This window comes from Streptomyces sp. NPDC000134, assembly GCF_042899225.1.
Lineage (GTDB): Bacteria > Actinomycetota > Actinomycetes > Streptomycetales > Streptomycetaceae > Streptomyces.
In genome coordinates this window covers 1-105,244 of sequence record NZ_JBIAZN010000007.1, presented here as the reverse complement: position 1 = coordinate 105,244, position 105,244 = coordinate 1, and the positions used below count along the sequence as shown (strand labels likewise).

The 105,244-nt window shown below is 75.0% G+C and carries 69 protein-coding genes and 1 pseudogene; 34 read left to right on the top strand and 36 right to left on the bottom strand.

Annotation, left to right across the window (positions count from 1 at the left end):
* Positions 1-115: 115 nt before the first annotated feature.
* Together ACFY32_RS12665 and ACFY32_RS12660 are read right to left on the bottom strand one after the other, a co-directional pair.
* On the bottom strand, positions 116-505 hold the full coding sequence (locus ACFY32_RS12665; RefSeq protein WP_390674117.1) for a VOC family protein: 390 nt from the start codon (positions 503-505) through the stop codon (positions 116-118).
* Complete coding sequence (locus tag ACFY32_RS12660; RefSeq protein WP_390674116.1) at positions 502-795, bottom strand: ArsR/SmtB family transcription factor; 294 nt, start codon at positions 793-795, stop codon at positions 502-504. The genes ACFY32_RS12665 and ACFY32_RS12660 overlap by 4 nt, the downstream gene beginning before the upstream one ends.
* A gap of 216 nt (positions 796-1,011) precedes the next feature.
* Here ACFY32_RS12660 and ACFY32_RS12655 point away from each other — a divergent pair, with 216 nt between their 5' ends.
* Entirely contained in the window at positions 1,012-1,443 is a 432-nt protein-coding gene (locus ACFY32_RS12655) for a universal stress protein (RefSeq protein WP_390674115.1), read from the top strand.
* Here the strand turns inward: ACFY32_RS12655 and ACFY32_RS12650 are convergent.
* Positions 1,436-1,975, bottom strand: a complete 540-nt coding sequence (locus ACFY32_RS12650) for a phenolic acid decarboxylase (protein ID WP_390674114.1) — start codon at positions 1,973-1,975, stop codon at positions 1,436-1,438. The two genes, ACFY32_RS12655 and ACFY32_RS12650, sit on opposite strands and share 8 nt — an antisense overlap.
* Before the next feature lie 227 nt (positions 1,976-2,202).
* Here ACFY32_RS12650 and ACFY32_RS12645 point away from each other — a divergent pair, with 227 nt between their 5' ends.
* Positions 2,203-2,940, top strand: coding sequence for an esterase/lipase family protein (locus ACFY32_RS12645; protein ID WP_390674113.1), 738 nt, complete (start codon positions 2,203-2,205; stop codon positions 2,938-2,940).
* A gap of 14 nt (positions 2,941-2,954) precedes the next feature.
* On the opposite strand, the gene ACFY32_RS12640 is transcribed toward ACFY32_RS12645, so the two are convergent.
* Entirely contained in the window at positions 2,955-3,854 is a 900-nt protein-coding gene (locus ACFY32_RS12640) for a LysR family transcriptional regulator (protein WP_390674112.1), read from the bottom strand.
* Between the two features lie 116 nt (positions 3,855-3,970).
* Between ACFY32_RS12640 and ACFY32_RS12635 the strand changes: the two genes are divergently transcribed.
* The gene (locus ACFY32_RS12635) at positions 3,971-4,351 is read left to right on the top strand and encodes a YybH family protein (RefSeq protein WP_390674111.1); all 381 of its coding nucleotides are present in this window, start codon (positions 3,971-3,973) and stop codon (positions 4,349-4,351) included.
* Between the two features lie 125 nt (positions 4,352-4,476).
* Positions 4,477-5,379, top strand: coding sequence for a LysR family transcriptional regulator (locus tag ACFY32_RS12630; protein WP_390674110.1), 903 nt, complete (start codon positions 4,477-4,479; stop codon positions 5,377-5,379).
* 36 nt (positions 5,380-5,415) lie between these two features.
* Here the strand turns inward: ACFY32_RS12630 and ACFY32_RS12625 are convergent.
* Both ACFY32_RS12625 and ACFY32_RS12620 read right to left on the bottom strand, forming a co-directional pair.
* Positions 5,416-5,475, bottom strand: a pseudogene (locus ACFY32_RS12625) (hypothetical protein); the annotation flags it as partial.
* A 66-nt stretch (positions 5,476-5,541) separates the two neighbouring features.
* Entirely contained in the window at positions 5,542-6,297 is a 756-nt protein-coding gene (locus ACFY32_RS12620; RefSeq protein ID WP_390674109.1) for an SDR family oxidoreductase, read from the bottom strand.
* Positions 6,298-6,571: 274 nt separating this feature from the next.
* On the opposite strand from ACFY32_RS12620, the gene ACFY32_RS12615 reads away from it, so the two are divergent.
* Positions 6,572-6,901: a GNAT family N-acetyltransferase gene (locus ACFY32_RS12615; RefSeq protein WP_390674108.1), complete on the top strand. Its 330-nt coding sequence runs from the start codon at positions 6,572-6,574 to the stop codon at positions 6,899-6,901.
* Positions 6,902-6,904: 3 nt separating this feature from the next.
* On the opposite strand, the gene ACFY32_RS12610 is transcribed toward ACFY32_RS12615, so the two are convergent.
* The gene (locus ACFY32_RS12610; protein WP_390674107.1) at positions 6,905-7,384 is read right to left on the bottom strand and encodes a carboxymuconolactone decarboxylase family protein; all 480 of its coding nucleotides are present in this window, start codon (positions 7,382-7,384) and stop codon (positions 6,905-6,907) included.
* Between the two features lie 198 nt (positions 7,385-7,582).
* On the opposite strand from ACFY32_RS12610, the gene ACFY32_RS12605 reads away from it, so the two are divergent.
* Positions 7,583-8,482: an RNA polymerase sigma-70 factor gene (locus ACFY32_RS12605; RefSeq protein WP_390674106.1), complete on the top strand. Its 900-nt coding sequence runs from the start codon at positions 7,583-7,585 to the stop codon at positions 8,480-8,482.
* Positions 8,483-8,568: 86 nt separating this feature from the next.
* Here the strand turns inward: ACFY32_RS12605 and htpG are convergent, their stop codons facing one another.
* Positions 8,569-10,479 (bottom strand): molecular chaperone HtpG, encoded by a 1,911-nt coding sequence (htpG, locus tag ACFY32_RS12600; RefSeq protein WP_390674105.1) that lies wholly within the window; start codon positions 10,477-10,479, stop codon positions 8,569-8,571.
* Positions 10,480-10,939: 460 nt separating this feature from the next.
* Positions 10,940-12,340: a DHA2 family efflux MFS transporter permease subunit gene (locus ACFY32_RS12595; protein WP_390674254.1), complete on the bottom strand. Its 1,401-nt coding sequence runs from the start codon at positions 12,338-12,340 to the stop codon at positions 10,940-10,942.
* A gap of 156 nt (positions 12,341-12,496) precedes the next feature.
* On the opposite strand from ACFY32_RS12595, the gene ACFY32_RS12590 reads away from it, so the two are divergent.
* Complete coding sequence (locus tag ACFY32_RS12590) at positions 12,497-12,928, top strand: MarR family winged helix-turn-helix transcriptional regulator (RefSeq protein WP_390674104.1); 432 nt, start codon at positions 12,497-12,499, stop codon at positions 12,926-12,928.
* Positions 12,929-12,946: 18 nt separating this feature from the next.
* On the opposite strand, the gene ACFY32_RS12585 is transcribed toward ACFY32_RS12590, so the two are convergent.
* On the bottom strand, positions 12,947-14,278 hold the full coding sequence (locus ACFY32_RS12585) for an APC family permease (RefSeq protein ID WP_390674103.1): 1,332 nt from the start codon (positions 14,276-14,278) through the stop codon (positions 12,947-12,949).
* 114 nt (positions 14,279-14,392) lie between these two features.
* Here ACFY32_RS12585 and ACFY32_RS12580 point away from each other — a divergent pair, with 114 nt between their 5' ends.
* The 7 genes from ACFY32_RS12580 to ACFY32_RS12550 all read left to right on the top strand — a co-directional run bounded on the left by ACFY32_RS12580 (position 14,393) and on the right by ACFY32_RS12550 (position 18,772).
* Complete coding sequence (locus ACFY32_RS12580; RefSeq protein ID WP_390674102.1) at positions 14,393-15,145, top strand: LamB/YcsF family protein; 753 nt, start codon at positions 14,393-14,395, stop codon at positions 15,143-15,145.
* Complete coding sequence (locus ACFY32_RS12575) at positions 15,142-15,843, top strand: allophanate hydrolase subunit 1 (protein WP_390674101.1); 702 nt, start codon at positions 15,142-15,144, stop codon at positions 15,841-15,843. Before ACFY32_RS12580 ends, ACFY32_RS12575 begins: the two co-directional genes overlap by 4 nt.
* Positions 15,840-16,697, top strand: coding sequence for a biotin-dependent carboxyltransferase family protein (locus ACFY32_RS12570; protein WP_390674100.1), 858 nt, complete (start codon positions 15,840-15,842; stop codon positions 16,695-16,697). Before ACFY32_RS12575 ends, ACFY32_RS12570 begins: the two co-directional genes overlap by 4 nt.
* 171 nt (positions 16,698-16,868) lie before the next feature.
* Entirely contained in the window at positions 16,869-17,249 is a 381-nt protein-coding gene (locus ACFY32_RS12565; RefSeq protein ID WP_390674099.1) for a sortase-dependent protein, read from the top strand.
* A complete protein-coding gene (locus ACFY32_RS12560) occupies positions 17,246-17,878 on the top strand; it encodes a class F sortase (RefSeq protein ID WP_390674098.1) in 633 nt (210 codons plus the stop codon). The genes ACFY32_RS12565 and ACFY32_RS12560 overlap by 4 nt, the downstream gene beginning before the upstream one ends.
* Positions 17,875-18,366 carry an RNA polymerase sigma factor gene (locus ACFY32_RS12555; protein ID WP_390674097.1) on the top strand — a complete coding sequence of 164 codons (492 nt, stop codon included), beginning with the start codon at positions 17,875-17,877 and terminating at the stop codon, positions 18,364-18,366. Before ACFY32_RS12560 ends, ACFY32_RS12555 begins: the two co-directional genes overlap by 4 nt.
* A complete protein-coding gene (locus ACFY32_RS12550) occupies positions 18,350-18,772 on the top strand; it encodes a hypothetical protein (RefSeq protein ID WP_390674096.1) in 423 nt (140 codons plus the stop codon). The genes ACFY32_RS12555 and ACFY32_RS12550 overlap by 17 nt, the downstream gene beginning before the upstream one ends.
* Here the strand turns inward: ACFY32_RS12550 and kynU are convergent.
* The 9 genes from kynU to paaA are packed head-to-tail and all read right to left on the bottom strand — an operon-like array spanning position 18,752 to position 26,185.
* Complete coding sequence (kynU, locus tag ACFY32_RS12545) at positions 18,752-20,008, bottom strand: kynureninase (RefSeq protein ID WP_390674095.1); 1,257 nt, start codon at positions 20,006-20,008, stop codon at positions 18,752-18,754. The two genes, ACFY32_RS12550 and kynU, sit on opposite strands and share 21 nt — an antisense overlap.
* A complete protein-coding gene (locus tag ACFY32_RS12540) occupies positions 20,005-20,841 on the bottom strand; it encodes an alpha/beta hydrolase family protein (protein ID WP_390674094.1) in 837 nt (278 codons plus the stop codon). The genes kynU and ACFY32_RS12540 overlap by 4 nt, the downstream gene beginning before the upstream one ends.
* The gene (locus ACFY32_RS12535) at positions 20,831-21,679 is read right to left on the bottom strand and encodes a tryptophan 2,3-dioxygenase (protein WP_390674093.1); all 849 of its coding nucleotides are present in this window, start codon (positions 21,677-21,679) and stop codon (positions 20,831-20,833) included. Before ACFY32_RS12535 ends, ACFY32_RS12540 begins: the two co-directional genes overlap by 11 nt.
* 25 nt (positions 21,680-21,704) lie before the next feature.
* Entirely contained in the window at positions 21,705-22,481 is a 777-nt protein-coding gene (locus ACFY32_RS12530; protein ID WP_390674092.1) for an SDR family oxidoreductase, read from the bottom strand.
* A gap of 49 nt (positions 22,482-22,530) precedes the next feature.
* Positions 22,531-23,646 (bottom strand): 2Fe-2S iron-sulfur cluster-binding protein, encoded by a 1,116-nt coding sequence (locus tag ACFY32_RS12525; protein ID WP_390674091.1) that lies wholly within the window; start codon positions 23,644-23,646, stop codon positions 22,531-22,533.
* An 8-nt stretch (positions 23,647-23,654) separates the two neighbouring features.
* A complete protein-coding gene (gene paaD, locus ACFY32_RS12520; RefSeq protein WP_390674090.1) occupies positions 23,655-24,155 on the bottom strand; it encodes a 1,2-phenylacetyl-CoA epoxidase subunit PaaD in 501 nt (166 codons plus the stop codon).
* Positions 24,152-24,940 (bottom strand): 1,2-phenylacetyl-CoA epoxidase subunit PaaC, encoded by a 789-nt coding sequence (paaC, locus tag ACFY32_RS12515; protein WP_390674089.1) that lies wholly within the window; start codon positions 24,938-24,940, stop codon positions 24,152-24,154. Before paaC ends, paaD begins: the two co-directional genes overlap by 4 nt.
* Positions 24,924-25,235 (bottom strand): 1,2-phenylacetyl-CoA epoxidase subunit B, encoded by a 312-nt coding sequence (locus ACFY32_RS12510; RefSeq protein ID WP_390674088.1) that lies wholly within the window; start codon positions 25,233-25,235, stop codon positions 24,924-24,926. Before ACFY32_RS12510 ends, paaC begins: the two co-directional genes overlap by 17 nt.
* Complete coding sequence (gene paaA, locus ACFY32_RS12505) at positions 25,232-26,185, bottom strand: 1,2-phenylacetyl-CoA epoxidase subunit PaaA (protein WP_390674253.1); 954 nt, start codon at positions 26,183-26,185, stop codon at positions 25,232-25,234. Before paaA ends, ACFY32_RS12510 begins: the two co-directional genes overlap by 4 nt.
* 379 nt (positions 26,186-26,564) lie before the next feature.
* Between paaA and ACFY32_RS12500 the strand changes: the two genes are divergently transcribed.
* From ACFY32_RS12500 to ACFY32_RS12490, 3 genes are read left to right on the top strand one after another with little or no spacing between them, the layout of a single operon-like run.
* A complete protein-coding gene (locus ACFY32_RS12500; protein WP_390674087.1) occupies positions 26,565-26,813 on the top strand; it encodes an acyl carrier protein in 249 nt (82 codons plus the stop codon).
* Positions 26,813-28,297 carry a class I adenylate-forming enzyme family protein gene (locus ACFY32_RS12495; RefSeq protein WP_390674252.1) on the top strand — a complete coding sequence of 495 codons (1,485 nt, stop codon included), beginning with the start codon at positions 26,813-26,815 and terminating at the stop codon, positions 28,295-28,297. Before ACFY32_RS12500 ends, ACFY32_RS12495 begins: the two co-directional genes overlap by 1 nt.
* A gap of 4 nt (positions 28,298-28,301) precedes the next feature.
* Positions 28,302-28,943, top strand: a complete 642-nt coding sequence (locus tag ACFY32_RS12490; RefSeq protein WP_390674086.1) for an enterobactin synthetase — start codon at positions 28,302-28,304, stop codon at positions 28,941-28,943.
* A 56-nt stretch (positions 28,944-28,999) separates the two neighbouring features.
* Here the strand turns inward: ACFY32_RS12490 and ACFY32_RS12485 are convergent, their stop codons facing one another.
* From ACFY32_RS12485 to ACFY32_RS12475, 3 genes are all read right to left on the bottom strand, one after another.
* A complete protein-coding gene (locus ACFY32_RS12485; protein WP_390674085.1) occupies positions 29,000-29,194 on the bottom strand; it encodes an antitoxin in 195 nt (64 codons plus the stop codon).
* 77 nt (positions 29,195-29,271) lie between these two features.
* Positions 29,272-33,126 carry a type I polyketide synthase gene (locus tag ACFY32_RS12480; protein WP_390674084.1) on the bottom strand — a complete coding sequence of 1,285 codons (3,855 nt, stop codon included), beginning with the start codon at positions 33,124-33,126 and terminating at the stop codon, positions 29,272-29,274.
* Positions 33,119-41,743, bottom strand: a complete 8,625-nt coding sequence (locus ACFY32_RS12475) for an amino acid adenylation domain-containing protein (protein WP_390674083.1) — start codon at positions 41,741-41,743, stop codon at positions 33,119-33,121. Before ACFY32_RS12475 ends, ACFY32_RS12480 begins: the two co-directional genes overlap by 8 nt.
* Before the next feature lie 457 nt (positions 41,744-42,200).
* Between ACFY32_RS12475 and ACFY32_RS12470 the strand changes: the two genes are divergently transcribed.
* Positions 42,201-43,499 carry a condensation domain-containing protein gene (locus ACFY32_RS12470; RefSeq protein ID WP_390674082.1) on the top strand — a complete coding sequence of 433 codons (1,299 nt, stop codon included), beginning with the start codon at positions 42,201-42,203 and terminating at the stop codon, positions 43,497-43,499.
* 62 nt (positions 43,500-43,561) lie between these two features.
* Positions 43,562-44,080: an RNA polymerase sigma factor gene (locus ACFY32_RS12465; RefSeq protein ID WP_390674081.1), complete on the top strand. Its 519-nt coding sequence runs from the start codon at positions 43,562-43,564 to the stop codon at positions 44,078-44,080.
* 69 nt (positions 44,081-44,149) lie between these two features.
* Here the strand turns inward: ACFY32_RS12465 and ACFY32_RS12460 are convergent, their stop codons facing one another.
* Complete coding sequence (locus tag ACFY32_RS12460; RefSeq protein ID WP_390674080.1) at positions 44,150-44,839, bottom strand: PAS domain-containing protein; 690 nt, start codon at positions 44,837-44,839, stop codon at positions 44,150-44,152.
* A 624-nt stretch (positions 44,840-45,463) separates the two neighbouring features.
* On the opposite strand from ACFY32_RS12460, the gene ACFY32_RS12455 reads away from it, so the two are divergent.
* From ACFY32_RS12455 to ACFY32_RS12445, 3 genes are read left to right on the top strand one after another with little or no spacing between them, the layout of a single operon-like run.
* On the top strand, positions 45,464-46,714 hold the full coding sequence (locus ACFY32_RS12455) for a helix-turn-helix domain-containing protein (RefSeq protein ID WP_390674079.1): 1,251 nt from the start codon (positions 45,464-45,466) through the stop codon (positions 46,712-46,714).
* 46 nt (positions 46,715-46,760) lie between these two features.
* Complete coding sequence (locus tag ACFY32_RS12450) at positions 46,761-47,597, top strand: alpha/beta fold hydrolase (RefSeq protein WP_390674078.1); 837 nt, start codon at positions 46,761-46,763, stop codon at positions 47,595-47,597.
* A 22-nt stretch (positions 47,598-47,619) separates the two neighbouring features.
* A complete protein-coding gene (locus tag ACFY32_RS12445) occupies positions 47,620-48,162 on the top strand; it encodes a TetR/AcrR family transcriptional regulator (RefSeq protein ID WP_390674251.1) in 543 nt (180 codons plus the stop codon).
* 52 nt (positions 48,163-48,214) lie between these two features.
* Here the strand turns inward: ACFY32_RS12445 and rpmG are convergent, their stop codons facing one another.
* On the bottom strand, positions 48,215-48,379 hold the full coding sequence (gene rpmG / locus ACFY32_RS12440; protein ID WP_190204578.1) for a 50S ribosomal protein L33: 165 nt from the start codon (positions 48,377-48,379) through the stop codon (positions 48,215-48,217).
* Positions 48,380-48,579: 200 nt separating this feature from the next.
* On the opposite strand from rpmG, the gene ACFY32_RS12435 reads away from it, so the two are divergent.
* The 5 genes from ACFY32_RS12435 to ACFY32_RS12415 all read left to right on the top strand — a co-directional run bounded on the left by ACFY32_RS12435 (position 48,580) and on the right by ACFY32_RS12415 (position 65,307).
* On the top strand, positions 48,580-49,569 hold the full coding sequence (locus tag ACFY32_RS12435) for an NAD(P)-dependent alcohol dehydrogenase (RefSeq protein WP_390674077.1): 990 nt from the start codon (positions 48,580-48,582) through the stop codon (positions 49,567-49,569).
* Positions 49,570-49,768: 199 nt separating this feature from the next.
* Positions 49,769-50,497 carry a GAF and ANTAR domain-containing protein gene (locus ACFY32_RS12430; protein WP_390674076.1) on the top strand — a complete coding sequence of 243 codons (729 nt, stop codon included), beginning with the start codon at positions 49,769-49,771 and terminating at the stop codon, positions 50,495-50,497.
* 144 nt (positions 50,498-50,641) lie between these two features.
* On the top strand, positions 50,642-51,175 hold the full coding sequence (locus ACFY32_RS12425; protein WP_390674075.1) for a MarR family winged helix-turn-helix transcriptional regulator: 534 nt from the start codon (positions 50,642-50,644) through the stop codon (positions 51,173-51,175).
* 112 nt (positions 51,176-51,287) lie between these two features.
* Positions 51,288-52,091, top strand: coding sequence for an SDR family NAD(P)-dependent oxidoreductase (locus tag ACFY32_RS12420; RefSeq protein ID WP_390674074.1), 804 nt, complete (start codon positions 51,288-51,290; stop codon positions 52,089-52,091).
* Positions 52,092-53,457: 1,366 nt separating this feature from the next.
* Positions 53,458-65,307 carry an amino acid adenylation domain-containing protein gene (locus tag ACFY32_RS12415; protein WP_390674073.1) on the top strand — a complete coding sequence of 3,950 codons (11,850 nt, stop codon included), beginning with the start codon at positions 53,458-53,460 and terminating at the stop codon, positions 65,305-65,307.
* On the opposite strand, the gene ACFY32_RS12410 is transcribed toward ACFY32_RS12415, so the two are convergent.
* From ACFY32_RS12410 to ACFY32_RS12395, 4 genes are all read right to left on the bottom strand, one after another.
* Positions 65,302-66,675 carry an NtaA/DmoA family FMN-dependent monooxygenase gene (locus ACFY32_RS12410; protein WP_390674072.1) on the bottom strand — a complete coding sequence of 458 codons (1,374 nt, stop codon included), beginning with the start codon at positions 66,673-66,675 and terminating at the stop codon, positions 65,302-65,304. The two genes, ACFY32_RS12415 and ACFY32_RS12410, sit on opposite strands and share 6 nt — an antisense overlap.
* Positions 66,676-66,691: 16 nt before the next feature.
* Complete coding sequence (locus ACFY32_RS12405) at positions 66,692-67,894, bottom strand: LLM class flavin-dependent oxidoreductase (RefSeq protein WP_390674071.1); 1,203 nt, start codon at positions 67,892-67,894, stop codon at positions 66,692-66,694.
* Between the two features lie 133 nt (positions 67,895-68,027).
* The gene (locus tag ACFY32_RS12400; RefSeq protein ID WP_390674070.1) at positions 68,028-68,123 is read right to left on the bottom strand and encodes a putative leader peptide; all 96 of its coding nucleotides are present in this window, start codon (positions 68,121-68,123) and stop codon (positions 68,028-68,030) included.
* Positions 68,124-68,392: 269 nt separating this feature from the next.
* Complete coding sequence (locus ACFY32_RS12395) at positions 68,393-68,935, bottom strand: DUF1707 domain-containing protein (RefSeq protein WP_390674069.1); 543 nt, start codon at positions 68,933-68,935, stop codon at positions 68,393-68,395.
* A 253-nt stretch (positions 68,936-69,188) separates the two neighbouring features.
* Here ACFY32_RS12395 and ACFY32_RS12390 point away from each other — a divergent pair, with 253 nt between their 5' ends.
* The 5 genes from ACFY32_RS12390 to ACFY32_RS12370 all read left to right on the top strand — a co-directional run bounded on the left by ACFY32_RS12390 (position 69,189) and on the right by ACFY32_RS12370 (position 73,373).
* Complete coding sequence (locus ACFY32_RS12390; protein ID WP_390674068.1) at positions 69,189-69,704, top strand: hypothetical protein; 516 nt, start codon at positions 69,189-69,191, stop codon at positions 69,702-69,704.
* An 82-nt stretch (positions 69,705-69,786) separates the two neighbouring features.
* Positions 69,787-70,623 carry a DUF4097 domain-containing protein gene (locus ACFY32_RS12385; protein WP_390674067.1) on the top strand — a complete coding sequence of 279 codons (837 nt, stop codon included), beginning with the start codon at positions 69,787-69,789 and terminating at the stop codon, positions 70,621-70,623.
* A gap of 70 nt (positions 70,624-70,693) precedes the next feature.
* Positions 70,694-71,692, top strand: a complete 999-nt coding sequence (locus tag ACFY32_RS12380; protein ID WP_390674066.1) for an ATP-binding cassette domain-containing protein — start codon at positions 70,694-70,696, stop codon at positions 71,690-71,692.
* Positions 71,689-72,480, top strand: a complete 792-nt coding sequence (locus ACFY32_RS12375; RefSeq protein ID WP_390674065.1) for an ABC transporter permease — start codon at positions 71,689-71,691, stop codon at positions 72,478-72,480. Before ACFY32_RS12380 ends, ACFY32_RS12375 begins: the two co-directional genes overlap by 4 nt.
* A 248-nt stretch (positions 72,481-72,728) precedes the next feature.
* A complete protein-coding gene (locus ACFY32_RS12370) occupies positions 72,729-73,373 on the top strand; it encodes an FMN-binding negative transcriptional regulator (RefSeq protein ID WP_359204360.1) in 645 nt (214 codons plus the stop codon).
* A 16-nt stretch (positions 73,374-73,389) separates the two neighbouring features.
* Here ACFY32_RS12370 and ACFY32_RS12365 read toward each other — a convergent pair whose 3' ends face one another.
* Positions 73,390-74,073 (bottom strand): LmbU family transcriptional regulator, encoded by a 684-nt coding sequence (locus ACFY32_RS12365; protein WP_390674064.1) that lies wholly within the window; start codon positions 74,071-74,073, stop codon positions 73,390-73,392.
* A 551-nt stretch (positions 74,074-74,624) separates the two neighbouring features.
* On the opposite strand from ACFY32_RS12365, the gene ACFY32_RS12360 reads away from it, so the two are divergent.
* Both ACFY32_RS12360 and ACFY32_RS12355 read left to right on the top strand, forming a co-directional pair.
* Positions 74,625-75,752: a transposase gene (locus ACFY32_RS12360; protein WP_359204366.1), complete on the top strand. Its 1,128-nt coding sequence runs from the start codon at positions 74,625-74,627 to the stop codon at positions 75,750-75,752.
* Positions 75,753-76,428: 676 nt separating this feature from the next.
* Positions 76,429-77,271 (top strand): DUF4097 family beta strand repeat-containing protein, encoded by an 843-nt coding sequence (locus ACFY32_RS12355; protein ID WP_359204369.1) that lies wholly within the window; start codon positions 76,429-76,431, stop codon positions 77,269-77,271.
* 28 nt (positions 77,272-77,299) lie between these two features.
* Here the strand turns inward: ACFY32_RS12355 and ACFY32_RS12350 are convergent, their stop codons facing one another.
* From ACFY32_RS12350 to ACFY32_RS12320, 7 genes are all read right to left on the bottom strand, one after another.
* On the bottom strand, positions 77,300-78,070 hold the full coding sequence (locus ACFY32_RS12350) for a thioesterase II family protein (RefSeq protein ID WP_390674063.1): 771 nt from the start codon (positions 78,068-78,070) through the stop codon (positions 77,300-77,302).
* Between the two features lie 40 nt (positions 78,071-78,110).
* On the bottom strand, positions 78,111-79,457 hold the full coding sequence (locus tag ACFY32_RS12345) for a lysine N(6)-hydroxylase/L-ornithine N(5)-oxygenase family protein (RefSeq protein WP_359204375.1): 1,347 nt from the start codon (positions 79,455-79,457) through the stop codon (positions 78,111-78,113).
* Positions 79,458-79,574: 117 nt separating this feature from the next.
* Positions 79,575-81,131: an FAD-dependent monooxygenase gene (locus ACFY32_RS12340; RefSeq protein ID WP_359204378.1), complete on the bottom strand. Its 1,557-nt coding sequence runs from the start codon at positions 81,129-81,131 to the stop codon at positions 79,575-79,577.
* A 40-nt stretch (positions 81,132-81,171) separates the two neighbouring features.
* On the bottom strand, positions 81,172-84,384 hold the full coding sequence (locus ACFY32_RS12335) for an amino acid adenylation domain-containing protein (protein ID WP_390674062.1): 3,213 nt from the start codon (positions 84,382-84,384) through the stop codon (positions 81,172-81,174).
* A 223-nt stretch (positions 84,385-84,607) separates the two neighbouring features.
* A complete protein-coding gene (locus tag ACFY32_RS12330; RefSeq protein ID WP_390674061.1) occupies positions 84,608-87,802 on the bottom strand; it encodes a type I polyketide synthase in 3,195 nt (1,064 codons plus the stop codon).
* Positions 87,732-94,265, bottom strand: a complete 6,534-nt coding sequence (locus ACFY32_RS12325) for a type I polyketide synthase (protein ID WP_390674250.1) — start codon at positions 94,263-94,265, stop codon at positions 87,732-87,734. Before ACFY32_RS12325 ends, ACFY32_RS12330 begins: the two co-directional genes overlap by 71 nt.
* Positions 94,266-94,297: 32 nt before the next feature.
* The coding region (locus tag ACFY32_RS12320; protein WP_390674060.1) for a type I polyketide synthase at positions 94,298-105,244 on the bottom strand (10,947 nt) is incomplete at its 5' end.

Sequence of the window (105,244 nt, the reverse complement as noted above, 5' to 3'; positions counted from 1 at the left end):
GGCCCCGGGGGGGGGCCGGGGCGGGGGGGGGGCCCGGCCACCCCCGCACCCCCCCCCCCCGCCCCCCCCGGGGGGGGGGCGGCGGCCCCCCCCCCCCCCCCCCCCGCTTCCGGCGTCACGCGCTGTGCACGAGCTGGATCAGGTTGCCGCAGGTGTCGTCCAGCACGGCGGTGGTGACGGGCCCCATCGCCACGGGCTCCTGGGTGAAGGCCACCCCGAGCCCGCGCAGCCGCTCGTACTCCGCGGGCACGTCGTCCACGGCGAAGGAGGTGGCGGGGATGCCGTCCTGGACGAGCGCCGTCTTGTACGGCCCCACCGCCGGGTGGCCGGAGGGCTCCAGGAGGAGTTCGGTCCCCTCGGGGTCCTCCGGCGACACCACGGTCAGCCACCGGGCGGTGTCCCCGAGCGGGACGTCGTGCTTCTTCACGAAGCCGAGCACCTCGGTGTAGAAGCGCAGGGCCTTCTCCTGGTCGTCGACGAAGACGCTGGTGATGTGGATTCTCATGGGGTGCTCTCCGGGGGGTCGGGCCTGAGCCATCGGGACATGGCGCGCCGCAGGGGCTCGGTGTCGAGGTCGTGGAACTTGTAGCGGCCCTGGCGCCGGGTGACGACCAGGCCCGCCGCTTCCAGTACGGCCAGGTGCTGGCTGATCGCCTGCCGGGACAGCCCCAGGCCGTGCTTGGTCACCAGCCGTGCGCAGATCTCGAACAGGGTCTGGCCGTCCCGCTCCGCCAGTTCGTCCACGATGCGCCGACGGGTGGGGTCGGCCAGTGCCTTGAACACGTCGTCCGCCATGCCCCCACGATAGGCAAGCGACGGCTTGCCCATCAAGGCGAACGGCTCCGCCCCGTCCCGGCCGGAACACATGCGCGGGGCGGGGTGTTGGCAACGACGCTTGATCATCACGACGAAGGTCGCGGATCGGGCCCGGCGGACGCCCCGTCCGCCGGACGACCTGTCCGAGGGCCGCCCGCCGGGCGCCTCGGCACTCAGGAAGAGGACCAGCAGGCCATGTTCCACCGCATTCTCGTCGCCGTCGACCCGAGCCCGGCCCGTCACTCCGCCGTCCGTCTGGCCGGCGAACTGGCCGGGCCGACCGGCGCCAAGGTCCGCGTGCTGCACATCGCCGCCTCCGCGGCCACGCTCGCGGCGGTCGTCCCGCTGGAGGACGACGCGGAGGCCAGGGCCGTCGTCGACGAGGCCCTCGCCGCGCTGCGCGAGGCGGGTGTCGAGGCCGAGGGCACCGTCACCACCACCTTGACCACGCAGATAGCCACCACCATCTCGGCCGCCGCCGAGGAGTTCGAGGCCGACCTGCTGGTCCTCAGCCCCCATCACCGCGGGTCCCTCAAGGCGTTCATCAACCCGCGGGTCAGCGACGCGGTCGCCCACGCCAGCCGCATCGCGGTCCTGCTGGCGCCCGAGGAGGCGCCCGTCAGTTGACTCGGTCGGCGAAGCCCTCGGGGAGGTCTTCCGGGCCCACCGCCACGACGCTCTCGTCGTCCTCGCCGACGTGCTCGAACAGGGTGATGCGGGCGAACTCCGGGACGACGTAGATCGGGTAGGTGGGGCCGGCGTCCCGGTAGGCGCGCATCTCCTCCAGGTGGTCGTTCTGGTAGAGGACCGTCTTGCCGCCGTCCTCCTCGATCCAGTGCGGGAAGAAGATGGTGCCGTGCAGGACGCGCCGGCCGGGCAGCACGTTGACGACGACGGAGGTGCCGGTCGGTTCGTTCCAGGAGACCTTGTAGACGTCGTCGGCGAGCCGCACCAGGTCGACCTCCTGGTCCTTGACCCAGCGGCCGCCGACCATGCCGGTGTGGATGCGGTAGTCGATGGTCGTGGCGTTCTTCACGTACATCTCGTACTGCCAGCCGTTGGCGTACGTGTAGATGAACCGGTGCCCGGTGATGCCGGACAGGTCCTGCGGCGGGACGGGGTTCTCGACGGTGGTCGGGGTGTCGTAGCCGGTGGTCATGGTGGTGCTCCTCGCTGTACTGCGGCTGTGCTGTCGGGCGGCGGTGCGCCGGGGTGCGGTCCGCGCCGGCCGTTCCGTCGCCGCCATTTCACTGTGCCACAAAATATGTTTGTGACAAAACTTTGTGGGTGGCCGGCGGCTCACTGGTGATTCAGCCGATGGCACCGGTGCCCCGCGCCCCGACGCTGAGCGGGTCAGCATCCCCGCACCTTCCTTCGGAGGGCTCCATGCGTCGTCGTTCCCCCCGCCGGCTTCTCGGCGCGCTCGCGGCCGCCACGGCCGCGCTGACCCTGTTCGCCTCGGCCTCGACGGCCGGTGCCGCCGAGTCCGGCACCACCGCCTCCCGGTCGGCGGACGCGGCCGCGCGGCCGCTGTCCACCAGCACCCCGGTCGTCTTCGTGCACGGCTACACCGGCAACGCCTCCAACTGGGTCACCGCCATGAGCGTCTTCCGGCTCAACGGCTGGTCCAGTTCCGACCTGTTCGCCTACGAGTACAACTCCTACGGCAACAACGTCACCAACGCGCAGGGCCTCGCCTCGTACATCAACACCGTGAAGGCGCGGACCGGCGCGAGCAAGGTCGCGATCGTCAACCACTCGATGGGCGGCCTGGTCAGCCAGTACTACCTGAAGGTGCTGGGCGGGTACGCCAACGTCAGCCACCTCGCCTCGATCGCCGGCGCCAACCACGGCACCACGTACGCGGGGGCCTGTCTGATCTACACCACCTGCCAGCAGATGTACCCCGGTTCGTCGTTCATCTCCCAGATCTCCGCGGGCGACGAGACGCCGGGCGACACCCGGTACGCGACCTGGTACTCGGCGTGCGACGGCATCATCCTCCCGTACACCAGCACGCGGCTGAGCGGCGCGACCAACAACAACGTGGTCTGCCAGACCCACATCGGGTACCTCGCGGACACGATCGTGCTGGGCGAGATAGCGCGGTTCGTCGCCTCCTGAGCCCGGGGCCGGCCCTATTCGGGGGCCACGGACGCCGTGCCGGTGAACGCGCGGCGGCTGTGGGTGAGCAGCGCGCGTACGGCCGGGCCGTGCGCGCCGCGCCACACCAGGGAGAGCAGGGCGGGCGTCGTGACGTCGTCGATGGTGCGGGCGGTGACGCGGCCGTGGCCTGCGCCGACCATCGACTCGCTGAGGACGGCGACGCCCAGACCCCGGGCGGCGAGGCCGGCGACGGCCTCCGCCGCGCCGGCCTCCAGCGCGATCGCGGGGCGCAGCCCCTGGGCGGCGCAGGCCCGGTCGAGCACGGCGCGCAGGCCGGTGCCGGAAGGCATGCACACGAGGGGGTGGGCGACGACGTCCCGCAGGGCGATGACCGGCCGCTCCGCCAGGGCGTGCCCCTCCGCGACCACCACCACGAGCCGGTCCTCGACGAGGGTGTACGCCTCCAGCCCGTCCGGGGTCGTGCCGGCGGTGCCGACGAGGGCCAGGTCGAGGGCCCCGGCGCGGACGCCGTCGACCAGCCGGTCGGAGTTGTCCTCCAGCAGCGCGATCTCCACCCCCGGGTGGGCCCGGCGGAAGGACGCGAGCGCGTCGAACAGGGGCGTGATGGTGCAGCCGACGACCATCCCGACGGTGAGCCGGCCACGGATCAGGCCGGTCACCTCGCCCACGGCCTGACCCATCGCCCCGGCCGCGGCGAGCGCCGCGCGGGCGTGTTCGAGCGCGGCCTTGCCGGCGACGGTGAGCGTGACCGCGCGGGCGGAGCGGTCGAACAGCTCGGCCCCGAGTTCCCGCTCCAACTGGCGGATCTGAGCGCTGACCCCGGACTGGCTGATGCGCACCCGCTCGGCGGCCCGGGTGAAGTTCCGCTCCTCGGCGACCGCGACGAAGTATTCGAGCTGCCTCAGTTCCATGACGGTCAGTGTATGACTGGCAGTTCTGGTTGCCAGCAGAAGCATCTGTTGGACTTCTGGCCGCGGCCCGACGACGCTGGGAGAGCACGGAAAGCACCCCACCTCAGGAGGACGTCATGCCGGAGTACGAGAAGGCCATGCGGCCCGAGGACCTCACCCGCCTGTTCGTCGAGCGGTCCAACGCCGGTGACGCCGCCGGGGTCGCCGCGCTCTACGAGGAGGACGCGGTGCTGGCCTATCCGCCGGGAAGCCGGACGGTGGGCCGGGAGGCGATCCGCGCGCTGTGGGAGCGGGTCCTGGCCGGCCGGCCGCGCTTCGAGCCGGAGCCGCCGCTGCCGACGCTGGTCAGCGGCGACATCGCCCTCACCGCCACCCCGCCGAAGGACGGCAGCGGGGCCCGCGCACAGGTCGTGCGGCGCCAGGCCGACGGAAGCTGGCTCCGCCTCCTGGACCAGCCCGAGTTCGCCCCGCCGGGGACCACGGTCGGCGACGCCTGAGCGCGCCGCGCCGCGCCGCGCCGGGCCGTGCGGTGCTCGGCGGGTGCTTCCGGGCGGGGGGAATCCCGGCGGGCGGGACCGGGTTGCCTACTGTCGCGGGCCGACCGAGGAGAGGAACCGAGCCGATGAGCCTTCGTCAGTTCGAGTACGCGCTGGCCGTCGCCGAGCAGGGCTCGGTGACGGCGGCGGCGGAGCTGCTGCGGGTCGCCCAGCCGTCGGTGTCCCAGCAGATCCGCGGCCTGGAGCGGGAACTGGGCGTGGAGCTGTTCACCCGCACGCCCACCGGGCTGGTGCCCACCGAGGTCGGCCGGGCGTTCCTGCGGGAGGCGGAGGTCGCGGTGAGCGCGTCGCGGCGGGCGCGGGCGACGGCACGGGCCGGTGCCGGCGAACTGGTGGGCGAGCTGGTGGTCTCGGCGCAGCTCGGCTTCGGCTCACGGCAGTTGCCGGACGCGCTGGGCGCGCTGCGCCGCCGCTTCCCGCGACTGGAGGTCACCGTCTTCGAGGAGCCCAGCTCCGCCGAGCTGGAGAAGCTGTGCCGCCGGGGGGTGCTGAACCTCGCCCTGATGGCGGCGTGCGAGCGGAGCTCGGCCGACGCCCACCACCTGGGCGACGAGGAGTTCGTCGCGGTGCTGGGCGCCGGGCATCCGCGGCTCGCCGCGGACCGGGTCGGGCTGCGGGAGCTGGCCGGGGAGCCGTGGGTGAGGTTCGACCGGGACAGCGCGCTCGACGGTGTGCTGGTGAGCGTGCTGCGGGACAGCGGGCCGGCCCCGGTCACGGCCGCCCGGGTGTCCCAGACGGCGACGGCCGTGCGCTGGGCCGCCCAGGGGCTGGGGGTGACACTGGTGCCCGCCTCCGCGGTGCCGCCCGGTCACGAGCACCTCGTCCGCCCGGTGTTCCCGGCCGTGACCCAGCCCGTCATCGCCGTACTCCCCCGCCCCGCGGGCCCGGCGGAGACCGCCCTGCTCGGGCTGCTGCGCGAGCAGACGTGGTCCGGGCCGGCGCGCCCGGACACCACGACCGTTTCCTGAATTCGCCTTTCCGGTGTTCGCCTTTCCGGTGTTCGCCTTTCCGGTGTTCGCCTTTCCGGTGTTCGCCTTTCCGGTGTTCGCCTTTCCGGTGTTCACCCTTCGAGGCTTCGCCTTTCGGGGCTTCGCCTTTCAGGGATTCGCCTTGTGGGAATTCCGCCGGGGTCAGCGCCTGGGGAATTCGCCGCCGTCCACCACGAGATTGCTGCCCGTCAGCCATCCCGCCCGGTCGGACACCAGGTACAGCACCGCGTGCGCGATGTCGTCGGGCCGGCCGTCGCGTCCCAGCGGCGGGACGTCGTCGGGGTTGGCCGGGCCCGGCCGCGCGTTCAGGCCCGCCCACTGCTCGCGCGTCGCCTCACCGCCGGGGGTGGCGACCCGGCCGGGTGTCACGGTGTTGACGCGGATACCGGCCGGGGCCAGTTCCAGGGCCAGTCCCCGGCTGTAGTTCTCCAGTGCCGCCTTCGCCGCCGTGTAGTGCAGGAACTGTCCCATCGGGGTGAGGACCGCGGCCGAGGAGACGTGCACGACGCTCCCCGCGCCCCGCTCCCGCATCCCCGGGACCAGCAGCGCGTCCAGCCGCACCGACGCCAGGTAGTTCAGGTCGAGAGCCTCCTGCCACTCCTCGTCGGGAATGGCGTGCGCGCCCTCGTGGGGGCGTGCCCCGCCCGCGTTGTGGACCAGGATGTCCACGCCGCCCAGCCGCTCCCGCGCGGCGGCGGCGATGGTCCGGGCGCCGGCCGGGGTCCGTACGTCGGCCGCCACGAAGGCGGCTCCCTCGGGTGCCGGGCTCGCCGCCGACCTGGCGGTCGTGAGCACCTCGGCGCCGGCGTCCAGGAGGTGGCGGACGACGGCCGCTCCGATGCCTCGGGTACCGCCCGTCACCAGGGCGCGCTTCCCCTTCAGTTCGTTCGTGTTCATTCTTCTTCCGACCTCTCCATGAATAAGAAACGGTGTGCGCAGAGCGCTGGTTGACCGAGCCGTTTCACGGTAGGTCCGGAAAAGAACGAGAAGCAAAGACGAATTGCCATCGGGGGCCATAGGGTTTTCCTATGGCCCCCGCGGGCGGCGGCGCCGGGTGCCGCCCGCGCGGCTCGTGCGCTGAGCGGCGCGGGTCAGGGCGCTCACCGGCAAGTCCCCGGGCCGGGAGGGGTTACGCTCGGGCCCGTCGCCCCCCGGATCACAGGAGTGCCCCATGACCACGCCCACCGCCCCCGACCGCAGCCAGGTGGAGATCGTCGACGTCCCCGAGTCCTCCCGCTTCGAAGTGCGCGTGGACGGGCGCACGGTGGGCCTCGCCGACTATCTGCGGACGCGGGAGCTGGTGGTGTACCCGCACACCGAGGTCGACGAGGCGTACAACGGCATGGGGCTGGGCTCCGCCCTGGCGCGCGCCGTCCTGGACGACGCGCGTGAGCGGGGCCTGCCGGTGCTGGCCACCTGCCCGTTCATCGCGGGCTGGATGGCCAGGCACCCCGAGTACCGCGACCTCGCCTACCAGAGCCGCAGCAGGGTCACGGACTGACGCTCACTCCGACAGGGCGGCGAAACGCCCGGGTGCGTAGTCACCTCCCGGGTTGCGCACGATGACGTTCATGCGGGTGGCCGCGTTGATCAGCGAGACCAGGCAGACCAGCGCGCCGACCTGGTCGTCGTCGTAGTGCTCGCGGACCCGCTCCCAGGTCTCGTCGGTCACTCCCCGCTCGCCGAGCCGGGTGCCCTCCTCGGCGAGCGCCAGCGCGGCCCGCTCGGCCTCGGTGAACACCGTGGAGTGCCGCCAGGCGGCCACCAGGTTGATCCGCAGCGCGCTCTCCCCGGCGGCCGCCGCCTCCTTGGTGTGGGCGTCGACGCAGAAGCCGCAGTCGTTGAGCTGGCCGACCCGCAGTTGCACCAGTTCCCGCAGGGACTTCGGCAGCGTCGACTGCTCCAGGGGCAGCGAGGCGTTGAAGAACCGCTTGGCGACCTTCGCGGCGGTCGGGCTGTCGAGCAGGTTGAAACGGGGTTCCATGGCTGGTTCCTCATTCGTGGAGGCGTGTGCCGCACACCGTGGTCCGCGGCGTCCTGACGCACACCAGATGCCGGCCGCCCGGTCCCTGTGACAGCGCGGCGGTGTGACACGGGTCACCGCCTCCCGGGTGTCACAGCGCGGCCCGGTCCGGCGTCCTGTGCGTGGACACGGTCGACGATCGACAGCGGGGAGCCAGTCATGAGCGCGTACGACGAGCGGCCGGGGGACGCGGGGGCCGATGCCACCGAGACGTTCGTCGCCCACCGCAATCTGCTGTTCACCGTCGTCTACGAGATGCTGGGGTCCGCCGCCGACGCCGAGGACGTACTGCAGGAGACCTGGCTGCGCTGGGCGGACGTCGACCTCGCCGCGGTCCGCGACCGGCGCGCGTATCTCGTGCGCACGGCCACCCGCCAGGCGCTGACCCGGCTGCGCACGCTGCGCCGCCGCAAGGAGTCCTACGTCGGCCCGTGGCTGCCCGAGCCGCTGCTGACCTCCCCGGACGTGGCCGAGGACGTCGAGCTGGCGGAGAGCGTCTCGATAGCGATGCTGCTGGTCCTGGAGACCCTGGCGCCGACCGAGCGGGCGGTGTTCGTGCTGCGGGAGGTGTTCGACCTCGGGTACCGGGAGATCGCGGACGCCGTCGGCAAGAGCCCGGCCGCGGTCCGCCAGATCGCGCACCGGGCGCGGGCCCATGTCGCGGCGCGCCGGCCGCGCGAGGCCGTCTCGCCGGAGGGGGCCCGCGACGCCCTGGAGGCGTTCCGGCGGGCCGTCGAGACCGGCGATCCGCAGCGCCTCCTGGACCTGATCGCCCCGGACGTCGTCCTGCTGACCGACGGCGGCGGGGTCGTCCGGGCCGCCCTGGCACCGGTCACGGGTGCCGAGCGGGTGGCGCGCGTCCTGGGCGGGATCGGCCCCGCCGTCGCCATCGAGACGACCCACGTCAACGGGTGCCCGGCGCTGACCCTCCGCGTCGACGGCCGGGTCGACACCGTCCTGGCGGTGCGCCTCGACGGCGGCCTGATCACCGGGCTGTACGCCGTACGCAACCCGGAGAAGCTGTCCCGCGTCGACCGGGAGACCCCGGTGACCCGCTGACGGCCCCGGCACCGCCGCCCCGCCCCGCCCCGCCCCGCGCGGCGCGGGGCGGGGCGGGGCGGCGGGCGGGCCGGGCGCCGGCGTGGTTACAGGGAGCGTTCCAGCCGGTCCGCCATCAGCTTGACGAACCGGGTCGGCTCCTTGGGCTGGCCGCCCTCCGCGAGCACGGCCAGGCCGTGCAGCAGCTCGGCGGTGTCGGCGAGCGCGTCGCGGTCCTCGCGCTCCTTGAACGCCTGGTTGAGGCCCTTGACCAACTGGTGGTCCGGGTTCAGCTCCAGAATCCGCTTCGAGCCGGGCACTTCCTGGCCCATCGCCCGGTACATGTTCTCCAGCGCCGGGGTCAGGTCGCCGGTGTCGGAGACGACGCAGGCCGGGGAGACGGTGAGCCGGGAGGAGAGGCGGACCTCCTTGACGTCCTCCGCCAGTCGCTCCTTCATCCAGTCGAGCAGTCCGGAGTACTCCTCGGTCCGCTTCTCCCGGTCGTCGGCGGCGCCGTCCTCGTCCTCGGTGCCGAGGTCGATCTGCCCCTTGGCGACGGACCGCAGCTTCTTGCCGTCGAACTCGCCGACGGCGTCGGCCCACACCTCGTCGACGGCGTCGGTGAGCAGCAGCACCTCGATGCCCCGGTCCCGGAACGCCTCCATGTGCGGGGAGTTCTCGATGGCCTGCCGGGACTCGCCGGCCAGGTAGTAGATGTCCTCCTGGCCGTCCTTCATCCGCTCCACGTAGCCCTTGAGCGTGGTGGGTTCGCTGTCGTGGTGCGTGCTCGCGAACGACGCGACGGTGAGGATGGCGTCCCGGTTCTCCGGGTCGGTGACCAGGCCCTCCTTCACGGCGGTGCCGAACTCCCGCCAGAACGTGGCGTAGCGGTCCTGGTCCTTGGCCATCAGGTCCTTGACCGAGGAGAGGACCTTCTTGGTCAGCCGCCGCCGCATCAGCTCGATGTGCCGGTCCTGCTGGAGGATCTCGCGGGAGACGTTGAGCGAGAGGTCGGCCGCGTCGACGACACCCTTGACGAAGCGGAGGTACGGCGGCAGCAGCGCCTCGCACTCGTCCATGATCAGCACGCGCTTGACGTAGAGCTGCAGGCCCCGGCGGTACTCCCGGGTGAACAGGTCGTGGGGCGCGTGGGCGGGGAGGAACAGCAGGGCCTGGTACTCGAAGGTGCCCTCGGCCTGGAGCCGGATCGTCTCCAGCGGGTCGCGCCAGTCGTGGCCGATGTGCTTGTACAGCTCGTGGTACTCGTCGTCGGTGACCTCGTCGCGGGGGCGGGCCCACAGCGCCTTCATCGAGTTGAGGGTCTCGGGCCCGGGGGCCTCGTCGTCCTCGGCGGGCCGCTCGGGCACCATCCGGACGGGCCAGGTGATGAAGTCCGAGTACCGCTTGATGATCTCCCTGATCTTCCAGGGGGCGGTGTAGTCGTGGAGCTGGTTCTCCGGGTCGGCGGGCTTCAGGTGCAGGGTGACCGAGGTGCCCTGCGGCGCGTCGTCGACCGTCTCCAGCGTGTACGTGCCCTCGCCGCGCGAGGTCCAGCGGGTGCCCTGGCTCTGGCCGGCCCGCCGGGTGAGCAGGGTGACCTCGTCGGCCACCATGAAACCGGAGTAGAAGCCGACGCCGAACTGGCCGATGAGCCCCTCCGCACCGGCCTCCTCCCCCTCGGACCGCGCCTCGCGCAGCTCCTGGAGGAACTTGGCGGTGCCCGAGTTGGCGATCGTGCCGATGAGCTGGCCGACCTCGTCGTACGACATCCCGATGCCGTTGTCCCGCACCGTGAGGGTACGGGCGTCCTTGTCGGTCTCGATCTCGATGCGCAGGTCGGACACGTCCGCGTCGAGGGAGTCGTCCCGCAGCTTCTCCAGACGCAGCTTGTCGAGCGCGTCGGAGGCGTTGGAGACGAGTTCCCGCAGGAAGACGTCCTTGTTCGAGTAGACCGAGTGGATCATCAACTGCAGAAGCTGACGGGCCTCTACCTGGAACTCATGCGTTTCCGTCGGCATGCTCGCGGATACCTCACAGGTCCTGTCGCCGGAACTGACCGGGACCACTTTATCGTCACAGGTCGTACGCCCTCAGCCACAGTTCCAGAGTGAGGACGAGCCAGAGCTTGCCGCCCTGCCGGGGCAGCAGCGTGCCGCCGCCGCGCAGCCAGGTGCGTACCGTGTCGGGGCGGAACAGCCCGCGCCGGCGGGCGGCCCCGCCGAGCAGGAAGGCGCCGCCCAGCTCGCGCAGCGGAGGCGCCCTTGGTGCGCAGGTTGCAGTGCAGCAGTTGGTTCAGCAGGTGGCTCATCCGGTCCGGGCCGGTCAGACAGGGCTCGACGAAGCGCTGCGGGGCCGGGGCGGCGTCCAGGGCGGCCAGCGCGTCGGCGGAGAGCAGTACGCCGACGGCCTGAGGACGGACGGGCCGGCGGGCGACGCGGTGGTGGACCGCGGGCGAACGGCGGTGCGCCGGCCGCGCGGTCAGGAGTCGACCGGCTCCCGTCGGCGGCGGAAGCGGGCGGGGCGGCCGGTGGTGGTGGTCCCGACCCGGGCGGCGGCGCGGGCCGGGCCGTCGGGGAGGGTGAAGGCGAAGACGGCGGTCACCGCGGCAATCGCGGCGAGGGCGAGGTAGGCGTGCTGGTAGGCGGAGACGGGCGGGTCGGCGGCGGCCGTCGCCGGGGTGCCCAGGACGAGGGCGGTGGTCACCACGGCCGGGGCGAGCGCGCCGCCGGTCTGCCGGACGACGGTGTTCAGGGTGGTGGCCTGGGGCAGGTCCGCCCGGTCGACGGTGGCGAGGGAGGCCACCGTGGTGGGTATGAAGAAGCAGCCCATGGCGAGGCCGAGCAGGAACATGTACGCGCGGAAGGTCCACAGGCCGGTGTCCGCGTCGCACCCGGCGAAGAGCAGCAGCACGGCGCTGACGCCGGCCGTCCCGCAGCCGACGATGATCCGGGGGCCGACGCGGGCGTAGAGCACGCCGACGGCCTGGACGGTCAGCAGGACGCCGAACGCCTCGGGGAAGGTCGCCAGGCCGGACTCCGAGGCGGTGCGGCCCTGGGCCTGCTGGAGGAAGAGCGGGCCGAGGTACATGGCGCCGAGGATGGGGACCAGGCCGACCAGGTTGAGCAGGTTGGTGTCCCGGAACAGCCGGTCGGCGAACAGCCGCAGCCTCAGCAGCGGCTCGGTCGCGCGGAGTTGATGAGTGACGGCGGCGGTGAGCAGGACGGCTCCGAGCGTCAGCGCGGTGACCACGGAGGCCGAGGACCAGCCCCGGTTGGGGCCTTCGCAGACGCCGAACATGACGGTGCCCAGGGCCGCCGCGCTGAGCAGCAGGCCGGGCAGGTCGAAGCGGCCCGGCCGGCCGCCGTGGTGCCCGGCGAGGAACAGCGCGCCGAACACCACGGCCGGCAGGCCCACCGGCACGTTGACGTAGAACACCCACCGCCAGGAGAGGTGGTCCACCAGCAGGCCGCCCAGGATCGGGGCGGCGGCCGGGGCGATCTGCTGCGGGACGATCATGTAGCGGGAGACGCGCACCTGCTCGGCGGCGGTGAAGGTGCCGAACAGCAGCGCCGCCGAGGCGGGCAGCAGCAGCCCGGCGGACACGCCCTGCACCGCGCGGTAGGCGACGAGCTGACCGAGGCCGGCCGCCGCGCCGCACAGGGTGGAGGAGACCAGGAACCCGACGAGGGCGGTGAGCAGGACGCGTTTGCCGCCGTACCGCCCGACCAGCCAGGCGGAGGCGGGTATGGCCATCGCCAGGCAGACCGGGTAGACCACGACGACCCCGTCCAGGGCGGCCGTCGTCAGGTCGAACTGCCGGGCGATCGACGGGAGTGCCACGGTGGTGATCGCGCCGTCGACGATCGCGATGAACGTCACGCAGACACAGACCACCGGCACGACCAGGCGCTGGCTGGGAGGGGAGGGCAGGGCGGACAGCACGGAGTGACGTCGGCGCATGTGCTGAGCATACACACTATGTGTCTACTCATAGAATGAGTTCCCACGACCGCGACCACGGGACGAGGACACGCCATGGCGGTACAGGGCAGCAGCGACATCCTGATCGACGAGCTGTACGAGACCACGAACGGTCTGCGGCAGTTCGTGGAGGCCCGCTTGCGGGAGAAGGGCGCGTCGGTGGCGCGGCTGCGCGCGCTGCGCATGCTGGCGCGGGCCGAACGGCCGCTGCGGATGCGGGACCTGAGCGACCTGGCGGGCATCGCGGCCCGGACCGCGACCAGCATCGTCGACAGCCTGGAACGGGACGGCCTGGTGGAGCGGGTACGTCACCCGCACGACCGGCGGTCGTTCCTGCTCCGCCTCACCCCGGAGGGGGAGCGCTGCCACCGCGAGGCCGAGGAGATCGACCGCCTCGCCCTGGCCGAGGCGACGGCGGCCCTGGACACGCAGGAGCGCGAGCAGTTGCGGACCCTGCTCGCGCGTATCCGCCGGCACACGACCTGACGGGAAGGGCGGCCCCCGTTACGCGGCCGCCCGCCTGCGCCGCAGCGTGGCGAACGTGGCGAGGACCATTCCGGTGGCCAGGACGAGCAGGCCGCGCAGCCAGACCTCGGCCTCGATCTGGGTGGCCAGCGCGACACAGGACGCGGCGCCCAGCACGGGAAGGACCGTGGGGGCACGGAAGTGGTCGCTCTCGCCGGTGTCCCGGCGCAGCACCAGCACGGCGATGTTGACCATGAAGAACACCACCAGGAGCAGCAGGACCAGGGTGGACGCCAGGGTGGCCACATCGCCGGTCAGCGCCAGGAGCATGGCCAGCACGCTGGTGACGGCGATCGCGACCCACGGGGTGCGGCGGCCGGGCAGCACCCGGGCCAGCGGGGCGGGCAGCAGGCCGTCGCGGGCCATGCCATAGGCGAGGCGGGAGGACATGATGCCGGTGAGCAGCGCGCCGTTGGCGACCGCGACGAGGGCGATCGCGCTGAACAGCTTGACCGGCACCCCGCCGGCCTCCTTGACGACCTCCAGCAGCGGGCCGCTGGACTCCACCAGGCGGTCGGTGGGGACGGCGGCCGATGCCGCGATGCCCACCAGCACGTACACGGCACCGGCGGTCGCGAGCGCGCCGAACAGGGCGCGCGGGTAGGAGCGACGGGGGTCGCGGGTCTCCTCGGCGACGTTGACCGAGGTCTCGAATCCGACGAAGGAGTAGTACGCGAGGACGGAGCCGCTCAGCAGCGCGGCGGCGGCGCCCTTCTCGGGGGTGCCGAGGGAGCCGAGCCGTCCCACGTCACCGTCGCCGCGCAGCAGCAGCCACGCGCCGAGGGCGACGATGACGAGCAGGCCGCCGACCTCGATGACGGTGGCGACCACGTTGGCGCGGGTGGACTCCTTGACGCCCCGGGCGTTGACCAGCGCCAGCAGGGCGAGGAAGACCACGGCGACCAGTCCGACGGGCAGGGTCACGAAGGCGGACAGGTAGTCGCCGCCGAAGCCCCGGGCCAGCGCGGCCACCGAGACGATGCCGGCGGCGAGCATGCAGAACCCCGCGACGAACCCGGCGAACGGCCCGAAGGCGCGGGTGGCGTAGTGGGAGGCGCCGCCCGCGCGGGGGTACTTCGTGGCCAGCTCGGCGTAGGAGGCCGCGGTCAGCAGGGCGAGCAGCAGCGCGACGGCCAGCGGCGCCCACACCGCTCCCCCGGCGTCGGCGGCCACCTGGCCGACCAGGACGTAGACACCGGCGCCGAGGACGTCGCCGAGGATGAAGAAGTAGAGCAGCGGAGTGGTCAGGGCGCGCTTGAGCGCCGGGCCCTCCGGGGCCGCCGTGGGCGACGGGTTCGTGACTCTTGCCATGCCGCACCTGGTATCCCCGGGGGCGGGGTTCACGCATGGTGATCAGGTGAGGTCCTTCACCGAGCGTACGTCGATCCCTTGTCGGATCGTTCAACGATCGATTACGTTCGAGGAGTGATCGACCTCAACGCAGACCTCGGTGAAGGCTTCGGCCGCTGGACCCTCACCGACGACGACGCCCTGCTCTCCGTCGTCACCAGCGCCAACGTCGCCTGCGGGTTCCACGCGGGCGACCCCTCGGTGATGCGCCGCGTCTGCGCCCTCGCCGCCGAGCGCGGGGTCCGGATCGGGGCCCAGGTGTCCTACCGCGACCTGGCCGGCTTCGGGCGCCGCGCCATGGACGTACCGGCCGACGAGCTGGCCGCCGAGGTGGCCTACCAGATCGGCGCGCTCCGGGTGTTCGCCGAGGCCGCCGGTGCCGGGGTGGCGTACGTCAAGCCGCACGGCGCGCTCTACAACCGCACCGTCCACGACGCGGTCCAGGCCCGTGCCGTGGTGGCGGGCGTACGGCTCGCGGGCGGGGCGCTGCCGGTCCTCGGGCTGCCCGGCTCCCATCTGCTCGCCGCTGCGGAGGAGGCGGGGCTCACTGGTGTGCCCGAAGCCTTCGCGGACCGCGCCTACACGCCCGAGGGCACCCTCGTCCCGCGCCGCGAGGCGAACTCCGTGGTGACGGACGGGGACGCGGTGGTACGGCGGGCGCTGGGCTTCGCGGTGGACGGCGCGGTCGAGGCCGTCGACGGGTCGGCCGTCGCGGTCGCCGCGCGGTCGCTGTGCGTGCACGGCGACACCCCGGGCGCGGCCCTGACCGCCGCCCGGGTCCGCGAGGCGCTGGAGCGGGCCGGTGTCGAGGTCGGGGCGTTCGCGTGACCGGGCACCGGCCGCTCACGGCACGCCCCGCCGGGCGGCACGCCCTGCTCGTCGAACTGCCCGACGCCGAGGGCACCGCGGCCTTCCACGCGGAGGTGCTGCGCCGGCGCGCCGCCGGGACGCTGCCGCCGGTGGCGGAGATCGTGCCGGGCGCCCGGACCGTCCTCCTCGACGGGGTGCCCGACCCCGAGGCGCTGGCCCGCCGGCTCACGGGCTGGGACGTACCCCCGGTGACGGCCGACGACGGGGACGTGGTGGACGTCCCGGTGCGTTACGACGGCCCCGACCTGGCCGACGTGGCGGCCCGGTGGGGGGTCGCGCCGGAGGAGGTCGGCGCCCGGCACGCCCGCGTCGCCTACCGTGTGGCGTTCTGCGGCTTCGCCCCCGGCTTCGGCTACCTCACCGGGCTGCCCCCCGAACTGCACGTCCCCCGCCGGGACACGCCCCGCACCCGGGTGCCGGCCGGGGCGGTGGCGCTGGCCGGGCCGTACAGCGCGGTCTACCCGCGGGCCACGCCGGGCGGCTGGCGGCTGATCGGCACCGTGCCGGACCCGGCCGAGCTGTGGGACCCCGCCCGGGAACCGGCGGCGCTGCTGACGCCGGGGACGCGGGTGCGGTTCGTCGCGGTGGGCCCCGGGGAGCCCGGGGCGGCCGGCGCCGCGGGTGCCCGCGGCTCGGCGGCCGGTGGTGCCGCGTGAGCGCCGAGCTGACGGTCGTGCGGGCCGGTGCGCTCACCACCGTGCAGGACGGCGGGCGGCGGGGGCACGCGCACCTCGGGGTGCCCCGGTCCGGGGCGCTGGACGCGCCCGCGATGCGGCTCGGCAACCGGCTGCTCGGCAACGATCCCGAGGCCGCCGTCCTGGAGACCACCCTGACCGGCTGCGCCCTGCGGCCCGGCCGCGCGGTCACCGTCGTGGTCGGCGGCGCACCCTGCCCGGTGAGGGTGGACGGGCGCCCGGCGGCCTGGGGCAGCGCGGTGCGGGTCCCGGCGGGCGCGGTGCTGGACGTCGGGACGGTCACCGCGGGCGTGCGCTCCTACGTCGCGGTCGCCGGGGGCGTCGCGGTCGACCCGGTGCTGGGCAGTCGCTCCACCGACCTGCTCTCCGGCCTCGGCCCCGCTCCCCTGCGCGACGGGGACGTCCTCCCGGTGGGCGTCCCGGCGCGGCGGCCCGCGCCGCCCGTCGCCGCGCCCTGGCTGGGACCGCCCGCCGAACTGATCCTGCCGGTACGTCCCGGGCCCCGCGCCGACTGGTTCACCCCGGCCGCGCTGCGCACGCTCGCCTCGGCGGCGTACCGGGTCTCCCCGCACAGCAACCGCATCGGCCTGCGCACGGAGGGACCGCCCCTGGAACGGGCCCGGACCGGTGAACTCCCCAGCGAGGGCATGGTCCTGGGCGCCGTCCAGGTCCCGCCGGACGGCCGCCCCGTGGTCTTCCTGCACGACCACCCGACCACCGGCGGCTATCCGGTCGTCGCGGTCGTCTCCGAGGCCGCCCTCGCGGCGGCGGCCCAGGCGGTGACGGGAACACCGCTGCGCTTCAGGTTCGGCTGACCCGCGAAGGGGCCGGGCGGAACCGCAGGCCGCGGACCGCGCATCACGGCCCGGCGGCACGTCCGGCGAGTGACTTTGCCGTCTCTTTACAACCCGTCCGGGTCCCGCCTCGTCTCTCCGTCCGATCCACGGTCCGCGCCGCGCGGACCGGCCGACGAGAGAGAGCCACCCATGCGCCGAACCCTTCTCAGCGCCGCGACCCTGGCGGGCGCCGCCCTTCTGGCGGGCACCGCGCCGGCGTTCGCCGACGATCCGTCCCCGGTGCCGTCCGCCGCCCCGGTCTCCGGCGACCCGAGCCCCGGTGCCGCGCCCACCGAGGCGCCGTCGCCGGAGGCCGCCGCCCCGACCGAGGCGCCGTCGCCCGCGACCGGTGTCCCCGCCGAGGACCAGGTCTCCGTCGTGCCCGAGGGCGCTCCCGACACCGGGGTCGCGGAGTCCGGCGGCTCCGGGCCGGACGCGGGGCTGGCCGGCGCGGGCACCGGCGCGGCGCTCGTGGCGGGCGGCGCGGCCCTTCTCGTCGTACGCCGCCGGCGGGCGGCGACCGGGGAATGAGCCGGTTCTCCGGGCGGGCCCTGGTCGTCGCCGCGCTGGCCGGGTCCCTGGCGGGGTGCGGCGGCGGCCCGCCGCAGGGTCGGGCGGACACGGTGCCGCCCGCCCACTCCCCCGCCTCCGCCTCGGCCGGTCCGGCGCGGCCCCCGGAGCGTTCGGCCCCGGTCGGTCTGCGCATTCCGGCCATCGGGGTCGACACCCCGGTGCTGCGGCTCGGGCTGGCGCCGGACGGCACGGTCGAGGTGCCGCCGGTCACGGACCACGACCGGGCGGGCTGGTACCGGCATTCGCCGGCGCCGGGCGAGCCGGGCCCGTCGGTGCTGCTCGGCCATGTCACCGTCGGCACCCACGGCGACGGCGTCTTCCGCCACCTCGCGCGACTGCGCCGGGGCGACCGGATCGAGGCCCGCCTGGAGAACGGCACGACCGAGCGGTTCGCGGTCACCTCCGTACGGACGGTGGCGAAGGCCGAGTTCCCGACGGAGGACGTCTACGGGAACACGACCCGCCCGGAGTTGCGGCTGATCACCTGCGGCGGCCCCCGCGCGGGCGGCGAGTACCGCGACAACGTCATCGTCTTCGCCGGGCCGGCCGCGCCCGGCCCGTCCCCTCGCGACCATGGAGAGCGGTGAAACGGTCCCGTGAACGGGCGGCGTCCGAGCTGTTCGCCGCCCTGTATCCGCGTCTGGCGGGCTGGTGCCGCCGTCTCGTCGACGACGACGGGACGGCCCACGAGATCGCCTCGGAGGCGTTCACCCGGCTCTGGGCACGCTGGACCTCGGTGGAGGAGCCGCGCGGCTTCCTCTACGTCACCGCCGCCAACCTCGTCCGGGACCACTGGCGCAAGCTGGAGCGCGAGCGCCGGGCGGTACGCCAGGTCACCGCGGAGGCCGCCGTCCGGCCCCCGCAGGAACAGGCCGACCCCTCGGTGCGGATGCTCGTACAGTCGCTGCCGGAGAAGCTGCGGGTGCCGATCCTGCTGCACTACTACGCCGACATGCCGATCCGGGAGGTGTCCGTGCTGACCGGGCGCAAGGAAGGAACCGTCAAGGCCGATCTGCACGCGGCCCGCGAACTGCTCCGCGTCCACCTGAGGAGAAGCGTTGACCACACGCCTTGACGACGACCCGGACCCCGGGCGGGACGACGACCCGCTGCTGGTCGTGCTCCGCCCGGACGCCGGTCACCTGAGCCCGCCGCCCGGCCGTTACGAGGCGGTGCGCCGGGCGGCGGCGCGTCGGCGTCTGCTGCGCGCCGCGGCCGGCACCGCGGCGACCGTGGCCGTCGCGGCCCTGTTCGCGCTGCCGTCGCAGTGGTCCGCCGGCCCGCCTCCCGTCCGCCCGGCGGTCCCGCTGGCCCCGGCGCCCGCGACCACCGCGCCGGTGCCCCGCTCCGCCACGCCGGTCCCCTCGGAACCCGTGCCGGTCCCCTCGGAACCCGTGCCGGTCCCCTCGGAACCCGTGCCGTCGCCTTCTTGGCCCTCGGCCGTGCCGAGCCCCGCGGCCTCACCCACCGAGGCCCCCTGAGCCGGCGTCCCGGGCGCGGGCGAGGTCCCGCAGTTGCAGGGCGGCGGTGAGGAGGTCCTGGTGGGTGGTGTAGAGGGCGTTGACGCCGAAGCGCAGCAGGTCGGGCACGCGCATGTCGGCGACCACGCCGTGGTCCGCGAGGGCGTCGGTCAGTGCGCGGGCGTCGGGGTGGCGCAGGCTGACCTGGCTGCCGCGGCGGCCGGGGTCGGCCGGGGTGACGGGGGTGAAGCCGAGCGGGGTCAGCAGTTCCGCCGCGCACCGCAGGAAGAACCCGGTCAGCGACAGGCTCTTGGCGCGGACCTCGGTGAGGTCGACGCCGTCGAAGGCGGTGAGCGCGGCTTCCAGGGCGAGCAGGGACAGGATCGGCGGGGTGCCGACGCGGGCACGGGCGACACCGGGGGCGGGCGTGTAGTCCGGGTCCATGGCGAACGGGTCGGCGTGGCCGGTCCAGCCCGGCAGCGGCGTCTCCAGCGCGGCGTGGTGCCGGTGTGCCACGTACAGGTAGGCGGGGGCGCCGGGGCCGCCGGAGAGGAACTTGTAGCCGCAGCCGACGGCCAGGTCGACGCCGAGGGCGTCGACGTCCAGGGGCAGGGCACCGGCCGCGTGGCACAGGTCCCACAGCGCGAGGGCGCCGGCCTCGTGGGCGGCCCGGGTCAGCGCCCGCATGTCGTACAGCTCGCCGGTGCGGAAGTCGACGGGCGAGTAGCTGACCACGGCGACCCGGTGGCCCTCGGCGGCGAGGAACGCGGGCAGCCGGGCCGGGGGCACCCGGCGGACGTCGAGGCCCCGGCGGCGGGCCACCGCGTCCGCCAGGTAGCGGTCGGTGGGGAAGTGCCCGGGGTCGGTGACCAGCAGCGTCCGGTCCGGGCGGAGCGCGGCGGCGGCGTCCAGCGCGGTGAACACCTGCACGCTGGTGGAGTCGCCGGCGACCGTCTGCCCCGGCGCGGCCCCGATGAGCGCGCCGATGGCGTCGCCCACCCGCAGGGGCGCCCGCCACCAGCCGTTGGTGTGCCAGGAGGCGATCAGGTCGGTGCCCCACTGCCGGGTGAGCACGTCCTGGACGGCCGGGGGGACGGCGGCGGGCAGCGGGCCGAGGGAGTTGCCGTCGAGGTAGACGACGTCCGGGGGGAGCAGGAAGCGGTCGCGCAGGGCGGCCAGGGGGTCGTCGGCGTCGAGCCGTGCGGCCAGGTCGCGCAGGGCGGCCGGTGCGGTGGGGGCGGTGGCGGCGGTGGTCATCGGGGTGCGGCCTCCCGGTCCGCTCGGTCGGGGAACGCGGCGGCCAGTTCCCGGAGGGTGCCGGCGACCGCGCGGGCGCCGGGCGCGCCCGGTTCGATGAGGGTGTAGTGGCCGGTGCCGGGCAGGACGACCGTCCTCAGGTCGTGGTGGACGGCCGCGTAGTCGGTGAACTGGGTGAGCGGGACCTCCTCGTCGGCGGCCCCGTGCAGCAGCACGGTGGGCACCCCGGTGGTGCCGGGCCCGCGCAGCAGGGTCAGCGGGTCGACCTCGGGCAGCCTCCGGTCGAACTCGTCGTCGCCGCCGAGGAGTTGCCGGGCGGCCCCGTCGCTGAGGTCGTCCCGGCGGGTGGCGGCGAGGTCGGTGATCGGCGCGAGGGCGAGCACGCTGGTCGGCAGGGTACGGGTGTGCCAGCGCGAGCCGGGCGGCAGCAGGCCCCGGGCCGCGCACCACAGCGCCAGGTGTCCGCCGGAGCAGTGGCCGGCCAGGACGTACGGGCGGCCCTGGGGCAGGGTGTCCACGATCCGGGCGATGTCGTCGAAGGTCTCGGGGTAGCCGCCCGCGCCGCCGGAGCGGCGGAAGCCGGGCAGCAGCACGTCGAAGCCCTGCCGGGAGAGGTAGGCGGCGAAGGGGGTGAGGTGCATCCGGTCGTAGCGCCAGTAGCCGCCGTGCAGCAGCACGACCAGCGGGGCGTCGGGGTCGTCGGACGGCCAGGCGTCGTAGGTCTGGTGGGGGTGGTCGCCGTAGCGGCCGTGCACCGGTGCGAGGACCGGCTTCAGGCTCAGCACCCGGCGTTCCTCCTCGGCCGCGAAGGCGGAGATGGCCCTAGACGTCACCGCGCACCTCCCACAGCTCGGGGAAGACCGGGCGGGCCGCGCGCCGCTCCAGCCAGGCCAGCCCCGCGGAGCCGGCGCTGCCCGGTCTGGCGCCCATGGCGCGGCGTACCACCAGGACGTGCTCGAACCGCCAGCGGGTGACGAGTTCGGCGATGTCGGTGAGCAGTTCGCCGAGCGCGAGGTGCGGATGGTGCTGCGGCCCGGCGTAGATCCGCCGCCACACCTCCACCACCCCGGGGTCGGAGGCGTACGGGCTCGTCATGTCCCGTTCCAGGACGTGGCGCGGGACCGGCAGGTCCTGGCGGTGCAGGTACGCCAGCACCTCGTCGTACAGGGAGGGTTCGCGGTAGGTCTCGCCGAGCGCCTCGTGGACGGCCGGGTCGCCCCGGTGGGCGCGCAGCATCCCGGCGGACTTGTCACCGAGGAGGAACTCCATGTGCCGGTACATCGCCGACTGGAATCCCGACGCCTTGCCGAACGCGGCCCGGAAGCCGTCGAACCGGGCCGGGGTCAGCGCGGCGATCGGCGCCCAGGCGCCGCCCAGCGCGGTCAGCGCGCGGCGACTGCGCGCCAGCGCGTCCATGGCCGCGTTCAGGTCGTCCTTGGCGAGGGCCACCCGGGCCGTGCGCCACTCGTGCACGATCAGGGTGAACCACAGCTCCATCACCTGGGTGGTGACGAGGAAGCCCATCTCGTCCGGGGCCTCGGTGAGCGGCTGCTGGAGCGAGTTGAGGACCGAGGCGCGCACATAGCTGTCGTAGGGGCTGGCGCCCGCGAAGGGCCGGGTCAGGGAGTCGTCCGCGGCCGGTTCGGCGAGCGCGGTCGGGCTGTCGTTCATCGCAACTCCTAGGGGTGCCTGCGGGTCACACGCCGAGGTGGGCGCCGCCGGAGGTGTCGATCCACTGGCCGGTCACCCAGCGGGCGTCGTCGCTCGCGACGAAGGAGACGACATCGGCGATGTCCGCCGGGTCGCCGAGCCGGCCGAACACGGACGCCTCGGAGTACCTGCGGCGGATCTCCGGGACGCCGAGCGTGGGGTTGATCTCCGTCTCGGTGTAGCCGGGAGCGACGGCGTTGACCGTGATGCCCCGGGGTCCCAGTTCCTGGGCGAGGGTGAGGGTGAGGTGGTCGAGCGCGGCCTTGGTCATGGCGTAGGACACGAGGTGGGGGTAGGCCATGCGGGTCACCACCGAGGAGATGTTCACGATCCGGCCGCCGTCGCGCAGCCGGTCCAGGCCGCGCTGGACGATGAAGAACGGGGCCTTGGTGTTGATGGCGAACACCCGGTCGTAGTCGGCCTCGGTGACCGCGTCGATGCGGCGCGGGACGGTGATGCCGGCGTTGTTGACGAGGATGTCCACGCCGGGTTCCGCGTCCTGCTCCGCGAGGGCCCGGTCGAAGGCCGCCCACAGGGTGGCGGCGTCGCCGGGCACCCCGAGTTCGGCGTGCACGGGGAAGGCGCGTCCGCCGTCGGCCTCGATCTCCTTGACGGTCCGCTCGGCGGCCGTGGCGTCGTGGCCGTAGTGCACCGCGACCAGGGCGCCCTCGCGGGCGAGACGGCGGCCGACGGCTCTGCCGATGCCCCGGCTGCCTCCGGTGACCAGGGCGGTCTTGCCTCGGTGGCGGGGGGTGGTGGTCAACGTGCTGCTCCTTCGGTGCGGCGGGACGCGGGGCGGGTACGGGTGCGGGTCAGGCATCGAAGTCGAGGGTGAGGTCGGGGGTGCGCGGGCGGGCGCGGCAGGTGAGGGTGTAGCCGGCGGCGCGGTCGCGTTCGTCCAGGGCGTGCTGGCGGTCGGCCGTCACCTCTCCGGCGAGGACCTTGGCGCGGCAGCTTCCGCACACGCCCTCGCGGCAGGCGTACGGCACGTCGGGGTGGGCGCGCAGCAGCGCGTCGAGGATCGCGGTGTCCTCCGGCCGGACGGTGGCGGCCCGGCGGCGCCCGTCCAGCAGGGCGGTGACCCGGGTCCCGCCCGCGCCGGGCGCCGGTCCGGGCGCCTGGGCCGGGGGCCGGGGCGTCCCGGCCGCCGTGAACAGCTCCCAGCGGACCAGCGCCGGGTCGGCTCCCCGTTCGGCGAGGACCCGCCGCGCGGTGGCGACCAGGCCGGGCGGGCCGCACAGGGCGAACGCGGTGTCCGGGGCGGGGCGGGCGTCCACCGCCGCGAGCAGGCGGGGCAGTCGCCGCGCGTCGATCCGTCCGCCGAGGGGGCCGGGTCCCCGGTCCTCGCGGGTGAGGACGTACAGGACGGTGAACCGGTCGACGAACGCGTCCTTCAGTTCGGCCAGTTCGTCGGCGAGCAGGGCGTCGGCGGCGGTGCGGACGGAGTGCACGACGGAGACCCGGCAGGCCGGGTCCCGGCGCAGGGCGTGGGCGGCCATCGCGGCCAGCGGGGTGATTCCGGTGCCGCCCGCGAGCAGGACGTGATGGGCGCCGGGCAGCTCCGGCAGGGCGAACGCGCCGGTGGGCGGGGAGAGTTCCAGCCGGTCCCCGGCGGCCAGCCGGGTGGTGGCGTGGGCGCCGAAGCCGTCGGGGCCGCCCCGCCGGATCACCAGGCGGAGCGCCTCGGGGTCGTGCGGCGGCGGGCAGACCGAGTAGCTGCGGCGCAGTTCGCCGCCGGCGCGGCGGTGCCGGACGACGATGTGCTGGCCCGGCCGGTGGGCGAAGACCTCGCGCAGGGGGGCGGGCACGCGCAGGGTGACGGCCACGGTGTCGGCGGTCAGGCGGTGTACGGCGGTGACCGGCAGCCGGTGCCATCCGGTGCGGCGGGGCGGGGCGGCGGGCGGGTCCTCGGCGGTGGCGGTGTGCACGGTCGGCCTCACAGGGCGGTCAGGTGGGGGAAGGGTTCGCGGCAGGCCGTGCACCACAGCACCGACTGGCAGCGGGACGGTCCGAAGACGCTGTGCGGACGGGTGGCACGCGAACCGCAGTGCGGGCAGGGCACGCCGCCGAGGACGACCGGGACCGGGCCGCCGGGGGCCGGGGAGACGGGCGGGGCGATGCCGTGCGCGGCGAGCTTGCGCCGCCCCTCGGGGGTGATCCGGTCGGTCGTCCAGGGCGGGGAGAGGACCTGCCGTACCCGGCCGTCGGGGTGGCCGCAGGCGGCCAGGACCTCCCGTACCGCCGAGGAGATCTCGGGCAGGGCGGGGCAGCCCAGGTAGGTGGGCGTGATCTCGACCTCCAGGACGCCGTCGGCGCCCGGGGCGACCGGGCCCACCACGCCGAGGTCGCCCAGGGTGATCACCGGCAGTTCCGGGTCCGGGAGCGCGGCCACCCGCTCGCGTACCGTACGGACCGGGGCCGGGGCGGGCGCGGTCACCAGGTGCCTCCGGGGAACTGGCGGCGCACCGACTGCAGTTCGGCGATCAGCGGCCCGAACTCCTCGGTGTGCAGTCCGGACCGGCCGCCCCGGGCCGACCAGGACGGCACGGGCACGGTGAGGCCGGCACGGGCGATGACGGCGCCGACGCGCTCCTCCCACTCGGCGCGCACAAGGGCCGGTGCGGGCACCCGGCCCGAGGCGGCCAGGCGCCGCAGCGCCTCGTCCTCCTCGAACAGCTCGCCGGTGTACGGCCACACCCGCTCCAGGCCCCGCCGCATCCGGCGGGCGCTCTCGGCGGTGCCCCGTCCGAGGGTGACGGTCCAGCGGTCGGCGTGCAGCCGGTGGAAGGCGGTCTCCTTGGCGGCGCGGGTCCCGAAGGCGGCCAGCGCGGGGTCGGCGCAGCCCGCCAGCGCCTGGTAGTACAGGACCGCGTAGTGGGTGTACGCGAGCTGCCGGGCCACGGTCACCGCGAAGTCGCCGTTCGGCAGTTCGGTCAGCAGGGTGTTGGTGAACTCGCGCTCCGGGCGGGTGAAGGCGAGGTCGTCCTCGGTGCGTCCGGTGCCGTCGAGTTCCCCGGCGCGGGTGAGCAGGACGCGGGCGTGCCCGATCAGGTCCAGGGCGATGTTGGACAGCGCCAGGTCCTCGTCGACGGTCGGCGCGCGGGTGATCCACTGGCACAGCCGCTGCCCGAGGACGAGGGCGTCGTCGCCGAGGCGCAGCAGGTGCAGCGCCAGGTCGGCGTCGGCCACCGGCCTGGCCGGGGCGTCACTGGTCGTGGTCACCTTCGGGGCCTTCCTCGGTCAGGGGGGCGAAATGTTCGGGGTAGCGGTACGGCTTGTGGCGGGCGCCCGCGAAGTACGGGTCGCGCTCGTCCGGGGAGGCCGTGTGCACGGCGTCGGAGCGCACCACCCACAGCGACAGCGGATCGCCGCGCCGGGTGTAGAGGTCGCGGGCGGCGGCCAGCGCCGCGTCCGGGCCGGCCGCGCGTACCGATCCGACGTGCTGGTGGGCCAGGCCCCGGCGGGCCCGCAGGAACACCTCCCAGGACGCCGGTGCGCCCTCCCGCTCGCGGCTCATGCGGCGTCTCCCGCCCCGGCGTACGCGGTGGCCGCCGCCCGGACCCAGGCGCCGTCCTCGTGCGCGGCCCTGCGGTGCGCGAGGCGCTGCCGCGCCCAGTGGGTGTCGTCGCCCAGCGCCCGGCGGTAGGTGTCCCAGTCGACCGGGGTGAAGTCGTAGTGCCCGCGCTCCTCGTTCCAGCGGATCACCGGGTCGGGCAGGGTCAGGCCGAGGCGTTCGGCCTGCGGGACGCAACTGTCGACGAAGCGCTGGCGCAGTTCGTCGTTGGTGTGGCGCTTGATGCCCCAGGCGATGGCGCGGCGGGAGACCGCGGCCCCGAGCGCCGCCGTCCGGGCGTCGGCGCCGCCCGCCTCGGTGTCGGGCGGCCCGAACATCAGCGCCACGGCCGGCAGCCACCAGCGGTCCACCGCGTCCTGCGCCATCGCCTTCTGCTCCGGTGTCCCCTCGCACAGGGCGCGCATCAGGTCGTAGCCCTGCCGGACGTGGAACGCCTCCTCCTGGCAGACCCGGCGCATCGCGCGGGCGTACGGCCCGTAGGAGGTCCGGCACAGGGGGGCCTGGTTGATGACGGCGGCGCCGTCCGTCAGCCAGGCGATGGCACCGGTGTCGGCCCAGGTCAGCGCGGGGTGGTTGAACGTGGCCGAGGCGCGCTGCTGCCCCCGGTGCAGGGCGTCCAGCAGGTCGGCGCGGTCCACGCCCAGGGTCTCGGCGGCGGAGTACAGGTACAGGCCGTGGCCCGCCTCGTCCTGGACCTTGGCGAGCAGCACCGACTTGCGGTGCAGGGACGGGGCGCGGGTGAGCCACGCGCCCTCCGGCTGCATGCCGATGATCTCGGAGTGGGCGTGCTGGGCGATCTGGCGGATCATCATGCGGCGGTATCCGTCGGGCATCCAGTCACGCGGTTCGACGGTCTCGCCGGCGGCGATGAGCGCCTCGAAGTGCGCGAGCAGCTCGTCCTGGTCCGGGGTCCGGGCCGTGGTCCGGTCCGCGGGGACGGAGGCGGGGGCGGCGGGGGCGGTCGGCGCGCTCACGCGGCACCGCCCGTGCGGGCCGGGCGCGCCGCGGCCCGCACCGGTACCGGCTGCCTGGGCACTCGCATCACTCCTTCGGCTGGGTTCCGCCCCCGGTGGCCCCCGGGGGTCGGAGCGGGTCTCTTCGTTGCGGTAAGAGGCCGGGCACCCGCCCCGGCTATCCCCGCCCCGGCCGGCCTGGGCGCGTGACAAAGCTCACGGGCCGGTGCGGGGAGTGGTACCGGCCGCCGGCGCCTCTGGTGGGGGTGACAGTCGAGAACCGCACGGCGGCCGGCACGCCGAGGCGAAAGGGGAAACCATGAGCACCATCAGGGAGTTGCTGGTCGAACTCACCGGCACCGCCGAGTACGCGGACGCCGTCGGCGACGACGTCGACCTCGCCGCCAGCGGCATCGACTCCGGGGACCTGGTGCGCCTCGTCCTCCTGGTCGAGCAGCGGCTCGGCGTGGAGATCACGGCGGAGGACATGGAGGAGCTGCACACGATCGCCGATTACGAGCGCTTCGTGGCCGAGCACTCCGTCGCCGGTGCCACCGGCGGTGCGTGATGTGGCTGACCCAACTGCTGGAGCGCAACCGCCAGTGCTGGCCCGACCGGACCGCGCTGGTGGACGAGGAGCGCAGCGTCACCTGGGCCGAGTTCCACGACCGCACGCTGCAACTGGCGTACGGGCTGGCCGAGCTGGGCATCGAGCGGGGTGACCGGGTCGCCGTCCTCGCCAAGGACCGCATCGAGGTGCTGGAGACCTACTTCGCGCTCGCCCGGCTCGGCGCCCTGTTCGTGCCGCTGAACCACAGCCTGGCCGTGCCCGAGGTCGCCGGGATCGTCGAACGCGTCGGGGCGGTGGCCGTCCTCGGTGAGTCCGAGCTGCTGGACCGGCACACCGAACTGCCCGCGTCGGTACGGATCAGGATGGCGCTGGACAAGCCCGCATTCGAGGCGCTGGGCACCCTGGCCGCCGAACGGGAGCTGCCGCGGGTGGCCGACACCGACCCCGTCGCCGTCCTGCACACCTCGGCGACCACCGGGCGGGCCAAGGGGGTCACCGTCGACAGCGGCTCGTTCCGGGCCATCGCCCTGGGCTGGCTGGTCATGGCCCGGCCCACCGACGGCATCGTCATGGTCAACTGCTGCCCGCTGTACCACGGCAGCATGGTGGTGTCCCTGACCTACCTGGCGGCCGGCGCCACCGTGGTGCTGATGCCCGGCTTCACCCCGCAGCGGGCGCTCGCCGCGGTGGAACGGCACCGCGCCACCCACATGTGGCTGGTGCCGCAGATGCTGCGCTTCATGCTCCAGGCCAAGGCGTCCCACCGCACCGACCTGTCCTCGCTGCGGGAAGTCCTCTACGGCGCCGCCCCGATGCCGCTCGACGTGTACGCCGACGCGGTACGGCGGCTCGGCTGCGGCTTCCGGCAGGTGTACGGCATGACCGAGGTCGGCGGCCCGTTCGTCACCCTCGGCCCCGACGAGCACCCCGCCCCCGGGGACGTCACCGCCCGCATCCCCTGCGGCCGGGTCGTGCCGGGCATGTCCGCCCGCGCGGTGGACGCGGACGGCCGGGAGCTGCCGCGCGGCGGCATCGGCGAGATCGTGGTGCGCGGGCCCGGTGTCATGCAGGGGTACTGGAACGACCCCGAGGCCACCCGCGAGATCACCCTCGACGGCTGGATCAGGACGGGTGACCTGGGGTTCGTGGACGACGAGGGCCGGATCAGCCTGGTGGACCGCACCAAGGACGTCATCATCCGGGCCGGCCAGAACGTCTATCCCTCGGAGATAGAGCGCGCCCTGCTGACCCACCCGGCGGTGCGGGACACCGCGGTCGTCGGGATGCCCGACGAGGACTACGGCGAGGTGCCGCTGGCGTACGTCGTCCCGGAGCCGGGCACCGACCCGGGCGCGGCGGAGCTGCTGGAGCACGTGGCGGGGCTGCTCGCGCCGTACAAGCGCCCGCGGCGGGTGGAGTTCATCGAGCAGGTGCCGCGCAACCCCGCCGGGAAGATCGTCAAGAAGTCGCTGCGGGTGTGAGGCGGTGACCGGGCCGGTGGCCCTCGACGCCCTCGCCCGTTCGCGTCCGGCGCTGGCCGCCGCCGGGCTCGGCCTCGGTGTCGCCGCCGTCGGCGAGCGACTGGCACCCGCGGGTCCCGCCGAGGCGGCGGCGGCCGGTGCGATGCCGCCGCGGCGCCGCCGGGAGTTCCTGGCCGGACGGCACGCCGCCCGGCGGGCGCTCGGCGCGGTCGGCCTGGACTGCGGGGAGATCCCCCGCTCGGGCCGGCTGCCGGTGTTCCCGCCGGGCCGGGCGGCGTCGATCTCGCACAGCGCGGGGATCGCGGTCGCCGTGGCCCGCGCCCCGGGCCGCGGCGACGGCCCGCTCGGCTGCGATCTGGAACTGCGGCCCCTCCCGCCGCACGCGGCACGTCTGGTGCTGCGCGCGGACGAGGAGGGGCCGCTGCGCGCCGGCGGCTGGTCGGTGACCGCGCTGTTCTCCGCCAAGGAGGCCGCGTGGAAGGCCCTGTACGTGCCCGGCCGGGAGCACCCGGGGACCCTGCGGGACCTGCGGGCGAGCCCGTCGGGGGACGTTCTGCGCATCGCCGCGCGCACGGGCCCGGCCCGGACGGTGCGGGTGCGGGTGGTGCCCGTCGGGGCCGGGGTCTTCAGTCACGTCCTGGACTGACCGCGCGCCTTGGCCCCCGGTGCCGGGCACCGGGGGCCAAGGCCGTTCGGCGTGCGTCAGGGCCGGGGTGTGCCGCCGTCGCGGTAGGAGCGGCGTACCGCGTCGGCGGCCTTGTCGGTCTGGGCGTCGTACTTGTCGCCCGTGCGCCGGTCGACCGCCCGCTCGGCGCCCGAGACGCCCTTGTCGGCCTGGTCGGGGTGGCCCTTCGCCATCTTCTTGGCCTTGTCGGCCATGTCACCCAGCTTGCCCATGGGATACCTCCCGGCGTTGCGTGTGCGTCTTACCGGACCGCGGGTACCCCCGCGGTCCGGTGCGAATCACCCCGTTGTCAGCCGCCGAGCGCGCGCAGGGCCTTGGCGACCGCCTCGCCGATCCGGGCGATCGGCTCCGGCTCGGTCATCTCGTAGTGGCCGCAGGGCACTCGGTGGTCGTGGAGGGTGCCGTCGACCCAGGGCCGCCAACTGTCGGCCTTGCCGGGCAGCACCGCGAGGTCCGCCGGGAAGTCGGCGGCCTCCTCCTGGGCGCTGAAGAACAGCACGTCACCGTGGTAGACGCGGGGCGTGAACTGCGGGGCGATGCGCAGGTTGTTGCGCATGACGGCGGCGATGGCCGCCGCCTCCTCGCGGGTGACGGGCGAACTCGCCGGGTCGGCGGCCACGGCGGCGCCGATCCGGTCCAGGACGGTGTCGACGTCCGGCGGCGCGGCCCCGGGGCCGGCGGCCAGGCCGGCCATCCGTGCCAGCAGGGCCGCGACCTGGCGTTCGGCGGCCTCGGGGTGGTGGGCGGTGCCGTGCGGCTGCGGGGCGTCGAGCATGGCGAGGAGTTCGACGCGCTCGCCGGCTTCCTGCAGCGCGCAGGCCATGGCGTGCGCGACGAAACCGCCGTAGGACCAGCCCAGCAGCCGGTACGGGCCGTGCGGTCGCACCTCGCGCACCAGGTCCAGGTACGTGCCGACCATGGCGGCGGCGTCCGGGGCGGGCGGCCGGGTGCCGTCGAGGCCGGCCGCCTGGATGCCGTAGACGGGCTGGTCGCCGCCGAGATGGGGCAGCAGGCCCGTGTACCGCCAGGAGACGCCCGCGCCGGGGTGCAGGCAGAACAGGGGCGTGGCGCCGCCCTCGGCGCGCAGCGGCAGCAGCGGGCCGAGCGCGGTGGGGGCGCTCCCGGGCGTGTCCCGGTGCCGCTCGCCGGACGCGGCGAGGACGCCGGCGACCGTGGGCGCGGCCATCAGCTCCGCCGCCGGAACGTCCAGGACGCCGGCCCCGCGCAGGCGGCCCGCGAGCAGCACGGCGCGCATCGAGTCGCCGCCGAGGTCGAAGAAGTTGTCGTGCACGCCGATGCCGCCGATGCCGAGGGTCTCCTCCCACAGTCGGGTGACCGCCTTCTCGCGTGCGGAGCGCGGCGGCACGTACCCGGTGGTGAGCCGGGGCCGCGGGGCGAGGTCCGCGGCGGGTTCCGCCGCGGCCGGGGTGTCCGCCGCCGCGGAGCCCGTGCGGGCGCCGGGGGCGTCGATCCAGTGCCGGTGCCGTTCGAAGGCGTACGGCGGGAGCGGGGTCCGGCGGGGTGTGCCCGGGACCGGCGGGAGTGCGGTGTCGACGCCCGCGCTCCACAGGCGTCCCAGGGCCTCGGCGAGGACGAAGCCGTCGGACGCCTCGGCCTTGGCGTGCCGCATGGTGGTGACCGTGACGGGCGGGTCGTCGGCGAGGCGGCCGGCGGCGAGCTTGGTCAGGGTGTCGCCGGGTCCGATCTCGACCAGCACGGGGCGCAGCTCGTCCCACAGGGCGGTGATGCCGTCGGCGAACCGCACGGTGTTCCGGGTGTGGTCCAGCCAGTGCCGTACGGAGGTGGCCCGGTCGTCGGTGATCCAGGTGCCGGTGACGTTGGTGACGTACGGGAGGCGCGGCGGGCGCAGGGTGACCCCGCGCAGATGGGTCTCGTAGGCCGGCAGGACCGGGTCGAGGACGTGCGAGTGGGCGGCGGCGGGGATGCGCAGCCTGCGGAAGGGCACGCCGCGGCGGGTGAGTTCGGCCTCGAAGCGGTCGACGGCGTCGGGGTGTCCGGCGACCGTGCAGGCGTTCGGGCCGTTGTCGGCGGCCAGGGACAGCGTGTCGTCGAGCAGCGGCCGGATCTCGTCGGCGGGGGCGGCGACGCCGACCGTGGCACCGCCGGCCGAGCGGATGAGCCGGATGCGTTCGGTGACCAGGGGCAGCATGTCCGCCAGGTCGATCACCCCGGCCAGGCAGGCCGCCGTGTACTCGCCCAGGGAGTGGCCGATCAGCGCGTCCGGGCGGACGCCCTGTTCGATGAGGGTGCGGGCCAGGGCGTACTGGGTGACGACCAGGCCGAGGAACGCGGCGGTGTCGTCGGGCCGGCGCTCCTCGAACAGGGCGGTGCGCACATCGGCGCCGAGCGCGGGCCGCAGGATGCGGGCGCACTCGTCCACGGTGTCCCGGTAGACGGTGTGGTCGCGGTACAGCCCGGCGCCCATGCCGGGGTACTGGGTGCCGCCGCCCGGCAGCAGGAAGGCCACCCGGGCGGGCTCGTCGGACACCGGCGGGGTGACCGGCGCGGCGGTGCGCAGCGCGTCGAGGGCCTCCTCGCGGGTGGCGGCGGTGACGGTGAGGCGGTGGCGCAGGGCGGGCCGGTCGGTGCGCAGGGAGTGCGCGATGTCGTCCAGGCGCGTCCCGGGCCGCCGTTCGAGGTGGCGGGCGAGGGCCTCGGCCTGGCCGCGCAGGGCGCCGGCGGTCCGGGCGGACAGCGGCAGCACCAGGCGGCGTCCGTCCTCGGGCGGCCGGGGTGCGGCGGGGGCGGCGGCCGGGGCCTCCTCCAGGACGACGTGGGCGTTGGTGCCGCCGATGCCGAAGGCGCTGACGGCGGCCCGGCGGGGGTGCTCGCCCTCGGGCCAGTCCTCCAGCCGGGTGGGCACGCGGAAGGGGCCGGAGTCGAAGTCGATGAGCGGGTTGGGCCGGTCGAAGTGCAGGCTCGGCGGGATCTGCCGGTGTTCCAGGGCGAGCACCGCCTTGATGAGCCCGGCGATGCCGGCGGCCGCGCCGAGGTGGCCGATGTTGGTCTTCACCGAGCCCAGGGCGCAGAAGCCGGTCCGTGCGGTGCTCTGCCGGAACGCCTCGGTGAGCGCGGCCACTTCGATGGGGTCGCCGAGTTTGGTGGCGGTGCCGTGCGCCTCGACCAGGCCGATGGTGCCGGCGTCGACCTCGGCCTGGGCCTGCGCGGCGAGGATGACCTCGGTCTGTCCGGGGGCGCTGGGCGCGCTGAAGCCGACCTTGCGGCGGCCGTCGTTGTTGACGGCGCTGCCCCGGATGACGGCCCGTATCCGGTCGCCGTCGGCGAGGGCGTCCTCCAGGCGCTTGAGGACGACGGCGCCGACGCCGTCGCCGGAGGAGGTGCCGGCGGCGTCCGCGGCGAAGGCCCGGCAGTGCCCGTCGGGCGAGAAGGGGCCGTCGGGGACGTGCCGGTAGCCGAGCGCGGCCGAGGGGTTGAGGGAGACGGCGGCGGCCAGCGCGGTGTCGCAGCGGTGGTCGAGCAGGTCCTGGCAGGCGGTGTGCACCGCGACCAGCGCGGTGGAGCAGGCCGTCTGCAGCGACACGCTCGGTCCGGTCAGGCCCAGTTCGTAGGAGACGCGGGTGGCGAGGGTGCCCAGGGAGTTGGCGGTGGCCGCGTGCACGAGTTCGACCGAGCCGGGCTGTCCGGCGTAGCGCGGGTACACGTGGGCGGGGTAGTAGCGGCTGTCGCCGGCGCCCGCGTACACGCCGAACGCCTCGTCCGCGCGGTCGCCGCCGAGGCAGCCGGCGTCCTCCAGGGCGTGGTAGGCGGTCTCCAGCAGCAGCCGCTGCTGCGGGTCCACGACGGCGGCCTCGGCGGGGGTGCAGCCGAAGAACCCGGAGTCGAAGCGGTCGATGCCGTCGACCACCGAGGCCATCCGGACGAGGGTGGGGTCGCCGAGGTCGCGGGGGTCGCCGCCGGCGGCGAGGAACTCCTCGTCGGTGACGGGGCGTACCGCCTCCCGGCCGGCCGCGAGGTTCTCCCAGAAGGCGTCCAGGTCGTCGGCGCCGGGGAAGCGGCCCGCCATGCCGATCACGGCGACGGCGGCGGCTTCCGGGTCGTAGGGCGCGTCGGTGTCGGTGTCGCGCACGGTCGCGGTTCCTCCCGGCTCGGTGGTGTCAGGCATGGCCCCGGTCCTTCCCGTGCCGGGCGGTGCGGCGGGCGCGGGCCGCACGCCGGCGCTGTGCTTGTTCCTTGGCGCGGTCCAGGCCGCCGGTCTCCTGCCGGTCCGGCCGGTCGGCGTCCGCCGCGGGGGCGGCGCCGAGGGCCGCCAGGTGCCGGGCCAGGTCCCGCACGGTGGGGTGGGCGAACAGGTCGACGACCGACAGGCCGGTGCCGAACGCGCGGTTGACGGCGGACTGGGCGGTGACCAGCAGCAGCGAGTTGCCGCCCAGGTCGAAGAAGTTCTCGTCCCGTCCCACCCGGTCGCGGCCCAGTACGCCGCACCACACCTCGGCGAGCCGGTCCTCCAGCTTCCGCGGGTCCGCCTCGGCGTCGCCCTGGTCGCGGGGTGTGCCGGTGCCGGCCGAGCGCAGCGTCCAGTCCCCGTCGGGCAGTCCGGCCGCGCGGGCGCCGTCGGCCGCGGCGCGGTACAGGGCGCCCAGGTCGGCGCCGTCCTCCAGGCCGACGCGTGCGGCCAGGCGGCGTACCTGGCGGACCGGGGCCGTCACATGGCTGCGCACCCAGGGCGCGCTGCGGTCGGCGCCGATCAGCAGGTGCGGTTCGTCCAGGGTGCGGGCGAGGTCGAACGAGCGCAGCGCGGCGGGGGTGTCGAGCACCCGGTAGCCGCGGGCCTCGGTGAGCGCCGTGAGCCGGTAGCCGCGGCTCATGCCGCGCTCGCGCCACATGCTCCAGGCCAGCGACTGCGCGGGCAGGCCGAGGGCGCGGCGGTGCAGGGCCAGGGCGTCCAGGCAGGCGTTGGCGGCGGCGTAGGCGGCGTTCATGGCCCCGCCGAAGTAGCCGTTCACCGAGGAGAAGGTGACGAAGGAGGAGACGGGGTGGTCCGCGCTGACGCGGTGCAGTGTCCACGCGCCGCGTACCTTCGCCGCGAGCGCCCGGTGCCAGGTGGCGGCGTCCAGGTCGCCGACGGGGCGTTCGACGAGGGTGCCGGCCAGGTGCAGTACCGACGTCAGGGGGACGCCCCACGCCTCGGTGGCCGCGTCGATCGCGGCCCGCACCTGGTGTTCGTCGGTGACGTCGGCGCGGGCGTAGCGGACCTCGCCCAGCTCGTTCAGGTGCGGCGGGACGGCGGCCCGGGAGCGGCCGGTGATCAGCAGCCTGGTACCGGGGGTGCGCAGCAGGTGGGCCGCGAGTTCGGTGCCGACCCCGCCCAGTCCCCCGGTGATCAGGGTGAAGCCGTCCGGTGCGGGCGTCCCGGCGCGGGGCGCGGCCTCGGGCAGCGGCGCGAGCCGGCGTTCGTAGCGGTGGCCGTCGCGGTACGCCACGTCGGCGCCGTCGGTGACGGCCGCCGCCTCGGCCAGCAGGACGGGCAGCGGGTCGGTGTCCTGCGGGGCGAGGTCGTCGGTGTCCTGCGGGGCGAGGTCGAGGTGCGTGCCGCGCAGCCCGCCCGACTCCTCGCCCAGCGACTTCAGCAGGGCGCCCGCCATGGCGTGCGCCGGAGCGGGCCGGTCCCCGGGGCGTACCGCCTGGGCGCCCGCCGTCACGTACAGCAGGTCGACGGGGCGGTGGGTGCCGGGCCGGGCGGTGAGGGCGCGGGCGAGCGCGAGCAGGCCGAGCGCGCCCGTGTCGTCGTCCGGGGTGTCGGCGCCGCGCAGTCCGCCGAGGTGGAGGACGGCGTCGACCGGTCGCTGGTCGCTGTCCAACTGCCGCAGCAGGGTGGTGTACGCGGTCTCGTCGCCGGGCCGGACCCGGTAGTGGGCGGCGTCGGTCCGGGCGTACGAGGTGCCGTCGGTGACCAGCGTGCACAGGCCGCCGTCGGTCCGCAGCGCGTCGGCGAGCCGCCCGGCGAGCCGCTGGACCGCCGGGTCGCCGCCCGCGAGGACGAGGGTGTGCCGGCCGGGGCGGGACGCGGCGGGCGGGCGTTCCACGCGCTGCCAGACCGGGCGCAGGAACCAGTCCGGCACGGTGGCGGCGGTGCCCAGCAGCACCTGGGCCCGGCGGACCTCCTCGTCGAAGGCGCCCGCCTCGAAGCCCTTGCGCAGCCTGGTGCGCTGGATCTTGCCGATCTCGGTCTTGGGGATCGCGTCCTGCCCGACGGGGACGAGGAAGGCGGGGCTGACGCCGATCTCCCGGGTGACCTTGCCCGCGATCGAGCGCAGGAGTTCGGCGGTGACCTCCGCGGCGGGGTGGAAGAAGAGGGCGAGTTCGTCGGTGGGTGACGCGGGGTCGGAGCGGACCGCGACGGCGGCGGTGAAGCTGCGCTCGACGGACGGCAGTTCCTCGACGCACGCCTCGATCTCGTGGCTGTAGTGGTTGACGCCGTTGACGATGATGACGTCCTTGGCGCGGCCGGTGATGTACAGCTCGCCGTCGCGCAGGTACGCCAGGTCGCCGGTGTCGAACCAGCCGTCCTCGGTGAACGCCTCCGCGTCGGCCGCCGGGTTGTCGTGGTAGCCGCCGGTGACGGAGGTGCCGCGTACCTGGAAGCGGCCGGCCTCGCCCTCGGTGAGGACCGTGCCCCGCTCGTCGACGATCCGCATGGCGAACCCGGGGTAGGGCAGGCCGCAGCTCACGAACGTCCCCTCGCCGGGGGCGGGTTCGGCGGGCAGCACGGCGTCGGTGACCACCGAGCAGGTCTCGGACATGCCCCAGCCGGGGTGCATCACGTCCTGCGGCAGGCCGAACGGCTCCAGCGCGTGCAGGAACCGGCGGGCGGCCGAGGCCACGACGACCTCGCCGGCGTTCATCACCAGGCGCATCGGCGTCAGGTCCCACGTACGGCCGGTGAAGCGGCCGGACTCCTCGGCGAGCAGCCCGAAGGCGAAGTTGGGCGCCCAGGTGACGGTGACGCGGTGGCGGTCGGCGAGGTCCATCCAGCGCAGCGGGTCCTGGAGGACGTAGGAGGTGGGGGCGTGGATCTGGCGGCAGCCGAGGTACACGTCCCGCAGGTGGAACATCACCACGCCGGTGACGTGGTCGAGCGGTATCCAGTTGAGGGAGACGTCGGCCGGGCCGAGCCCGTTCATCTGCTCGGTGGCGGCGGAGCGGGTCAGCACGTTGCGGTGGGTGAGCCGCACCGCCTTGGGCAGGCCGGTGCTGCCGGACGTCATCAGCATCAGGATGAGGTCGTCGGGCCGGGCGGGGTGCCAGTCGTGGTCCTCGGGTGCCTCGCGCAGGTCGTCGGCGGTGGTCAGCCGCAGTCCGGGCCAGTCCTGGCGGGCGGCCAGGCCGCGCAGCCCGGCCGCCAGGGGCGCGGAGCACACGATCCACGGGCGGCCGAGCATCCGCCAGATGCCCTCCAGCTTGGTCAGCGCCGCCGAGGGGGTGTCGTAGGAGGCGGGGACGGTCAGCGGGACGGCGACGAAGCCGCCGAGGACGCAGCCCCACAGCACGGCGAGGAAGTCCTCGGTGGCGTCGCACTGGAGGATCACCTGGTCGCCGGGGCGCAGTCCGGCCCGGCGCAGTCCGGCCAGCACCCGGGACGCCTCCGGGATCAGCGAGGCGTAGGTGCGCCGGTGTTCGCTGCCGTCGGCGTGCACGTGGACGATGTCGCCCCGGTCCCGTTCGGCGGCGCGGCGCAGCGCCGCCGCCCAGTCCGGCACGGACGGTTCGGCCAGTGCGGGGCCCTCGCTGAGCGCGGGGACGGTGGAGGCGCGGCCGGTGCGGCCGGCGGCGGGGGCGGCGGACGCGGCCGGGCGGCCGGGCCGGCCGGTGTGGCGGCGTCCCAGTTCCTCGGGGGCGTCCTCGGCCGTCACCTCGGCGGCGGTGACCCCGGGGACGCGGGCCAGTTCCTCGCGCCAGGCTTCGGCGGCGGCGCGGTCGACGGCGGGCAGGGACCGCAGCGCCCCGGTGTCGAGGGTGCCGTCGTCGTGGTGGGGCAGGGCGTTGACCGCGGTGACCCGGACGGTGCCGTGGCCGGCGCGGTGCAGGACCTCCTCGACGCGTTCGGCGGCGTCCGCCCGGCCGGGCACCACGTACAGGCGCGGCATGCCGCCGTCGGCGCCGGGGAGGGCGCGGGCGTCGCGGATGCCGGGCACCGACCGGGCGGTGTCCTCCAGTTCCGCGAGGCCGGGGCCCGGAGTGGCGGTGCGGGCGGGGAGCGCCGGGAGCCGCCCGACCCGGACGCCGGGGTCGGCGCTCACCGTGCGCAGGACCTCGCGCAGGGCGTGGGCGAACGCCTCGGCCGTCTCGGTGTCGTACAGGTCGGTGGCGTACTCGATGTGCAGGGTGAGGCCGTCGGGGGCGCCCTCGGGGGTGTGCCGTTCCAGGACGTCGACGAAGAGGTCGAACTTGGCGGTCCCGGTGGCGGTGGGCCGCAGTCGGGCCGGGGCGCCGTCGAGGCGGAGCACGGCGGGTTCGTTGTTCTGCAGGGCCAGCATGACCTGGAACAGGGGGTGCCGGCCGGGCCTGCGGGGCGGGTTGAGTTCGTCGACGAGCCGGTCGAAGGGCAGGTCCTGGTGGTCCAGGGCGGCCAGGTCGGCCGTGCGCGTCCGGGCCAGCAGGTCACGGAAGGCGGGGTCGCCGGAGGTGTCGGCGCGCAGCACCAGGGTGTTGGTGATCAGGCCGATCAGCGGGTCGAGGGCGGGTTCGGTGCGGCCCGCGACGGGGGTGCCCAGGACGATGTCCTCGCCGGCGCCGCCGCGGGTGAGCAGGGCGCTGACGGCGGCGTGCAGCACCATGAACAGGCTGGCGCCCTCCCGGTCGGCCAGGCCCAGCAGTGCCCGGTGCAAGGCGGCGTCGACGAGGGTCTCGACGTGTGCGCCGGTGCCGCGCGGCGCGGTGGGGCGGGGCCGGTCGCCGGGCAGGGTGCACTCCTCGGGCAGACCGGCCAGCGCGGTGCGCCAGTGGGCGGCCAGCCGCTCCAGTCGTCCCGGGCCGTCCGGTCCGGGGGCGAGCAGGGCCCGCTGCCACAGCGCGTAGTCGGCGTACTGGACGGGCAGCGGCGCCCAGTCGGGGGCCCGGCCCGCGCGGCGGGCGGCGTAGGCGGTGCTCAGGTCGTCGGCGAAGGGGCGCAGCGACCAGCCGTCGGCCGCGCTGTGGTGCAGCACCAGCAGCAGGGTCCGGTCGGTGCCGGTGCCCAGCAGCCAGGCGGCGAGCGGGAGGTCGGCGGTGAGGTCGAAGCGGTGCCGCAGCGCGGCGGTGACGTGGGCGGCGGTCTCCGTGGCCGGGCAGTCGACGCGGCGCAGGCGCGGGCGGGCCTCCCCCGGCGGGATGATCCGCTGGCAGGGCACGCCGTCGTGTTCGGCGAACACCGTCCGCAGGCTCTCGTGCCGGTCGGTCAGGTCGCCGAGGGCCGCCTGGAGCGCCTCGGCGTCGAGGCCGGGGTCCAGGGGGACGAGGAGCGGGATGTTGTAGGTGGCCGCGCCGTCGTCGAGGCGGTGGAGGAACCACATGCGTTCCTGCGCGTAGGACAGCGGCAGCCGCTCGGGGCGTACGGCGGCGCCGAGCGCCGGGCGCGGCAGGCCGCTGCCGCCGTGCGCGCCGAGGCGCTGGGCGAGGGCGGCCGGGGTGGGGGTGTCGAACAGGGCGGTGATGGGGACCTCGGCGCCGGTCGCGTGCCGCAGTCCGGCCAGCAGACGGGTGGCGAGCAGGGAGTCGCCGCCCAGGTCGAAGAAGTCGGCGTCGATGCCCACGGTGTCCCGGGGCAGCTTGAGCACCTCCTCGAACAGGGCGCAGAGCAGGGCCTGTTGGGGGTCGGCCGGGCGGGTGCCGGTGGCGGCGGCGGTGAAGTCGGGGGCGGGCAGGGCGCCGGTGTCGAGCTTGCCGTTGGCGGTCAGCGGCAGGGTGTCCACGGGGACGCAGGCGGCCGGGACCATGTGTTCGGGCAGGCGGGCCGCGGCGTGGGCGCGCAGTGCGGCGGGGTCCAGCGGGCCGGTGCCGGACGGCACCGTGTAGGCGACGAGCTGCTGGACGCCGTGGCCGGCGCGGCGGACCACGACGGCGGCGCGGGCGACGCCCGGGTGGGCGGCGAGGACCGCCTCGATCTCGCCGGGTTCGACGCGGAAGCCGCGGAGCTGCACCTGCGCGTCGGCCCGGCCGAGGTAGTCCAGGGTGCCGTCGGGGCGGCGCCGCGCCAGGTCGCCCGAGCGGTACATGCGGGTGCCGGGCGGGCCGAAGGGGTCGTCGAGGAAGCGCTCGGCGGTCAGTCCGGGCCGGTCCAGGTAGCCGCCCGCGACGCCGGCGCCGGAGACGTACATCTCGCCGGTCGCGCCGGGCGGCACCGGCCGGCCCCCGGCGTCGAGCAGGTGGACCCGCAGGTCGGCGAGCGGGGTGCCGATGACGCTGCCCCGGCGCGGGTCCGCCAGGTCGGCCGGGGTGAGGCGGTGGTGGGTGACGTGGACGGTGGTCTCGGTGATGCCGTACATGTTCACCAGCGCCGGGCGGTCCAGGCCGTGCCGGTCGGCCCAGGGCCGCAGCCGCGCCGGACGCAGCGCCTCGCCGCCGAGGACGACATGGCGCAACGCCCCGCTGTCGCCGCCCCGTTCGGCATCGGCGTCGATCAACTGCTCGAACGCCGACGGGGTCTGGTTCAGGACGGTGACGCCCTCCCGGTGCAGCAGCTCCAGGAACTCCCCCGGGGAGCGGCTGACCGTGTACGGGACCACGACGACCCGGCCGCCGTGCAGCAGGGCGCCCCAGATCTCCCACACGGAGAAGTCGAAGGCGTACGAGTGGAACAGCGTCCATACGTCGTCGGCGCCGAAGTCGAAGTGCTCGGCCGCGGCGGCGAACAGCCGCACCACGTTGGCGTGCGGGACGGGCACGCCCTTGGGGCGGCCGGTGGAGCCGGAGGTGTGGATGATGTACGCGGTGTCGGACGGGCCGGTCGGCCCGTGCCGGTCGGCGTCGGTGAGGTCGGCGGCGCGGCGGCGGGCGAGGTCGGCGGTGACCTCCGGGTCGTCCAGGCGGACGACGGGGAGCGTGTCCCCGGCGGTGTGCGCGCCCTCGGTGACCAGGACGACGGGTGCCGCGTCCTCGACGACCAGCCGCAGCCGCTCGGCCGGGTGGCCGGGGTCCAGGGGCAGGTAGGCGGCGCCGGTCTTGAGGACGGCGAGCAGGGCGGGCAGCAGGTGCGGACCGCGCTCCAGGGCCAGGGCCACCACCCGGCCGGGCCCGGCGCCGCGTTCGGTCAGCAGGCGGGCCAGCCGGTTGGCCGCGGCGTTGAGTTCCGCGTACGTCAGCCGCTGGTCCCCGCAGGTGACGGCGGTCCGCTCGGGCCCGGCCGCCGCCCGCTCCTCGAACAGCTCGGTGAGGGTCCGCTCGGCGGGATACGTGCGGACGGGGGCGTCGCGGGGGTGTTCGCCCGGCAGCAGGAGGTCCAGGTCCCGCAGCGGTGTGCCCGGCGCGGCCTCGCCCAGTCGGTCCAGCAGGGTGAGGAACCGGTCGCGGTGCAGGGCGAGTTCGTCCTCCTCGTACAGGGCGGGGTTGGCGTCGAAGGCCAGCCAGAGTCCGCCGGGGCGGGCGCCGGGCCGTACCGAGATCTGCAGGTCGTCGACCGCCCCGCCGGACAGGTGGTGCCAGGTGGTGGGGTGGCCGCCGAAGACGGGGGACTCGTCGAACGGGACGATGTTCAGTACCGGCCCGTACAGGCGCCGTCCGGTGCCGAGCAGGCCGAGGTCGCGGCGGAGGAACTCGCCCCGGTAGCGCTGGTGCCGGCGCAGTGCCTTCAGTTCCTCGGCGACGGCTCGCGTCAGCTCCGCGACGGTGGTGTCCGGGGCGGCGGCCACCCGGAGCGGGAGGACGTCGGAGGCGGTGCCGGGGGTGCGCAGGGCGGCGCTGCCGAGGCGGCTCATGGTGGCCAGGCCGAGCACCAGGTCCCCGGCGCCGGTCATCCGGTGCAGATAGGCGGCGGTGGCGGCGGCCAGCAGGTCGGTGCGCGAGACGCCGAGCCGGGCGGCGGCGGCGTTCAGCGCCTCGGCCCGTTCGGGTGCCAGGTCGGCGGTGCGGCGCAGGAAGGGGGCGGCGGGGGCGGCCGTGCGGGAGGTGAGCCGGGCGGGTTCCGGCAGCCCGGCCAGGCGCCCGGCCCAGTGGTCGCGATCGCGGGCGTGGTACTCGGACTCCCGGTAGGCGGCCTCCTCCCGCTGCAGCCCGGCCACCGGCGCGAATCCGGCGGGCCCCGGATCGCGGCCCTCGGCCAGCGCGTTGTACGTCTCGGCCAGGCGGCGGCCGAGGAGCTTGTAGCTGTAGCCGTCGAGGAGGATGTGGTGGGCCCGGAGCAGCCAGAGGAACCGGTCGGGGGCCAGCGTCAGCAGGGTGTGCGAGAACAGCGGGCCCTTGTCCAGGTCGGCGGGCGCCGCGAGTTCCGTGCGCACGTGCGCCCAGGCGGCGGCCTCGGGGTCTTCGGCGCCGCTGACGTCGACCCGGTGCAGGGGCCAGTCGTCAGCGTCCGGGGCGCGGTGGCACCTCGGGCCGTCGTCGGTGTCGGTGAAGCGCAGGGCGAAGGTGTCGGCCTCGGCGACGGTGCGGCGCAGCGCGGTCTCGAACAGGCCGGGGTCGAGCGGCCCGTGGACCTCCACCGCCTCCGCCGTGTTGTACGCGGCGCTGTCCGGTGCCAGCCGGCCAGCGTACCAGAGGCCCTCCTGGGCCCCCGACAGCGGTCGACGTCCGTCCTCCTGGAGTGACATAGCACAACCCTCACGTGGCAAGCCGTAATGTCCCGGACGGCGAAGGCCCGGCCGGATCGGAACGGGTGCGGCCACCGCCGCCCGCGCGGGTGCGCGGGGCACCGGGGCGACAGGCGGGGGGCCGCACGCCGGGGGCGGGGGAAACACGTCACCCAGCCCGGGTTCACGGCACACGACGGTGCGGTACCGGAACCGGCCGGGTCAAGGCCGGACCGCCGCCCGGACGCCGATTCAGGGAATTCCCTGGAGAATCGCGGCCGAGGGAGTGCGCCGCCGACCTCGACTTTTAGGGAATTCACGCGAGTTCGCCGCCGTCCGGGCTCCCCGCTGGATTCGGCCGCGCCGCGCGGTGCAGTCTCGGAAGCGTTCCGATTCCCCCCTGCGGTCCGCCGGTGCCGGCAGACCGGTCTCCGGGCCGCGGGCGTCCGAAATGAACGAGTGAAAGAGAGCTGACGGCATGTTCCGTGCGCTGTGTCCGGTCGAGACGCTCTACGTGGGGCAGAGAAGCAGGGCCGTCCTCTCCTGCCTCCTGCGCGGACGCGTCGACGTCGCGGCGCTGTCGGCCGCGTTCGACGCCATGACCGAGGCCAACCCGACGCTGCGCTCCCGCATCACCGAGGACGGCGCGGGTCACGCGCTGCGCCTCCTGGACGAGGACGAGCGGCCCCGCCTGACCACCCGCACCGGCGACGAGGAGACCGCCTACGCGGCGGAGCTGAACCGCCCGCTGCCCGTCGGCGGCCCGCTCAGCCGTGCCGTCCTGGTCAGCGCGCCGGACGGCGGGAGCCACCTGTTCGTCCTGGTGATCGACCACACCGTCACGGACGGCCACAGCAGCGTCGCCCTGCACAACGCGCTGTGGGACCGCTACCGGGCCCTGGTCGAGGGTGAGCCCTTCACCGACGCCCCGGCGGCCGGCGCGCCGCGCTGGCCGCGGCCCGCCGCCGAGTCGCTGCCCCCGGCCGACGCCGCCGCCACCGCCGCGTACCTCGCCGCCCGTACCGAGCAGGCGCGGCGCCACCCGGTCGAGCTGGTGCCGTACGACGTACGGCGTCCGGACGCCGCCGGGCACATCGAGGTGCGCCGGCTCACCCTGGACACCGGCCTCACCACGCGGTTGCGCGGCGCCGCGCGCCGGGCCGGTGTCTCCGTGCACGCGCTGATCGCCGCCTCCCTGCTGGCCGCGGCCCGGCGGCGACTGGACGGCGACGGCCCCCGCACCCTGGGCTGCCTCTCCCCCGTCGACCTGCGCTCCCGGCTGTCCCCGCCGCTGCCCGTCTCCGACCTGGTCCCGGCCGTCACCACCCATCTGCAGACGCTGGAGGTGTCCGGGACCGCGCAGCCGCTGGAACTGGCGCGGACCGTGCACGCCCGGCTGACCGGCTTCCTCTCCCGGGGCGATCACTTCCACGAGACGCGGATCACGCCCGAGATCCCCGGGAACCCCGCGCTGCAACTGGCCACGGTGATCGCCACCAACATGGGCGTGGTCCCCGGCCCGAGGCTGCCGGGCGGACTGCGGGCGGTCGACGTCCGTCTGGTGCCGGCCCGCGAACAGTACTTCCCGGGCGCCGGCCGCAGCCCCGTCATGGCGTGCGTGGTCTCCTTCGACGGGCGGCTCTCCATCGAGTTCCCCCACTTCACCGCCTGCTTCAGCCCGTCCTTCATGCGGGCGTTCCGCGACGACGTGCGCGAGGGACTCCTCGGCTTCGCGCACGCGGCGGAACCCGAGCCCGCCCGCGCGGCCACGGGCTGAGCCCGCACCCGCCCCGCTCACGCACCCGCCGGCCCGGCCGCCGTAAGGAGCCCTCCCCCGACATGACCACCGTCAGCGAACTCCCCTCCCCCCTGACGCTGCTCCCCCGAGCCCAGTCGGGCGACGAGCACGCGATGAACCACCTGCTGACCGGCATCACGCCCTATGTCGCGCGCATCTGCCGGTCGATCACCCACGACGACGGCGCCGACGCCACGCAGGAAGCGCTGCTCGCCATCTACCGCGGCCTGGGCTCGCTGCGCGAACCGGCGGCGTTCTACGGCTGGGTGCGCTCGGTGACGGTCCGCGAGGCCGTCCGCACCGTCAAGCGCTACGGCGAGGAACGGACCTGCTCGCAGATGGAGTCGAGGCAGGAGACGAATCCCCTGGACGCGGTCCACATCAGCGATGTGCTGGAGCGGCTCTCCCAGGCGCACCGGCAGGTCCTCACCCTGCGCGTGTACGGGCTGAACGAGGAGGAGATGGCCGAGGTGCTCGCCCTGCCCGTGGGCACCGTCCGCTCCCGTCTGTTCCGCGCCCGCCGCCGCTTCCAGGAGGCGTGGCAGCCCTCGGCGGCGTGAGGGACCGCGCGGCGGACGACGGCGGCCGCGGCGGTGGGCACCGCCGCGGCCGCCGTATGCCGGTCGGGGTCACTTCACGCGTTCGGGGAGGACGCGCGGCGGCCACTGGCCGGTGGCGAACATCCCCAGCGCGTGCGCCCGCGCCACCAGGGCGGGCCGGTTGGGCGCGTCGAACCGGCGCAGCATCTGCCCGACGCGGTACTCGATCCCCTGACGGCTCAGATAGAGACGGGAGGCCAACTGCACCGTGGACTCGCCGCTCGCCACGCCTTCCAGCACCTGGGCGTCGAGCGCGCTGAGCACCGGCGCGCCGCCCGGCGCGGTGGCCTTCTCCGGCCGCCGCGCTTCCCCGGTCCGGCGCAGCAGGACGACGACGCGGGTGATCTCGCCGGAGGGTCTCCGGGTGGCGGTCCCGGTCAGTTCCGCGGTGAAGGTCCGGCCGTCGCGGTCCCGGCCGGTGACGCTCTCGGTGAAGTGCCGGGACCGCCCCGAGCGGAGGGCGGCGAACCGTTCCCGCAGCGGTGCGGGACCGGCGGAACGCAGGAGGTCGAACAGGCCGTGGCCGCGTATCTCGTCCGCGCCCAGGCCGAATTGGCGGGCGAACGCGGGGTCCGCGGTGATGACGAGGAGGTCCCCGGGGGACACCTGGGCGGTGCAGGAACCCCCGGGCGCGGCACCGAGCGGTGCGCCGCCTCGGGCGGTGTGGTGGGTCTGGTTCTCCTTGCGGGGCGAGGCGTCGGGGAAACTCGTGGTCGCCACGGACGTACCGTCCTTCTTCCTGAGCGTGGGGGGCCGGGGAAGGGCCGCGCCGGCGGAGCGGACCGGTGCGCGACTGCCGGGGTGCCGGCGGGTGTCCGGAACCGGCGCGCGGCACCGCGTTCGGTGCCAACTGCCGGGTGCTCCGCGTCGTGCGGGGAATTCGGGGGGGGTGCTGGATCAGGGGGTGCCGAGGGACGGGCGCCGGTGCGGCCAGCCCCCGGATAACGTTGTCAGGGCCATTCGATCTCGCCGTTCGTCCTACGCGATGAGCCCGGAAGGGCGTGAGGCGGCACGAGAACCTCCACGAGACGAGTAGGGGATCGCATCAGGGGCGGCACCTTGAGACTAAAGGTCGGCAACTGCCCTGGCAAGGCTTTGCCAGGTGAACTGGGCAACCTGTCAACTTCCTTTCGGAGCGGCGGGTTTCACGGTCCGCGCACCCGGCGTCCGGTGCCCGTCCGGAGGGGCCGCACAATGCCTCTGAACTGGGAACTTACCCTGGCTCATAATGACTTGCCGCCCTGTCAAGTGCTCCATAAAGTGTTGACAACTCCACACGCCCGACCGTACGGGCCGGGGACGGAGGTCTCGACGCACGCACGACCATCGGACCAGAGGGGGGAGATGCTCGAGCAGCCGCATTTCGGCCGCCGGCTGAAGAGGCTCCGGCTGGAGCGGGGCCTGAGCCAGGCGGGCCTCGTCGGCGAAGGCATGTCGACGGGATACCTGTCCCGCCTGGAGTCGGGCGAACGGCGGCCCACCGAACGCGCGGTGGCCTATCTCGCGGAGCGCCTCGGCGTCGACGCGTCCGCGCTGACCGGGCCCGCGCGGGACCGGTCCCTGACCGGCGTACTGGCCGCCGTGGCGTCGGCGCCGCCCGGCGTGGACGGCACCGCGGCCATCAGCCGCGCGGTCGAGGAGGACCCGGGGGACGATCCCGCCGCCCGCTGGCAGGCGCTGTGGCTGCTGAGCCGCGCCGCCGGCCGCGAGGGTGACCACGAGCGCGAACGCGGGCGCCTGCGGGAACTGATCGAGCTGAGCGACCGGCTGGGGGCGGCCGAGCTGCGGGCCAGGGCGCGGGTGCGGTACGCCCGCTGCGCCCGCGCGCTCGGCGACATGCGCGCGGCGGAGCCGGCGGCCGTGGAGGCGCTGTCCGTCGCCCGCGCCGAGCAGCTCTCCGCCTCCGACACGACGGCCGCCCTGATCGTGCTGATCAGCATCGAGACGGAGCTGGGCCGGCTGGAGGCGGCCGGCCGGCACGTGGCGGAACTGGAGCGGGAGCTGCTGCCGAAGGCGGCGCCGGCCCAGGCGGCCGAGGCGCTGTGGACGGCCGCCATGGTCAGCAACCGCCAGGGCGACCACGCGACCGCCCAGGCCCGGCTGGAGACGGCCCTGGAACTCCTCCAGGGCAAGGACGACCTGACCCTGTGGACCCGGCTGCGGGCCGCCGCCACGGCCGCCGCGCTGCAGATGTCACCGCCCCGGGTGGCGGCGGCCGACCGCTGGCTGAGCGAGGCCGCCTCCGTCCTCGACCTGATCGGCACCCCGCTCCAGATCCAGGAACTGCGCGCCCTCCAGGCCCATCTCGCCTTCCACAAGGGCGAGTTCGACCGGGCCCGCGCGCTCGGCCGGGCCCTGCTCGACGACGAGGACCTGCGGCTGTCCTACCGCGACCGGGTGCGGCTGCACGTCCTGGACGGACGGCTGACGATCCTGGCGGGCCGGGCCGACGAGGGCATCGCGGTCCTGCAACGGCTCGGCCGGGAGGCCGCGGAGTCGAAGAACCTCGACCTGGCGGCGCACATCTGGCAGTCCCTGGCCACCACCCTGGCCGACGTCCGCTCCCCGGACGCGCCCCTTGACGAACGCGGCTAACGACATTAGCTTTTAGCTAACACAATTAGCCACAGTGGGGGAAGCCATGACCGAGTACCTGACCGTGGACGGCGGCACCATCGCCTACGAGGTGGCGGGCTCCGGCCCGCTGATCGTGCTCGCGCACGGCATGGGCGACAGTCGCGCCGCGTACCGGGCGGTGATCCCCCCGCTGGTCGCCGCGGGCTACCGGGTCGCCGCCGTCGACCTGCGCGGCTGCGGCGAGTCCAGCGCCGAATGGCCCGAGTGGAGCCGCACCGCCATCGCCGGCGACCTGCTCGCCGTCGTCCGCCACCTCGGCGGCCCGGCCGTGCTCGTCGGCCACTCGGTCTCCGGCGGCGCCGCCACCATCGCCGCGGCCCGGGAGCCCGCGCTGATCACCGCCGTCGTCGAGCTGGCGCCGTTCACCCGCAAGCAGTCGGTGCGCCTCGGCGACCTGCGGGTACGGCGCTTCCGCCGGGGCATGTCCCGGCTGCTGGGCGCGGTCCTGTTCGGCAGCGCGAAGCTGTGGCGCTCGTACCTCGACGTGGCCTACCCCGGCGCGAAGCCGGCCCACTGGGCGCAGCGGCTCGCCCGCATCGACGCGCTGCTGCGCGAGCCCGGCCGGATGAAGGCCCTGCGCGGCATGGGCGGCAGCGCGCCGGCCGACGCCGGGGCGCGGCTCGCGGACGTCCGCTGCCCGGTCCTGGTCGTGATGGGCACGCTCGATCCCGACTGGGCCGACCCGCGGGCCGAGGGCGCGGCGGTCGTCGCGGCGCTGCCGCCCGGCCTCGGCCGCCTGGAGCTGATCGAGGGCGCCGGGCACTATCCGCACGACCAGTTCCCCGACCGGGTGGCGTCGCTGGTGCTGTCCTTCCTGCACTCGGACGCGGCCCGTGCCTAGGGCGGGCCTCGACCCGGCGGCCGTGGTCGCGGCCGGGGCCGCCCTCGCCGACGAGATCGGCGCCGCCAGGCTGACGATGGGGCTGCTGGCCGGGCGGCTGGGCGTGCGGACGCCGTCCCTCTACAAGCACGTGGCCGGCCAGGACGACCTCAACCGGCGGATCGCCGCGCTGGCGCTGAGCGAGGCGGCCGACGCGGTCGGCGGCGCGGTCCAGGGGTACGCCGGCCGCGACGCCCTGGCCGCCGCGGCCCGTGCCTTCCGCGCCTACGTCCTGGCGCACCCCGGGCGGTACGCCGCGACGATCGGCGTGGAGCCGTCCGGCCCCGACGATCCGGTGGCCGCCGCGGGCCGGAAGCTGCTCGACGCGTTCTTGGCGGTCCTGCGCGGCTACGCGGTCGCGGAGTCCGACATGGACCACGCCCTGCGCACCCTGCGCAGCCTCTGCCACGGCTTCGCCACCCTCCAGTCGGCGGGGGGCTTCCGGTGGAGCGCGGACATCGACGAGAGCTTCGAGTGGCTGATCGCCTTCGCCGACCGGGGCCTGCGCGCGATGTCCGCGCCCTGACCGCGCCTTCGTGCGCCCCGCCCGAGCCCCGGGCGCCCGGACGGGGCGGGGGTCAGCGTTCCTCGCGGAACAGGACGTGCCCGCCGGCCACCGGGTCGTACTTGCGCAGGACCAGCCGGTCGGGGTCGTTCAGTCGGTTCTTGCGGGTCACATAGGTGACCCCGGTGCCGGCCGTCGACTTCAGCTTGACGACCGGTCGCGTGGTGGCGCGTGCCATGAGGTGCTCCTTCCGTCCACCGCCCGAGCCGATTGACTCGAACACGTCAGACGCACCGTTCAACCGTCCGGCCCCCTGCCGCATTCCCGGCCTCCGGCGACCGGCGGCCGCACGAGGCTTGCGGCGGGGGCGTGGGGGTGCGACATGCTGCGGGGGCGGCGTCGAGGGCGCCGGCAGGGCGGACGAGGGGGCGGGAGCGGATGAAGGCGATCGTTCAGGAGCGGTTCGGTCCGCCGGACGTACTGCGGCTGGCCGAGGTGGACCGGCCCGAGCCGGGGGCCGGTCAGGTACTGGTGCGGGTGCGGGCCGCGGCGGTCAATCCGTACGACTGGCACATGCTGCGCGGTGATCCGTATGTGGCGCGGCTGCTCGGCGGCGTGGGGCTGACCCGGCCGAAGGCCAAGGTGGCGGGGATCGACGCGGCCGGTGAGGTGGCGGCGGTCGGCGCCGGTGTGCGGGGGGTCCGGCCCGGCGACGAGGTGCTGGGCTTCTGCCCCGGGGCGTTCGCCGAGTACGCCCGTACCGACGCGGAACTGCTGGTGGCCAAGCCGGCCGGCCTCAGCTTCGAGCAGGCCGCCGCCGTGCCGATGGCCGCGGTGACCGCCCTGCGCGGCATCCGCACCGTGGGGCGGGCCGAGCCGGGGCAGCGGGTGCTGGTCAACGGGGCGGGCGGCGGGGTGGGGACGTTCGCCGTGCAGATCGCCGCGGAGCTGGGCGCCGAGGTCACCGGGGTCTGCGGCCCGGACAACGTCGAGCTGGTGCGCTCCCTGGGCGCCTCCCGCGTGATCGACTACACCCGGGAGGACTTCACCGACGGGCGGGTGTGGTACGACCTGATCCTGGACAACGTCGGCAACCGCCCGCCGCGCCGGCTGTGCCGGGCGCTCACCCCGGCCGGGACCCTGGTGGGCAACGCCGGGGGGTCGCCCGGCCGGGTCTTCGGGGCGGTCGGCTCCACCCTCGTCCTGGTCGCGAGCCGTGCCGTCGCCCAGCAGCGCCTCCGCGTGCTGATCCCGGCCACCCCGGCCGGGCCCACCCACCGGGACCTGCTCACCGTCACCGCGCTCATCGACTCCGGCCGGCTGACCCCCGTGGTCGACCGGGTGCACCCGCTGGCCGAGGCGGCGCGGGCGGTACGCCACGTGGAAGGGGGCCACGCCCGCGGCAAGACCGTGCTCACCGTGGCCTGAGCGGGCCGCGGCGACAGTGCGCGTTCCCCCGGGGAGGCGAGGCATAGTGGCAGGAGCAGCGGCCGTCACGTCCGGCTTCCGTCCGGGCCGGGCCGGCCGGTTCCGCCGGAGGTCTCTCTTCGGGCCGATTCCCCGTCGTCCCCGGTGACACACAGGATGCCGGCCCGCGGGCCGCATGCCCCGAAGGAAGCGAAGAATCATGACCGACCAGGCGTACGGGCTCCCGGACGTGACCTCTCTCCTGCTGAGCACCGGCTCTCTCGAAGAGTTCCTCCAGACGCTCGCGGAGCGCGCCCTGTCCATGGCGCCCACGGCGGCCGGGGCCGGGATCACCGTGGAGCGGCAGCACCGCCCGCTGACCGTGGCCAGCACCGGCGGCATCGCCTTCGAGCTGGACGAGGCCCAGTACGGGCAGGACGACGGGCCCTGCCTGCAGTCGCTGCGGACCGGCCGGGAGGTCATCGTGACCGACATGCTCGACGAGACCCGCTGGGGCCCCTACCCCGCCTACGCGGCCGCCTGCGGAACCCGGTCGTCGGCCTCGCTGCCGATCGCCGCCCACACCGACACCGCGGGCGCGCTCAATCTGTACTCGCCGAAGGCCGCGGGCTTCACCGATACCGGTCTGGACGACCTGCGCGCGCTGGCCGCGCAGGCCACCGGGGCGATCGCGCTCGCCCAGCGGATCTCCGACGCCCAGGAGTACGCCGCCGACCTGCGGACCGCGATGGAGTCCCGCAGCGTCATCGACCAGGCGATCGGCGTGATCATGGGCCAGCAGCGCTGCGGTGCCGACGAGGCGTTCACGCTGCTGCGCAGGGCGTCCCAGCACCGCAACCTCAAGCTCCGCGATCTCTGCCGGGAGATGCTCACCGGCATCGGCGGCGGCCCGCCCGCGGAGGGCGCGGCGTTCCGGCCCCGGCCCTGACCGCGGCCGGCGCGGTCCGGCTTCCCCGTGTACGGCGCCGGGCGGGCGGCGGAACTCGCCGCCGGCTTCCTCGGCGGGCCGGCCGCGCCCCGGCCGCTGCCGGGCCCGCCCGGGGCCGCACCGCCGGTCGGCCACAATGGTGGGATGACAGGGACGCACCACAGCACGGACCGGGCGGCGGACGGGTACGGCGGCGGGGAACCGGCCGAGGACGCGGACGCCGCCCGCGTGGCGGCCGGGCTCGGCGGGCTGCTCGGACCGCTGCGCCGGGCCGTGCTGCGGGCCACCCGGAACGCGGAGGGCCTCCCCGACCTGCCGGAGGCCCAGATCGAGTTGCTGCGCGCGCTGTCCACCTCCCCCGAGGGCCTCTCCCCCGGCGCGGTGGCCGCGCGGCTGCGGGTGGCGCCGTCCACGGTCAGCAACCTGGTGCGGACGATGTCCGCCGCCCGCCTGGTGGAACGCGTCCGGCCCGCCCACGACCAGCGCACCGTGGTCCTCACCGCCTCCCGGGAGGCGCAGGACCTGCTGCGCCGCTACGACCGGGCCAGCACCGCGGCCCTCACCCGGGTCGTCGACGCGCTGGCCCCCGCCGACCGGGCGGTGCTCGCCCGCGCCCTGCCCGCCCTGGACCGGCTGGTCGCCGAGCTGGAGGACACGGACCCCGTCCCGGCGCCCTGACCGGGGCCGGGGCCCACGGGTGGCGGACACGCCGGTTGGTGTCCGGGCCGGACCGGGTAGCTGTCAGCGGTCACGGCGGACGCGGCACGGCAGGGCGAAAGGCAAGGCAAGAGTGAGTACACGACATGGCACGGCCCTGGTGACGGGCGCCTCCTCCGGCATCGGCGCGGCCTACGCCGGGCGACTGGCCGCGCTGGGCTGGGACACCGTCCTCGTCGCCCGGCGCGCACAGCGGCTCGACGACCTCGCCGGGCATCTGCGCGAGGAGACGGGCACGACGGTGGAGACCCTCGTGGCCGACCTGTCCGACCCCGACGACCTGACCCGGGTGGCCGAGCGGGCGGCCGGTGACGACATCGGGTTCCTGCTCAACAACGCGGGCATCAACGGCTACGGCCCGTTCGCCGAACTGGAACCCGGCCTCCTGGCCAAGGTCCTCACCGTCAACGTCGTCGCGGTCACCGCGCTGACCCGGGCGGTGGTCCCGGCCATGCTGGACCGGGGGCGGGGCACGGTGGTCAACGTGGCCTCCCAGTTGGCCTTCGCCGGGTCCCTGCCGCCCGGTCCGCTGCCCCGGCGGGCGGTGTACGGCGGCACGAAGGGGTACGTGGTCACCTTCACCCGCACGCTCGCCGCCGAGCTGGCCGGGTCGCCGCTGCGCGTGCAGGTGCTGTGCCCCGGGCTGACGGCGACAGAGTTCCACCGGTCGCGGGGCGAGGCGCCGGTGGCGGGACGCGAGCCGAGCGTGCACGACGAGGGCGGTATGCCCGTCGACCAGGTGGTCGACGCCTCGCTGGCCGCGCTGGACGCCGGGCGGGTGGTCTGCGTGCCCGGCCTCGACGACCCGGCACCGGTCGACGCCCTGGCTCAGGCCGAACTGGCGCTGCGCACGGCGGCGGGCCGCCGCCCGGCCTGACTCGCGGGCCGCCGAACGCGGCGCGGGTCGTACGGCGCGGGGGTCGCGCGGCGCGGGGCGCCCGGAGCGGCGTGGGTGACGCGGCGTGGCGCGGGTGACGCGGCGTGGCGCGGGTGGCCCGGCGCGGGGCGCCCGGAGCGGCGTGGGTGGCGGGGCGTGACGTGGGTGGACCGGCGCGGGGCGCCCGGAGCGGCGTGGGTGGCGGGGCGTGACGTGGGTGGACCGGCGCGGGGCGCCCGGCGCGGCGTGGGTGGCGCGGCGTGGCGCGGGTGGCCCGGCGCGGGGCGCCCGGCGCGGGTGGCCCCGGCGCGGTGTGGGTGGCCCCGGCGCGGTGTTGGGTGGCCCGGCGCGCGGGCCGGGCGCAGGGGACGGGTGCGGGTCGCTCCGCGCGGCCCGTGCGCGGCGCGGGAAGCCCCGACGGGCAGGTGGACGGGCCGGCGGGCGGTCGGGCCGGACACGCGGGCCGTGCCGGGCGGGCAGACTTCGGACAATCGGGGCGGCGGGGCGGCCGGCCCGCACCGCGCGGTGACGGCGTGACCCGATGGTGCCGGTGAGGTCCCGGGCCCCTCCGCGAGGCGGCGCCGGACCGCCTCCCCGCCGGTGATCGCGATGAACGGCCCACCGGTGGGACCAGCGGGGCTCGGCGGGACCGCGCACCGGCCCGTCCGTGCCCGGCCGAACGGCCGGAAATACCGGTTCCGGCGGTGGAGAGGTGCCCTACTCTGAGTGGGCGGCGCCCGCAGGGACGGGTGTTTCGGACATCCGTCGCGCGCCCATGACCCCTGGCCCCCGGGTCGTGCCGTGACCGACCAAGAGCGGCCGGAGTCCATACGCCGACGCACCAACTCCGGCCTCGTCCCTGCCTGCGCGCGCCGGGTCATTCCCGCGTCCCCCGGTCGCCCGGCGAGGACGACCAGTGTGAGAACGCCGCCCCAGGACAGGGCCTGAGCGATGTCCTCGCGCTCGGCGGCCGGCCCTCCCCGCCCAACGGCCGGGAGGGCCGGCCCTGGCACGCCCCGGTGGCCCGAGGGGGGCGGTGGCGTGCCAGGGCCGTCGCCGGATCGTCCGCGCACTCCGCGTCTGCCCAGTGGCCGGTTCTCCCGGGGGAGTTCGCGCCAGGACCGGGACCCCGGTCCCCCGCTCGGCACCGGCCCCGGTCCCCGCTCGACACGGCCCGACAGCGGGCGCGGGAGCCGCCCGGGGCCGGGCGTGCTCCCCGACGGGCACGAGGACGGGACCGCTGAACCGGTCGGGGAGCGCCGAGAGATCGGTCACGCGGTGAACGTTGTCCCGCCTCTGTCCGTCTCACCGGAGAACGGGCGGACCACCGTCCGTGCACGCGCCCTTGACCTGGTGAGAACGGACGATGAGCGACGACACCCTGTGGAACCTCCTGCTGGACGCGGCCCGCGAGGCACCCGAGCAGGTCCTCGTGCACGTGCGCGGCGACGGCGAGCGGTCGGTGACCCTGCGGCACCTGCTGCTCGCCGCCCGCAGGGTGGCCGGCGGGCTGCGGGCGGCCGGGGCCCCGCCCGGCACCTGCGTGCCGCTGGTCGCCGACCGCGGCGAGGACTTCCAGGTCATGTTCTGGGGGCTGGTCGGGGCCGGTCTGGTGCCGGTGCCGCTGGCCGCGGAAGCCGGCCGGGTGCTGCCCGTGTGGGAACACCTGGGCCGGCCGCCCGTGTTCGCCGACGCCCCCGGTGCCGGGTGGGCCCGGCACCTCCCGGACGGCGCGGTGCTCTGGCACCTGGACGACCTGCGCGACGGACCCGAACTCACCGAGCCTCCGGCCCGACGGCCCGGCGACCTGGCGTTCGTGCAGTTCTCCTCGGGCAGCACCGGCGCCCCAAAGGGCGTGGAACTCACCCACGCCGCGGTCGCCGCCAACCTCCGCCAGATCGTCACCGCCGCCGGGCTGACCGGCGAGGACGTGGTGGTCGGCTGGATGCCGTACTTCCACGACATGGGCCTGGTCGGCACCCATCTCGCGCCGCTCGCCGCCCGCGCCGGACAGGTCAGGATCGAGCCGCTGACGTTCGCGAGACGGCCCGCTGTGTGGTTCGAGGCGGCCACCGCGCACCGCGCCACCCATCTGTCGGCCGCCAACTTCGCCCTCGCGCTGACCGCCCGGCGCGTCCCCGCCGCGGACATGGCCCGCTACGACCTCTCCCGCGTGCGGCGGGTCCTGGTCGGGGCCGAGCCGATCTCCGCGTCCGTCTGGCGCGACTTCGCCCGCCTCACCCGCCCCGCCGGCCTGGCACCCCAGGCGCTGACGCCGGTCTACGGCCTGGCCGAGGCGACGCTCGCGGTGGCCTTCCCCCCGCCGGGCGAGGTCGCCGTCCCCCTGGTGCTGGACCGGGCCGCGCTGGGCCGGGGACGGGCGGTGGACGCCGTACGGGCGGACGACTCGGCCGTCGAACTCATGGACGTGGGCCATCCCGTGCCCGGCTGTGCCGTCCGGATCGTCGGCGACTCCGGGCGCGTCCTCGGTGACCGGCGCGTCGGTCACATAGAGGTACGCGGCCCCCAGCTCGCCCGGGGCTACCGTGACCTGCCCGAGGCCACCGCGGCTTCCTTCGGCGCCGACGGGTGGCTGCGCACCGGCGACCTGGGCTTCCTGCGGGACGGCCGGCTGTGTGTCAGCGGCCGGCACAAGGACGTGCTGTTCCTGAACGGGCTGAAGTACCACGCCGCCGACCTGGAGGACGTCGCCGCCGCCACGCCCGGTCTGCCGCCCGGCCCGACGGCGGTCGTCGGGTCCACCGATCCGGTCACCGGCGCCGAGCGGGTGCTCGTCTTCGTGTCCTGGGCCCGCCCGCCGCGTACCGCCGAGGAGGTGCTCGAACGGGTCGCGGCCCGGGTGGGCGAGGCCCTCTTCCACGACGACGTACGAGTGATCGCCCTGCCGCCCGGCGGGTTTCCCCGCACGACCAGCGGCAAGCTGCGGCGCCATGTGCTGCGGGAACGGTTCGAGACCGGCCGCTACCCGCGTGCCGTCGCGCGTCGGCGGGCCGCCCTCCCCGGGGGAACGGCGGGTGCGCCCCGGTCGCGGTCGGAGACCGAGCGAGTGGTGCGCGAGGTGTGGGGCGAGGTGCTCGGGCTCGCCGCCTCCGACATCGACGCGCACGCCTCCTTCCGCGCGCTGGGCGGCACTTCGCTGAAGGCCATGGAGGTGCTCGCCGTACTCGAGGACCGGTTCGGGGTCCCGCTGGAGCCGGCGGCGCTGCGGGCGGGCGCGAGCGCGGACACGGGTGCGGACACGGTGGCGGGGGTCGTCGATCGGCTTCTGGCGGAGACCGGAGGAGAGCTTCCCGCACCGAGGGGACCGGCCGGCGGAGATCCGCGGCCGGAGGACGACGAAGAGAACACGCGGACGGTCGGCACCGACGCCGGTGCGCGGGCGGCGGACGCCGGTAGGCGGGCGGAGGGCGCGCTCGCCGTCATCGGGCTCTCCTGCCGCTTCCCCGGCGCCGATACGCCCGAGGCGTACTGGAAGCTGCTGGCCGAGGGCCGCGACGCCGTCACGCCCGTACCCCCGCACCGGTGGGACGGCGACCGCGCGTCCCGGTGGGGCGCCTTCCTGACGGACCCGGCCGGGTTCGACGCCGCCCGTTTCGGCATCGGCGCCGAAGAGGCCCGCATCCTCGACCCGGCGGCCCGGCTGCTGCTGGAGCTGGCCCACGAGGCCCTGGAGCGCGCCGGATACGCCGGGCCCCGCCGCCGCGCCCACCGCGTGGGCGTGTTCACCACCGCCGGGGAGAGCGGCTACCGGGAGATCCTGGAACGCGAGGGCACCGCCCTGCCGCCCTCCGCGCTGACCGGGAACCTGCCCGGTCTCCTCGCCGCCCGTATCGCGCAGACCTTCGATCTGGACGGCCCGGCCCTGGTCGTGGACACCGCCTGTTCCTCCGGGCTGGTCGCCCTGCACCTGGCCCGCCGGAGCCTGCTGGCCGGCGAGTGCGACATCGCCCTGGTCGGCGGCGTCAACCTGCATCTCACGCCGACCGCGCACCGGATGCTGCACGCCGCCCAGGCCCTGTCGCCGACCGGTCGCGGCCGGGCGTTCGCCGAGGACGCCGACGGTTTCGTGCCGGGTGAGGGCGGCGCGGTGCTGGTGCTGCGCCGGGCCGGCGACGCCCGGCGGTCCGGCGACGAGGTGCACGCCCTGGTGCGGGGCACCGCCGTCAACAACGACGGCACCTCGCTGAGCCTGCTGGCACCCAACCCCCGGCGGCAGCGCGAGGTCATCACCGCCGCCCACACCGCCGCGGACGTCGACCCGGCCGAAGTGGCGTACGTCGAGGCGCACGGCACCGGCACCGCGCTCGGCGATCCCGTCGAGCTGAAGTCGCTCGCCCACGCCTTCCCGGCCCGGCCCGACGGGCGGCCCCGGCTGCTGGGCTCGGCCAAGACCGGCATCGGGCATCTGCTGAACGCCGCCGCGCTGCCCGGTCTGGTCAAGGTGGTGCTGGCGTTGCGCCACGGCCAGGTGCCGCCCTCGCCGCACGCGGCACCGCCCTCCGCGCTGGTCGCCCGGTCCGGGTTCGCGGTGCCCGACCGGCTCGTCGCCTGGCCCTCGGGAGGTGTCCGGATCGCGGGCGTCAACGCCTTCGGCTTCGGCGGCACCAACGCCCACGCGGTCCTGGAACAGGCCCCCGAACGGCCCCCCGTACCGCCCCGGCCGGAGACCGGCGGACCCCATCTCCTCGCCCTGTCCGCCACCACCCGGCCCGCGCTGCACGCCCTGGTCCGCGACCTGTCGGCCCACCTGGAGGCGCACCCGCACCTCGCCGAGCCGGACCTGTGCCTGACCGCCGCCACGGCCCGCGACGACGACCGGTACCGGCTCGCCCTCGTCTGCGACGGTGACGTACGGGCGAGGCTGGCGGCGCTCGCCGCGTCGCCGTCCGGCCCCGGGGAGCGGGCCGCCCGCACCCGCCCCCGCCTCGCCTTCCTGTTCCCCGGCCAGGGCGCCCAACGGCCGGGCATGGCGGCGCAGTCGTACTCCACCGCCCAGACGTTCCGGGACACCCTCGACGAGGCGTCCGACGCTCTGGGCCCGCTGTACGGCCGGAGCCTGGTGGACTGGTGCACCGACCCGGGCGCCGACCCCGCCGAGCTGGCCCGTACGGAGATCGCCCAGCCCGTGCTGGTCGCCCACGGCGTGGCGCTGGCCCGCCAGTTGGGTGCCTGGGGGGTGGTACCGGACGCCGTGGCCGGGCACAGTGTCGGGGAGCTGGCCGCTGCCTGCGCGGCGGGGCTGCTGACGCTGCCGGACACGGTGCGTTTCGCGGCCGAACGCGGGCGGCTGATCGCCGAGTCGACCGGGCCGGGCGCCATGGCCGCCGTGCGCGGCGCCGACGACCTGGTCGACGCCCTGGTCACCGCGTCGGACGGGGCTCTCGCGGTCGCGGCCCGCAACGGTCCCGGCCGGCTGGTGCTGTCCGGGACCGTACGGGCGGTCGAGCGCGCCGTGGCCGAGCTGACCGCGCGGGGGGTCGCGGTACGCGCGCTCCGGGTCAGCCGCGCCTTCCACTCACCGCTGATGGAACCGGCCGCGCGAGCGGTGTACGACGCCGCCCGCGCCCTCGTCCCCGCCCCCTCCCGGACACCGCTGCTGAGCACCCTGACGGCCGACTGGCAGCCCGCCCCGGACGCGGCGCACTGGCGGGAACACGCGCTGCGGCCGGTGCGGTTCGGCGCCGGGGTGCGGAAGCTGGTGGAGGACGGTTACGACACCTTCGTCGAGGTCGGGCCCGGCACCGACCTGCCGGGTGCCGTGCGCGCGGTCGCCGCCGACCGGGCCGGTGCCACGGCCCCGGTCGCGTTCTCCGCCCTGCCGGCCGGCGCGCGGGAGGGCGGTTGCGGGCGGGGCGCGCTGCTGCGTACCGTCGGCCGGTTGTGGGCCCGCGGTGTCGCCGTCGAGCACGCCGCGCTGGCGCCCACGGGCCGCCGGGTGCCGCTGCCCACGTACCCCTTCCAGCGGCGTTCCTACTGGCCGGGCCCCGACCCGGCCCGGCTGCTGCACCGCGTCGCCTGGACCCCCGCCGTCCTCCCCGCGCCCGCCGGGCCGGTCCCGGTCACGTCGGTCACCGGGCCGGACGCGGCGGCGGTGCGGGAGCTGTCCGCGCGTCTGGCCGCGCGGGGCGTGCCGGTGCGGGCAACCGGCCCCGCCGACACCGTCGTCCATCTCGCGGCACGGGCGGGGGACGGTGCCGGGGTGTCGGCCGCCGCGGGCGCCTTCCGGCGGACGCTGCGCCGGTTCGACCGGGCCGGTGCGCGGCGCCTGCTGGTGCTCACCGAGGACGCCCACCGCACCGGCGCGGGCGGTGACGCGGCCCGCCCGCGCCCCGAGCAGGCCCTGCTCACCGGGCTCGCCCTGGCGTTCCCGGAGGAGACGAAGGGGGCGGCACTGGTGTGCGTGGACCTGTCCTCGGAGGACTCCGCCGAGCGGCAAGTGGACGCACTTACCGCCGAGCTGACCGCTTCACGCGGTGATACGCCGTCCGTGGTCGCCTGGCGCGACGGTGCGCGGCTGCTCCGAGGGGTGCGGCCGCTGCCCGCCGTACCGGAGGGGGCGGAAGCGCTGCCCGCCGACGGGGTGTACCTGATCACCGGTGGCGGTGGTGGGGTCGGGGCCGCGCTCGCCCGGGACCTCGCCGGGCGGGGCCGTCCCACCCTCGTGCTCACGGGCCGTTCTCCGGAGCCGCCCGCCGGGTTGCTCGCGGAGCTGGCCGGGCTCGGCGCCGACGCCCGCTACCGGCGGGCCGACGTCACGGACGTCCGGCACCTCGACGCGCTGTTCGCCGCGATGCCCTCGCCGGACGTCGTGGTGCACGCGGCCGGGGTGGCCGTACCGGGGTCGCTGCGCGGCACCGACGGCCGGGACACGGACCGTTCGCTCGCCGCCAAGACGCACGGCACCGAGCTGCTGGCCGAGGCCCTGCGCCGCCACGGTCACCGGCCGCGGCTGTGCCTGGCCCTCTCCTCGGTCGCCTCGGTGCTCCCCGGCACCGCCGGTGCGCTGGGCGACTACGCGGCGGCCAACGCCTACCTCGACGCCTTCGCCGCCGCCGAACGCGCCGCCGGCCGGCCCTGGCTCGCCCTCGCTCTCGACGCCGTCGCGGGCACCGGTCTCGCCGCCGCCTCGGGTGACGGGGCGTCCGTACGGGCCGGTGGCGCACCGCTGGCCCCGGGTGAGGCGGTGCGGGCCCTGCGGCTGGCCTGCGGCGTCGAGGCCGCGCACCTGGTCGTGGCCGACCTGGCGGCGGCGAAGGCGTCACCGCCGGTCCCGGCCGAGGAGACGTCACCGCCGGTCCCGGCCGAGGAGGCGTCGCAGCCGGTTGAACCGCCGGGCACTGTCCCGGGGCCCGGGGACAGTGGCGGCACCCGCGTCCTGTTGCGGACCCTGCTCGCCGAGGCGTTGCGGCTCGCGCCGGAGGCGGTGGACGAGGAGCGGCCGTTCCTGGCGCTCGGCCTGGACTCGCTCGCCGCCGTAGACCTGGCCAGGAAGCTGGAGCGGGCGCTGGGCCGGGAGTTGCCGGCCACGCTCTTCTTCGAGTACCGGACGGTGCGGGAACTCGCCGCCCACCTCGACGCCGCGCCCATCGACGCCCTGCCCGTGGCCGACGGCGGGACGGCGGCGGTCACGGAAGGCGTCCCCTTCCCCCTCACACCCGTCCAACGGGCCCTGCACACCAGCAGCCTGCTGTACCCGCAGACCCCGGCCCGCGGCTGGGTGCGGCACACCGTCCGGGGGCCGCTCGACCCCGGTGCGCTGCGCCGCGCCCTCGCCGCCCTCGCCGAGCGGCACGGGATGCTGCGGGTGCGCGTCGAGGACGGCGCTCAGGTGATCGCCCCGGGGGCGGGACCCGACGCCTGGTTCGAGGCGCGGCCCTGCCCGGCGGGCGAGGGGGCGCTCGAAGCGCTGGAGGCGGAACTCGCCAACCGGCCCCTCGACCTCGCCACCACGCCCCCCTTCCGCGCGCTGCTGGTCACCGAGCACGCCGACCTCGCGCATCTGATCCTCGTCGTCCACCATGTGGCCGCCGACGGTTACAGCCTGAACGTCCTCGGCACCGAACTCTGGTCGCTCTACACCGACTTGGCCCTCGGCCGCGCACCCGCCCCGCTGCCGCCCGCCGCCGACTTCGCCTCCTGCGCGCGGCGGCCGGCCGCCCGCGCCGAGGACCACGCGTACTGGGCGGACCGCCTGGCGGACCACACACCGCTGCCCCTCCCCTACGACCGTGACCCCGGGTCCGAGGACTCCCCCGGCCCCCTCACCACCCTGCACCGCGTACTCGACGAGGATCTCGTCACCGCCCTGCGCGAGCGGGCCGCCCGCTGGAACGTCTCCCTGTTCCACCTCCTGCTGGCCGCCTACGTCCGCTGCCTGGCCCGGTGGAGCGGGCGCGCGGACATCGCGGTCAATGTCGCGCGGGCGGGCCGCGATGCCCGGCTGCCGGGGCTGGACCGGCTGGTGGGCCCCCTCGCCGACACCCTGCCGCTGATGCTGGCGGCCGGCCCGGACGAACCGCTGTCCGCGCTCGCCGACCGGGTGCGGTCGGCCTGGCTGGAGAGCGAGCGGCACTCCTCGGTGAGCAGTCTCGACCTGGCCCGGCTGCTGCCCGGCGACGCGTCGGGGCCGCGCACGGTCAGCCCGGCGAGCTTCAGTTCGGCCCGTTTCCCGGCCCCGCTGGACCCGGACTGCCCGGTGCGCGTACGGCCGGCCGCCGCGGGCACCGGTTCGGCCGCCACCAGGCTGAGTCTGCTCTGCTGGGAGGACGGGCCGCTGCTGCGCCTGTCCTGGAACGTGCCCGAGCGTCTCTTCGCCCCCGCGACGACCGCCCGGCTCGCCGCCGACTACGAGCGGGAACTGCGCGCCGCCGACTACGAGCGCGAACTGCGCGCCGCCGACACGGCCCGCGCCTCCCTCGTCCCCCGGCTGCTGGACCGCTTCCGCGCCGCCCCGGACGCCGTGGCCGTCGACGACGGCACCGCGACCCTCACCTACCGGGACCTCGACCTCGCCTCCCGCGGTCTCGCCGACCGCCTGCGCGAACTGGGCGTGGGACCGGGCGGACTGGTGGGCATGCTGACCGCGCCGGGGCCCGGCACCGTGACCGCCCTGGCCGGCATCCTGCGGACCGGTGCCGGCTGGGTGCCGCTCGACGCCGAGCACCCGACGGCCCGGCTGGCGGAGCAGACCGACCGGTGCGGGGTGCGGGTGGTCGTGCACGACGACCGCACCCGGCCGGCCGCGCACGCCCTCGCCTCGCTCACCCCCGTCCCCGTCGACGCTCCCCGCGCCCCCGTCCCGTCCGACGACGCCGACGTGGCCGACGCCGCGGCGACGGCGTACGTCATCTTCACCTCCGGCTCGACGGGCCGCCCCAAGGCGGTGCCCATCACGTTCCGGGCGATGGAGAACTATCTCGACTGGGCCGTCACCACCTTCGGTTACGGTCCCGGCGACCGGCTGGCGAACACGTCCTCGCCGTGCTTCGACGCCTCCGTACGGCAGTTGCTCGCGCCCTTGCTGACCGGGGCGACGGTCGTCACCGCCGACCGGGACCTGCTGCGCGACCCCGAACTGCTGCTGCGGCACGTGGAACGGGCCCGGATCACCGTGTGGAGTTCGGTGCCGTCGCTGTGGGAGCGGCTGCTGACGGCGGCGGAGGACCGCGTCCGGCGCGGCGAGCCACTGCCCGACCTGAGCGCGCTGCGCTGGGTCCATGTCGGCGGGGAGGCGCTGTGGGCGGACCGGGTGCGGCGCTGGTTCGACCTGTTCGGCCACGGGCAGCGGATCGTCAACCTCTACGGGCCCACCGAGGCCACCGTCAACGCCACCTACCACGTCGTCGCCGAACGCCCCGGCGACGAGGTCACGACCCTGCCCATCGGCCGGCCCGTCGCCGGTACCGGAGTCCTGGTCACCGACTCCGGCGAGCTGCTGATCACGGGCGTCGGCCTGTCCGCCGGTTACCTCGGCGAACCCGCCCTGACCCGGGCGGCATTCGTGGAGCGGGACGGCCGTCGCTGGTACCGCAGCGGCGACCGGGTGGAGGTGCTGCCCGACGGCGCCCTGCGGTTCCTGGGCCGGGTCGACGACCAGGTGAAGGTACGCGGGCACCGCGTCGAACCCGGCGAGGTGGAGGCGGCGCTGCGTACCCACCCGGACGTCGCGCGGGCGGCCGTACTGGCCGACGAAGGGCGGCTGCTCGCCTTCGTCACGCGCACGGCACCGGACGCCGTGGCGGATGCGGTGGAGCTGCGGCGGCATCTGGCGGCCACCCTGCCCCCGTACATGCTGCCCGCCCGTGTCACCGTCCTGGACGCACTGCCCCTGACCGGCACCGGAAAGGTGGACCGGCGGGCCCTGCTGGAGCACGCCGGGACGCCGGTGGCGGCGGCCGTCCCGTCCGGGGCGAGCCCCACCCGGGAGCGGCTCGGCCGGATCTGGTGCGAGGTCCTCGGGGTCGACCGGGTCCGGCCGCAGGACGACTTCTTCGAGCTGGGCGGTGACTCGCTGCTGGCCCTCCAGGTGTTCGACCGGCTCGCCCGGCACGGCGACGGCCCGCTGCCCCGGCCCACCGCGGTCTACCGGCACCGCACACTGGCCGCACTGGCCCACGCCATCGACGAGACCGCGGCCGGGGCGGCCGAGGCCCCGGAGACACCCGGTCCCGCTGCGGCCGGAGCCGTCGCCGCGACCGCTGCGGCGCCTGGCCCCGGGAGCCTCGCGCGGCCCGACCCCGCAGGCCCCCCGGCCCCCTTCCCCGTGACCCCCGGTCAGCGTGGTTTCCTGCTGGCCGAGGCGCTCTCCCCCGGCGCCGGCGGCACCTGGCTGGCCCGACTGCGGCTGGCCGGGCCGCTGGACGAACGGCGTTTCCAGGCGGCCGTGGACGTGCTGGTGGCCCGGCATCCCATGCTCCGCACGGTGTTCCCGGCCGGGGCCCGGCCGCCGGTGCAGCAGGAGTTGCCCGCGTCGCTGAGGCTGCCGGTGGCGTTCGAGACCGTGTCCGGGCCAGGGGAGGTGGCGGAGCGGGTCGCCGCCGAGCGCGGCCGGCGCTTCGAGCCGTGGGCCTGGCCCCTGCTGCGGCTGCGCGTGCTCACCCTCGGGCCGCGCGAGCACGTGCTGGTCGCGCACGCCCATCACCTGATCGGCGACGGCTACAGCGCCGCCCTGCTGCTGGAGGAACTGACCACCGTCCTCGACGCGTCGGCCCGCGCCGAGGCACCCGGCCTGCCCGCGCTGCGCGGCACCTTCCGGGAGCACGCGCTGCGCCTCACCGAGGCGGCCCCGCCCGCACCGGAGGCGGCACGGCGCCGGGCGGAACAGGCCGCGCCCTACACCGGGCCGGTCCTGCGGCCCCGTACCGGGAACGGGCAGGCGCGGCCCGGCGGGTTCCACGCGCGCCACTTCGTCCTGGACGCCACCGTCGCGGGGGCGCTGCGCGAGATCGCCGCCGAGGCGGGCGGCACCCTGTACGCGCCGCTGCTCACCGCCTACCACCGGGCGCTCGCGGCCCTCACCGGGCAGGAGGACCTGATCCTCGGGCTGGCCGTGTCCGGCCGCGATCACCCCGTGCCCGACATCCACCGGGTGTTCGGACCGTTCGCGGAGGCCGTCGCGGTGCGCCCCGCCGGTCCGGGGGCGGGGACGTGGTGCGGGGGCGGTTTCGGGCGGCATGTGCGCCGGGTGGTGGCCGAGACGATCGCCGCCCGCACCCATGAGCAGGTCGTGCCGCGCGACGCGGGCGGGCTGCCGCTGACCTCGCAGTTCTTCTTCACGCTCCTCGACTTCGGAACCCTGGGACCACGGGGCGGCGGCTCGCTGGACGTGCGGTGGGACGAGGAGGACGAGGAGGAGGACAGCGGGTTCGCGCCTCCCCCGGCCGGTACGGACGTCTTCCTCGCGGTGCGGCCCGACGGGGACCGGCTGCGCTGCACCGTACGCGGCGCGGCGGCGGCCTTCACCGGACCGGCGCTGGCCGCGTTCGCCAACGGGCTGCGTGACCTGCTGGTCTCCGCCGTGCCCCGTCCGGTACGGCGGACCGGCGGCGGGGACCTGGACGCCGCGCTCGTCGGCTATCTGCCGGCGCCGGCCGAGCTGGCCCGGCTCGCGGGGGTGCCGGACGCGGGGCCGGACCGCGAGGAGTTGCGGCGACTGCTGTTCCCGGACGGCGGACCCCGGCTGCTGGAGACGACGGCGACGCCGCTGGGCCGGTCCGGTTTCCTCGCCGTACCGCTGTTCGCGGACGAACTCGCCGCCGGCGGCGCCCTGCTCGGGCAGACCGTCCGGGCCGTGGCGGCGGCGTCCGCGCTCGGGGCCCGCTGTGTGTCGCTGGCCGGTCTGATCCCCTCGCTCACCGGCTACGGCTTCGACGTGCTGCGCGCCTCCGGTGCCGGGGCGGCCCTCACCACCGGGCACGCGGCCACCGTCGTGTCCGTGGTGCGCACGGCACACGCCGCCCTGGCGGCCACCGGCCGGGACCTGGCCGGCACCGAGGTGGCCGTGGTCGGGCTCGGGTCGATCGGCGCGTCCTCGCTGGAGCTGCTGCTCACCCTGGCCGGCGAACCGCCCGCCCGGCTGGTGCTGTGCGACGTACCGGGCAGTGTTCCGCGTCTGCGGGAGCTGGCCCGGACGCTGGTGGACCGCGGGCTGGCCCGGCAGGTCGACGTCCGCGCCTCGGACCCGGAGCTGCCGGCGGCGGTATATGAGGCCGGGCTGGTGATCGCGGCGGTCAGCGGCGGCGGCGCCCTGATCGACGTCGACCGGCTGCGGCCCGGCGCGGTCGTCGTGGACGACAGCTTCCCGCACTGCTTCGACACCGCACGGGCGCTGGCCCGGATGCGGGCCCGCGGGGACGTCCTGATCGTGGGCGGCGGGCTGCTCACCGTCGGGGAAACCCGGCGCGTCCTGGCCGACGGCCTGCCGTCGGTGGCCGCCGCGGCCGAGGCGGTGGACCGGCACTGGCCGCCGGACACCCTGGCGTCCTGCCGCGCGGAGTCCCTGCTGCACGCCTGTGGTGCGGGCGTGCCGCTGGTCCGGGGCCTGGTGGACGGGCCGACGGCGCTGGCGTACTGGCGGGCGATGGAGCGGACCGGTGTCACCGCCGGTCCGCTCCACCTCCAGGGCCGGCTCGTCCGCCCGCCCGCTCACCGCGCGGCCGGTCTCACCCCCGGGGCCGCCCCGGGCGGGACGTCATGACGCCGCCCGCGCGCCACGCGCGTGGTCGGGGTGGGCGAGGCCGAGGTGGTCGCGCAGGGTGGAGCCCTCGTACTCGGTGCGGAAGACGCCCCGTTCCTGGAGCAGCGGGACGACCCGGTCGGCGAATCCGTCGAGGCCGCCCGGGGTGATGTGCGGGACGAGGATGAAGCCGTCGGCCGCGTCGGCCTGGACGTACCGGTCGATGGTCTCGGCGACGGTGGCCGGGGAGCCGACGAAGGTCTGCCGGTTGCCGGTCTCGATGACCAGGTCGCGGATGGACCACTTGTGGGCCGCCGCCAGCTCCCGCCACTCCCGGGCGGTGGCCAGCGGATCGCGGTACATGCGGACCTGGGCCCGGCCGCGGGCGAGGGTGTGCTCCCCGGGCAGCGGGTCGACGTCGGGCAGCGGCCCGTCCGGGTCGTACCCGGACAGGTCGCGGTTCCAGACGAACTCCAGGTGCTTGATGGCGGTCGCCCCGCTGACCTGCTGGCGGCGCACCTCCTTGGCCAGTTCCTCGGCCTCGGCGTCGGTGTCGCCGAGGACGAAGCTGGCGGCGGGCAGGATCAGCAGGTCGTCGGGGCTCCGGCCGTACCGGGCGAGGCGGGACTTCACGTCCGTGTAGAAGGTCTGGCCGGTGTCGAGGGCGGCGTACCGGCTGAAGATGGCGTCGGCGCCGGCGGCGGCGAACTCCCGGCCCTCGTCGGAGTCCCCGGCCTGGAAGATCACCGGGCGGCCCTGGGGGCTGCGCGGCACGTTGAACCGGCCGTGGATGTCGAAGTGCTGTCCCCGGTGGACGAAGGCACCGGCCCCGGCGTCGCGCAGGAAGACGCCGGCGGCCTGGTCGGCGAGGATCTCGTCGCCCCGCCAGGAGTCGAAGAGTTCGTTCGCCGTGGCGAGGAACTCCTTGGCCCGGGAGTAGCGCTCCTCCTGCGGCAGGAAGCCGCCCCGGCGGAAGTTCTCCCCGGTGAAGGCGTCCCAGGAGGTGACGACGTTCCACGCGGCGCGGCCCCCGGAGAGGTGGTCCAGGCTGGCGAACTGGCGGGCCACCTCGTAGGGCTCGTTGAAGGTGGAGTTGATGGTGCCGGTCAGGCCGAGGTGGTCGGTGACGGCGGCGAGCGCGGCCAGGACGGTGAAGGTGTCGGGGCGGCCGACGACGTCCAGGTCGTAGATCTTCCCGCCCTGTTCGCGCAGCCGGAGGCCCTCGGCGAGGAAGAGGAAGTCGAACTTGGCGCGCTCGGCGGTGCGGGCGAAGTGGGCGAAGGAGGCGAACTCGATGTGGCTGCCGGCCTCCGGGTCGCTCCACACGGTGGTGTTGTTGACGCCGGGGAAGTGGGCGGCCAGGTGGATCTGCTTCTGCGGCTTGGTCATGGTGGGGCTCCTTGGCTCAGGCCGCGGCGTAGCGGTTGGCGGGGCGGGGCAGTCCGAGCAGGCCGCGCAGGGTGCCGGCCTCGTAGGCGCGGCGGAAGGCGCCGCGGCGCTGGAGTTCGGGGACGAGTCCCCGGGTGATGGCGGGCAGGTCGTGGCCGGCGACGGCGGGCCGCAGCCGGAAACCGGTCAGTCCGGCGGACTGGAATTCCTGGAGCAGATCGGCGAGTTGGGCGGGGCTGCCGGTGAAGACGCGGGCGTCGCTGGTGTACTCCTCGCCCGACAGGGTGTCGAGCCGGTCGCGGCGGGCGGCCGCCGCGGCCGGGTCGTCGTCGAGGTGGACGACCAGGTCGGCGAAGACGTGCAGCGGTTCGCCGCCGCGTCCGGCGGCCGACTGCTCGGCGCGGATCTCGGCGACGATCGCGCGGGCCTGGCCGGTGTCGTGCGGGGTGACGTAGCCGACGTCGGCGGCGCGGGCCACCAGGCGGTAGGGCACGGTGTCGTGGGCGAGGGCGGTGACCGGCGGCTGGCCCTGCGGGGGGCGCGGGGTGATCGAAGGGCCCTTGACGCTGAAGTGCCGGCCCTCGAAGTCGATGTAGTGCAGCCTGTCGCGGTCGATGAACCGGCCGGTGGCCACGTCCCGGATCTCGGCGTCGTCCTCCCAACTGTCCCAGAGCCGCCGCACGACCTCGACGTGGTCGGCGGCCTCGTCGAACAGGTCGGCCACCAGGTCCCGGGTGGCCGGGTCGTCGTAGGCGGCGATCCTGGGGATGGTGCGGCGGCCGAAGTGGGCGGCCTCGTTGGGCCGGGCGGTGATCTGGACGCGCAGTCCCGCACGGCCGGTGCTCACATAGTCGAGGGTGGCGATGGCCTTGGAGATATGGAACGGCTCCGTGTGGGTGGCCACCACGGTCGGGACCAGTCCTATGTGCCGGGTCAGGGGTGCGACCCGGGAGGCGATCAGGACCGCGTCGAGCCGGCCGCGGACCTGGTCGCGGCGGTCGTCCGGGTCCAGGAAGTGCGAGGACTGGGGGCCGAGGCCGTCCTCGATGGTCACGAAGTCGAGCAGACCGCGCTCGGCCTCGGTGATCAGGTCGGCCCAGTAGGCGGCGGTGAACAGCTCACGGGGTCGGGCGACGGGCTCCCGCCATGAGGCGGGGTGCCAGCCGGTGCCGTCCAGCGCGACGGCGAGGTGCAGCGGGGCAGGGGGAGTCGAGGGCACGGGGATGCCTTCCTGGAGGTCCGGGAGAAGCCTGCTGGAGATCCATGAGAAGACCGCCGGCCCTCGCGCGGGCGGCCGGGAGGGGCGCGTGCGGAGCCGACGGAGCGCCCGGGTGAGGACCCGGGCGGGGGTGTCAGGAGCGACAGAGCGCGCCGGCCACGCGCTGGAGGTCGATGTGGGGCCGGGAGTACAGGTGCACGGCGTGGGCTATCCGGTCCACGTCGGTCACCTCCCTCGTCAGGGCGCGGGGCGCGCCTCACACATCTCGTCGTGAGTCCCAACGCCCGGCCCCCGCCCGGTGTTCCCGCCACGCCCAGCACGGTCCCCGGCGGCGCGCCCACGGCGTACGCGAGCACCAGCGCCCCGACGGTCACGGCGACCGCCACCGCCCCGGCCACGGCGTTTCCCACGCCGACCCCCCAAGCCCCGGACGTCCAGGGCTACATGGTGGAGTCGTACGGCCACGGGAACACGAGTACGTGTACTCAGCCGGGTCCGTCAGCGCCGGGCGTGGCGGACCCGCAGCCGTCCGAACCCCATGGTCCCGGAGATCCGGATCGTCGGCCCGCCGGGGCGGGAGCGCCGGGGGGCGCGGTAGCGCAGGTCCTTCCAGCCGGTGCGCACGCCCTCCACGTCCACGACGGCGTCGCGCGGCACCGTGATGCTGGCCCCGCCGGTGCCGAGCCGCAGTTCGATGTCGACGACCGGGTACTCGATGACCGCCCGGGACAGGTCCAGGCGCACCCTTCCGTACTCGGAGCCGACCTTGAGCTTGCGGGGCACCCGCCAGGCACCGCCGCGCCGTATCCGTCCGGCGGCGGCGACGATCGTCGACGTGGTGGCCGGCGGCCGGCGCGGCAGCGCCTCCAGGGCCGACACGAGCTGGCCGCGGACCTCGGCGGTGAGCACCTGGTGGAGGCGGTCGTCCAACTCCTCGTGCGAGAGGTGCCCTTCGGTGTACGCCTCCTGCAGGCGCCGCACGGCCGTCTCGCGGTCCTCGTCGCCGATCAGGGTCGGCGAGTCGTCCGGTAAGGGGGTCACCGTCTTACCCTACTGCCGCACGGGCGGTGTGAATGCGCCAAGGTCTGAGCACGATGGACATCACGTGGCGCCAGGTGGCACCAGGTGATGCCATCGCATGGCCCGCGCGGGTGCGTCGTCACCCATGGCACTACAGCGGGCCGGGGCGTCGCTGTCGCGTTTCCGCAGTTCAGGACGGGTTCTGCCAATCATCCGCGAGATGAAGTGCCACAGAGGCTTGCAAGTGGCGCCACATGGGTGCCACTATGGCGTCATGGACCTCACCCCCTACGTCGACACCCTCCGCCGCGAACTGGCGGTGGCCGCCGAAGCCGGCGGTGACGAAGCCCGCGAGCTGGCCGAGAGACTCACCGCGCCCCTGGAGTCCGCGACCCGGCTGATCATGCTCAATGTGCTCTCCGCCGCCATGGACGAGATCACCCGCGAGCTCGCCCCCGGCTCGGTCGACGTACGGCTGCGCGGGCTGGACCCCGACTTCGTGGTCACCCCGCCGCCGGCCGACGGCGGCCCGGTGGAGCCGGCCGCGCCCGTGGAACCGCTCAAGGCGCCGGTTCCGGCCGACGGCGACGAGGGCGGCACCGCCCGCGTCAACCTGCGGCTGCCGGCCCACCTGAAGGCGCGCGCCGAGGAGGCCGCCGGCCGCGAGGGCCTGTCGGTCAACGCGTGGCTGGTGCGGGCCGTGGCGGCCGCCGTGGAGGGCGGTGCCCGGCCGCGCCCGGCGGAGCGGACCCGCACCATCGGACAGAGCATCACGGGCTGGGTGCGCTAGCCGCGCCCGCGCCCGCACCGCTTCACCCCTTTCGCGTCCCACCAGCGGGGACGATCCGACGACCCATGAGGACGGCACAGCCATGCCTGCTTTCGACACCCCCGGACCCATCACGGCCACCACCCACGTGTACGCCGGTTCCATCCGGTTCACCGCGGCCGACCGCCTCGACACGGTCGTCGAGGTGCGGCCCCGCGACCCGAAGCGGGGCCAGGACGCCAAGGCAGCCGACCAGACCGAGGTGACCTGCGCCGGCGGTGTGCTGACCGTCAGGACGCCCGGGGCGAACCTCGTCGGGCGTTCCGGCACCGTCGACGTGACGGTCGAGCTGCCCGCGGGTTCACGTGTCGAGCTGTCCGGGTCCTGGACCCAGGTGTTCGGCGAGGGGCGGCTCGGCGAGGTGGTGGTGAAGACCTCCTCCGGCGACGTCCGCCTCGACACGACCGGTCCGCTCCAGCTCGCCGCCTCCCACGGCTCGATCACCGTGGACCGGGTCGACGGCGCGGCCGAGATCACCACCAGCTCCGGCAGTGTGCGCGTCGGCACCGTCGCCGGGTCCGCCGTACTGAAGAACTCGCACGGCACCACGACCGTCGGCACCGCGACCGGAGACCTGCGGGTCAGCGGCGCCAACGGTGACATCGACATCGCGCGGGCCGAGGGCTCGGTCGTCGCCACCACCGCCCACGGCACCCTGCGCGTCGCCGAAGTCTCCTGCGGAAAGGTCCAGTTGGAGACGAGTTACGGCGCCATCGAGGTCGGCGTCCGCGAGGGCGTCGCCGCCTGGCTGGACGTCAGCTCCGACCGGGGCCAGGTGCGCAACACGCTCGCCGCCTCCGAGACCCCGGAGCAGACCGAGCAGACCGTCGAGGTCCGCGCCCGGACCCGCTGGGGCAACATCGACGTGCGCCGCGCCTGAGCCGGAGCACCGGCCCCGCCGCCTCGTACCGCCTCCCCCGTCACCCCGGCCTTCGAAAAGGAGGGCACCCATGCCTTCTTCTGTCATGCCCACAACAGATGAGAGCGGCGGTGGGCAGTCGCCCGCCGCCGTCGTCGCCACCGGACTGCGCAAGGCGTACGGCGGCCGGACCGTCCTCGACGGCATCGACCTGCACGTCCCGGCCGGCACGGTGTTCGCCCTGCTGGGCCCGAACGGCGCGGGCAAGACCACGGTGGTCAGCATCCTGTCCACCCTGATCGGCCCCGACGCCGGGCAGATACGCGTCGCGGGCCACGACCCGGCCACCGACCCCGGGGCGGTCCGCGCCGCGATCGGCGTCACCGGCCAGTTCTCCGCCGTGGACGGGCTGATCACCGGCGAGGAGAACATGCTCCTGATGGCCGACCTCAACCACCTCCCCAAGAAGGAGGGCCGCCGGACCGCCGCCGAACTGCTGGCCCGCTTCGACCTCACCGAGGCCGCGCGCAAGCCCGCCGCCACCTACTCCGGCGGCATGAAGCGCCGCCTGGACATCGCCATGACCCTGGTCGGCGACCCCCGGATCATCTTCCTCGACGAACCCACCACCGGCCTGGACCCGCGCTCCCGGCACACCATGTGGCAGATCGTCCGCGACCTGGTCGCCGGCGGCGTGACCGTCTTCCTCACCACCCAGTACCTGGAGGAGGCCGACCAGCTCGCCGACCGCGTCGCCGTCCTCGACGGCGGCCGGATCGCCGCCCAGGGCAGCCCCGCCGAACTCAAGCGGCTCGTCCCCGGCGGCCACGTACGACTGCGGTTCTCCGACCCGGTGGCCTACGGGCGGGCCGCGTCCGCCCTGCGCGAGGTCACCCGCGACGACGCGGCGATGTCGCTGCAGATCCCGAGCGACGGCGGCCAGCGCGAACTGGGCGCCCTCCTCGACTGGCTGGACGCGGCCGGCGTCGAGGCCGACGAGCTGACCGTGCACACCCCCGACCTGGACGACGTGTTCTTCGCCCTCACCGGCTCCCGGCAGCCGGTACAGCCCAAGGAGTCCGCCCGATGAGCGTCCCCTCCCTCGCCCTGCGCGACACCTCCACCATGCTGCGGCGCAACCTGCTGCACGCCCGCCGTTACCCGTCCCTGACGCTGCAACTGCTGCTCACCCCGGTGATGCTGCTGCTGCTCTTCGTCTATGTCTTCGGCGACGCGATGAGCGCCGGCATCGGGGACGGCCGCGCCGACCGCTCCGCCTACATCGCCTACCTGGTGCCCGGTCTGCTGCTGATGACCGTCGGCAGCACCACGATCGGCACCGCGGTCTCCGTCGCCACGGACATGGCCGAGGGCATCATGGCCCGCTTCCGCACCATGGCGATCCACCGCGGCTCGGTGCTCGTCGGGCACGTCATCGGCAGCGTCCTCCAGTGCCTGGTGAGCGTGCTGCTGGTCGGGGCCGTCGCCGTGGCCATCGGCTTCCGCTCCACCGACGCCACGCCGCTGGAGTGGGTCGCGGCGTTCGGACTGCTCGCCCTGTTCGCCCTGGCGCTGACCTGGCTGGCGGTCGGCATGGGCCTGTCCAGCCCGAACGCCGAGGCGGCCAGCAACAACGCGATGCCGCTGATCTTCCTGCCGCTGGTCTCCAGCGCCTTCGTGCCGGTGGACTCGATGCCGGGGTGGTTCCGGCCGGTCGCCGAGTACCAGCCGTTCACTCCGGCCAACGAGACCCTGCGCGGCCTGCTCCTGGGCACCGGCATCGGCCACAACGGATGGCTCGCCGTCGCCTGGTGCCTGGGACTGGCCGTGCTCGGCTGCCTCTGGTCCAGGAAACTGTTCCGCCGCGACCCGAAGTGAAGCGGATCTTTCCGCCGCGGAGTTGACCGCCCGCCCGCTTTCCCCTAATCCTTCTGGGACCGCACGGGAATTCACCGGGAATCAATGCGACCGGCATTGCTCTTTCCGGCCCCGGTCCAAGCGCACCAGCTTCCGGTTCCGCTCTCGATTGCGCCGGGGACAACAGCGCGTCACGATGAAGACCCCGTTGTCCTGCCGACAGGACAGTCGTCACTGTTCCCCGTCATACCCCGAAGGGTGAGTGCTGCATGTACGTCCCCAGTCATTACCGAGAACCGGATGTCTCGTGGCTGCTCGATCTGATACGTGACAACCCGCTGGCCCTTATGGCCAGCAATGGGGCTCCCGCTGACGGACCGTTCGCCACGCACCTGCCGGTCATCACCGACCCCGAATGGGACGGACACCCCGACGCGGACCTGGCGGGCATGTCCCTGCTGGGGCACATGAACCGGGCCAATCCGCACTGGACGGCACTGGACACCGGGACGCCGGTCCTGCTGACGTTCACCGGTCCGCACGCCTATGTGTCACCCACCGTCTACGACATCACCCCGGCCGCCCCGACCTGGAACTTCACCTCGGTCCACGTGCATGGAGTGGCGGAGCGGATCGAGTCGACGGAGGAGACACTGGGTGTCGTACAGGCGACGGTGCGGGCGTTCGAGAAGGATTTCGGGGCCGATTGGGACATGACCGAGTCCGTCGACTACTTCCGCAGGATAGTGCCGGGAGTCGGCGCCTTCCGGGTCCGGGTGACCAGGGCCGAGGGCATGTTCAAGCTCAGCCAGGAGCAGCGTCCCGAGGTCCGCGAGCGGGTGAAGCGGTCGTTCGCCGGACGAAGCTGCACCCGGCACGCGCAGACCGCGGACCTCATGACCCGCCTGCCGTAGCGGCCCCGCGGACCGGTCATTCGAGGGCGAGCGGCCGGTCCGTCTCCTTCAGCACCTGCTCGGCCGCGGCGTCGAGGGTGGCCATGACCCATTCCCCCAGGTCGGTGCCGGCCTGGGCCGCCGCCTTGTGCCACCACTGAAGGCGGTTGTCGGGCACGGCCAGCCGGCGCGTCGCCGCCCCGGACTCCGGCTGCGGCGCGGCGCCTTCACGCTCCGCCCTGAGGGCCTGCCGCAGTTGCTTGGTGCTCCACTTCCTCCGCTCGGCACGGTCGAGCCAGGTCTCCTGCTCGTCGGCATGCAGCGACGCCAGCTCGGCGTGGTGCTGGAAGCTGAGCGCGTGCCGCCGCCGGTTCACGTCGAAGCGCCGGGAGACCCAGGCGTAGTTGCGCAGCGTCTGGTACTGGAGCCCGGCCGCGCGGATGCCGAGTTCGTAGCGGTCGGCATAGTGGTCCTTGCCGTATACGAGCCAGTCCCCGAGCCACCAGGACGACGAGTTGAGCAGCCCGGAAAGCTGGCGCCCGGCCTGCTCCCACTCCTCGAAAGCCAGTCCCGCGGGTATGCACAGCCCCACCTTCGTGGTGAGTACCTGGTCGCGCCGCGACTCCATTCCGGCGGTTCTGCGGGCCCTTTGCTCGGCTTCCGCCGTTCTGCCGAACATGGTCGCCTCGGAGTTTCTGCGGTCGTCGACCTGCTGTGTCATAACGCCTCCGTTTCAACGCGCGTATCGACCGAGCGGTTACGCGGTGGCTCCCCCGTGAATGCGGAGATGAACCGGGCATTGGTAGGTCCCCGGTCGGGGCCGGGATGGCCAACTACCGCGCTTCGAGTAGAGCCCGACATCCATGTCAGTTCAAGGATCTTGGCGCCTTCGAACACTACTTTGCAGAGTTCCGGTGCCACACCCGCCAAGTGGTCCAGTCCACTGATTGGCGCGATCCGGCCACCCGCCCGGAACCCGCGCCGCTCTACCGTGCGCGCCGCGCTCCAGGCGCCCCACCGCGACCGGAACCCGCACTCCAGGCGCCCCATGGGTCCGTACCGCACCCCGGTGCCGAGTGCCGCGAGGCTATGCGCCATTCCAGGCACCACAACAAGTCAGCCAACCTCGGACCCTGGCACCACACTGGCCTCCCACCTAGACTCTCTCCCCACAACGCTCAGTAACCTCGGGGGAGTTATTGCGGCATGGAGACGCCCCAAGCAGGCACCTCGTCGGCTTCAAGACACGCGACCTATGCCCCTCATCCGGATATGTCCCTGGATCGCTTCAGCGGCACGATCTTCAAGAGTCTGCGCCGGACCGATCAGCGCAAATGGGCCCACGCATACTTGAAGGGGCTGCTTCTCACCCCGGGCAAGAAATCGGTGCGCCGGCTCGCCGCCGCGATCTCCCGCGATCCGTCCGTCGTGCAGTCGCTGCGCCAGTTCGTCAGCCTCAGCCCGTGGGACTTCGACGAGGTCATGGAGGAACTCACCGACTGGGTGGCCATCCGCCGGCCGGAGCCTGTCTGGCCCATCGGCCGGGCCGTCCTGCCCAAGCGCGGTGACCGGTCGGTGGGCGTGCACCGCTACTTCGACCTCTCCTCGGGCCGCACCCTCAACTGTCAACTGGGGCTGGGCTCGTTCCTGTGCGTGGGCGACACCCAGTTCCCCGTCGACTGGTGTCTGCACCTGTCGACGGCCTGGACGCAGGACCCCGCTCGGCGCAGGGACACCCGCATACCGGACTGCGAGCTCTACCGGCCGCTGTGGGCGGCGGCGCTCCGGCTGGTCGACCGGCTCTCGGCCCGTTCGGACTCCCCGTCCTCCGTGGTGCTGGTCGACATGAGCGACGAACCCGACGTGGTGTACCTGCTGCACGGACTCGCCAAGCGGCAACGGGACTTCGTGGTCGCGGTCCCGCCGCATCTGGCGGTGCTGCCCGCCGGCGAGGGCGCCTCGGCGCCGGTGAGCGCGCGGACCCTGGTGTGCGCGCAGAGCCCGGAGGCGGCCGTCGTCCCGCTGCCCGGCAGGAACCGGCGGGCCGCCCGGGTCCAGACCTCCCTGGTCCATCTGGCGGGCGGTATCCCGGGGCGTACGCCCGGCCCTCCCTACCGGCTGTTCACCGAGGCGGACCCGGCCGGCTCCCCGGGCCCCCTGTGGCTCACCAGCCTCGCCCACCTCGCCCTCACCGAGGTCGGCTCGATCACCGCGCTGCACACCGGGACGACGGACGCGATCGGTGCCATGGAGCGGGACTTCGGGCTGCTGGACTTCGAGGGGCGTTCGTTCCCCGGCTGGTATCACCACATGGCCCTCGTCTCGGCCGCCTACACCTACCGGAAGCTGCACGGTCCCGCCGCCGCGCCGTCCCGCGACGCGGCGCGACGGGTGCCGTAGCGGCGCCGCACGCCCCTCCCGTCCCACTGACACATCCGGCATCACATCCGCCGCCGATCCGCGCCACTTCGGCGTCGCGAGGCCGGCCGCTTCCGGCACGAGTTGATTTTGGCGGCATCTCAACGCCGTGCGGCACCGGGGCCGGGCGGCGTACGCCTTCCGCGGCCCGCCCGGTCGCCCCGGCTGACCGATTCCGCTCGCTGCCGTACTCCTCGCGAGCTGTCGTGAACACGGGCCTCCCGTTATGGCGCTAGCGTGACATCACACGGCGTCAGTGGAGAACGTGCGTCCCGCACCCCGGTCCGCGGCGCGGCCGTCTCCACCGGTTCTCCGGCCAGTTCCCCGGAGTAGCCCCCCACGGTGAGCGCCGAAGAACGGTCGGCACGCGACGCGCGCTCCCCAGGGGACGCGCGCACGGTGAAGGGTGAGGTGTTCCACGTGGCGAGGACGGACCGCGATCCGCCAGGTTCCCCGACGACCGGTTCCCCGACGGCCGGTTCCCCGGTGACAGGTTGCCCGGTGACAGGACTTACGGTGACCGGACTTCCGGTGACAGGTCTCCCGGTGACGCATGTCCGGCGACCCGGACCGTGTCCCCGCGACCGAACGTGACCTCGCGTCGTCCGGGCGGCCGCCGTCGGACCCGCGGCCGCAGACACCCCGAAGGCGGCCCGCCATGCCGGCGTACGAGACACCCTCACCCGTCCAGGTGGTGCTCAATCTGGTGTGCGGCCAGGTCCGGATCACCGCCGGCGACCGCCCGGTGACCTCGGTCGAGGCGTATCCCCGCGACAGCGGCGACCAGGACGACGTGCGGACCGCCGGCCGGCTGCGCATCGACTACACCGGCGGCCGGCTGCTGGTGAACGCCCCGGAACCGGACGGCAGCGGCGGCGCGGTCGTCGTGGTGCTGGCCGTGCCCACCGGTTCCAGCCTGAGCGGCCGGGGCATGGCCGCGGACTTCCTCGGCACCGGGGAACTGGGCGAGTGCCGGCTCAGCACCGGCCTGGGGCACATCAGTCTGCACCGTACCGGCAGTCTGCGCCTGGACGCCGCCCTCGGTGACATCACGGTCGACCGCGCGGCCGGCACCGTCGAGGCCACCGCGGACCGCGGCGACGTCCGGCTGGGGCTGATCGAGGGCAGCACCACGGTCACGACGAGGGGCGAGGGAGACGTGACCGTGGACGAGGTGCGCGGTGCCGCCCGCCTGTACGCCGAGCGCGGCACCATCCGGCTGGGCCGGGCGCACACCGACGTGGAGGCCCGGACGATCCACGGTGACATCGACGTCGGGGAGGTGCGGCGGGGAAGCGTGCTCGCCGCCACCACGTTCGGCGGCGTCCGGGTCGGGGTGGCCGGCACCAGCGAGGCCCGGCTGTCCCTGGACTCCGCGGTGGGCACCGTCTCCACGGCCCTGTCGCTCCTGGCGGCCCGCGAGCAGGCGGACCACACCGTGTCCGTCCAGGCCCGGACCGTGATCGGGGACGTCGTGGTGGAGCGCTCCGGCCTGGAGTGAACCCGAGCCGCGGCGCCGCCCGCACACCTCACACGGCGGTGTCCGAGCGGGCCGGGCCGCGGTCCAGTACGCGACCGAGGTCCGCCAGCAGCGCGGCTTCCTCGCCGATGAGGTAGAAGTGCCCGCCGGGCAGGACCCGTAGCCGGAAGGCGTCCTGTGTCATGTCGGCCCAGTCGCGCATCTGCTCCGGGGTCACCTCGGGATCGGCGTCGCCGGTGTAGCCGTACACGGGGCAGTCCAGCGGGGGGCGGTCGCCACCGCGGTAGCCGTCCACCAGCCGGTAGTCCGCGCGGACCGCCGGGAGCACCAGCTCCCTCAGATCGGGGTCGGCGAAGACCGGGGCGCGGCTCGCGTCGAAGCGCAGGATCTCGGCGATGATCTTCTCGTCCGGGCCGGAGAACCGCCGCGTGGTGTCCAGGGTGTGCGGCGGCCGTCTGCCGGACACGCACAGGGCGGCCGGCGGACTCCCCCGCTTCTGCAGGCGCAGCGCCACCTCGTGCGCCACCGACGCGCCCATGCTGTGGCCGAACAGCACCAGCCGGTACGGCGTCAGCTCGCCCAGCGCGTCGGCGATGTCGTCCGCGAGGGACTCCAGCCCGGTCGGGAACGGATCGCCGTACCGGTCCTCCCGGCCCGGGTAGCGCACGGCGAGCACGCCGGTGTCCGCCGGGAGTCCGGCGGGCCAGGTGCGGTAGGCGCTCGCCCAGCCCCCGGCGTGGGGGAAGCAGACGAGCTTCGTCCCGCACGCGTCGTCGTCGCGGAAGCGGCGCAGCCACCGCTCCGCCGTCGGACCGTTCATCAGGGTTCCCCTTCCGCGTGCGTGCCGGGCACCGCGCCCGTCAGCGTACGTCGCCGCCGACCTCGGCCAGGACCGCCCGTCCGGCGTCGCGGTCACCGAGCCGGCCGATGATCGAGCCGGCGATCTCACCGCTGCGCACGGCGATGTTCGACAGCAGTGACGAGGTCAGCCCGTGGGTGTGCTCGGTGCCGCCCTGGAGGTAGATGCCGCAGCGCAGCTCCGGCGCGGTCGCGACCCGGTAGTCCCGCTCGACCCGGTAGCGGTGCGCCTCGTCGCGCAGGCAGTGCCGGTCGAGGTCGCCGAGCAGGCGGGTGGGCTCCATCGTGTCGTAGCCGGTCGCGCAGACCAGGGCGTCGAAGTCCAGTTCGCGCACTTCGGCGTCGGGGCCGACCTGGAGGGAGACGCGGGTCTCGGCGCCCAGGCGCTTCACCCCGGTGACCCGCGACAGGTTGAGGAACCGGAGCCGCCGTACGCCCCGTACCTCGTCGTCGTACGACCTGCGGTACAGCGCCCGGATCACCTCGTCGTCGACGACGGAGTAGTTGGTGTTGCGGTGGTAGCGCCAGAACGCCTCCCGCGTCCGGTCGGTGCCGAAGTAGTAGTCGTCGACGGCCCCGGGGTCGAAGATCTGGTTGGCGAAGGGGGTGTCGTCCGCGACGGAGTAGCCGTAGGACGGGATGACCGCCCACACCTCGGCGTGCGGCAGTTCGTCGTACAGGAACCGGGTGATCTCGGCGGCGCTCTGGCCCGCCCCGACCACCGCCACCCGGCGCAGTGCGGCGGGGTCGGTGCCGCGGTACTTCTCCAGGAACTCCGAGCTGTGCCAGACCCGTTCGTCGCGCTCGGCGCCCGCGGGCATGCTGGGCACCAGGCCCGTGGAGATCACCACGTTGCGTGCCTCGACGACGCGGCCGGTCCGGCCGGTGCCGTCCGCCACCTCCAGGCGCAGCCGGTCCGCCCCTTGCGCGTCGGTGCCCGGCGGCAGTGCGATCGACGTCACCTCCGAGCCGTACGCGATGCGGTCGGCCACCCGGGCCTGCGCCCACTCCAGGTACTGGTGGAACTCCGCGCGGGTGGGGAAGAAGTCCTGGTTGTTGACGAACTGCGGGAGCCGGCCCGACGCGTGCAGGTAGGCGATGAAGCTGAAGGTCGACGTCGGATTGCGGAAGGTGACCAGGTCCTTCAGGAAGGAGATCTGCATGGTCGCCGACGGCAGCAGCATGTTGCGGTGCCAGCCGAACGACGGCTGGCGCTCCAGGAAGAGGGCGCTGACCTCGTGTTCAGGGTCCTTGACCCGGGCTTCCTCCAGGGCGATGGCGAGCGACAGGTTGGACGGACCGAACCCGATGCCGACCACGTCGTAGATCTCGTGTTCACGATCACTCATTGATTTCTCCCGCGGGCATGAAGGTGTGATGCACGGTGCGCATCTGCGATCGGTGGTCTTCCGCTCCCGGACCCGCGTGTCCTGTCAGCGGGACACCCGGTTCCGGGCCGGTGTCGCTCAGCTCCGGGTGGCCGGGCCGAACCAGGTGGTGAGGGCGGTCCGGAGCGCCGGGGTGCCGGGCGCGCCGCCGGCGGCGGCGGCCCAGGCGACATGGCCGTCCGGGCGGACGAGCAGCGCGGCCGGAGCGGGGATCGCGCCGACGGCCGGGACGGTCCAGTGGTCGTCCTCGCTGCGCGCCTCGACGAGGTCGACCCGGTCGGCCCAGCCCGCGGCGACCGCCGCCAGCCGGGCGTTGCCGCGCAGGTCGAGCAGTACGGGGCGGGCGGCGTGCAGCAGTGCGTGGACGCGGGTGGCGCCGTCGGCGGTCTTGAGGTCGGCGTCGGGGACCCGGCGGCCGGCCAGCGGATGGCCGCCGTCGGACGGGTAGCGGATGTCCAGGGCCGTGAGCATGCCGCGCAGATACTGGTTGACGTCGTCGAACACGATGAGCGCGGAGAAGACGTCGCGCAGCGCGTCCGTGTGGGCGCCGGGGCGGGCCAGGGCGGCCTGCGCCCGGGTGTTGTGCAGCACGCGCTCCCCGACGGGGTGACGCTCGGCGTGGTAGCTGTCCAGCAGGCTCTCGGGGGCCTGTCCGCGGACCACCGAGGCGAGTTTCCAGCCGAGGTTGACCGCGTCCTGCACCCCCATGTTCAGGCCCTGTCCGCCGGCCGGGAAGTGGATGTGCGCCGCGTCGCCCGCGAGCAGCACGCGGCCCTCCCGGTACCGGTCGGCCTGCCGTGCGGCGTCGCTGAACCGGGAGACCCACCGCGGGCTGTTCATGCCGTAGTCGGTGCCCGCGATCCTGATCAGCGAGTCCCTTAGCTGTTCGAAGGTGGTGGGTTCGTCGCGGTCCGCGACCCGGCCGTGCTCGGTCGTGATGACCCGGTACCAGCCCGGCTCGAAGGCGATCACGGAGTAGTCGCCGCCCGGACAGCGCCGTGCCCAGATGTAGTCCTCGGGCAGTTCGGGGAGTTCGACGTCGCCGATCAGCGAGGTCATCGTCGCCGGGGTGCCGGGGAAGCCGATGCCCGCCAGTTTCCGGACCGTGCTGCGGCCGCCGTCGCAGCCCACCAGGTAGCGGGCGCGCAGCGTCGCCGGTTCCCCGCCCGCCGTGCGCAGCGCGACCGTCACGCCGGAACCGTCCTGGTCGATGCCGTGCACCTCGGACGACCAGCGCACCCGTACGCCGAGTTCGGCGGCCCACTCCTCCAGCAGCCGTTCGATGGTGTACTGGAGGATCATCAGCGGGTACGGATGCCGGGACTCGGACTCGTCGAACTCCAGCCGCAGGCCGGAGAAGTGGCCCACGCCCTGGAGTTCGCCGGCCGCCAGGAAGCGGTCCAGGACGCCGCGCTGGTCCAGCACCTCCAGGGTGCGGGAGTGCATCCCGCCGGCCCGTGACTCGCCGGTCCGTTCCGCGAGCCGTTCGACCAGCGTCACCTCGACGCCCGCCAGTCGCAGCTCGCAGGCGAGCATCAGTCCCGTCGGCCCGGCGCCCGCGATCACCACGTCCGTGTCCATGCCGGTGTGCGCCACCTCGTCCTCCCCCTCGTCGCCGTGCGGCTGTGCCGTCATGAGCCCGCCTCCGGTGGCCGTGCTGCCGGGAGGTCCCCGTTCAGAGGACCTCGCCGTCCTTGGTACGTCTGCGCAGGGCCGGCCTGCTGGACTGGGCGAGGTCCTGCCAGGTGTCGGACAGGCCGGCGACCGTGCGCACCGCGAACAGCGTGCGGATGGACACCTCCTGGTTCAGCTCCGCGCGGATCAGGCCGACCAGCCGGATGGCCCGCAGCGAGTTGCCGCCCAGGTCGAAGAAGTCGTCGTCGATGCCGACCCGGTCCACCTCCAGTACGTCGGCGAACGCTTCGGCGAGGACCCGCTCGGTGCTGTTGCGCGGTGCCCGGTACCGCCCGTCGTCGAAGGCCGGCTCGGGCAGCGCCGCCCGGTCCACCCGTCCGCCGGCCGTCACCGGCAGGCGCTCCAGGACCACGAACACCGACGGCACCATCAACTCCGGCAGTCGTCCCGCGGCGAACCGGCGCAGTTCCTCGACGGCGGGCCCGGCCCCGGCACCCCCCGCCGGGACCACGTGGGCCACCAGCCGGTGCTGCCCGGTGTCGTCCGCGCCGACGGTCACCACCGCCTGCGCCAGCGCCGGGTGCTCGGACAGCGCCTCCTCGACCTCGGCGGCCTCGACCGGGACACCGCGTATCTCCGTGCGGGCGCCGGCCCGGCCCACGTACTCCAGCAGGCCGTCATCCGCCCAGCGCGCCCGGTCCCCGGTGCGGTACATCCGCCCGCCGGCCGGGCCGAACGGGCAGGGCACGAACCGCTCGGCGGTCCGTCCGGGCCGTCCGGCACAGCCGCGGGCCACCCCGGCCCCGGCCACGTACAGCTCTCCGGTCACACCCACCGGGACCGGGGCCAGCCCCGGGCCCAGGACGTACAGGGCCGTGTTGTCCATCGGGCGGCCGACGGTGCCCGCGGGGTGGCGCGGTCCGTCCGCGGCCGGGCGGTGGCACGCGGCGGACACGGTGGTCTCCGCCGGGCCGTGGCCGTGGACGACCGTCACCTCGGGGCATGCCTCCCGGACCCGGCGCAGCGCGGCCGCGGGCACCCGGTCGCCGCCGGTCCACACCTCGGACAGCCCCGCGAGGCTCTCGGGGCTGTCCGCCGCGATCACCGAGAACCGGGCCGCGGGCAGCCACACCGTGGAGACGCCGTGCGCCGCGTGCGCCTCGGCCATTGCGTCGGCGTCCAGTTCGCCCGGCGGGGCCACGACCACCCGGCCGCCGTTCAGCAGGGGCGCCCACAGTTCGAGGGCGAGCGCGTCACCGGGGTGGGGGGTGTGCCACAGCACGGTGCCGCGGGCGCCGTCGCGCCACTGGCGATCCAGGACGAACCGCTCCAGGTTCCGGTGCGTCACCGCGACGGCGGTGGCCGCGCCGTCGGGTGCGGAGCCGTACAGCACGGCCGCCAGGTTGTCCCGGCGCACCCGGACCGGGACCTTCCGCACACCGTCACCATCACCGTCACCGTCGTCACCGGCGGCGGTGTCCTGCGCGAGGTCGCCGAACAGGAGCGTCGGTATCCCCAGGCCGGCGACGAGCGCCTCGGCGGCCGGCGTGTCGGTGAGCAGTACGCGGGCCGAGGCGTCACCGGTCACCGACGTGATCCGCTCCGTCGGGAGCGCCGGGTCGACCGGCAGGTAGGCGCCGCCCGCCTTCACCACCGCCAGCAGGGCGACGGCCAGGTCCACCGACCGGGGCATCGCCACCGCCACCACCGTCTCGGGGCCGACGGGCCGGCGGCGCAGCGCCTCGGCGACGCGGTCCGACCGCCGGTCCAGTTCCCGGTAGGAGAGCGCCGAGTCCCCGGACACCACCGCGACGGCCTCCGGAGCGCGCTCCACCTGGCGGGCGAACAGCTCCGGGACGGTCAGCCCCGGCACCGCTGCGCCGGTGCTGTTCGGCGCGGTCAGCACCAGGTCGCGGGCGGCGCCGCTCACCACGTCCAGCGCGCCGACCGGCGACTGCGGGCCGGCCGCCGTCACGGCCCGGATGTGGTCGATCAGGTCGGCGCCGATGAGGCGCAGTTCCGCGCGGGAGTACAGGCCCGCGGGGGCGTCGAGCCGGAAGCACAGGTCGCTCTCCGGGCTGCCGTCGGTGCCGACGGCGATCGACAGTTCGTCGAAGGTGCCGGTCGTCGCGCAGAGGTAGCGCGCCGGGTGGCCGTCGAAGTGGAGCTGCTCGGCGAACTCGGTGACGTTCATGACGGCACCGAAGCTGCCGCGGCCGCTGAGCACGGTCCCGCCGGCGCGCTGGATCTCGGAGTAGTGGCAGGCGGCGTGGTCGAAGATCTCGTACGTCTCGTCGCCCAGCGCGTCGGCGACGTCGGTGAGGGTCGCGCCGAGCGGCACCCGCACCCGTACGGGCACCACGTTGACCGCCAGGCCGGGTGTCCTGCTCGCCGCGCCGATCCGGTTGCCCACGGCCAGCGAGAAGAGGAACTCCGGGCGGTCGCAGCGGTGCCGCAGGAAGACCGCCGCGGCGGCGGTCAGCAGCGACGACATCCACACGCCCATGGACTTCGCGGCCTCGGTCCAGGTGTCCGCCTCGGCGCGCGGCACGGTCAGGGTGCGGCTGACCATGCCGATGGCGCCGGCCAGTTCGGACCAGCGGTCGGCGCGGCTCATCGGTGCGTCGAGCGCGGCCCGCGTCGGCTCGGGCAGGGCGACGCGCGGGACCTGGGCGGGCGCGGGCGCGTCCTTGAGGTAGTCGTGCCAGAACTCGGTGTCGTCGGCGGATCTCTGCGAGGCCCGGTAGTCCGCCGCCGCGGTGGTGAACGACTCGGCGTCCCACGGGTGCGGCGGCTGCGGTGCCCGCTCGCCGCGCACCCGTGCCGTGTAGACCTCGGCGAGGCGCCGGGAGAGCAGGCCGGCCGCGCCGTACCCGTCCGACACGAGGTGGTGGTAGGCGATCACCACGAGGGAGCGGGCCGCGGCGAGCCTCACCACGCCGAGCCGCAGCAGCAGGTCCCGTTCCAGGTCGAACGGCCGGCGCAGCACGTCGGCGAGGGCGTCGCGGGCGGCCTGCTCGGGATCGGCCTCCGCGCTGAGGTCCAGGAAGAACGGCTCCCAGTCACCCACCTCGCGGGGCACCAGCCGCAGTTCGCCGTCCTCCTCGGTGAAGGTGACGCGCAGGACCTCCGCCTCGTCCAGTACGTGCCGGAACGCGGATTCCATGGCCGCCGGGTCCAGTTCACCGTCCACGTCCCACGCGATCATCGCGTGGTTCGGTGAGTCGGGAGTCATTTTCTGCGCCAGCCACATCCCTTTATGCGCGGCCGGCGCATCGAATGAACGCAAACGGATCAACCCCTCAACACATAGGCCCGGGAAGCGGAGGAATTCGCAGATCACCTCCACCTTCACGGAGGTGGATCAGCCGGTCAAGACACTTCGGTGCCGGGGCGGGACGGGCCGCGAAGGGCCTTGTGCGTGTCCCGCCGGCGGGACGTACGACGGGGCGCCGAAGGCCCCGGGAATCCGCGAGTCAGCGTGAATCGCCGCTGGTCACCGAGGACATGATGTGTCCGGTGAGCAGTTTCGGTGTCGGGTGGCGCAGCACCACGTTCGCCCGCAGTCTGATGCCGGTCGTCGCGGCGAGGCGTTTGCTCAGTTCCACGGAGAGCATCGAGTCGAATCCCATCTCGCCGAATTTCTGGTCGGGGCCGAGGACGGCGGCGGAGGGGTGTCCGAGCACGACGGCGGCCTTTTCCAGGACGTGTTCCAGGACGAGCGCCTCGGCGTCGGCGGCCGGGAGGGCGGCGAGCTTGTCGATCAGGGACACGAGCGGCTCGTCGTCCACGGGCGGTCCGGCCGGGGGCGGTGCGGGCGCCGCCACCTGCGGGGAGGCGTCCAGCCAGTAGCGCCGGTGCTGGAAGGCGTAGGTCGGCAGGTCGACGACCCGGGCGTCCCGGCCCGCGAACACCGCCGGCCAGTCGACGTCCACGCCCCGCGCCCACGCCTCGCCCAGGGAGGCGCAGAACCGCTGCGGACCGCCCTCGCCCCGGCGCAGCGAACCCACCGCCGCGACCTCCTCGCCCGCCTCCTCGGCGGTGTCCAGCACCCCCCAGGTCAGCACCGGATGGGCGCTGGACTCCACGAAGACACGGAAACCGTCGGCCAGCAGCGACCGCACCACCGGCTCGAAGGCCACCGGACGGCGGCAGTTGTCGAACCAGTACCCGGCGTCCAGCTCCGAGCCGTCCAGTACGTCCCCGGTCACCGTGGAGTACAGCGGCACCGAGCCCGCCCGGGGCCGCACGAAGCCCAGCAGATCGGCGATGCGGTCCCGCAGCCGGTCCACCTGCGCGCAGTGCGAGGCCACCGTCGCCGGCACCACCCGGGCCCGTACGCCGTCCGCCTCCAGGCCGGCCACCAGCCGGTCCAGGGCCGCCTCCTCACCGGCCACCGTCACCGCGCGGGGCCCGTTCACCCCGGCGACGGACAGTCGCTCCCCGAACGGGGCCAGCCGCTCCTCGATCTCCGCCCGGCCCAGCGCCACCGAGGCCACCGCGCCCCGCCCCACCAGTTCGTCGGCGAACAACTGCGACCGCGCCACCACCAGGCGCGCCGCGTCCGCCAGGGACAGCGCCCCGGACACGCAGGCGGCGGCGATCTCCCCCTGGGAGTGCCCCACCACCGCCGCCGGCACCACCCCGCAGGCCCGCCACAGCTCCGCCAGCGACACCATCACCGCGAACAGGACCGGCTGCACGACCTCGATCCGCCGCATCGAGGGCGCCCCCTCCACCTCCCGCAGCACATCCAGCACCCGCCATTCGACGTGGGCCTCGACCGCCCGCGCGCACTCCGCCAGTCTCGCCGCGAACACCGGTGAGGAGTCCAGCAGTTCCACGGCCATGCCGGTCCACTGCGACCCCTGTCCCGGGAACACGAACACCGTCTTGCCGTCGATGTCGGCCGTACCGCGCACCACCGGCTCGGCGAGCTGCGCCAGCAGTTGTTCCCGGTCCGCGCCGATCACCACCGCCCGGTGCTCGAACGCCGACCGGGACACCGCCAGTGACAGCCCCACGTCGGCCACCGGCACCCCGGTGTGCGCGGTCACGAAGTCCGCCAGGCGCCGCGCCTGCCCCGCCAGCGCGGCGGCGCTCCGGCCCGACAGCACCCAGGGCAGCGGCCCGTCGGCGAGCACCGGGGCGGGACCGGGCTCCGTCCGGTTCTGCGGCTGCGGCTGCGGCTGCGGTGGTGCCTCCTCCAGGATGACGTGCGCGTTGGTGCCGCTGACCCCGAAGGACGACACCCCGGCCCGCCGGGGGCCGTCCGCCCGGGTCCACTCGCGCCCCTCGACCAGCAGTTCCACCGCGCCGGACGACCAGTCCACGTGCGGTGAGGGCGCGTCCACGTGCAGGGTCCTGGGCAGGTGACCGTGGCGCATGGCCATGACCATCTTGATCACCCCGGCGACCCCGGCGGCGGCCTGGGCGTGACCCATGTTCGACTTCACCGACCCCAGCCGCAGCGGCCGGCCCCCGGCCCGGTCCTGCCCGTAGGCCGCCAGCAGCGCGCCCGCCTCGATGGGGTCGCCCAGCGCGGTCCCGGTGCCGTGGGCCTCGACCACGTCCACCTCGGCGGCGGTGACTCCCGCGTTGGCGAGGGCCTTGCGGATCACCTCCTCCTGGGCGCGGCCGTTGGGGGCGGTCAGCCCGTTGCTGGCGCCGTCCTGGTTCACGGCGGAACCGCGCAGCACGGCCAGCACCGGGTGGCCGTTGCGGCGGGCGTCGGACAGCTTCTCCAGCAGCAGCACGCCCACTCCCTCGGCCCAGCCGGTCCCGTCGGCTCCGTCGGCGAACGCCTTGCAGCGGCCGTCGGCCGACAGCGCGCGCTGCCGGGAGAACTCCACGAGGACCGAGGGCGTCGACATCACCGAGACCCCGCCGGCCAGCGCGAGCGAGCACTCCCCCGCTCGCAGCGACTGCGCCGCCAGGTGCAGCGCCACCAGCGACGACGAGCACGCCGTGTCCACCGACAGGGCCGGGCCGGTGAACCCCATCCCGTACGCCACCCGGCCGGAGGCCACGCTCAGGGTGCTGCCGTGCAGCAGGTAGCCCTCCAGTTCGTGCGCGCCCGTCTCCAGGAAACGCGCCCCGTACTCGGGTGAGCTGACCCCGGTGAAGACGCCGACGTCGGTGCCGCGCACCTCGGCGGGGACGATGCCCGCCCGTTCGAGGACCTCCCACGAGGTCTCCAGCAGCAGGCGCTGCTGCGGGTCGGTGGCCAGGGCCTCGCGCGGACTGATGCCGAAGAATTCGGCGTCGAAGCCGGCCACGTCGGTCAGGAAGCCGCCGTGGCGTACGTACGACCGGCCGGCCGCGTCGGGGTCCGGGTCGTACAGGTCCGGCCAGCCGCGGTCCCGCGGGAACTCGTCGACGACGTCCCGGCCGTCGCGGACGACCTCCCACAGGTGTTCGGGCGAGGTCACGCCTCCCGGGTAGCGGCAGGCCATGGCCACCACGGCGATCGGCGCGCCGCGGCCGGCTCTCAGGGCGTCGTTCTCCTGGCGGAGGCGGTCGCGTTCCGCCAGCAGGGTGCGGAGAGCCCGCTGGACCCGGTCCGCGTCCTCCGTCGTGCGATCCGGCGGGTTGGTCATGTCAGTTGTCCCTCTCGTCCAGAGCCAGGTCGACCAGTGCTTCCAGGTCCAGGGCCGCCAGCCCGTCCGCACCCGCCGCGCCCGCGCCCGGCTCGGTGTCCGGGTCCGGTGCGGTGGCGTCCGTCCGGGGCGGGCCGGCGCAGGCCAGGATCTGTTCCAGCAGGCCCGCGCCGCGCAGGCGGTCGATAGAGACGGTCCGCAGCATCTCCCGGATCTCCGCGTCCGGGGCCCCGCCCGGGTCCGGTGCGGGGCGCAGCAGAGTGCACAGGTGGCGGCTCAGCTCGCGTGGTGTCGGGTAGCTGAAGACGAGGGTGGACGGCAGCCGCAGTCCGGTCGAGGCGGCCAGGCGGTTGCAGAGTTCGACCGCGGTCAGCGAGTCGAACCCGAGGTGGGTGAACGCCTGGTCGGCGTCGACGGCCGCGCCGGTGGGGTGTCCGAGCACGACGGCGGCCTGCTCCCGGACCCGGGCGAGTACGGCCGCCTCCGCCTCCTCGGCCGGCAGTGCGGGCAGCCCGAGCGGGCCGCCGTCCCTCGCCGCGCTCGTCCGGTTCCGTCGCGGCCGGCCGCCGGCGGCGAGGTCGCGCAGCAGCAACGGCAGGTCCTCGCCGGCCTTGTTCCGCAGCGCGGTCAGGTCCAGGCGGGCCGGGACGAGCACGGGCCGGTCGAGGGCGCACGCCGCGTCGAACAGGGCCAGTGCCTCGGGTGTCGGCATCGCGGCGACGCCGAGGCGCCGGGTGCGGGAGAGGTCGGCCCGGTCCAGGCCCGCGGTCATGCCGCTGGGCTGCTCCCACCAGCCCCAGCACAGCGACGTACCGGCCAGGCCGGCCGCCCTGCGCCACGCCGCCAGTGCGTCGAGGAAGGTGTTCGCCGCGGCGTAGTTGGCCTGTCCCGCGCCGCCGAGCGTGCCCGCGAGGGCGGAGAACTGGACGAACGCCGACAGGGGGCGGTCCCGGGTCAGCTCGTGCAGGGTGACCGCGCCGCCTACCTTGGCCCGCAGCACGTGTTCCAGGCGCTCGGCGGTGAGCGACTCCACGGTGGCGTCCGCCAGTACCCCCGCCGCGTGCACGACCGCCGTCAGCGGATACCGCGGCGGCAGGTCCGCGAGCAGGTCCGCGACGGCGGCCCGGTCCGCGACATCGCAGGCCGCGACCGTGACGGTGGCGCCCGCCGCCTCCAGGTCCGCGACCAGTGCGGGGACCCCGTCGGCGGCCTCCCCCCGCCGGCCGGCCAGCAGCAGGCTCCGTACACCGTGCCCGGTCACGAGGTGCCGGGCCAGCAGCGAGCCCACCGTCCCGGTCCCGCCGGTGACCAGCACGGTGCCGCCGCCGAAGGCGTCGCCCACGTCGAGGACCAGCTTGCCGACGTGGCGGCCCCGGCTCATCTCGCGAAAGGCCCCGCGGGCGTCGCGGATACCGCGCACGGAGACGGGGTTGAGGTGTATCCGCCCGTCGGCGAAGAGTTCCATGACGGCCCGGAGCATCTCCTGGGTCGCGTCCGGTCCTTCCTCGGAGAGGTCGAAGGCCCGGTAGTCGACGCCGGGGTGATCGGCCGCCACCCGGTGGGGGTCGCGGATGTCGGTCTTGCCCATCTCGATGAAGGTGCCGCCCCCGGGCAGCAGCCGCAGCGAGGCGTCGACGAACCGGTGCGCGAGGGAGTTCAGTACGACGTCCACACCCCGGCCGCCGGAGGTGTCCAGGAACTTGTCCGCGAACTCCAGGTCCCGCGACGACGCCAGGTGCGCGTCGTCCAGGCCCAGTCGGCGCAGGGCGGGCCACTTGGCCGGGCCGGCGGTCGCGTAGACCTCGGCGCCGACGTGCCGCGCCAGTCGCACGGCGGCCATGCCGACGCCGCCCGCCGCGGCGTGGATGAGGACGCGCTGTCCCTTCTCCAGCTTCATCAGGCGGAACAGCGCGTGATAGGCGGTGAGGAAGGCGCTCGGCACGGACGCCGCCTCGGCGTGGCTCCAGCCGTCGGGGGTACGGGTGAGCAGGCGCTGGTCCGTCACGGCCACCCGCCCGAAGGCGCCGGAGAACGCGCCCAGCACCCGGTCGCCCGGCGCGAGTGCGGTGACGTCGGCCGCCACCTCCAGCACCGTCCCGGCGCCCTCGCTGCCGAGCCCGGCGCCGAAGGCGGTCCGTTCCACCAGGCCCAGGGCGATCGTGACATCGCGGAAGTTGAGCCCCGCGGCCTGGACGGCGATACGGACCTGCCCGCTGGTCAGGGGTGCCTCGACCTCGGGGCACGGCACCCAGGTGAGGTTCTCCAGCGTTCCCCTGGCCGGGATGTCCAGCCGGTGGGCGCCCGCCGGCGGGGGCTCGACGCGGTGCCGCGCCGGGGAGGCCGGCAGCAGGCGGGGCGTGAGGTACGCGCCGTCGCGCAGCGCGAGTTGCTCCTCGCCGAGGGCGAGCACGCCGGGGAAGCGGGCCCAGGAGGTGTCGGCGTCGTCGATGTCCACCAGCCGGAACCTGCCGGGGTGCTCCGTCTGGGCGGAGCGGACCAGGCCCCACACGGACGCGCCGGGCAGGCTCTCGACGCTCTCCCCGGCGCCGGTGTCCTGGGCCAGGCGGGTGAGCACCACCAGGGTGGTTCCGGCGAGCCGTTCCTCGGCGAGGAACCGCTGTACGCAGTCGAGGACGCGGGTGCCGGCGGCGGTGACCTCGGCGAGCAGGCCGGGCCCGGCGGGGACGGCGTCGTCCGGGCAGAGGACGAGGTGCCGGGGCGGTCGCGCCAGGGCGTCGTCCAGGGACGCGTAGGACACGACGTCCCCGCCGCCCGGACCGGCCAGCCGTGCGGCCGGTCCGTGCTCCGCCCCGAGCACCCCCCACGTTTCGGGGCGGGCCGCCGGGCCGCCCGGTGCGAGCGGGCGCCATCGCAGCTCGTACAGGGAGCGCTCGGGCCCGCCCCGCGTCGAGCGCAGGTGCTCGGGACCGGCGGGCCGGAACGTCAGTGTCGCGACGTGTGCGACGGCACGGCCGTGCTCGTCGGCGATGGTCAGGGACACGGCGCCTTCGCCCGCCGGGGTCAGCCGGGCGCGCACGCTCGGGCCGCACTGGCCGGTGAGGTCCGCCCCGGACCAGGAGAACGGCATCCAGCCCCGCCCGCCGTCCACGTCGAGGAGTCCTCCGGCCGCGACCGCGTGCAGCACCGCGTCGATCAGCGCCGGATGCAGCGCGAATCCGCCGCCGGCCGGGCCGTCGCCGGTCTCCGGCAGGGCGGCCCGCACGTACAGGTCGTCTCCGTGCCGCCACACCTCCCGCAGCCCGCGGAAGACCGGACCGTAGTCGAAGCCCGCCGTGGCGAGGGAGTCGTAGAAACCGTCGAGGGGAAGCCGCCGCGCGCCGGCCGGCGGCCACACGGCGAGGGGGCGCGGGTCCTCGGTGCGTACGGCCTCCGGTGGCACGGCCGGTGCCAGGTGGCCCGTCGCGTGGCGGGTGAAGTCGCCCGCCGCCGGACCGTCGTCGCCGGGGCGCGAGTACACGTCGAGGGAGCGGCGCCCCGCCTGGCCCGGTGCCCCGACGACGACGCGTACGCTCACGTCGTCCGCGTCGGGAAGGACGAGGGGGACCTCCAGGGAGAGTTCCTCGACGCACGCGCAGCCGACGGCGTCGCCCGCCCACAGCGCCAGGTCGAGGTAGGCCGTCCCCGGGACGACGACCGCGCCGAACACGGTGTGGTCGGCCAGCCAGTCGTGGGTACGCGGGGACCACCGGCCGGTGAACACCGCCTCGCCGGTACCGGGGTGGTCCACCAGGGCGCCCAGCAACGGGTGTCCGGGAGCCGTGAGGCCGGCGGAGGCCACGTCCGCCGCCCTCCTCCCGGCCGAGGGGTCCAGCCAGTAGCGCTGCCGTTCGAACGCGTACGTCGGCAGGTCCACCCGTCGGCGCGCCCCGAACAGGGCGTCCCAGTCCACGGTCCCGCCCCGGACGTGTATCCGCGCCAGTGCGCCGGTCAGCGCCTCGACGGGCTCGCGGTCGCGTCGCGACGCGGACAGCGCCAGCGCGTCGTCCACGCCCTCGCCGGTGAAGGCGTCCTGGAGGATGCCGGTGAGCGCCGATCCCGGGCCGGCTTCGAGGAAGAGGCGCGCACCGGCCGCCCGGACGTGCTCGACGGCGTCGAAGAAGCGGACGGGTTCGCGGACATGGCGTACCCAGTGCGCCACGGAGGTCAGTTCCTCGGAGGTGGCCTCGCGGCCCAGCCTGGTGGAGACGACCGGGATCGCCGCCGCGCCTTCGGGGAGTTCGCCGACCGCCGCCGCGAACTCCGCCAGCACCGGGTCCATCAGCGGGGAGTGGAAGGCGTGGTCCACCTTCAGGAGTTTCGCCCGGGTGCCGTCGGCGACGAGCCTGTCCCGGAGGGCGAGGATCTCGTCCCGGGCGCCCGAGACCACCACGGACCGCGGGCCGTTGACGGCGGCGACGCCGACGCGGCGGTACGGGGCGAGCAGGGCGTCCGCGGCCTCCTCGGGGACGCTTACCGCCAGCATAGCGCCGCGCTCGGTGACCGTCCGCATGACCCGTCCCCGGGCGGTCACGAGCCGGGCCGCGCTGTCCAGGTCGAGGGCGCCGGACACATGGGCGGCGGTGATCTCGCCGACCGAGTGCCCGATCAGGTGGTCCGGCGGCGGGCAGTACCGCGTGATGAGCCGGTACAGGCCGACCTGGAGGGCGAACAGCGCCGGCTGGGCGACGTCGGTCCGCTGGGCCCGGTCGTCGGCGAGCGCGTCGGCGAGCAGGAGGGGTTTCAGGGCGTAGGGCAGGTGGGTGTCGAGGCGTTCGCAGACCTCGTCGAGGCCGTGCGCGAACGCGGGGAAGGCGTCGTACAGGTGGCGGGCCAGGCCGGCCCACCGGGCGCCCTGTCCCGGGAACATCAGGACCGACCCGCCGGGCCGCACGGCGACACCGCGTATCACCCGGGCGGATTCGGTGCCGTCGCTCAACGCCGCGAGGCCGTCCAGCAGTTCGTCCCGGTCGTGCCCCAGCACCACCGCCCGGTGTTCGAGCCGGGCCCGGCCCGTCGCCAGCGACCAGCCGATGTCGGCGGGGTCCGGGCCGGCGGCGGCCGCGGCGCGCAGTCCTGCGGCCTGTGCCCGCAGGCTCCGCTCCGACCGCGCCGACACGATCCACGGCACCACCGCGGGCGCCGCGTCCGGCACCTGAGCGTCGGCGGCCGTGTCCTGCTCGGGGGCCTGTTCGAGGATCAGGTGCGCGTTGGTGCCGCTGACGCCGAACGCCGACACCGCGGCCCGTCGCGGCCGGTCGCCGGTCCCGGGCCACGGCCGGGCCTCGGTGAGGAGTTCCACCGCGCCCGCCGACCAGTTCACGTGCGGTGTCGGCGCGTCCACGTGCAGCGTCTTCGGCAGGGTGCCGTGGCGCATGGCCATGACCATCTTGATGACGCCCGCCACGCCCGCCGCGCACTGCGGATGGCCGATGTTGGACTTCACCGAGCCCAGCCACAGCGGCCGGTCCCCGGGCCGGTCCTGGCCGTAGGTGGCCAGCAGCGCCTGGGCCTCGATCGGGTCGCCCAGCGTGGTGCCCGTGCCGTGTGCCTCGACGGCGTCCACCTGGTCCGCCGTCAGCCGCGCGTTCGCCAGGGCCTGGCGGATGACCCGCTGCTGGGAGGGGCCGTTGGGGGCGGTGAGGCCGTTGGAGGCGCCGTCCTGGTTGACGGCCGAGCCCCGGACGACCGCCAGCACCCGGTGGCCGTTGCGCCGCGCGTCACGAAGGCGTTCCAGCAGCAGCAGGCCCACCCCCTCGCCCCAGGCGGTGCCGTCGGCGGCGGACGCGAAGGGCTTGCACCGGCCGTCGGGGGCCAGTCCGCGCTGGCGGCTGAACTCGGTGAACACGCCGGGCATCGTCATGACCGTCACGCCGCCCGCCAGGGCCAGCGAGCACTCGCCGTTGCGCAGCGCCTGGGCCGCCAGGTGCAGCGTCACCAGCGACGACGAGCACGCCGTGTCGACGGTGACGGCCGGTCCCTCGAAGCCCCACACGTAGGAGACGCGCCCCGAGGCGACCGCGACCGAGGTGCCCGTCATCAGGTAGCCCTCCAGCGCTTCCGGGGACTCGTGCAGCGGCGGGCCGTACTCCTGGCGCGCGATGCCCACGAACACCCCGGTGCGGCTGCCGCGCAGTGTCGTCGGGTCGATGCCGGCCCGTTCGATCGCCTCCCACGAGGACTGGAGCAGGAGGCGCTGCTGCGGTTCGATCGCCGTCGCCTCGCGCGGGCTGATCTCGAAGAAGGCCGGGTCGAACTCGTCCGCGTCGTACAGGAATCCGCCTTCGCGGACGTACGACGTGCCGTGCGGGCCCGGCTGCGGGGCGTACAGGTTCTCCAGGTCCCAGCCACGGTTGTCCGGGAAGGCGGAGACGGCGTCCCGTCCGGCGGCGACCAGTTCCCACAGGTCCTCCGGTGAGCGCACCCCGCCCGGGTAGCGGCAGCTCATGCCGACGATCGCGATCGGTTCGCGCGCCGCCTCGGACAGTTCGGCGTTGACGCGGCGCAGGTGTTCCGTCTCCTTGAGAGATGCCCGCAACGCCTCGACGACGGCTTCGGTCGACTGGGCCATCATGATCTCCGCATCTCGTCAGGGACGTCGTCCTTCATCGCCATGCGCACCAGGTCGTCCACGCCCATCTCGTCCAGCGACGGCCCGTCGCCGTACTCCGGCCCCTGGCTCGCGCCGTCCGGCGCGTACGGCTCGCCGTCGCCGCCGTCGGCCGCGCGCTCCGGGAACAGTTCGTCGCGCAGGTACCGCGCGACGACGGCCGGGGTCGGGCAGTCGAACAGCAGCGTGGCGGGAAGCTGCAACCCGGTCGCGCGCCGCAGCCGGTTGCGCAGTTCCACGGAGGTCAGCGAGTCGAAACCGACCAGGCTGAAGGCCCGGTCGGGACCGATCGCGTCCGGCCCGCCCAGTCCGACGACCGCCGCGGCGTACGCGCGGACGGTCTCCAGCAGGGCCTCGTCCAGCTTGTCGTCCGGCAGTTCCCTCAGCCGGGCCGGCAGGTCGTCCTCCGCCGCCTCGTCCCCGTGACCGCCGGGGTGCGCCGGGGCGGGCGCGGCGAGGTCGGGGAGGTCGGCGATGAGCCGGCTGGGCCGGACCGCGGTGAACACGGGCGCGTAGTCCGCCCATTCCACCCGGGCCAGCATCACCTGGGTCTCCCGCCGGCCCAGCGAGGCGGCCAGTGCCGCCGTCGCCGTCTCGGGGGCCATCGGCGGCAGCCCCTGCCGGCGCAGGCGTTCCGCCACCTCGCCGGTCACCATGCCGCCGCTCCAGGACCCCCAGTGCACGGCGGTCGCGGGCAGTCCGGCCGCCCGCCGGGTGTGGGCCAGCGCGTCGAGGTAGGCGTTCGCCGCGGCGTACCCGCCCTGTCCGCCGCTGCCCCAGATGCCGCCGACGGCCGAGGAGAACAGCACGAACGCGTCCAGTTCCAGACCGGCGGTGAGTTGGTGCAGGACGGTGGCGGCGGCCACCTTGGGCCTGAGCACCCGTTCCATCTGCTCCGCCGTGAGGGACGCCACCAGCCCGTCCGCCAGCACGGCGGCACCGTGGATCACCGCGCTCAGCGGGTACTCCGGCGGCACCGCCGCCAGCACCTCCCGCAGCCCGTCCCGGTCGGCGGCGTCGACGGCGGCCACGGTCACCCGTGATCCCAGTTCGGTCAGCTCCGCCACCAGCTCCGTGATGCCCGGGGTGTCCTCGCCGCGCCGGCCGACCAGCAGCAGATGGGGGGCGCCGGTCCGGGCCAGCCAGCGGCAGACGTGCGAGCCGACCTCGCCCGCGCCGCCCGTCACCAGCACGGTGCCCCGTGGCCGCCACTCCCCCGCCGGCGCGGCACCCAGCGGCGCCCGCGCCAGCCGTCGCCCGAACACCCCCGAGGCCCGCACCGCCACCTCGTCCTCGCCATGGATTCCGTCTGCGGCGTCGACACCGCCGAGGACCGCGCACACCGACAGCGCGGCACGCGCGTCCAGTTGGGCGGGCACGTCCACGAGCCCGCCCCACCGCTCCGGCCGCTCCAGCGCCAGCACCCGGCCCAGGCCCCAGACCTGGGCCTGCGAGGGGTTGGCGACGGCGTCGGCGTTGCCCGTGGTGACCGCCTCGCGCGTCAGGCACCACAGCCGGGCCCCGACTCCCGTGTCCTCCAGTGCCTGCGCCAGGGCGACCGTACCCGCGAGACCGGCGGAGACCGGCTCGTGCGCGGCGGCCAGGCCGTCGTCGACGAGCGCGGCGAGGGACAGCACGCCCGTGATGCCACCCGGGACGTCCCGCTCGGCGAGGAGGGCGGCGAGCCGCCGGCCGAGCGCGGTGCGGTCCGGCAGATCACCGGTCGCGATGTCCCACCGGACCACCTGGGCACGGCTCTGCCGCAGCGCGTCGAGCAGCGTCTCCACTCCGGGGTCCTGAGCCGCGGCCTCGGGAACGGCCACCAGCCAGGCACTCCCCCGCGGCCCCGGCGCCGCCCCGGCCCCGGGCAGCGGCTTCCACACGGCACGGTAACGCCAGCTCTCCAGCTCCGACCGGTCCAGTCGGCGCCGCCGCCAGGACGCCATCGCGGACAGTACGGCGGGAAGCGCGGCGTTCACGCCGTCGGGCCGGTCCTCCGCGCCGGCCAGCCCCAGTGTGCTGACCAGCGCGTCCAGGTCCTCCCGTTCGACCGCGTCCCAGAACTCCGCCTCCGCCGGGTCCCCGGAGCCGCCGGTCCCACGACCGGCATCGGCCTGGTCGGCGTCCAGCAGCCAGTAATGCTGACGCTGGAAGGGGTAGGTGGGCAGGTCGAGATGGGTGGGCCGGGCGGCGGGGTAGAAGCCGGCCCAGTCGACGGTGGCGTGAGTGTGGACGGCCGCCAGCGAGGTCAGCACGCGCTGCCAGGTGTCGTCGTCGCGGCGCAGGGTGCCGGTGACGGCGACCCCGGCGGTGCGGGTCTCGGCGGTCTCTTGCAGCGGGTGGGTGAGGACGGGGTGAGGGCTGGACTCGACGAACAGGGTGTGCCCGTCGTCCAGCAGAGCCCGGACGGTCTCCTCGAACAGCACGGTGGTGCGCAGGTTCTCGTACCAGTACGCCGCGCCCATCACCGTCGTATCGGCCATCGGCCCACCGACATGACCGGCGACCGTCGAATAGAACGCCACCGTGGCCCGCTGCGGCTCAACCGGCGCCAGCAGCTCCAGCAGTTGGTCGTGCAGCGCCTCCACGTGCGGGGTGTGGGAGGCGTAGTCCACCGGGATACGACGAGCCCGGACGCCCTCCGCCTCACAGCGCGCCAGCAACTCCGCCAGCGCGTCCGCGTCACCGGCCACCACCGTGGACGACGGACCGTTCACCGCGGCCACGACCACGCGTCTATCCCACTGGGCGATCAGCGCCGAAGCATCGGCCACGGCGAGCGGCACGGAGACCATCCCACCCCGGCCGGCGATCCCGGTGATGGCCCGGGACCGCAGTGCCACGATCCGGGCGGAGTCCTCCAGCGACAGCACCCCCGCGATGTGCGCGGCGGCGATCTCACCCTGCGAGTGCCCTACCACCGCGTCGGGCTTGACGCCCAGGTGCTCCCACAACCGGGCCAGCGACACCATCACCGCCCACAACGCGGGCTGAATGACATCCACTTGTTCCAGACCGGACGCCTGCTCCAGTACGTCGATGAGGTCCCAGCCGGTGAAGGGTTCGAGTGCCGCCGTGCACGCCGTCAGGTGTGCGGCGAACACCGGTGACGAGCGCATCAGCTCCACGCCCATGCCGATCCATTGCGACCCCTGCCCCGGGAACACGAACACGGTCCTGCCCGGCTGGGCGGGTGCCGTGCCGGTGACCACTCGGGACGAGGGCTGACCGGCGGCCAGCGAGGCCAACGCCGCGCGGAAGTCGGCCGGTTCGCGGCCGAGCACCACCGCCCGGTGGTCGAACACCGAGCGGCCCGCCGCCAACGCGTGCCCGACCTCGACGGACGTCACCTGCGGATGACGGTCCAGGTGGGCGAGCAGCCGCCGCGCCTGCTCCCCCAGTGCCGCCTCCGTCTTCGCCGACAGCGGCCACGGCAACGTACCGTCCGTCACCACCGACGGTTCCGGCAGGTCTCGGCTCCCGCCCTCCTGGACCTGCTCAAGGATGAGATGGGCGTTGGTGCCGCTGACGCCGAACGACGACACGCCGGCTCGGCGCGGGCGGCCGGTCTCCGGCCAGGACCGTGTCTCCGTCAGCAGTTCGACGGCCCCGGACGCCCAGTCGACGTGCGGGGTCGGCTCGTCCACGTGCAGCGTCTTCGGCAGCAGGCCGTGGCGCATGGCCATCACCATCTTGATGACGCCGCCTACGCCCGCCGCGGCCTGGGTATGGCCGATGTTGGACTTCAGCGAGCCCAGCCAGAGCGGCCGGTCCTCGGGCCGGTCCTGGCCGTAGGTGGCCAGCAGCGCGTGGGCCTCGATCGGGTCGCCGAGGGTGGTTCCCGTGCCGTGGGCCTCGACCACGTCGACCTCTTCGGCCCGGACCCGGGCGTTGGCCAGGGCCTGGCGGATGACGCGTTCCTGCGCGGGCCCGTTCGGGGCCGTCAGACCGTTGGAGGCGCCGTCCTGGTTGACGGCCGAGCCGCGGACGACCGCCAGCACCTGGTGGCCGTGGCGTCGCGCGTCGGAGAGGCGTTCGAGCAGCAGCAGGCCGACGCCCTCCGCCCAGCCCGCGCCGTCGGCGGAGGCGGCGAAGGACCTGCACCGCCCGTCGGCGGAGAGGCCGCGCTGCTTGCTGAACTCGGTGAAGACGTCGGGTGTCGCCATGACGGTGACACCGCCGGCCAGGGCGAGGGAGCACTCGCCGTTGCGCAGCGCCTGCGCGGCCAGGTGGATGGCCACCAGGGAGGAGGAGCAGGCGGTGTCGACCGTCATCGCCGACCCCTCGAACCCGAAGGTGTAGGCGACCCGGCCGGAGGCGACGCTGCCCGCGCTGCCGTTGAGCAGGTAGCCCTCCAGGTCTTCGGGTACGGAGCCGAGGCGGCTGCCGTAGTCGCCGTACATGACGCCGGTGAAGACGCCGGTGGGGGTGGCCTGGAGGGTGGTGGGGTCGATGCCGGCGCGTTCGACGGTCTCCCAGGCGACCTCCAGCAGGAGGCGCTGCTGGGGGTCCATGGCGAGGGCCTCCCGGGGGCTGATGCCGAAGAACGCGGGGTCGAAGGCATCGGCGTCGTAGAGGAAGCCGCCCTCGCGGACGTAGGTCTTGCCCGGCCGGTCGGGGTCGGGGTCGTACAGCGCCTCGACGTCCCAGCCACGGGTGGCCGGGAACTCCGCGACGGCGTCCGACTCGCCCGCGACCAGGGACCACAGGTCCTCCGCGGATCGCACACCGCCCGGGTAGCGGCAGCCGATGGCCACGATGGCGACGGGTTCGTCGGCGGCGACGGCGGGCGTCGGGGCCGGGGCGGCGGCGGGGGTGGGGGCGGTCGGGGCGAGGGTGGTGTGCAGGTGGGTGACCAGGCGGCGCGGGGTGGGGTGGTCGAAGACGAGGCTGGCGGGGAGCCGGAGTCCGGTGGCGGCGTTGAGGCGGTTGCGGAACTCGACCGCGGTCAGTGAGTCGAAGCCGAGGTCCTTGAACGCCTGGGTGAGCTGGACGGTGTCGGGTGTGGCGTGGCCCAGGACGACGGCGGCCTCGGTACGGACGAGGGCGGCGAGGGCCTCCTCGGCGTCCTCGGGGGTGAGCTGGGCCAGCCGGTCGCGGAAGCCGGTGGCGTCGGTCACCGTGGCGGCGCCGGCCCTGCGGACGGGGACGCGTACGAGGTTCTGGAGGACGGCGGGGACGGTGCCGGTCTCCAGGTGCGGCCGGAGCAGCGCGGGGACGATCCTCGCGGGGACCGGGCAGGCACCGTCGGCGGTCCGGGCGGCCTCGAACAGCGCCAGGCCCTCGTCCGCCGTGATGGGCTTGATGCCGAGGCGGGCCGCGCGGGTCAGGTCGGCGTCGTCGAGGTGTCCGGTCATGGCGCTGCGCTGTTCCCAGAAGCCCCAGGCCAGCGAGACGGCGGGCAGGCCCTCGGCGCGGCGGCGCTGGGCCAGCGCGTCCAGGAAGACGTTCGCGGCGGCGTAGTTGCCCTGTCCCGGTGTGCCGAGGACGCCCGCCATGGAGGAGAACAGGACGAACTCGGTGAGGTCGGTCCCGCGGGTGAGTTCGTGCAGGTGCCAGGCGGCGTCGGCCTTGGGCCGGAACACGGTGTCGACGCGCTCCGTCGTCAGGGAGGTGACGACGCCGTCGTCCAGGACGCCGGCGCTGTGGACGACGGCGGTGAGCGGGTGTTCCTCGGGGATGTCCGCGAGGAGCGCGGCGAGCGCGGCGCGGTCGGCGGTGTCGCAGGCGGCGACGGTGACCTTCACGCCCAGTTCGCGCAGTTCGGCGGCGAGTTCGGCGGCGCCCGGGGCGTCCGGGCCGCGCCGGCCGACCAGCAGCAGGTGACCGGCGTCCGCGGCCTTCGCGTAGCGGCGGGCGAACAGCGAGCCGAGGGTGCCCGTGCCGCCGGTGATCAGGACCGTGCCGCCCACGGCCGGTCCGGGCCCGGCGGCGGTGTCGTCGTCGGGCCGGGTCCGGGTCTCGCGGACGAGCCGGGGGACGTACACCTGCCGGTCGCCGTCGCGCAGGGCCGTCTGCGGCTCGCCGCCGGCCAGTGCCGCGCGGAACGCCTCGGCGGGGACGGTGTTCTCGTCGGCGACGTCGATGACCGCGAAGCGGCCCGGGTGCTCGGTCTGCGCGGTGCGGATCAGGCCCCAGACAGCGGCGTGCGCGGGGTCGGGTGACTCGGTGCCGGGGTGGACGGCGACGGCTCCTCTGGTGACGAACACCAGGCGACTGCCGGCCGGCCGTTCCCCGGCCAGCCATGACTGGATCAGGTCGAGCGCGTACCGCACGGCCTCGCGTGCGCGGCCGGGGACGTCCTCGGCCGGGCCGGACCGCCGCAGCAGGCCGGTGGCGATCACCGGGTCCGGGAGGCCGGCGGTGTCGTCCACCGGCAGTGTCGCGGGGTCCGTGTGCCGGGTCACCGCGACTCCGTCGGGCAGCGCGCCGACCAGGGCCTCGGGGATGCCGGTGCCCAGGAACGCCACCCGGTCGGCCGCGAGACCCTCGGCGGCGGGCGCGGGGACCCAGTCCAGGCGGAACAGGTGCTCGTCGCCGCCCGCCGTGACCGCCTTCGCCAGTTGGTCGGCGGTGATCGGCCGCATGGCCAGCGACTCCACCTCGGCGACCGGCCGTCCGGCGGGGTCGGCGAGTCCGACGCGCAGTGTCCCCGAGTCGGTCACGGTGGTCCGTACGCGCAGTACCCGGGCGCCGACGGCGTGCAGCCGGACGTCCGACCAGGCGAACAGCAGGGGTACTTCGTCCGGGCTCCGTTCGGAACGGGCGAAGACGGACGGGTGCAGCGCGGCGTCGAAGAGGGCGGGGTGGATGCCGTAGCGGTCGGCGTCGGTGGTGGTGTCGGCGGGCAGGGCCACCTCGGCGTAGAGGGTGTCACCCTCGCGCCAGGCGGCGGTCACGCCCTGGAAGGCGGGGCCGTACTGGTAGCCGAAGCCGGCGATGAGGTCGTAGAGGGTGTCGGCGGGCAGGGGGACGGCGCCGGTCGGCGGCCAGGCCGTCGGCTCCGCCCAGGGTGCCGTGTCCGGCGGGGCGGACGGCTGGGGGCCGAGGGCGCCGGTGGCGTGGCGGGTCCAGGGCCGGCCGGGTGTGGCGTCGGCGGGCCGGGAGTGGACGGTGAGGGTCCGGCGGCCGTCGTCGTCGGGTGCCGTCACATGCGCCTGGAGGTGGAAACCGCCGGTGCCGGTAAGAGTCAGGGGTGCTTCGAGGGTCAGGTCCTCCAGGTGCGGGGTGTCGGTGACTTGGCCGATGTGCAGGGCGAGTTCGACGAAGGCGGTACCGGGGACGAGGGGGGTGTCGTGCACGGCGTGGTCGGCCAGCCAGGGGTGGCTGCGCAGCGACAGGCTCCCGGTGAACAGGTGGCCGTCGCCGTCCGCGAGGGCGACGGCGGCGCCCAGCAGACCGTGGTCGGCGGCGTGCAGTCCGAGGGCGTGCGGATCGGTGGCGGTGGTGGTGTCCGTCAGCCAGTAGTGCTGGTGCTGGAAGGGGTAGGTGGGCAGACCGAGGTGGGTGGGCCGGCCGGTGGGGTAGAAGCCGGCCCAGTCGACGGTGGCGTGGGTGTGGACGGCCGCCAGCGAGGTCAGCACGCGCTGCCAGGTGCCGTCGTCGCGGCGCAGGGTGCCGGTGACGGCGGCCTCGGCGGTGCGGGTCTCGGCGGTCTCTTGCAGCGGGTGGGTGAGGACGGGGTGGGGGCTGGCCTCGACGAACAGGGTGTGTCCGTCGTCGAGGAGGCTGAGGGTGGCGGCCTGGAAGTCGACGGTCGTGGCCAGGTTGTCGTACCAGTACCGGGCACCCAGCACCGTCGTATCGGCCGTCGGACCACCGACGTGACCGGCGACGGTCGAGTAGAACGCGACCGTGGCCGGCCGGGGCTCGATCGGTGCGAGCAGCTCCAGGAGCTGGTCGTGCAGGGCCTCCACGTGCGGGGTGTGGGAGGCGTAGTCGACGGGGATACGGCGGGCCCGGACGCCCTCCGCCGCGCAGTGGGCGAGCAGTTCGACCAGCGCGTCGGCGTCACCGGCGACCACGGTGGACGACGGACCGTTGACCGTGGCCACCGACACCCGGCCCGCCCACGGCGCGATCAGCGTGGCGGCATCGGCCACGGCGAGCGGCACGGAGACCATCCCGCCCCGGCCGGCGATCCCGGTGATGGCCCGGGACCGCAGTGCCACGATCCGGGCGGAGTCCTCCAGCGACAGCACCCCCGCGATGTGCGCGGCGGCGATCTCACCCTGCGAGTGACCCACCACCGCGTCCGGGGTCACGCCCAGGTGCTCCCACAACCGGGCCAGCGACACCATCACCGCCCACAACGCGGGCTGCACCACATCCACCCGCTCCAGACCGGACGCCTGGTCCAGTACGTCGATGAGGTTCCAGCCGGTGAAGGGTTCGAGTGCCGCCGCGCACGCCGTCAGGTGTGCGGCGAACACCGGCGACGAGCGCATCAGCTCCACGCCCATGCCCACCCACTGGGACCCCTGCCCCGGGAACACGAAGACGGTCTTCCCGGATTGAGCGGGTGCCGTGCCGGTGACCACCTGCGGCGAGGGCTGACCGGCGGCCAGCGAGGCCAACGCCGCGCGGAAGTCGGCCGGTTCGCGGCCGATCACCACCGCCCGGTGGTCGAACACCGAGCGGCCCGCCGCCAACGCGTGCCCGACCTCGACGGACGTCACCTGCGGATGACGGTCCAGGTGGGCGAGCAGTCGCCGCGCCTGCTCCCCCAGCGCCGCCTCCGTCTTCGCCGACAGCGGCCACGGCACCGTACCGTCCGTCACCACCGCCCTCTCGCCGACGGCGTGTTCGGCCTCCGGGGCCTGCTCCAGCACCATGTGCACGTTGGTGCCGCTGACGCCGAAGGCGGAGACGCCGGCGCGGCGCGGGCGGCCGGCGTCCGGCCAGGGGCGTTCCTCGGTCAGGAGTTCCACCGCGCCCGCCGTCCAGTCGACGTGCGGGGTCGGCTCGTCCACGTGCAGCGTCTTCGGCAGCAGGCCGTGCCGCAGGGCCATCACCATCTTGATGACGCCGCTCACGCCCGCCGCGGCCCCGAGGTGGCCGATGTTGGACTTGAGCGAGCCCAGCCACAGCGGCCGGTCGTCCGGGCGGTCCTGGCCGTAGGTGGCGATCAGGGCCTGGGCCTCGATCGGGTCGCCCAGTCTGGTGCCGGTCCCGTGGGCCTCGACCACATCGACCTGGTCCGGCCTGACCCGGGCGTTGGCCAGGGCCTGGCGGATGACGCGTTCCTGGGAGGGTCCGTTCGGGGCGGCGAGGCCGTTGCTGGCGCCGTCCTGGTTGACCGCCGAGCCACGGACGACGGCGAGGACGGGGTGCCCGTTGCGCCGGGCGTCGGAGAGGCGTTCCAGGAGCAGGACGCCCGCCCCTTCTCCCCAGTTGGTGCCGTCGGCGGCGGCCGCGAACGCCTTGATCCGCCCGTCCGCCGCCAGCCCCCGCTGCCTGCTGAACTCGGTGAACAGTCCCGGCGTGGCGATCACCGACACACCGCCGGCCACCGCGAGGGTGCACTCCCCCTGCCGCAGCGCCTGGGCCGCCTGGTGCAGCGCCACCAGCGACGACGAGCACGCCGTGTCGACGGTGATCGCCGGGCCCTCCAGCCCCAGGAAGTAGGCCAGCCGACCGGAGATCACGCTGGTCATCTTGCCGGTCACCATCAGACCGTCCATGCCGTCCGCGGCCTCGTGGAGCAGCGGGCCGTACTCCAGCGCCACCGCGCCGACGAAGACGCCGGTCCGGGTGCCGTGCACCGACTCGGGGCGGATGCCCGCGCGTTCGAACGCCTCCCAGGCGGTCTCCAGCAGAAGGCGCTGCTGGGGGTCCATGGCGAGGGCTTCGCGGGGGCTGATGCCGAAGAAGGCGGCGTCGAACTCGGCCGCGCCGGACAGGAAGCCGCCCTCGCGGACATAGCTCTTGCCCGGCCGGTCCGGGTCCGGGTCGTACAGCCCCTCGACGTCCCAGCCACGGTCCGTCGGCAGCCCGGAGATCGCCTCACCGCCGGATGTCACCAGGTCCCACAGTTCCTCCGGCGATCCCACACCCCCCGGAAGCCGGCACCCGATGCTCACCACGGCGATCGGCTCGTCCGACGCGGCGGCCTCGGCCACGGGTACCACGGCGGACGCCCCCTCCCCCAGCAACCGGCCGCGCAGATGCCGGACGATCGCCGCCGGTGTCGGGTGGTCGAACACCACGGTCGGCGCCAGACGCAGGCCGGTGGCGGCGGTCAGGCGGTTGCTCAGCTCCACCGCGGACAGCGACTGGAAGCCGAGGTCCTTGAAGGTACTGTCCGGCCGGACCGCCTCCGGTGCCGTGTGCCCCAGCACGGTCGCGGTATGGGCGCGCACCAGCTCCGTCAGCTCGCGCTCCGCCTCGTCCGGCGACATCCCGGCGAACCGCTCCCCACCCGCGACACCGGCCTCCGTGGCTCCGGCCGCGACCACGCTCCACGTGCTCCCGGAGGTCTCCAGCCAGTACCGCTCACGCTGGAACGCGTACGTCGGCAGGTCGACGACCCGCGCTCCCCGGCCCGCGAACACCGCCGGCCAGTCGACCCGTGCCCCTCGCACCCACGCCTCGCCCACGGAGGCACAGAGCCGCTCCGGACCGCCGTCGTCGCGGCGCAGGGTACCGGTGACGGCGACCTCGCTGCCGCCCGCGGCGGTTTCCTGCAAGGGGTGGGTCAGTACCGGGTGGGGGCTGGTCTCGACGAACAGGGTGTGCCCGTCGTCCAGCAGAGCCCGGACGGTCTCCTCGAACAGCACGGTGGTGCGCAGGTTCTCGTACCAGTACGCCGCGCCCATCACCGTCGTATCGGCCATCGGCCCACCGACATGACCCGCGACCGTCGAATAGAACGCCACCGACGCCCGCCGCGGCTCAACCGGCGCCAG

What these genes read in the sequence shown, in the direction of transcription:
- ACFY32_RS12665 (WP_390674117.1), bottom strand. Translation starts at nt 505, where the DNA reads ATGAGAATCCACATCACCAGCGTCTTCGTCGACGACCAGGAGAAGGCC.
- ACFY32_RS12660 (WP_390674116.1), bottom strand. Translation starts at nt 795, where the DNA reads ATGGCGGACGACGTGTTCAAGGCACTGGCCGACCCCACCCGTCGGCGC.
- ACFY32_RS12655 (WP_390674115.1), top strand. Translation starts at nt 1,012, where the DNA reads ATGTTCCACCGCATTCTCGTCGCCGTCGACCCGAGCCCGGCCCGTCAC.
- ACFY32_RS12650 (WP_390674114.1), bottom strand. Translation starts at nt 1,975, where the DNA reads ATGACCACCGGCTACGACACCCCGACCACCGTCGAGAACCCCGTCCCG.
- ACFY32_RS12645 (WP_390674113.1), top strand. Translation starts at nt 2,203, where the DNA reads ATGCGTCGTCGTTCCCCCCGCCGGCTTCTCGGCGCGCTCGCGGCCGCC.
- ACFY32_RS12640 (WP_390674112.1), bottom strand. Translation starts at nt 3,854, where the DNA reads ATGGAACTGAGGCAGCTCGAATACTTCGTCGCGGTCGCCGAGGAGCGG.
- ACFY32_RS12635 (WP_390674111.1), top strand. Translation starts at nt 3,971, where the DNA reads ATGCCGGAGTACGAGAAGGCCATGCGGCCCGAGGACCTCACCCGCCTG.
- ACFY32_RS12630 (WP_390674110.1), top strand. Translation starts at nt 4,477, where the DNA reads ATGAGCCTTCGTCAGTTCGAGTACGCGCTGGCCGTCGCCGAGCAGGGC.
- ACFY32_RS12620 (WP_390674109.1), bottom strand. Translation starts at nt 6,297, where the DNA reads ATGAACACGAACGAACTGAAGGGGAAGCGCGCCCTGGTGACGGGCGGT.
- ACFY32_RS12615 (WP_390674108.1), top strand. Translation starts at nt 6,572, where the DNA reads ATGACCACGCCCACCGCCCCCGACCGCAGCCAGGTGGAGATCGTCGAC.
- ACFY32_RS12610 (WP_390674107.1), bottom strand. Translation starts at nt 7,384, where the DNA reads ATGGAACCCCGTTTCAACCTGCTCGACAGCCCGACCGCCGCGAAGGTC.
- ACFY32_RS12605 (WP_390674106.1), top strand. Translation starts at nt 7,583, where the DNA reads ATGAGCGCGTACGACGAGCGGCCGGGGGACGCGGGGGCCGATGCCACC.
- htpG (WP_390674105.1), bottom strand. Translation starts at nt 10,479, where the DNA reads ATGCCGACGGAAACGCATGAGTTCCAGGTAGAGGCCCGTCAGCTTCTG.
- ACFY32_RS12590 (WP_390674104.1), top strand. Translation starts at nt 12,497, where the DNA reads ATGGCGGTACAGGGCAGCAGCGACATCCTGATCGACGAGCTGTACGAG.
- ACFY32_RS12585 (WP_390674103.1), bottom strand. Translation starts at nt 14,278, where the DNA reads ATGGCAAGAGTCACGAACCCGTCGCCCACGGCGGCCCCGGAGGGCCCG.
- ACFY32_RS12565 (WP_390674099.1), top strand. Translation starts at nt 16,869, where the DNA reads ATGCGCCGAACCCTTCTCAGCGCCGCGACCCTGGCGGGCGCCGCCCTT.
- ACFY32_RS12560 (WP_390674098.1), top strand. Translation starts at nt 17,246, where the DNA reads ATGAGCCGGTTCTCCGGGCGGGCCCTGGTCGTCGCCGCGCTGGCCGGG.
- kynU (WP_390674095.1), bottom strand. Translation starts at nt 20,008, where the DNA reads ATGACCACCGCCGCCACCGCCCCCACCGCACCGGCCGCCCTGCGCGAC.
- ACFY32_RS12535 (WP_390674093.1), bottom strand. Translation starts at nt 21,679, where the DNA reads ATGAACGACAGCCCGACCGCGCTCGCCGAACCGGCCGCGGACGACTCC.
- ACFY32_RS12510 (WP_390674088.1), bottom strand. Translation starts at nt 25,235, where the DNA reads ATGAGCCGCGAGCGGGAGGGCGCACCGGCGTCCTGGGAGGTGTTCCTG.
- ACFY32_RS12500 (WP_390674087.1), top strand. Translation starts at nt 26,565, where the DNA reads ATGAGCACCATCAGGGAGTTGCTGGTCGAACTCACCGGCACCGCCGAG.
- ACFY32_RS12495 (WP_390674252.1), top strand. Translation starts at nt 26,813, where the DNA reads ATGTGGCTGACCCAACTGCTGGAGCGCAACCGCCAGTGCTGGCCCGAC.
- ACFY32_RS12485 (WP_390674085.1), bottom strand. Translation starts at nt 29,194, where the DNA reads ATGGGCAAGCTGGGTGACATGGCCGACAAGGCCAAGAAGATGGCGAAG.
- ACFY32_RS12480 (WP_390674084.1), bottom strand. Translation starts at nt 33,126, where the DNA reads ATGCCTGACACCACCGAGCCGGGAGGAACCGCGACCGTGCGCGACACC.
- ACFY32_RS12475 (WP_390674083.1), bottom strand. Translation starts at nt 41,743, where the DNA reads ATGTCACTCCAGGAGGACGGACGTCGACCGCTGTCGGGGGCCCAGGAG.
- ACFY32_RS12470 (WP_390674082.1), top strand. Translation starts at nt 42,201, where the DNA reads ATGTTCCGTGCGCTGTGTCCGGTCGAGACGCTCTACGTGGGGCAGAGA.
- ACFY32_RS12465 (WP_390674081.1), top strand. Translation starts at nt 43,562, where the DNA reads ATGACCACCGTCAGCGAACTCCCCTCCCCCCTGACGCTGCTCCCCCGA.
- ACFY32_RS12455 (WP_390674079.1), top strand. Translation starts at nt 45,464, where the DNA reads ATGCTCGAGCAGCCGCATTTCGGCCGCCGGCTGAAGAGGCTCCGGCTG.
- ACFY32_RS12450 (WP_390674078.1), top strand. Translation starts at nt 46,761, where the DNA reads ATGACCGAGTACCTGACCGTGGACGGCGGCACCATCGCCTACGAGGTG.
- rpmG (WP_190204578.1), bottom strand. Translation starts at nt 48,379, where the DNA reads ATGGCACGCGCCACCACGCGACCGGTCGTCAAGCTGAAGTCGACGGCC.
- ACFY32_RS12435 (WP_390674077.1), top strand. Translation starts at nt 48,580, where the DNA reads ATGAAGGCGATCGTTCAGGAGCGGTTCGGTCCGCCGGACGTACTGCGG.
- ACFY32_RS12430 (WP_390674076.1), top strand. Translation starts at nt 49,769, where the DNA reads ATGACCGACCAGGCGTACGGGCTCCCGGACGTGACCTCTCTCCTGCTG.
- ACFY32_RS12425 (WP_390674075.1), top strand. Translation starts at nt 50,642, where the DNA reads ATGACAGGGACGCACCACAGCACGGACCGGGCGGCGGACGGGTACGGC.
- ACFY32_RS12415 (WP_390674073.1), top strand. Translation starts at nt 53,458, where the DNA reads ATGAGCGACGACACCCTGTGGAACCTCCTGCTGGACGCGGCCCGCGAG.
- ACFY32_RS12410 (WP_390674072.1), bottom strand. Translation starts at nt 66,675, where the DNA reads ATGACCAAGCCGCAGAAGCAGATCCACCTGGCCGCCCACTTCCCCGGC.
- ACFY32_RS12390 (WP_390674068.1), top strand. Translation starts at nt 69,189, where the DNA reads ATGGACCTCACCCCCTACGTCGACACCCTCCGCCGCGAACTGGCGGTG.
- ACFY32_RS12385 (WP_390674067.1), top strand. Translation starts at nt 69,787, where the DNA reads ATGCCTGCTTTCGACACCCCCGGACCCATCACGGCCACCACCCACGTG.
- ACFY32_RS12380 (WP_390674066.1), top strand. Translation starts at nt 70,694, where the DNA reads ATGCCTTCTTCTGTCATGCCCACAACAGATGAGAGCGGCGGTGGGCAG.
- ACFY32_RS12375 (WP_390674065.1), top strand. Translation starts at nt 71,689, where the DNA reads ATGAGCGTCCCCTCCCTCGCCCTGCGCGACACCTCCACCATGCTGCGG.
- ACFY32_RS12370 (WP_359204360.1), top strand. Translation starts at nt 72,729, where the DNA reads ATGTACGTCCCCAGTCATTACCGAGAACCGGATGTCTCGTGGCTGCTC.
- ACFY32_RS12365 (WP_390674064.1), bottom strand. Translation starts at nt 74,073, where the DNA reads ATGACACAGCAGGTCGACGACCGCAGAAACTCCGAGGCGACCATGTTC.
- ACFY32_RS12360 (WP_359204366.1), top strand. Translation starts at nt 74,625, where the DNA reads ATGTCCCTGGATCGCTTCAGCGGCACGATCTTCAAGAGTCTGCGCCGG.
- ACFY32_RS12355 (WP_359204369.1), top strand. Translation starts at nt 76,429, where the DNA reads ATGCCGGCGTACGAGACACCCTCACCCGTCCAGGTGGTGCTCAATCTG.
- ACFY32_RS12350 (WP_390674063.1), bottom strand. Translation starts at nt 78,070, where the DNA reads ATGAACGGTCCGACGGCGGAGCGGTGGCTGCGCCGCTTCCGCGACGAC.
- ACFY32_RS12345 (WP_359204375.1), bottom strand. Translation starts at nt 79,457, where the DNA reads ATGAGTGATCGTGAACACGAGATCTACGACGTGGTCGGCATCGGGTTC.
- ACFY32_RS12340 (WP_359204378.1), bottom strand. Translation starts at nt 81,131, where the DNA reads ATGACGGCACAGCCGCACGGCGACGAGGGGGAGGACGAGGTGGCGCAC.
- ACFY32_RS12335 (WP_390674062.1), bottom strand. Translation starts at nt 84,384, where the DNA reads ATGTGGCTGGCGCAGAAAATGACTCCCGACTCACCGAACCACGCGATG.